Source organism: Citrobacter sp. Cm046 (genome assembly GCF_030333065.1).
Classification (GTDB): domain Bacteria; phylum Pseudomonadota; class Gammaproteobacteria; order Enterobacterales; family Enterobacteriaceae; genus Citrobacter; species Citrobacter murliniae.
On sequence record NZ_JAOWGP010000046.1, the window covers coordinates 1 to 112,098 of the forward strand.

A 112,098-nucleotide genomic window follows, 5' to 3' on the forward strand; every position below is an offset into this window, starting at 1 on the left:
ATCAAACCAGTGAAGAAGCCCATCCTGCCGGATGGGCTTTTTTGCGTCTGCGGACTGCAGGAAATACTGCCGTCCGGCACTGTTTTGCCCCTCTTTATCCCGCCGGGATCGATAAAACCGTCTCTTTTTCCTCTACCGTACTACCCTACAGACAGATATCAGTGCGCGTAAATACACATATCTTTCTGATATCCGTCATGTATGTACCCGTATTGCTGTGCAGGGACAGTTACACTTGTTTTTATAGATCTCTACAGCTGCTTATCATGTTGTAGGGTAACTGTATCGGCAAAATTTGCGCGTTAGTTGCGCTGGTTGAAGGGGGAAGCATGACGGATAAATATCAGGGATATGCTGAAAAGCAAAAACCCAGCCATAGGCTGGGTTCTTTAAATAGTGGTGCCCGGACTCGGAATCGAACCAAGGACACGGGGATTTTCAATCCCATTGCCGGAAAGTGAAATCCTTTGCCTTTCTGTTTAAGAGATGTGAATAATCACTAACACATGCGTCCAAACCATTGTTTTGGATGTGCAAAATGAAAATACTTCCCGTTATCTCTCCCAAAGGTGGAGAAGGTAAATCCACGTTTGCTGCTTACCTTGCCGCTTTCCTTGCCGATGCCGGGCTGAACACCCTTCTTGTGGATGCAGACTATTCCCAGCCCACAGCCAGCAGTATCTTCATGCTGGAACATGAATCTCCTTTCGGCTTCTATGAATTGCTGATGCAGATGGTCAGTGACCAGACGCAGTGCATTTCGCAGACCGCCATAAAAAATCTTGATGTCATCTACTCTAACGACCCGGACGGGCTGTTGCCGACCGCGATGCTCCACGCTGCAGACGGCCGTCTGCGCCTGCGTAACATACTTCAGCATGCCTTCTTTAACCGTTATGACGCCATTATTGTGGATTCTAAAGGCGCAACAGGCGTCATGACCGAACTTTCCCTCCTGTCCTCTACCGGTAATGTTATGGGCATTGTTAAACCCATCCTTCCGGATGTCCGTGAATTTATCCGCGGCTCCCTTCATATGCTTACCCGCCTGAAAACCTATGAAAATTACGGTATCCGCCTTCCTGATATTTCCATTCTCGTCAACTGTATCGAAAACACTCTGCTTGACCGTGAAGCAATGGACGGTCTTGCCGCGATCATTAACGAAAAACATTACGACGCCTCTGCGCTGGGCAACCGTGACGTTTATCGTTTACTCGATACCCGTATCGAGGCGTTGGATATTTTCAAACTGGGGCACGTCAAGCAGCAGCCCGTGCATCGTCTGGAATACAAAACGCGTCGCAAAGGTCCGGCCGCAGCCGTCACCATGCACGACCTCGCGTGTGAACTGTTCCCTGAGTGGCAGAGCCATTTCAGTGACGTTCTGACCCGGGAGGTGCGTCATGTCTGAGATGATGATGCCCTGCTCTTATGAGGCTGAGCAGGCCGTACTGGGCGGACTGATGCTTGATAACGACCGGTGGGATGAGGTGATACTGCAAATCTCCCCGGAAGATTTGTTTTCCCGGCCGCACCGTATGGTCTTCCGCGTGATGGCCGAGCTGGCCGGGGAAGGGCTACCGCTCGATCTCATCACTATTACGGAACGGCTGGAGAACAGAGGCGACCTTGAACAGTGTGGCGGCTTTGCTTATCTGGCTGAAATGAGTAAAAACACGCCGTCTGCAGCCAATATCCTGGCTTACGCCGTGGTGGTGGCGGAGAAAAGCCGCCTGCGGCAGCTGATGACAGTGGGTAACAGTCTTCTTTCCGATGTGCAGGCCCCGAAAGCCAGCTCGGCGGGTATTCTTGAGTCGGCCGAAGGTAAGCTGTTCAACATTGCTGAACAGGGAGCCATACAGCTCAACAGTGAGACCGGCGTTAACGAAGCGCTGGATAAACTGCTGACGCATCTGGAAAGCATGTCCGCCAGTGACGGCCTCACCGGGACACCGACCGGTTTCAGCGAACTGGACGCGATGACCTGTGGTCTCCAGCCCGGCGATCTGGCCCTGCTGGCCGCCCGTCCTTCCATGGGGAAAACGTCGCTGGCCATGGCCGCCTGCACCGCGGCCGTGGGCGCAAAACCTGACGATCACGTCTTTGTGTTCAGCCTTGAAATGCCCTCAGAGCAGCTGATGATGCGCCTGCTGGCGATGGAAGGCCGGGTGGAACTGTCCCGGCTTCGCAGCGGCAACATGGATGATGAAGACTGGGCTCGCGTGTCCAGGGCGACCGGTCGCATTATTGAGTGGAAAAACCGTCTGATCATTGATGATACCAGTTACCAGACCCCGGCCACACTGCGCGCCCGCGCCCGTCGCTATGTCCGCAAATACGGCAGACCCTCTCTCATCATGCTGGACTATCTGCAGCTTGTCCGCTCCCCCGAGCAGGAAAACCGCACGCAGGAAATAGCGGAAATTTCCCGCTCGCTTAAGGCGCTCGGTAAAGAGCTGGGCTGTCCGGTACTGGCGCTTTCCCAGCTCAACCGCCTGGTGGAGCAGCGGGCCGATAAACGCCCCAATAATGGTGACCTGCGTGACTCTGGTGCGCTGGAGCAGGATGCAGACCTCATCATGTTTATTTACCGGGATGAGGTTTATAACCCCGGCACCCCTGATTCTGGTGTGGCTGAGATCATTGTCGGCAAGCAGCGGCAGGGGCCAACCGGCACGGTGAAAGTCAAATTTGACGGGCGTTACACACTGTTTTCGGAGTTTCAGGAAGGCAGCTATGACTTCGGTTACCGCAGCGGGAGGAAACAGGCATGAGCCGTAAAAGTTCTAATGTGGGGGCTGCCATGCTGCAGCCCGGACGCCAGTCGCAGGCGGCCGGCAATATCAGCGTCATGCCGGCGGCTGAAATGCCCATGGTCCTGACGCTCGACCAGTTAAGCCCGAATCCTGATAATCCGCGAACATCACGCAATCCGCGTTATGACGATATCAAGGCTTCCATCCGTTCGCGCGGGCTGGACACCGTACCCAAAGTCACCCGTGATCCGGATGGTGAGCCCGATATGTACATCTTCAGCGACGGTGGTAATACACGTTATCAGATCCTGTCAGAACTGTGGCAGGAGACCGGAGAAGACCGGTTTTTCCGCGTCCATGTGTTGTTCAAGCCGTGGCCGGGGCGACTGCAGTGTGTTATCGGCCATCTGGCAGAGAATGAAGTGCGTGGGGAACTGAGTTTTATTGAAAAAGCGCAGGGGATCCACAAAGCCCGCTCTATATATGAAGAGCAGTTGGGAAAGCCAGTCTCTTTACGACAGTTGTCAGAACTTCTGACCCGTGAAGGTCTGCCGGTACATAATTCAACTATCAGCCGTATGGAAGATGCACTGAGATATCTTTTTCCGTGGATCCCTGACCTGCTTGAGTCCGGGCTTGGCAGGCCACAAATAACGTCACTGCTGGCGCTCCGGCATGATGCTGAACGCGTGTGGGATGAGTTTTGCCTGATTTCAGACACAGGCGACAAATCCTTCAGCGACGTTTTTGGCCAGTGCTGTGGCCGTTTCAACTCACCGGAACTGTGGTCTCTTGAGATGTTTCGCGATGAATTTATTGGTGATTTACTGCAGGCGTTACCCCATCCGGAACTGGACTATGACCGCTGGATGATGGAACTCGATCCTAAAGAACGCAACCGCAGACATCACTTTGGCGAGCCGGAGACGGTTGCCTTTCCCGCCGCAAACAAGCCTGTTAATGCTGATCCCGCCCTGCATACCACAGGCTCAGATGAGAGTGAAGGCGTCCCGCTACCTGTCTCCAGTTCACGTCCTGAGGTCTCAGGAGGGGCTGCAACGCCCGTTCCGGGTAATGCGTCTTCTCCTTCTGAAACACCGATTAATGAGCCCCCTCGGTATGAGGTTCAGCCAGATATGTACGGTGCCGCGCCGGTCATTTCAGGTAAGAGCGGGGATGTTAGCAGGCTGGTTACCCTCTCCGATGGGTACGGAGAAGAGAATGATGGAGAAGAGGACAATGGGGAGGATGGCCTGCTTTCTCTTTTAACACCAGAACCTGAAGTTGTCCTGCAGGATGACACGCCCGTGACTAATGACAGCATCTGGCATGTGCCGGCCCATCAGGACGATATCGAACACCTGCAGAATACCGCTTTTCGTCTGGCATGGGAGCTGGGTGAGGTCCTTGGCTGCGAAGAGGAAATTCTTCCGCAACGCGACAACGACATGTCTGCCGGTTACGTCGCGGCAGGTGAGGTGTGTTCTGAAGCCGCCGCCTTTCTGCTGGGCCTGACCGGCGAAGCGCCTGCGCTGCATCCTGCGGCAGGGGTGTGTGGCCTGCCGGAGCTTTTCACCGGCGGCCCGGGTGAGGGGGAAGCTCCTGTCCTGACAGATGAAGATGCCCTGAAACTGCTGCGCCTGATGCGCGTTATGCGCCGTCTTCGGGAACTGCAACGCGGTCTGACGTACGGGGAGGATAACAGCGATGAATAACTCACAGCGACAGTTGCGACTGCTGAATCTTGTCAGGAAACTGCTGAAGCTGGGCCGCAGCAACAGTAATGCCCATGAGGCAGGACTGGCCCTGCAGCGAGCCCAGAAGCTGATGGCCAGATACGGCATCAGCGAACTTGACGCCGGCCTTATTTCCGTGCGGGAAGCCTCTTCCCGCACAGCCCCTTCGGATGCTGAAAAAGTTCCGGAATGGATGGTGACCCTTGTCCGGGGCGTCTGTCATGCCTTTGGCTGCCGCGCTTATTATTCATGGCGTCAGACCTCTGCCGGGTATCGCCGTTCGGTAACCTTTTACGGATTCAGTGAAAAACCTGAGATAGCAGCCTATGCCTTTGATGTGCTGACGCGCCAGCTGAAAGATGCCACAACTTCTTATCTTAAAACCCAGAGCAAGCGGCTGAAACTGGCCACACGCCGGGCGAGAGCGGAGCAGTTTCGTGACGGCTGGGTATGTGGGGTACGTGAGCTGATATCGGCGACTGACATCAGCAGCGAAGAGCAGCAGGTGATGAGCCACTGGCTGGAAAGCCGCAGTATGAAAACAGTCACAACCCGTGAACTGAAAGCCTGCCACGGGGCGGATACAGCACGTTATCAGGGGTATGAAGCCGGACAAAATGCCCGTCTTCATCAGGGTGTCAGCGGCCGGGGTCCGGCAGCCATTGGTTACCGTCAGGATTAAGGGGGAATGATGAACAGTTTATCTCAGGCTGCAAACGGATTACTGATGCAGCTGGTTATGGATCTCAGAAGTGGCTATCTGCGCCGCTGCGAATCGCTGGGACTAAACCGCGAGGAAATGCAGATGCTGCAGGGGCTCTCGCTCGAAGAGCTTCACTACGTTTCCGGTAGTGAGGTGTCGATCATCAGTGTGGGCATCAATCACGGCAATCTGGTGCGCATGCTGCAGCAGGCCCGGACGGAGCAGAAACGACTCCAGCGTATCGATCGGGCGCTGGTGCTGGGCGGCTCCATTGAACTGATGGCCAATTACTTCGGGCTCTCCAGTACGGAGGTGGCGGCCCGCCGTCGTATTGCCGGTATCGATGTCCGGCCGGGGCGCGGTAACGCACTGGGTGATGAGGAAAACGCCGCCCTGTGGCGTCAGTGGCAAAAATCCGGCATTGAAGATGCGGAAAGTGCTGACGGGCTGGACGTGATGATGCTGGCTGCAGAACAGATGAACGTCTCGCTGACGTCCGTCTGGCATGCCGTCCGCGGCTGGCACAAGACCCGGCAGCCTTCTCCGGCACGAACGCCGGTAAGGAAGACGGCATGAAATACAGAATGGTTGCGCCGGGCCTGCGGGCTCCCCATGGTGCGCCGCCGCAATGCTGTCAGAAGGCGTTACATCAGGTTCGCCGTTTCCGGCAGGGGGCGCGTAATTACACCCGGCTCGATGAGAAAGGCTGCGGTTACTACAAAATCGATCTCGGCCCGTTCTGGCGTCTGCTGAGTCGTAACGAAGGCCGGACATGGCTTCTTCTCAGCCACGAACGCTATAACAGCGCCATACGGAAATAGCAGCATGACAGCCTGTTTGCCCTGCACCCGTACGCGGGTGCAGTACTAAGCATACTGACAGTTCAGAACGGCCGTGATGGCGGCCGAAAAGGAAAAATAATGAGTCTGCCTGCAGAAAGCCTGATTGCTTATACGCTGGATAAAATGAATGCCCGCCTTGCGGCCAGTCCCCGGCGGGATGATGGCAGGATACGTAACGGCCTGCTGTTTACCGGAAATGTGCATGATTCCATTCCCCGCCGCCTTCTGCTCGACACGCGGTTGTCACCACTGGACAAGATGGGCTGGATGATGATCCGGCTGTATGCAAAAAATAATGAGGGGGCGGTTTTCCCCAGCTATGACGAGCTGCAGCTGCAGCTTGCCTCGCCCGGAAAGGGGAAAGCCTCAAGGGAAACGGTAAGCCGCGTCCTGCTGATGCTGCGAATAACCGGCTGGCTCAGCCTCTGTAAACGCGTGCGCGATGATAAAGGGCGGGTGCGGGGGAATATCTATGCTCAGCACGATGAGCCCCTGACGTTCAGCGATGCGGAAACGCTAGACCCCCGCTTCCTTGATACGGTGGCGGACGCCTGCCTGAGTAAAAACCGGACTATCAGCCAGACCGCCCGCGAAGTGCTCGACGATATAAAAAACGACCCCACCATGCGCCATTATCGCAGCCATCTTGCGCTGATCGAATCGCGTCTGGACCGCCCACAGACGCCCAGCCAGATGGCGAAACATCATCACCGAATACCCTGTCCCGCACCGGGTTCGGAAACCGAACTCAGTCATAAACGGCCAGGAATCGTCGCTAAAAAACAGGGTTCGGATACCGAACTCAGTCCAGAAAGGGACAACAAATCACTGAGTCCGGAATCCGTACTGCCAGTAAAAACAGGCAGTTATGGCCGGGTTCGGAAACCGAACCATTACGTACGTAGTATCACACACAGTGTGAATAAAAATACGTACGTACCGGGTAAACCTGTGCTTCCCGACAGTCTGCATGAACTTGTGCCGGCAGAAGATATTGCCATGCTGACCGCACAGCTGCACGCGCTGCCTGAAGAACAGGCACAACTTGTGCTGCTCAGCCTGCAAAAGGTGATGGCACGCCAGCAGCTCAGCAACCCGGTTGGCTGGTTGCTGGCCGTAATGAAAAAGGCGCGTGAGGGCAGGTTGTACGCGCCCCGTCAGGCTGATGATTCGCCTGAGAGTGCCGTGCAAAAAAACGTTCAGCGTCCTGAACAACAGCTGTGGAAGCCAGAAGCACGCACTTCTGTCCATCCTGTATCGGAAGAGAACATACGAAATTTGGTTAGAGATATTCGTAGAAAGCTAAACGATAGATAGCTACTTCTGGAACTGGCGGTTAAAAAACAACCACTGCCGCGAGTGGCAGCAGTGGTTAAAAAGTAAACAGTGCTGCGAGTGGCAGCAGTGATTAAAAATCAGTCAGTGCTGCGAGTGGCAGCGGCGTATAAAAAATGTACAGCACTGCATGAGTCTAGTTTGAGTAAAACATGAAAGGATTTTATCTTTTGATTTTTAAGCAGTTTGAGGTGTCATTTTATATAACTGACTACTTCAACGCCCTGAGCTAGCCCGCTATGAAGCCATATAAGTGAATTTCCGGGATTAGGGATCTGGTTTATGGTTGTCCGCAAGCTCCTGCCTGAAGAGTATCACTGACTTAGGTCGAACCTGACCGGGCTCTTACAGGAGATGATTTCATGACCACTGAAAATGAAACGCGAAGCGATAAACCGGGCGGACTCACATCTTCCCTGAAAATCGAGATCCACTCAAACTATGCTATCCGTCTCTGGGAAGGCCGCCCGCAGGCTCAGGCGAAGGAAGGTGTAAAGAAAGTTAAGCATGCCATCATGAGTATGCCCCAGGCTATTAAGCGCTCAGGAATTATTTATCAGGATTCCCTGGCGGATAATCCATGGGCAGATGAGGCGATGTTCAGGGTTGAAACGCTTTTGAATGAAGCTGGAGAACATATCAAGAGCCGGGTAGAAGAACTTGAGATCATATTGAAATCAGTTCCCCCTGCTGTTTCATTTTCTGACATTGCCTCCTCGTCTCCACTTAATATAGGCGTATACAGTCGTTCTCCGCTGGGTTACAGATGTGTATGGGTGCTTGTCGGATATGACCAGATGGCCCTTAAAGCATTCCAGGCGGCTCATTACGGTCTCATATCCCGCAACCGTCGCGATGAACTACTGAGCCATTGCGCTCACTTAATCAGAAAAGTATATGGTGTGCTACGCCTTTATCGAACCGTCAGGGTTAACCGTGCTGACATAGCAATCCAGACTAAAGAAGCACAACAGGCAACAGAAAAACTGGGCATGCCCGATACTGACATTCTTTCTGGTAAGAAACGCTCTTCCTTTTCTCCACCTCTGAGAAAAGCCGTTCAGGAGGAGAAATAATATGATTCGCCCTGTGTTCCTCCTCACCTCCTTCTTTTTACTGAGCGGATGCGCAACAACGGACTGGGCTGCGATTAATAAACAGGTCAGTGATACAGCCGCAAACCTGACTAAATCTCTGGGTGGCAACAGCAGTGGTGAAAGTGGCGGCATGCCGCTGATGAGCCCGGCAGGGCAACAGGCCATGCAGTCCGTCGATAAAACGTTCTCCGTGCCAGTCGATGTGGATACGGCAGCGGCCCGCTTAAAGCGGCACTATAAATTCATTTCCACGCAGGAGCTTGAGTCCATGCGCCAGGCCGCAAATGACGGGGACTGGAAAGCGGCGGCTGAAGATGATGCGCATCCCGTCTGGGACGCCATGCCGGGCAGCTACTACAAAATGGGCTCCGACTGGAACGGACGTGATCACCTGGATATCGAAATCGAGAAAAACGGGTCCGGCAGCAGGCTCTATGTTGTCTATCGCTCATCATCATCACAGCGCCTGGCCGGGTCCGGCGTCAGGAAGCTGATAAATGATGTCCGCGCTGTTGCGGCCGGTGAAGAGCGCTGATACGGGAGGCAACACATGCAACTCTTTCTTTGTGAGAAACCCTCCCAGGCAAAGGATATTGCCCGCGTGCTGGGTATCAGCAAGCGTGAGCAGGGATTTATCAGCGGTGGTAACATCGTTGTGACCTGGGCGATTGGTCATCTGCTTGAAACTGCCAGCCCTGAAGCCTATGGCGAGCAGTATGGCAGACCATGGCGTGCCGATGTTCTGCCTGTGCTGCCTGAGGCCTGGAAAATGGTCGTCAAAGAGCAGACAAAATCGCAGTTCACCGTTATCAGTAAGCTACTCAAAAAGGCGTCTGAGGTGGTCATCGCCACCGATGCCGACCGCGAGGGCGAGGTGATCGCGCGTGAGCTGCTGGAATACTGCCGCTACAGTGGCGCGGTACGCCGGCTCTGGTTGTCAGCCCTGGATGAGGCCAGTGTGAAGGAAGCACTGGGCAATATTCTTCCCGGGGAAAAAACAGCCCTGCTGTATGATGCCGGCAAGGGCCGGAGCCAGGCTGACTGGCTCATCGGTATGAACCTGACCCGCCTTTATACTCTCAAAGCCCGTGACTCAGGGGTGTCAGAAGTGCTGTCCGTCGGGCGGGTACAGACGCCGACGCTTGCCATGGTGGTTAACCGGGATAATGAAATTACGTCCTTCGTGCCAAAGCCCTGGTGGCAGGTACATGCGCTTATTGAAAAAGAGGGCGTCCGGTTCCGGGCGGGCTGGGTGCCCGTTGAGCAGTACTGTGACGAGGAAAAGCGTTGCATTAATCCCCAGGCAGCGCGGGCGGTGGGACAGCTTTGTCAGCAGCAGGGCAGGGCTGCGGTACTGGAGGTGACACAGAAGCGGGAGAAAACGGCTGCGCCGCTCTGTTTTGACCTGGGCACCCTTCAGCAGGTCTGTTCCCGAAAATTCGGCATGGGCGCAAATGATGTGCTCGCCATTGCCCAGTCCCTTTACGAAACCCACAAAGCGACCACCTACCCCCGTACAGACTGCGGCTTTCTGCCAACCTCCATGCAGCAGGAAATACCCGACGTTCTGGCAGCAGTGGCTAAATCCGATCCCACTGTGGCCCCGGTACTGAATCAGCTGGACAGGCAGTTTGTCTCGCGTGTCTGGAATGACAAGAAAATCACCGCGCACCATGCCATCATTCCCACCCGGCAGGCATTTGATTTGTCGCGCCTCAGCGCCGATGAGCTGAAGGTCTACCAGCTGATTCGCCAGCATTATTTCGCTCAGTTCCTTCCGCTGCAGGAATCTGACGTGACGGAGGCGTCTTTCAATATTGGTGGCCAGCTGTTCCGTACACGCGGGAAAGTCGGTGTGGTGACGGGCTGGAAGTCATTGTTCCAGGCTGAAAAAGATGACGACGAAGAGGACGTCGACGGTGACAGTATGGCGCTGCCAGCGCTGGCAAAAGGGGATATTTGCGCTGTCACCGGTGCTGAGGTTAAGGATATGAAAACCAGCCCGCCTAAACCGTTCACGGAGGGGACGCTGATCGCTGCCATGAAGAACGCAGCCAGTTTCGTCAGTGACCCGAAGCTGAAGAAAGTGCTGCGTGATAACGCAGGCCTGGGCACTGAGGCGACGCGTGCGGCAGTACTCGAAACTCTTTTCAGGCGGCGTTATCTGGATAAAAAAGGGAAGCATATACATTCCACGCAGATAGCCCGGGAGCTGATTGCGGCCCTGCCGGAAACGCTGACGAGCCCGGGCATGACCGCGTTATGGGAGCAGGCACTGGATGATATCTCGCAGGGGAAAATGTCGCTTGCGGTCTTTATGCAAAAGCAGCTGCAGTGGACCCGTCACCTGATTGAAAAAGGCCGCCAGGACAGTGTGAAAATTACCGCTCCCGTCACGCCCCCCTGCCCGTTATGCAAAGGGCCCATGCGTAAACGCCAGGGTAAGAAAGGAGATTTCTGGGGTTGTGTGCGTTACCCAGACTGCAAAGGTATTATTAACACCAACGGGAAAAAGGCCACAAAGCGCAAAAAAGCAGCAACAGGGACAAAAACAGAATCATCCGCACAGTGATGAGTTATTTCACTGTACAACCCCGGGCCGGGTTCTGCTAATGTGACTACGCTTCGATATGTACCCCTTTGCCGGAGGCAGCCAGCTTAACTTTAACGGGATTAATCTGGCAACCGGCACGACGGTCTGCCATCGCACATCTGGCAGGAACTGTAAGACGCATGCGCTCCGTGAAAATCGCGTCGGGAACTGATCCCCGGAGTAGTGAGATACATTAAGGTCTGGTACAGCCCCCACGGCGTTGCATATGCAGCGCCGTTTTCATTTCTGGTTTTATGGGTTGACACCAGGCTTGTTTGGTTTAAAAATCAACAGTGCTTACCGCTGTTTTTCACAGCCAGCTAAAGTTTCAGTAGTCTGAGAGAAACGCCTTCGGGTGACTGCCAGCTAACGTTTCACCGGTCTGAGAGAAACACCTTCGGGTGACCGGAAAATCCTCGCAGCCTGAGAGAGGATACCCTCGGGTGGTAAATCCGTTTAACCTCTGGAAACGGATATCACTGCACAGTGATTGAGGTCCTTTCAACATACCAGACTATCAGGATTCAGCTGATCCTGACCCCCGACGGGAAACTACTCCCGTCAGGGCAGATGGTTTCTCCGCCGTACCTTTTTTTACCTCCGTGGAGAAAACATCATGTCTGCAAACAATACTTCTGCATCTGCAAAATCTGAGTACTTCAACCTGACTATCAAAGGCATCGGGTATCTCAGCAACATCCGCCAGGTTAACCATCAGAATGGCTCGTTCCTCAGCTGCGTCATCAATGCACTGAGTGGTCCGACTGATAATCCGGCCTACGTTCGTTTTGACATTTCTGTCGCAGGTAAAGAGGCTTCCAGCCTTATCGCTCGCTGCCAGAAAGCCGTCGATGAAGACAAAAAAGTCCTGCTGGGCTTTAACCTGAGTAACCCGTCCACGGACATATTTACGCTGAACAAGGGCGACCATGCCGGTGAACAGCGTGTCAGTCTGAAAGCCCGCCTGATAAAGGTGGACTGGATCAAAATAGGCCAGGACATGGTTTATAAGACTGAAAAATCTGACTCCGTGCCGCCGCAGAATGGCTCTGCTGCACAACAAAACTACGCAGAAAACTCATTCTGATGCGCACCTGACACACCCCGTTCGCGGGGTGTGTCTTTATTCCTTACAGGAGAATTGATTATGTCCTCACGCGGCGTTAACAAGGTTATTCTTGTCGGAAACCTCGGCCAGGATCCTGAAGTTCGTTATATTCCTAACGGCAGCGCAGTTGCCACCCTTTCTCTGGCCACGTCTGAGAGCTGGCGCGATAAGCAGTCCGGCGAACAGAAAGAAGTGACCGAATGGCACCGGGTGGTTATTTTCGGCAAGCTGGCAGAAATTGCGGGTGAATATCTGCGTAAAGGCTCCCAGGTTTACATCGAGGGCCAGCTGCGCACACGCAAATGGACCGATCAGGCCGGCCAGGATAAATACACCACAGAGGTGGTGGTCAATACTGGTGGCACCATGCAGATGCTTGGCGGCCGACAGTCCGACAGCGGACAGAATACGTCTTCCCGGAATGACTGGGGGCAGCCTAAGCAACCTTCAGGGCCGGCTCACAGTGGCCAGGCTTCCGGCAGCAGTGCCGGTGCGCCACCGATGGACTTCGATGACGATATACCGTTCATTGGCTTCGGGTATGGAGTACCAAAATCGGCAATCCATGCACTCTGAACAGCCTGTCTGGGAGTTGCTCTGAACTTACACATAATCCGGTCAGCATTTAAGGATAACTGACATGCCTGTTATACTGAGGATCAACGGTTTCCGGTTCTTTTTTTATTCTAATGAAGGTAACCCTCTCGAACCTGCACACATTCACGTAATGAAAGCAGGTAGTGAAGCCAAATTCTGGTTAACGCCATCAGTGGCACTGACCAGTAACGACGGGTTTAATTCACGGGTATTAAAAGAACTGACGGGGATCGTTGAAGATAACCAAGCATTGTTTCTGGAGGCCTGGAATGACTATTTCAGCTAAACGGGTCAGCTTCGATGAGGCCACGATGTGGGTTGAACTCAACGACGCCCGTACCATCGGTGTGCCGCTGGCATGGTTTCCACGCCTGTTGCATGCTTCAACTGAACAGCTTAACAGCTATGAACTGAGTCCCCGTGGTATCCACTGGGACGCGCTGGACGAAGACATTTCTGTTGCGGGTTTGCTTGAAGGCCGCGGCGATGTGGCCCATCGTCCCCATAAAGTAGCCTGACAGCGCGCTATTAGTGAAAAACGCTGGCTTTTGCCGGCGTTTTTTTTCATCAACGGAAAATCAGTTGTTAATTGAGTGAAACCGGACCGATTCCGCACAGTGAGGGCTGTTTTGTCACTGTACAGGAAAATTCCGGATGAAACGTAACACCGCTCACAACATATTTTCACCAGGCAGGCTTGCCACTGTTCTTCCCCTGCTGCTCCTTGCGGGCTGTGTTTCCCAGCCGCAAAAGTTGCAGCAACGTGCGCCTGCGGATCCGACCCCCGGCACAACCGTCACCCGCAACGTTCTGCCGGTCTCTCCGGACGAGTATGCGCGGACGCCGGAAGTGGTGCGCTACGATCGTTATCTGCTGGTCAGTACCGATCCGCAGGCGGCCCAGCGTGACCCTCTCTCGCAGATTATTGATATTCGCATCCCGTCATCCCTGCATCCTACCGTGGCGGATGCGCTGCGTTACGCCCTGCGCCAGTCCGGTTATTCCCTGTGCGCGACCGGTTCTGCCAACGGCGTGCTTTACCGCCAGGCATTGCCGGCAGTCCAGTACCAGCTGGGCCCGATGCGCCTGCGTACTGCCCTGCAGGTCCTGGCCGGTCCGGCCTGGCAACTGGAAGTGGACGATGTGCAGCGGGTGGTCTGCCACAGCCTGCGCGACGGCTACCAGCTGCCGGTCACCCAGCTTCCGCCGCCGGTCAGCACCTGGTCCACGCCTGCGCTGTCAGCAGTGTCACAACCGGCCATCATCGCACCTCAGTCAGTACCGGTTAAACCTGTCAGCGGAGGGTTTCTGAGAAAATGAGCGAACAGCAACCATTCCATACGGACCCCGCTCCGGCCCGTAAAAGATTCAGCTGGCGTCCCCGCCGCCGCCTCATCTGGGGCGCTGCCGGCGGTGTGGCGCTGGCTGGCATTCTGGCGCTGGGCTACACCGCCTTCAGTCTGAGCATATCGAACCTTGATGAACGCCTTACACGCCTTGAATCTCAGGGCAGTACAGCGGCCACTGTTGAGACAGTTGCGGCCCTGCAGTCAGATGTGACCACGCTCAGAGCCGGTCTGCAGGATACGCGGAAAAATCTCGGCGAGGTGCAACAGCGGCTCAGTGTTGTTGCGAAACAGGCAGGCAGCGACGAAGTGGTGCGTCAGTCATTGCGAACCCTTCAGGACGCCCGGCAGGGGCTGGAAACCCGCCTGAGTGCGCTGACGGAGCAACTGACAGCGCTGAAATCACAGCCGGCACCCGCACCCGCCGCACCTGTCGCCGCACCGGTCAAAAAAAACGCGCCTGCTGCAAAAAAGCCCCGTCCCGCTGACACACGTCGTTCTGCTTCGTCCCTTCGCGTGGCCCGCACTGCGCCTTTTGTGCTGACGGGAGTGGAGAAGCGGGGGGCAGAGTCCTGGGCAGCCATCGCGCCCCGGGGATACAGCAGCCTGTCGCAGGTGGCCCTGGTCGGAGAGGGCGAAACCGTGGCCGGCTGGACGCTGGTCAGCGCCGGTTATGGTGAGGCGACGTTTCGGGTTAACGGCCGCCTGACCGTGCTCAGAGCAGAATAACGGATCGAATGATGAAACTTAAACATACCTTTTTAGCCGCCATGCTGCTGAGCCCCCTGACCCTGGCCGCGACCACATCAGGGCAGACGGATGTCAGCCGGCAGGCGTCAACACAACGGGCGGACTCCGCACAACAAAACCTGCAGCAGCAGGCCGGTCAGTGGGGACTCAGCGCCGACGATTATCAGCGTTATCAGCAGCTGATGAAGGGACCCCGGGGTATCCAGTCGCCGGGCCTCGATCCGCTTTCCACCCTGGGTATTGAGGCGCAGACGCCGGCAGAGCGCCGTAAGTTTGCTGAAAAGTGGGTGAAGGAAGAGTTTGCCCGCACCCAGAAGGAGCTTGATTTCCAGCGTGAGGTGAACGCGGCCTGGCAGCGCCTGTATCCGGGCACGCTGCCGGTCAATATGGGGAACGCCTCCGGCGTGGCGCACGACAGTGGTGGCCGGCTGGCGCTGTTCGTCAGGTCAAAAGACTGCGCCACCTGCGACGCGAAACTGTCTGCCGTGCTGGCTGACAACCGGCCGGTGGACATCTATCTGGTCGACAGCCAGGGCAGTGATGATGCGCTTCGCAACTGGGCACGGGACCATCACATTCCCGTGGAAAAGGTCCGCAAGCGCCAGATCACGCTTAACCACGACGGCGGCCGGTGGATGCGCTTTGGTAACGGCCTGATGCCGGTTTTACTGCAGCAGGCGGGAGACGGTAAATGGGCAATCGCAGCGTTCTGACCGGCGCGCTGGCGCTGGGCTTACTGATGGCGGCCGTCCCTGACGGCCATGCTGACCAGACGGTGCCGGAGGGTTACGTCCGCGTGGCCATGGCGCACGGCGTGCCCCCGGAAGCGCTTTACTCGGTATCACTGAGCGAGTCTTCGTGCAAACTTCCCCGCGGAGTACGGCCATGGCCCTGGACCATCAACGTGGCAGGCAAAGGGTATCGCTATGAGACGCGCCTGCAGGCCTGGCAGGCGCTGCAGGTCTTTATGAAGCGTCACCCGCTTAAGCGCATCGATGTCGGTATTGCCCAGGTCAATCTGGGCTGGAACGGTCATCATTTTGCCTCAACGTGGGATGCGTTTGACCCTTACACCAACCTGAACGCCGCCGCCGCCATTCTGCGTGAGTGCTGGGCGCGTAAGCCCGGAAGCTGGCTGGATGCGGCTGGCTGCTACCACCATCCCGCAGGTGGTCAGCCTGCTGCACGTTACCGCGCCATTGTGAGAGGGCATCTGGCAAAAATCAGCCCTGCATCCCGCATTTCTGCGCCGGCAGCTGAAGCGCCCCGTTCGGCTGCTGCGCTTACCCCCGATCCAGGCTTCCTCTGGACTGAACCCGGGAGATAACCCTGATGAAAACGCTGTCCTTACTGCTGTTTACCCTCCTTCCCCTGGCCGGCCATGCTGAACTGAACGTGATTGCTGATCTGGGCGGTCAGGATGCCGCCCCGTATTTTGAGGCCGTCAATAAACAGCCCGGCATGAGCACGGAAAACGACACCGCGCCTTCACCCCCGTCACCCGTTCTGCAGGGGGAAGCCGCCATGCTGCCGGTTTTCACGCCGGAGTTGCGCCCGGGAAACGTGGCTGACCGGCCGCTGCAGTTGCCCGGCATCGGGGCGTTGTTTCTGGTCGGGGATGATGCCCTGTCCCGTGAATGGCTGAAGGCCAATGCCGGCGCGCTGGCTGAACAGCATGCGGCCGGGATGATAGTCAACGTCACAGACATGGATACCGTGCGCGAGCTGCGCGAACTGGCACCCGGTGTCAAACTGGCCCCGGCTTCCGGTAGCGAGCTGGCCCGTCGCCTGCAGATTGCGCATTATCCGGTACTTATCAACGATACCGGCCTGACGCAGCAGGTCAGGCCGTAATGGTAGCGATACCGCTTAAAGGTCTGCTGACAGGGCACCCCGTGGGGATTGCCATGCTGGCCATCCTGTTCCTGGTGGTGATGGCCTTTCTGAACCTGCGCCGTCGGAAGAACGCCAGCACCCGCCGTCACCGGCGATACCGGGCAACGGCGGACCGGGTACTGAATAAGCTGACCCTCCTGCCGGGAGACGGGCAGCGTCTGACTTATCTGCGCAAAGTCAGTCCGTATGTCTTTGAAGAGCTGTTGCTGTCTGCCTTTGAACGCCAGGGGCTGACCGTGGTGCGCAATGCCTCTTACAGCGGTGACGGCGGCCTTGATGGTCAGGTCATCATCGACGGTGAGCACTGGCTTATCCAGGCCAAACGGTACAGCCGTGCTGTTTCCCCCGCACATGTTGAGGACTTTGACCGGCTTCTCCTGCAGTCCGGCCGCCGGGGGCTGTTTGTCCACACGGGCCGCACCGGAAAGATGAGCCGCAGCCTTCGTACGGCGTCACCGCGCCTGCGCATCATCAGCGGGCAACGCCTGCTGGCCATTCTCGCCGGGCAGGACATCCGGCAGTATCTCTGAGGAATCGCTTATGCACATCATCCTGAACAGCCTGCGTTACGCTTTGTGGCTTGTGTTCTGTTTATTCCGTCATGCCGTTTTCGTGCCTGCGGCTTTCGGCGGTGTCTGCCTGCTCGCCTGGCTTGTTTTCGGCCATCCGGTCAGTGACCTTAACGACCAGTTGCAGAAGGAGGCAACGGCATGGCGCACCGCGCCGCCCGGGCACTACATGTGGGAGGAATGCCCGGTGCCTGATAATGCGACTTCACCTGAGGCAAAGCCGGTAGCCTGCACCGTCACTGCCGTCTCCACAGAAACCGCGGCGGACAATTACCTGCTGTCATTGCGGGCCGTATGGTTCATTTTTTTCATTCTGTCGAATGTCGTGTGTGTGCTCTGGCGCTTACTGGCGAATGCCCTGTATTACCACTGTCTGCTCCGCAGGGAAGACGGTGCCGGAAAGGCCGCGTATATCCGCATGGCCGACGGTAAAATCATAAAGGAGGCAGCCGATGAGTAACCGTTACGTTATTGAAGCCCTGTTGCGTCCGGCCGTTGAGCTGAATACCGCCGTGGTGTCGGGCATGGCGGCGTATATCTGTGTCCAGGCACCCTGGGCTGTTGCCCTGGCACCTTCTGTCAGCTATGTCACTGCCGCCGGGTTTGCGGCGCTGGCTGTCACCCGCACCCATCAGGGGATGAAGATTATTCGCTATCGCCGGAATCTCCGCCGCCTGCCGCGCTATGTCATGAGCACTAAACAGATCCCCGTTAGCCATCGTCGCCTGTTTCTCGGCCGGGGGTTCCGCTGGACGCAGAAACACACCCAGCGCCTGCAGGATACGCTGCGCCCGGAGGTGGCCCGTTACCTGCAGCCAAACCGCTTTTACCTGGGGGCGCGTCAGCTCGAAATGATGACAGAGCACCGTCTGCCTTGGCTGAGCAAGCTGCTGAGTGCTGATACACCGCTGAACCCGGTGCGGCCGTTACCGCCGGTGGGCGGGAATCCGGCGCTGCACGGCATCGAGCCCGACGAAAAAGACGTCACCCTGGCCCTGGGGGAGCGCGTTGGCCATACGGTGGTTTATGGCACCACGCGCGTCGGTAAGACCCGGCTGGCCGAGCTGCTGGTCACCCAGGATATCCGGCGGGGTGAAGTCACCATCGTGTTTGATCCAAAAGGCGACGCAGACCTGATGAAACGCGTCTGGGCAGAGGCCCACCGGGCCGGGCGCGGGGATGAGCTGTATATCTTTCATCTCGGCTGGCCTGAAATTTCAGCCCGTTATAATGCCGTCGGGCGTTTTGGCCGCGTGTCAGAGGTGGCGTCCCGCGTGGCCGGTCAGCTGTCGGGTGAGGGGAACAGCGCGGCATTCCGCGAATTTGCCTGGCGGTTCGTCAATATCATTGCCCGTGCGCTGGTCGCCTTGGGGGAACGTCCTGACTACACGCTGATTATGCGTTATGTGAACAATATCGCCGATCTCTATATCCGCTATGCGGAGAAAATCATCCAGGCGCAGCTGCCGGCCCTGCAGACGCAGATTGAGAATAATCAGCAGGTGCTGGGAGAGGACGACGTGCCCCGTAACATGCAGGGGCAGCCGGATGCCTTACGTATCTGGGCCATTGAGGTTGCGCTGAGTTCAGAAGAAGGTAAGAAGCTCTATGATCCCATTCTCGACGGACTGCGTTCAGCGGTACGTTATGACCGTACTTACTTTGACAAAATTGTGGCGTCCCTGCTGCCGCTGCTGGAAAAACTGACCACCGGCAAGACCGCTGAACTGCTGACTCCCGACTATCTCGATATGGATGACTCACGGCCCATATTTGACTGGGAGCAAATCATCCGTAAAAAAGCCGTGATCTATGTGGGACTCGATGCGCTCAGCGACAGTATGGTGGCAAGTGCCGTGGGCAATTCCATGTTCGCCGATCTGGTGAGCGTGGCCGGCCATATCTACAAACACGGTATCAATGCGGGCCTGCCGGGCGGGAAAGAAGGGAAGCCCCTGATTAACCTGCACTGCGATGAGTTTAACGAGCTGATGGGCGATGAGTTTATTCCTCTCATCAACAAAGGGGGCGGTGCCGGCATGCAGGTGACGGCCTATACCCAGACGTCTTCTGATATTGAGGCGCGCATTGGGAATGCGGCCAAGACGGCCCAGGTACAGGGTAACTTTAACAACCTGATTATGCTGCGCGTCAGGGAGAACCGCACCGCCGAGCTGCTGACCACGCAGCTGCCGCAGGTGGAGATTTACACCAAAACGCTGGTCTCCGGGCACCAGGACACGGCAGATGTCAATGCAGACCATGACTTTACTTCAAGCACCCAGGACCGCGTCGGGACGGTAAAAGTCCCGCTGCTGGAGCCGGCCGATATCGTGACGTTGCCAAAAGGGCAGGCGTTTGCCCTGCTGGAGGGCGGGCAGTTGTGGAAAATCCGCATGCCGCTGCCTGCCGGGGATGCTGATGATGTGCTGATGCCGGAAAGCATCGAGAAAATAGCGGAGGAGATGCGGCGCAGCTATCACAGCGGCGAATCCTGGTGGCGGGATGGTCCGGCCCTGAACGTGCCGGTCACAGGAGGGGAGAATGGCTGAGGTAAAACGTCCCCCGCAGCAGCAGACGCTGCCAGAGCACAAACACGGCATGCTGTATAACCTGCTCTGGGGCTGGCCATGGGCCCTGGTGGGCGTGGTGCTGTCCTCGCTGCTGCTGAGCCTGCTGATTGAATATATCGGCATCGCGTTCTTCCGGCCGGAAGCCGGGGCGGCGCACAGTGAAGCGGTCATGAATACCGAGCTGGGATGGCTGTCCACGGAGTTCACCCGGAGCTTGCTGTTGTCTGAGCCTTCCGTGACCGTCGTTCGATGGGTGACCACTGCCTATCAGTGGGCCTTTGTGGACAGTGGCTTCCTTGACCAGGTCCGGCAGCAGTATGCGCACCAGATGCACAGTGACAATGCCGTCACCCGGGAAATCAACAGCTGGAGCGGCTGGCTTGCCGGCTACCTGCGTGAATACCTGCTGGCCACGGTATGGATAAGCATTATCACCCTGGTACGCGTCACCATTCTGGTGCTGTCCGTGCCGCTGTTTGTGCTGGTCGTGGTGGTGGCGCTGGTTGAGGGGCTGGGGCGGCGTGATCTGCGGCGTTATGGGGCGGGGTATGAAAGTTCTTTTGTCTATCACCATGCCAGGAAGCTGCTCAAACCGGCCGCTGTGGTGCCCGCTATGCTGTACCTTTCCTGGCCCACTGCAGTCTACCCCAATCTGCTGTTGTTGCCGGCGGCTGTCCTGCTGGGTATCGCCGTGACCGTGACCACGGCTTCGTTCAAGAAGTATATATGAGCGCCTCCCGTTTGCCAGGCTTTGTACTTGATGACGGACAGGACGATTGCGACTATATATCCGGTCTTTATGCAGCTGCGAGAGCGGCTGCTGACCCTAATGAAATCCGCTGACCCACACCTCAATTATCTCTGCGAACATGGAGTTCGGTACTTCTTTCAGGCCTGATGAGTCCCGGTCTGACCTGTTCTGTCATTACATACACTGCCTGTGCAACCTGTTGATGTTCTGCTTATACATTGTGATTTCGTAATGAAAGTACTCAGTCAAGAGCAGCTTCCTTCCGATAGGGCCTGCCGTGCCCCAGCACAGCCCATATAATACGTGCCATTTTGTTGGACAGTGCCACGGAGACAACGTTGAGCGGTCGCCGTTTTATCATCTCTGTAACCCAGGGTCCCGGCTCACGGGCATTCTGTATGACGCTGTGCGCACCGTTGACCAGCAGTTTTCGCAGGTACTTGTTGCCCCGCTTGCTGATCCCCAGCAACTTTCCGCCCTGAACGGAAGGCGTCCGCATTACCCATTGAGGCAACCGCAGCAGTGGCAGTCAGGAAGCCCACGCCGGGAATGGCACTGATGGTTTTTACTCCGGGGTCATCTCTGCTCAGCTCGCGTATCCGCCGTTCAATATCAGCAATCCGGCCGTCCGTTCTTTCAACTTCACTCAGTTGTTCAGGCGGGCTGTCTATGAGTACTGCCGGTAAGCGTCCGGACAGGCGGGCAAGAATATCGGGAACATTTTTAATGAGGCTGGCATGCCCTGTACGCATCACCTCGCCATATTCAGCAAGTAAACCGTGTAAAGCGTTGGTCTGCATCAGCCGAAATATCAGTAACTGCGAACGTATACGGTGCAGGGCAAGCATGGCCTGTTGATCCTCCGTCTTCACCGCAACGGCTTTGCCCGGTTGCTGGACGGCTCGTCAGATTGCCTGAGCATCTGCCTTATCATTCTTGTTACGGATATTGAAGGCTTTGACGAATTCGCCCGGCATCAGTTTCACCTGATGGCCGAGCCTGCTTAACTACCGGGCCCAGTGATGTGCGCCGCCACAGGCTTCCATGCCAATTAGGCAGGGTGAACGATTGGTGAAAAACTCAATAAACTTCGCGCGCTTGATTGCCTTGTTAAAAATTTCGCCTGTATCTGTATTAACGAAGTGCACCTGCATCACGTTTTTGGCAATATCGACACCGACTGGCATAAGTTTCATTTTGGATTACTCCATATGAATTAGCGAGTAGGAAAATCTCTTATAAACAGCAACATAACAGGGATCAGATAAATATTTCACTGCTTGTAGTACGCTAGTGCATTACCTAAATAACATCTGTATTTTTCGCCCACTCATTCATCTCTCGTTGCGTAATGTTACCGCCACAAATGATGAGTCCAATGACTGCATTATCAGGCATTCCGGGTATAACTGAGATCACTGCAGGAATAAGTGTCCCGGCGGCCGGTTCGACCCACAGGCATGCTTTCTCGCCAAAAGAAAGCATGCCTTGTATGGCGTCGCTATCCGACACGGTGATGACCTTTTCAGTGTAGCGCTGCGCGTGTGCCAGCATGAGGCGGTCAATCACAGGGACGCCAAGGGTTGAAATGGCTGAGGTTATGTCCACATTCACGGGTTTTCCTGCCTTCAATGCCTGGTACATAGAATTAGCCCCCTCGGTTTCCACCCCCCATATACGAATATGTGGGTTACGGGATTTTAGTACTGTCGCGATGCCTGCCAGCATTGCACCGCCGCCCACTGCAACAAATACATCAGTCAATGAAGGGCAATCTTCAATAAGTTCCAGTGCCAGGGTTCCATATCCTTCGGCGACAAGTGTATCGCTACAGTCATCAATTATGTGGTATCCCTGCTCAGCAAGCGTGTTTGCCCGTTCAAACGCGGAACTGACATCTTCGTCAAGAATAACTGTGCTACCGGAATGGCGTATTTTCTCAATGGATGAGGCCGGGGCATTTTTTGGCATAATCACGGTCACGTTTAGATCCAGCGCTTTGGCTGCTTCTGCCACTGCGATACCAAAGTTACCGCCACTGACGGCAACGAAACGGTAATCTTTCAGATTACCGGAAAAAGCGGAAAGCAGATTCAGGACTCCCCTGGCTTTAAAAGAGCCGCCAGCCTGCAAATTCTCCAGTTTGAGAAACACCTTTCTTCCCAGCAGATCCGACAATCCAGGAGAACCAACTGTGGGGGTCCTGATAACTGAATTTTCAATCCTTTCGGCAGCTTTGATAATTGAAGACAAAGTAATGTAATTGGTCATCAGTATGTCTCTTATAGAAGTGGCTTGGTTCAAAGGGTTTGAGCAAAGAGCGGGACGAGGTTACCCCATTGGCCTGAGTAAGGAGGCGCTCATTTCATTATCTTTAAATCAGGGCTGGACGGAGGCGTGCAAAACTTGTTTTGCGCGCCTGCCGTCAGCAGACAAGCCATGAAACGACCGTTACTGGCGCGTCAGTGTCAGTTATTAAATACCGTCAGTTCTGTCACTTTGAAGCTGTCTGGCTTGTTGGTTATGCTGTCGTAGGGTGCCTGTAGCTTCCATTGCTGACCCGGCTCCAGATTTTGAGCCATCGATGCCGTATTTCCTATTACTGCCCCATTCTGAAGCAAGTTGAATTTGACAATTACAGTCTTCACAGGCCCACCTGACACGTTCGTTCCCGTGCCTTCAATTTGCTGCAAACCATTTGCTGCTGTGGCGAAATGCAGGTCTGAAAGTTGGACTTTGCCAGTACCGTCGGCCGCAAGAACAGGGCCGGTAATCAGTGCAGTGATTAACGTGGCCTTCTGAACAGTATTCATCATTTTCATTTTCCCTCTGTTTACCGTTGAGTTTTTCTTAATATCACAATGAACCTTTATTTACAGCTAAACCTGCCACCGGCACTGACCCGCAATTAATTTTGAAATTCCTGTTTAGGGTTTATCGCTGACCCGACGTTCCCTCTTCCGCATCCTGTCCGCACCCCTTAATCCTTCTGGAGGTGCGTATGAATTCAAATCGTCCGGCCATGCGGCGCAACAGCCGTGTCCCGGGCATCACCGGCCTGGTATTGCTGACTTTTCTGGCATCAGCTGCTGCACAGGCATCTGAGAAAGATGAGCTTGCGTCTGTTCAGCGTCAGCTGGACCAGGTTCAGGCGTCGCTTGAGCGGGCCCGCGTGGCGGCTGCACAGGCCGACCCGGCTGACCGTGGCCGCTTTTTCTTTGATTACCGTCAGGCCACATCCGATCTCAACACCATCCGCAGAGGCATTGACCGCTATCTGGAGCCCTCCCGCGCGCAACCGCGTGACCCGTCTTTTGTGGCCGGTAATTACCGGCGGGAGCGGCCCTGATGCCCATGACATCCGAACAAACGAACGCGTTTAAAGCCGGCTCCGGCAGTCTTGATGTGAACATCCTTCATCTGCTCTGCATCGGGGCACTGCTGGCGTTTCTTTTTTTATGGGCCGCGTGGGCGCTGTCGGATGTCTGGACCGGCTGGAGTAACACAAAAGTGCGGGACGCGGCCCTGGGGCGTTTTGCCGTCCGCACCGTGCTGCTGTTGCTTGTGTGTATCTGGATGTTTGCCAGTTAACCCGATTATGAACGTTAAGTCAGGAGAAGAATCCCATGCACCATTCTGAGTCTGTTGTTGCCCGCCTGCGCCGTCTTGGCAGCCGTGCGCTGACCCGCGCCGGTACGCTTGCCATTCTGGGCTGGCTCACCTGCAAACCGGCCTTTGCGGATTTGCCAAGCGTTGAAGCGCCGGAGTCCGGAGGCGGAAGCGGGCTGATGGGGCAGATCAAGGGCTATCTGCAGGACGGTGTGGTCATTGGTGGTCTGGTTGTGGCAGCCATCGCCTTCATCAACGTCGCGATTGCTGCTGTCCATACCTTCACTGAAGTACGCAATGAGCGGGCAACCTGGACCAAATTTGGCGCCATCATCGTGGTGGGTGTGGTTCTGCTGGTTGCCGTTATCTGGCTGCTGGGCAAGTCCGCAGAAATCATTCTGTAGGAGTTCACGACGATGCAGACCATTCGTTTTTTACCTGACCGTCTCAACAGTGAGCCCGTGGTGTTTCGCGGATTCACCACCCATGAGATGGGGCTGGCTGCCCTTGCCGGCGCGGGTGCGGGTCTGCTCCTGTCACTGCCGTTTATACCGCTTGCCGGCTGGGTTGTCGTTCCCACCGGTCTGCTGGTCATGCCGCTGCTGCTCGTCTGGTTCGGCGGTCGCTGGATGGCCAGGCTCAAGCGCGGCAAGCCCGAGAACTGGCTCTGGCAGCGACTGGAGACGAAAAAACGCCGGCTGGGGATGGGCAATCCGAAACTGATTGTGGATGCCCGGGGCTGGTCAGTGAAACGTAACAGGAGAGCCTCATGAGCCGTTTTCGCCATGCGGTAAAAGACCGTGACCAGCATATTCAGACGCTGCGCATCGCCTGCGCCGTGCTCGCCTTTTTTCTTTTATTCACCTGTGCCGGATGGATGCTGGCACCCAGCAAGCTGACCGTACATAACCCGCCGGATTTACGTACCGGCAGCACGCGCCCCTGGTGGGAAGTGCCTCCCCCGACAGTCTACTCCTTCGCGTTCTACATCTTTCAGCAGCTCAATGCCTGGCCGAAAAATGGCGAGGTGGACTATTCCGCCAAAATCAATGCGCTGTCGCCGTATCTGACGCCGTCCTGTCAGGATTTCCTGAAAGCGGATGCAAAGAAACGCGGTGACGCCGGGGAGCTCACCGACCGCGTGCGCGTGGTGTATGAAGTGCCCGGTCGCGGTTACCAGTCACAGAGCGTGACCGTACAGGATCGCGATCACTGGATTGCCCGCCTGGACGTGGTGGCTGATGAATATTTCCATGCCGAGCCGGTCAAACGCGCCCTGGTGCGTTACCCGCTGAAAGTGGTGCGCTGGGAAGGTGATGCGGAGCGCAACCCGTTTGGTCTGGCGCTGGACTGTTATGCCGGTGTGCCCCAGCGTCTGGAGGCGGCACCGCCTGCACCTAAACCGGAGAAGTCAGGAGTGTTTCAGTGATGAGTAAAAACCCCCACTACCGTGCCGGGCTGATGGCGCTGTCCTTCGCCCTGCTGCCCCTGGCAACACTGGTATCACGTCCTGCCGGCGCAGATGAGCTGATGAAATGGGAGCGTATTCCGCTGCAGATCCCCCTGAAGGTGGGGCAGGAGCGGGTGGTCTTTGTGGACAAAAACGTCCGCGTTGGTTTTCCGCCGGCGCTTAACGGTAAACTCCGTGTGCAGAGCACCGGGGGAGCCGTCTACCTGAAAGCCGACAGCGCCTTTCCGCAGACGCGGGTGCAGCTGCAGGATGTGGAAAGCGGCGAGGTTCTGCTGTTTGATATCGCCGCCGGTGAAAAAGGGCCGACTGAGCCGGTCCGGCTGGTCTACAGCGGTGATGTCAGCACGCTGAGCCAGGCGTCTGATGCGGCCGGTCAGCCAGGTGGTGCAGACCGGGCTGCTTCCGGATCAGGCTCATCGGTTCCCACCGGCAGCGATGATGGCACCCAGGCCAGGCGTAAAAAATTCCGCTACAGCGCCCCCATCCCGGTGCTGCTTACCCGCTATGCCGCCCAAAGCCTTTATGCTCCGGCACGTACGATCGAGGCGGTCCCGGGTATTCATCCGGTCAATCCTCATCTGCCCCGACGTGTCAGCACGCTGTATCCCTCTGAACCATTAACGGTCACGCCGCTGGCTGGCTGGGGCGTGGCAAACCGCAGCGTGGTGGCACTCAGGCTCACGAACACCGGCAGCCGTAAAGTCGTTCTGGATCCGCGTGCGCTGCAGGGACAGTTTGTGTCAGCCACCTTCCAGCACCGCTGGGTCGGTCCGGCCGGCACGCCGGAAGACACCACCACGGTGTATGTGGTGACCGCCGGTCGTCCGGTGAGCGCATTTATTGCTGAGCCGTCTGCGCTGCGTAAAGCGGCCCGTGCGGTAAAACAGGAGGCCCGCCATGCAGATTAAATCCAATGCCCTGGTGAAGTTTATCGTGCCGGCCGTGGTGATTGCCGGGCTGGCCGTGGGGCTCAAAAGCTGCAAAAACGAACCGGCAGAACAACCTCAGGCAAAACAAAGCGGCGGTGCCCTGAAAAACCTCTCGCCGGATGAACTGAAGGCGCTGGGGGTGGAAGGCGACACGCCGGAGGACACCCTGCGCACGCTCATCGGCCGGCTGAACGATGTGCGTGACCGTCAGAAAGCGCTGGATAAGCAGAACGCGGATTTGGTGAAAGAAAACGAACGGTTGCGCCGGCGCAATCAGGACGTATCAGGGCAGGTGAATGAGGCCGTTAATGGTCTGCGCGAGCAGTACGACAAACGTCAGGCTCAGCTTCAGAACGAACAACTGAGCCTGACGGCGAAAATCCAGGAGCTGACCGACAAACTCAAAAAGCCTGACAGCGAGAAAAAAACGGCGGACAGCGATATCCCGCTGGGGCTGGGCCTGGACGGCATGGGCAGCAGCACCGGGGGGAGCGCTTCTCAGGGCAGCGACGGCATGATGTGGGTCGCGCCGACGGACCAGAAAGAGACGGATCCGCGGGATGCGGCCAGCGGCAAAGCCTCACCTCAGTTCCCGACCTCTTTTCTGGGGGAAAATGAGCTGACCCGCCAGAAAGCCGCTTATGAGGAGAAAGTGAAGGGACGTACGAATGAAAAAGGGGCGGAAGAGAGCGCCGAGCCGGTTTACACGCTGCCGGAAAATTCCACGCTGGTCGGCAGCCGCGCCATGACGGCACTGCTTGGCCGTGTGCCCATCAACGGCACCGTGACCGACCCTTATCCGTTCAAGGTGCTTATCGGTAAGGATAACCTGACGGCGAATGGCATCGAGTTACCGGACGTCGAAGGGGCGATTGTTTCCGGGACGGCCAGCGGTGACTGGACGCTGTCCTGCGTGCGCGGGCAGGTTAACAGCGTCACCTTTGTCTTTTCCGACGGTACGGTGCGCACCCTCCCCAGACCAGACACCAGTAACAACGCCGGCGGGCAGAATAATAACGCTCAGGCTAAACAGGATACCGGCACCAGTGGCGGTATCGGCTGGATTTCGGATGAAAACGGGATCCCGTGCATTGGCGGCGAACGTAAGTCCAACGCCTCCACCTACCTGCCGACCATCTTTGGCCTGTCGGCTGCCGGTGCGGCGGGTGAAGCGATGAGCCAGGGGCAGTACACCACGCAGAATAACGTGAATGGCATTTCCGCCACCATGACCGGCGACGCCGGACAGGCGGCGCTGGGGAAAGCCATTTCCGGCGGCATGTCTGAAACCACGGACTGGATCAAACAACGCTACGGGATGACGTTTGATGCTATTTATGTGCCGCCGGGTGCCCGTCTCGCCGTGCATATCACCCGTCAGCTGGCCATTGATTATGAAGATAAGGGCCGTAAGGTGCGCTACGACTTCACCCTGCCGGGTGGCGTCAGCGACAACGGCGGACTGGACTGAGTACACGGCCATGGCGGGACAGATAACGTTTTCCCTCTTTCATCCGTGTGCCGGACGTTCAGCGACGGGGCAGGCTGGCATATTGACGTGATCCCTGCGTCTTCTGCTGTTCTGTTGCTACAACCCGTTGCGCTGTTGGCTGCCGGTGCACCTTTACTGCGCTGGCGCGATGACCAGCTTTTACTGGATATCGGCAGGTTCTCCCTGCCGCTCAGTGCCCGGGACTGTGCCGTTTCGTGGCGCAGCCCGAAAATCCCGCGCCGGCTTTACTGCCCGCGTATGACATTACGGGAGCCGGGGCACCTGCTGAATGTCAGTGCGTTCGTTTTTATCTGCGGCGGTTACGATCCGGCCGCCTCACAAAGGAGATACCGGTAATGTGCAGAACGGTTTTCATTCTGGCCCTGAGCTGTGTGATGCTCAGCGGCTGCTCAACCTCCAAAGAGGAAATGCTGCCGGCGGGCGATAACACCATGCTGGAACTGTGGAACGGTGCGGACGGTGGCGGCAGTACCTCCCGTCAGTCTGCGGCGGCCCGCGACACGCTGCGACGCCCGCTGACGGGCAGCGAAACGCAGGCGGACGCGCAGGCCGACCGCAGCTACAGCCGGACTCAGGAAAGCGAAATCACCCAGCAGTTTCCCCGGCTGCCCAACCCCGACATGGTGATGTACCTGTATCCCCATCTGGCCGACGGTAACACGCCGGTGCCAGGTTACAGCACCGTGTTCCCGTTCTACAGCCAGACGCAGTATGCCATGCCTGGCGAGCGCACGGAGGCCCTGTAATGCTTTCACTGTTTACGCGTAATAAATCCACCGACCGGCAGACGCCGGTTGATGACGACCAGTCCGTTCAGGCAGATGAAACCCTGACCGCGGCCGTGAAGGGCCGGCAACCCCTGAAGCGCCCCGGGAAAATGACGCGCCAGAATGAGGAGAAGGTTTATCACGCCAATCCGTCCATCATTGACTTTTTGCCCTGGGCAGAATTTCTCGATGAAGAGCAGTGTCTCCTGCTTGATGACGGCGTGTCGGTGGGGGCGGTTTATGATGTGACACCGGTGGCGACCGAAGGGCGAACCGAAGAGCGCCTGGAGCAGATCCGTGACTCGGTTGAGGATGCACTTCAGGACAGCTTTGATGAACATGACGTGAATCCCTGGGTCGTGCAGTTCTTCTGCCAGGACGAGGACGACACTGACGCGTACCTGGACAGGCTGCGCGGGTATGTCAAACCACATGCACAGCGCACGGCGTTTACCGACGCCTGGCTGGGTGAAATGGAGCGCCATATTCGCAGTATCTCCCGGCCTGAGGGACTTTTTACTGACTCGCTGATTACCGGCCAGCCCTGGCGCGGGCAGCAGCGCCGCACCCGGATGGTTGTTTATCGCTGGCTGGGGAAAAGCCGGGATCCGATGCCGCCGGTGGCGATGCTCAACCAGGTGTGCGACCGGGTCGTTAATGCCCTGGGCGGGGCGGGGATCCGCTGCACCCGACAGAATGGCCTGCAGGTGCATGGCTGGCTGCTGCGGCTGTTCAATCCGTCACCGGACTGGGTGGAGAAAACCACGCTCTATCGGCAGGCTGCTTACGCAGACCCGCGCGGGACGCCTGAAGACACCGTGCCGGTCAGCAATGATTTTGCCGAAACCCTGTGGTTCACGCCGCCGGTTTCAGACCCGGAAAACGGCGTGTGGTGGATTGACAACAAGCCGCACTGCGCGGTGGCGGTGGAAAAACTGCGCACGCCGCCGGAGCCGGGCACCCTGACCGGCGAGAAAAGCCGGGGTGAAAAGAAAATTAATGCCCTGATGGATATGTTTCCGGAAGGGACCATGGTGTGTATGACCGTGGTGGTACAGCCCCAGGACCGGCTTGAAGAGCAGTTTAACCGGCTGTCGAAAAATGCGGTCGGTGAGAATACCGAGTCGGGCCGCGTCCGCCAGGATGTGAAGACGGTAAAAGAGTATCTGGGCAACCGGCACAAGCTGTACCGGGCGGGGATCACCTTCCTGCTGCGCGGCGATGACATGACCAGCCTGAAGCGCAAGCGGCTGGAGCTGTCCACCGTGCTGCTCGGGGCCGGTCTGCAGCCGGTACGTCCGGAGTTTGAAGAAGGTCCGCTGAACAGCTGGCTGCGGGCGCTGCCGATGTGCTTTAACCCGGACAGCGACAAAAAACACTGGTTTACCCGTCTGACATGGGTTCAGCACCTGGCCGGTCTTCTGCCGGTGACCGGGCGGGAAACGGGTACAGGGCACCCCGGCTTCAGCTTTTTCAACCGCGGCGGGGATACCCTGACATTCGATCCGCTCAACAAGCTCGACCGCACCCAGAACGCGCATCTGCTGTTGTTCGGCCCGACCGGGGCGGGCAAGTCGGCCACGCTGTGTGCTGCGCTCTCCCAGCTGATGGCCGTCCACCGTCCGCGGCTGTTTATTGCGGAGGCCGGGAACTCGTTCGGCCTGCTGGCCGACTTTTTTGACAGCCTCGGGCTGACGGTGAACAAAATCAGCGTCAAACCCGGGAGCGGCGTCAGCCTGCCGCCATTTGCTGATGCTCACAAACTGGTGGAAGAAGGCCTGGCCGCCCAGGCCGTGGATGAGAGCGACCTGCCGGATATCGACACGGACGACGAGGGCGAGGATGACAAGCGTGACGTTCTCGGTGAAATGGAAATCTCCGCACGCATGATGATCACCGGCGGCGACCCGAAAGAAGAGGCCGACCTGAAGCGCGCTGACAGGGCGATGATACGTGAGGCGCTGCTGATGGCGGCGCATACCACTTATAAAGAAGGGCGGCAGATGCTGCCGTCTGACCTGCAGCAGGCGTTATATGCCATTGCCTCTGACAACGATGAGGGTGTCATCAATGTCCGCAATGCCCAGCGCAAGGCGAAAGCGGCGGAAATGGCGGAATCCCTGGGCATGTTTACCCAGGCCGGCAGCTTTGAGGCGGAGCTGTTCAACCGCGAAGGGGAGCTGTGGCCGGAAGCGGACGTGACGCTGGTCGACCTGGGGCATCTGGCGCGTGAAGGCTACGAGGCGCAGATGGCCCTGACCATGGTCTCGATGACCAACATGATTAACAACATCGCGGAGCGTGACCAGTTTCTGGGCCGGGATATTGTCTTCACGGTGGATGAGGCACATATCGTGACGGTCAACCCGCTGCTGTCGCCCTACATGACGAAGGTGGTCAAGATGTGGCGTAAGCTCGGTGCCTGGCTGTGGCTGGCCACCCAGAACCTTAAAGATTACCCGGATATTGCCGAAAAAATGCTGAACATGGCGGAATGGTGGATTTGTCTGACCATGCCTCCGGAAGAGGTCAAAGATATCAGCCGCTTCCGCGCGCTCACGCCGGAGCAGGAATCGGTGCTGCTTTCCGCCAGTAAACTGTCGGGCTGTTATACGGAAGGCGTGGTGCTGGCGAAACGGATCGAAGCGCTGTTTCGTGCCGTGCCGCCCAGTCTCTTCCTGGCACTGGGCATGACGGAAAAAGAAGAGAAAGCCGAACGCCGTGCGCTGATGAATGAATTTCACTGCAGCGAACTGGAAGCGGCAAAACGCGTCGCGCAGAATCTGGACCGTCTGCGCGGTCTGACGGAGAAACAACAGGAGCCTGCCACGGTATGATGACACTGAAGTACCCTGAACCCGCCATTCATGAGCACAGTGGCGGCGCGCTTTTCACCCTGTCGCCTCAGGGGGAGCCCGGCGTGCTCCCGGCGACACATCAGCACCTGGTGAGGCTGCGGGCAATGCTCAGGCAGTGCCTGACCGGGCCGGTCAAAATGACCTGTCACCCGCATCGGGTGGGACTCAGCAGCAGCGTGGCCATCTATCTTGAGGGAAAGATGAAGCAGGCGGTAAACATCCTCATCACCGTGACGGGGCAGACAAGCTGGCCGCAGGAAGAGGAGTATGCGCATCCGCGCTGGTATATTACGGTGCCGGATTCGGCCGATCTGGTGTATCTGATGCTGTGGATTAACGGACTAGAAGTGTAACTCCAGACTTGCCTTCACCAGGGGCATGATTATAAAAAGAAAATAACAATATTGCATACCGGCCGCCAGGGCCGGTTTTTTTATGAGCGCTTAACCAATTTCAATGCTAAATATATTATAACTTCCAAAGTGCTTTTTAAGAGCGAGTAGTTGCTATGGCGGGTACTTCAGAAAAAGATATCAAGTTACTGTGGGGCCGCGCAGCAGGGCGCTGTTCTTACTGCCAATGTGACCTTACACATATCATGGATGGTTTAGGCAATTATCATGTAGGTGAAATGGCTCATGTTATCGGTAAGAAAAAAGGTGCAGCCAGGACAACTGAGGGTACAGGACCTGATACTTATGACAATTTGATCCTTTTATGCCCAACCCATCATAGGATGATCGATAAGGCTCCAGAAGGGTCCTATCCGAATGAAATGCTTTTTCAGTGGAAAGAGAAACACGAATCTTCTGTTGCAAATGCTTTTAAGGGGGCTGTTTTTGATAGTGTTGAGCAACTTAAAGAAGATATTGCGTTAATGCTTTATGAAAATAATAAATGCTTTACTCATTATGGACCATACTCTGAAGCTGCAAAAGATATGGGTTCTAATACACAAGAATTATGGGAGCTAAAAAAATTAAGTGTGATGGTACCGAATAATCGTAAAATAATAAATGTTATTGAAGGTAATATGGGTTTATTAAGCGCCAGGCAAAAACGGTTATATATTGACTTTAGAGATCATGCCGAAGCTTGGGAATACAATCAGTATAATAGATTGGATACCTACCCTTTATTTCCTGAAGAGTTCCAAAAGGAGTTCGGTTATGAATAATAATTCATGGGGTGTCAGTTTTTCATCGATTTCATGGTTTGATGATTTTTTGAATACGCATAAAAATGTCAAGGCTTTTATTCGCGAAAAAGATATAATCTTTCGTGTTGAAAGGAAAATCCAAAATGATAAGTTGACGATCATTCTTCTGAATGAATACACAATGAGTGTGACAAAAATACTCAAAACTATCAAAGAGTTTGGTAGTGTGGATATAATCGTTGTTGGCGGACACTGGAATAGCTACACATCTGGTGCCAAAGAGCATGCTATACAGCAAGAACTTGGATTGTTTAATTCGGCAGAAATCGGCGCGGCTTTATACAAAAATGATTACTGGAATTTCCATAGAAAAGATAGAAACGGCAGTCCGCAATATCATATTAGAGAGGAGCAGTAACGTAGTGGGGATATATGGGTTTGGGTCTTTTTTTAGAGCTCAAGCTCACAATGACATCGATATAATGATAGTGGTAGATTGCCCTTTTGAAGAGCTTCTAGGCCTTTATGAGGAATGTGTGGAAGCTTTAAGTTTGTTAGGTACGGAAACTGGAGAAGAGTTTCATTTGCTTTTTCTTACTTATCAGGAATTTAAAGAGAAACCATTGATTGAGTCTGGTTCTTTGATCCCTATTTTTACTGGTTCATAGAAATCCCTCACGATAACCCATAAGGCAGTTAAGCCGTTATTATATAACTGAGATTTTCACAAATTTACTCTGTACTCCTAACATTCATTAATTTGTAGAAAAACTTCTTAGTACGAGATTTTAGTTTATTGCGGCTTTTCTGAACGGCCACGGGCACGCTGACAGACGATTCAGTCTGACGGAGCCCCGATTCATGAAACTGACCTCTCTTGTTTTCCTGCCGGCTCTGCTACCGGCATCCGTACTGGCCGGCATGGTCGTCTTCACCGACAGTCAGCATCTGCCGGCAACTCTGCCGCCGGACGTGCCGGTGGTCCTTCTCGATGGTCCTGACCGGCTGCAGGCCGACATGTTCGGGGTACTGCCTGCAGACCCGCAGCAGGCCGAAGCACAGGTCAGGCAGGTTATGACGTCTCCTGCCTGGCAACAAAAACAGCTGCAACTAAACGATTCTTATCGGCAGGTGGTCCGGGCCTGGGAGCTGGGCATTAAAAAAGTGCCGGCGGTGGTGTTTGATGACCGCGATGTGGTGTACGGCACCACGGATGTTGACGTGGCCACTTCCCTGCGTAACCGGGGAGGTGGTCAGTGAATACAAAACCTTCCCGCATCAGAACCACGGTGTGCTCGCTGGCGGTTACCACGGTACTGGGTACGGCAACCGCGCCGGCAGCTGTTGCAGCACTTAACACCGCGCAGATTATTGCAAGCGCCGTGTCGCAAAACTGTATCAGCTGGCGTGTGAGTGGCATCTGTTACTGGCTGTTCTGCACCCCTTTTGGCTGCAAGGTGCGCACGTCGGTCAAAGTCACCCACTTCATTCCTCAGACAGTCGTTTCGACCTATGTCGCGCCGGGCGGCAACCCGTGGCAGGAAATGGCGTTTGTCAGCCAGACCGACGGCGGGCTGGAGAGTGCCGTAACCAGCGGGGTTTCCGGTGTTTCTGCCGGAGGAGCCAACCCGGCGGACATGAAAAATCCCGGCCAGCGCAAGTCTGCCGTCCGTTTCAAATATGCCGATGCCATTGGCCACCCGGCCACCTCCCTGATTGGCGGCAGTATCCCGGGCTATTCCTGTGATACCGCAGCCACCCCGTTAATGCCTTACTTCCTGAGTACGCTGGATTCGGCGGCCTGGCGCACGGGCGTACCGGAGTCCCTCTATCCGGAAGCGCTTGTGCCCGGCCAGCGGGAAATCGGCAGTCAGACAGCAGCCAGTATGTGGGGCAACATCTATCCCCGTTCGGGGTTTATCAGCCAGACCGATGATGACAAAGCCTCTGCCGTGGTGGCGCAGCGTGTGGCTGACATTATCACCCGTACCGGGCAGCCCCATGTTTATCAGGTGCTCCAGGGCAACCGCCATGACGGGTACTGGCCACCGGGTGAGGTCACGGAAAACACCGGCACGCGCAATCACAAATGGCAGCGGCTGGCTCCCCACATGACACAGTCATGTGCCGTCTTCCCGGACGGGAGCCACACCGCCGCGAGCGGTAACAATGAAGCCTTTGCGCTCTGGCAGCCCTACAGCTGCTGCAAAAAGCGCGGGCAGAAATTTCTGGGCAGCACTGATATCTGATGAGGAAAACCGTGAAAAAAACACCTTCATTTTCAGCCGTTCGCGTAAGCCTGCTGCTGACCGGCTCGCTGCTGACTGTCCTCCCGGGCGCGCACGCGGCCGATGATGACAATACCATCCTGGGCATGTCCCTGCTGCAGGTGAACAACAGCGCCATCGGTTACGGCAAATCCGTCGATGGTGCGGTGTCGGACAAGCTCTTCTACACCCTCGGCGGCGGCTCGGTCATTTCCCAGCCAGCCACGCGCGGCAATATGCAGAAGCTGGGGCTGAATACCGGCTGGAGCAGTGACCTGATGTGCGGCAACTTTGATCTGAAAACCACCGTCGGCAACCAGCTCAACGGCGTCACATCCGGCTTTAAAAACCTGATGGGCGACGTAATTCAGGGGGCCACCGGCGCGGTGGCCAGTCTGCCGGCGATGGTCATTCAGCGGGCCAACCCCGGTCTGTATGACATGCTCACCAACGGCGTTCTTCAGGCCAGTGTGTCATTCGACAAGGCGCAGCTCAACTGCCAGAACATGGCGAAAAAGATGATGGACTTCAGCGACAGCAGTAACTGGACACAGCAGGCCATGATGGATGAATACAAGTCTGTTGTGAACAGCGGAGATACTGACGCGGTTCGTGCAGATGAGGCGGGGCGGAAAGTCACCGGCACGTCGGGCAACAACTGGATTGGTGGTCAGAAACGCGGGGGAGCGGGGCAGCCCGCGATACGTGTCACCCATGACCTTGTCGCTGCCGGCTACAACATGATGAACGGGCTGCCCGTCACGTCTGATTCGACCGTGGGCGAAAGCAGCTGTAACGGTGGCGCATGCTCTAAATTCGGCAGCGCGGAAGAGGCGGCGGCCATGACCGTGAAGGTGCTGGGCGATCGCTCGATGCGCACCTGTGCCAACGCGGGTGAATGTACCAGCGGAGATGCGGATGACCAGCCCGGTACGACCGTTGCCGGCACCGGCTTTGCCCCACTGCTGGAAGAGGCTACAAAAGCCAACGCTGAGCAGCTGGTCAGGCTCGTCAACGGTACGGAAAAGTCCACGGCCGCGAATCTGGCGAAGCTGAAAACCGGCGGACTGCCGGTGACGGCCGGCGTGATTAAAGCCCTGCAGCGTGATCCGGATAACGCGGCCCTGACCGCCCGTCTTGCCGGCGAGCTGGCCATGTCTGACACGGTGGAAACGGCGCTGCTGATGCGTCGCATGATGGTTACCGGTATGTCGGAGCCGAATGCCGCTGCCCAGCCAAAGGCCATTGATACCGCCGGTCAGCGTATCGAGGCGCTGGATCGGGAAATCGCGGCGCTGAAAAACGAGATGGAGATGAAGCGTGAACTGTCACGTAATTCAGTGCTGACCATTATCGACAGGGAAAATCAGCGCGTCGAAACCAACCCGCAGACCCAGTCTGATGACAATACCGACAGTCGCTTCAACCAGATGGCAGCGCCGCAGTCGGCTGAATGAGGGAATAAGGATGCGTAATAAAACGACTGTCAGGAAAGTCCTTACCCGTGCCGGCATCTTCCTCGCCTGCATGGCACTGTTCATGGTGGTCTCACTGATGATGGCTGACACCGCCATGAAACATCCGACTGAAGCAGCTGCATTCCGGAGCTGGATGCAGTCGACGCGCTACGGCTGGCTGATATGGCGACTGGCGCTGTATGCGCTGGTTGCATGGGGCCTCTGGAAAATCCGGCATGCGCCGGGTTTTCAGGAGATGTACAGGCGGCCGCTGCTGCGCATCAGTGTGGTCAGTGTGCTTTTCATCGCGTTGTGTGAGTACGCGATGTTTACCAGTCCGGGAGTCTGAGGATGACGACAAACAGCTATCTTGAGTATTTTCTCACGCTGCTCGGCTGGGTGATCAATAACGGTCTGTGGAATGTCCTGCTGAGCACCGGCCTTTTTGTCCTGCCGCTGGCGTTTAAGGTGGTAGGGATCTGGCTGAAGGTCCGTGAAGAGGGGGAAGATGAAGGCAACAAGGGGATGCTGTCGCTGCCCCGTATCGAGAACGCGCTGTATGCCGGATTTCTGGTGATGATTGCCTGCTGCGTACCGCTGATTAATGTCAGCCTCAGTACGATGCAGTACGACACAACCCGGGCAAAGAGCTGTGGTGTGTGGACGCCCAAAGCGCCGGATGAAAGCGGCTATGCCGGCGTGGTCACCAGCCTTAACGACCAGACGGCCGCAGCACCGGTATGGTGGGTGCTGATTCATAAACTCTCTAAAGGGGTAACCCAGGCGGCCGTGGCGACCATTCCCTGCAGCCCTGACATGCGACAGATCCGCTTTGAAGTGCAGCATACGCGTATCGACAACAAAGCGCTGGCGCAGGAACTGCAGGACTTCACCAACGACTGCTATTCGGTTGCGCTGTATCTGTGGAAGCAACAGGATCAGGGACAGACAAAGGACAAAACCACGCTGCGTGATATCGAATGGATTGGCAGCAGTACATTCCTGAGCCGGTATTATCCTTCGCTGCAGTCCAAACTGCCCCGGGCTGCGTTCCCGTGGACCGACAGCCGGGACAGTGGCCGGCCCAATACCGGAAGAGGAGGCTATCCCACCTGCAGCGAGTGGTGGAGCAGTACGGACACAGGACTGAAAGCACGGGTGAAGGACCAGGCCGACCCCGATATGTGGCTGCGTATCTCGGCCGCAATGAAAATGTCAGGCTTTAACGACAGTGACTATCAGGAAGCTGTCATCCGTCGTCTGGTCAGCCCGGAAAGCCTGACGGTCTCACAGAATGGTCACGTTTATGCCGGCTATGGCGGCAACGCCGATTTTACCCTGGATAATGCCGCGGCACGCGTGGCGGCCATTGGCGGGACATCTCTCGGCAGTCTGGCGGCGTTCCCGGCGTTCGATGCGATGCGACAGGCGCTGCCAATGGTGCAGGCTATCCTGCTGATGGCAATGTATGTCATGCTGCCGCTGATTCTGGCGTTTGCGGCTTACGAGTTCAAGACCGTTATTACGCTGACCTTTGTAATATTCGCTCTGAACTTCCTGACGTTCTGGTGGGAACTGGCGCGCTGGCTCGACAGCTGGCTCCTGACAGCGTTGTATAGTTCAGATACACACAGCCGCTTTAATATGGCGGGACTGCAGAACAGCTCAGATGACCTCATTATGAATCTGGTGATGGGAGCGATGTTTATTGTATTGCCTGCAGTATGGTTAGGCGCTTTATCATGGGCAGGGGTAAATATTGCAGTGGCATTAAGCAACGCCATCCAAAAAGGCACCGAAACTGCTCAGAATACCGGAGGGAAATTAGGCGATGCAGCAGCAAATACGATAAACAGCAAAGCAACGCGATAATGAAGAACGTCACGACGACCGTAAGGGCTTCTGTGATCTTAACCATCTCTTGGTGGATGGTAAGGAGCATCGTATTGACCATGGCGAGCGCTTTCCATAACGTAGTCACTACTTTCAGTTTGATCAGCAGTGCTGGATACTCCAACCTTCATAAGGGAGCTCGCTATAGCAAGGCCCCAGAGAATTAACACTGAGGATATAAGCACAAAACCGCCAAGAATTATGGCGCTCATTGACAGAATAAGCAGCCCTACAATGGGTAGGTGTCCTACCCATTTTGGCATATTACGGCTCACGGCCCAGCTGACACATCGGCAGTCAGTACGGGAGAATTGTCTTTTAATTTTCTGCCAAAACCTGCCTAATGAATAACCCCTCCGCCAGGCTCGCTCATCTTGAGTCTGATACATCTTCTTCTCCTGTTAGGGGATCTTCATCCGACTATAGCTGAGTTTTTGTGCAATTACGAACATCAACGATTTGTGTATGCTTCAGAAAAACATTAAAAGCCTTGAGGGTTAATCGACAACGTTGAGATGGAAGATTTAAGGAAGCGACTGAATGTGGACAAGATTGTAACGCTATTTCTGCTGATATATATCTGATAGGCTGGCTATACCTGTATCCCGGAATTATCGAACATATCTGATGCGGGGATGATATTTCGCTTAATCAGAACACGGTTTACATCTCCGGAATATGCTTCATCCGGGAACAATTTCGCCTTTGCACTGAGATCAGCATCATTGCGGGACGGGAGAATGACCCCGATGAGGAACGTATTGATTATAATACGTTGCGCTTTCACATAATGGGCTGGATCTGTTCATATCCTTCAGCTATCGTTCTGGCCAGTTGCTTACGGTTAGTCTGGGTGGAACAACATCTCGGAGTGCCTGAGCACCCGCCTTTGACCATACTGGCCGGTACGGAAAATACTGGTGCGTTATAGAAGCAAAGCTGGCCTGGCCGTTCTGAGCTATGCTTATCTGGCCGCTTCGGGCTGCCTGCTGAGGAACCTGATATGGGCGACTTCTGGTGCGTAGTTTTTCACGATGGACGAAGTTAACCGGCTTAAACTGATTCAGGACGTTATAGACCGGCGGCTGACAACACATCTCGCTGCAGAGCGTCTCGGTATTTCCGACAGACACTGTCTCCGTCTGCTCCAGCGCTACCGCTCCGACGCTCCGCTGAGCATGGCTGATCGTTGGCGCGGTAATCTCAGTAACTACCAGCTGCCTGAAGGCCTTGCTGAACGTGCGATCCAGATCATCCGCGAGCTCTATCCGACTTTGGTCCGACGCTTACCTGCGAGAAGCTGGCTGAGCTGCACGGCGTGATGCTGTCTAAAGAGACAGTGCGCAAGCTGATGATGCAGCTAGGCCTCTGGATCCCTCTCAGGCATCGCACACCTAAGACCCTGCAGTCTCGCAGCCGGCGCGCCTGTGTCGGCGAGCTGATACAGATCGACGGCTGCGATCACCGCTGGTTTGATGAATGTGGTCCGGCCTGCAACTGCTGGTTTACGTGGATGACGCGACCAGCCGCGTGATGCAGCTTCATTTTGTCCGTTCCGAGTCCACGTTTACCTATTTTGAAGCCACGCCCGGCTATCTGGAGCAGCACGGCAAGCCGCTGGCGTTTTACAGCTATAAGGCCAGCGTCTTCCGCATCAGCAACAAAAATGCGACTGGCGGCGACGGTCAGACACAGTTCGGACGTGCGATGAACGAGCTGAACATCACCGGTATCCGCGCCAACACCAGCTCTGCCAGGGGGCGCGTGGAGCGTGCGTATCTCACGTTGCAGGAACGCCTGGTCAGGAACTCAGGCTGCAGGCATCAGTACGCCGGACCCAGCTAACGCCTTTGCCACTGAGTTTATGGCGGATTACAACCGCCGTTTCGCGAAGGTACCGAGGCACGATTTTGACGTTCACCGTCCGCTCGATGCAGACGACAATCTGAACCAGATATTTACCTGACGCGAGCCGCGTAAGGTCTCAAAAGCGCTGACGGTCCGCTACGATAAGATGCTGTTGCTGCTGGAAGATAACGATGACAGCCGCCGTGCGATGGGTAAATATCTGGATGCATGGCAGTACCCGGACGGCCGCGTTGGGTTCAGGATTCACAGCGCTGTGCTTCCCTACTTTGCCTATGACCGCCTGTCTGAAGCCATAAAAAGCTTGTCGAATGTCTCAGGGCATGAAGCGGACATCAGGTTGGCAGATGTTACTATTATCGCTTTTCACTGCTGTCGGCTAGTCTCCTGAATTTTTTAATGGTCGCTCTTGAAAGACAGGCTGCCGTGCCGTATCCACGATGACAAAGCTACAGGAATTTTCAGTTATCAACGGGCTGAGATCTGTACATGCAATAAGAACAGCCTACACCATATTGTTTTCCACTATCGACATTAAATTTTTCCACGTTGACTGTACATCGGGGTCGCAAAAACCTTTAGTTTTAACCATCCCAATATCGTCGAAAATCAGTGTTGCAAAAACGGGAGTGATCATAGATTCGATATCCAAACATGATTCCATGTAAGTTCTTCAGTCGGAAAAATTTTTTCCACATAAGACGTCCCGGGCATCCAGTACTGCCTCCCGCTTCTCATTGATCCTGGTTGCTGCGTAGATATCAATATTCAGTTTCTGAGATTCATCATCTGTCAGTTCTCGGTAGCACAGCCCTTCCTGATTAAAGGTGCATTTCGACTGGGGCATCAGTGCAAACCCTTTGCCTCTTGCTATGTGGGTGAGCATAACGAGTGAATCATCCGGCTCTTTAACCCTTTTGAGCTGGATACTGAGCTGTTCAAAAAAACGTTCACATTTGTCATAAAATGAAGGATTTGCGCTTCTTGAAAACCAGAAAAGTGGTAAATCACTGACGTCTTTGAGTGATACTTTTTCTTTCAGGCTGGCGGGGTGTATGGCTGGCATTGCCATCAGCAGCGGTTCGCAGCAAACCCAGCGATACTGAACCGTATCTTCATGGCCTGTGCCCTTTTCCCCCGTAAGCACGAGGTCAAGCGTATTTTTCGACAGGCACTGAAGGAGCTGTGCAGAAGTCAGATTAGGCGTTTCAACGTCGTCTCCGGCATCCAGTTCAATAAGCTGTTTGCTGACGGGTTCGATAAATTCAAAATTGAGCGTCCGGGTAAGGCCGATCCGTATTCTCCTCCCGGATGTCAGTGAACCGGTTTTCAGGGCATTAAGCTCCTGCAGGATCTTCTCTGCTTTAATTACCAGGGCCACTCCAGCCTCTGTCAGGCTGACTTCATGCGTACTGCGGCTGAACAACTGCTGATCCAGCACGTCTTCCAGGCACTTTATCTGCCGGGTTAACGGAGGTTGAGTCATTCTGAGTCGTTCAGCAGCTCTGCGAAAATTCAGTTCATGAGCAACAGCGAGGAAGCACTGGAGCTGTTTAACGCTGGGGAGGTTATTACTTATCAGGTGTCCTGCAGTTGCCATAGATTCCATCCTGCCAGTCAAAATTTTATTCTAAACTCTTTAGTATTCCGGGTGTTAACACTAATGATCATATCAGGGATCTGTCTGTTTACAGTAATACAAAAATTGAATTACACATTAAATAATTCCATCCACGTCACAGATTGATAAATTTGCTCCGAACTTAATCAGGTATTTATCCGGAGATAATAATGTCATCTAACTATGTGCTGGTATCACGCTTTCCGTTAAAAAATAATGTTTCCGCTGCTGACTTCCCGTTCTTAAAAAACACCGGCAGCACACGATACTATTATTCAGAAGAGCAGGGTGTTAATGAACTTCTGGAGCTGCGTTCATTCAACGACATCAAGGAAATTTCGTGGGTAGAAGAAGAGATGGAATCTATGTTCCATCGTCTGGCTGATGTTCTTTCTGCCGATATTCGCAGAGAGTTGCTTAAGTTTGTGGAATCCCCGATTGACAACAAGAAAGATCTCCCTGAAAGCCAGTACATTCAGCTTCGCCATGTCGAAGTTCCGGCTCATAATTATCAGCAGTATCGTCAGTGGCGTGATGAGACCATTTTCAATGTCGTAAGGGACAATAAAGACAAGGTTGAGAGCTTTGAAGCATTCCACTCTCTTATCAGCGGTGTGCCGGGTGTGATGTTTATCTCCTCTTTCAACGGCGATAAGGAAGCCTATAAGGAAGCCTTCACCAATGCACGTTACCAGGAAATTATCCAGCAGGCCGGAGATAATTACATCACCGGTGGCAACGAGGGTCTTTATACTCGTATCTACCGTGCCTGCTGCTGCTGAGGAATGATAAATGAACTATAAAAAACTGGTTATTGTAGGCGATAAGTTTAATGAATTTGCAAACGGTAAAGATGTTCTGACTATTTCTCAGCTTGAATTACTTTCGCAAATTCCTGCCAACATTATTGATAAAGAACATGAAATTATTATCGGCCAGGGTGTACGTAAAGATTTCGCGGGAAAAGTCATTTCAAATCAGGCAAGAAATGCTGTGCATGGCAATAAACTTAAAATGTGCTCTCTGGAAAAACTGGTCAGTGATAAAAAAAATGCACATTGTCATAAAAGGCTGGAGCAGAATGTTCTTATCGGCTCAGCAGAACAGGCCGAACATAACAGTGACCTTTTTGCGATGCCGCTGCTGATTGACGAACGCTGTGAACTCATGGCCGATCATCAGACCGGTCAGCATATTCAGGGGATGCTTCTGGTGGAGGCAAGTCGTCAGGCTTTTATCGCCGTTACCGAAGAGTTTATTTATAAGCAGGAATCAGGGCGCTACTACGTCATTAACAGCATGGCGACGACCTTTTCCAGCTTTCTGTTTCCTTTACCGGCGCTGGTCCATTTTGAATTCCTTGAGAAGGATATTAATGAGCGAAGGGGACGTTTCAGAGCACAGGTTCGCGTGACCCAGCATCAGACGCTTTGCGCAACGATGGATGTATCGTTCACCGTATATCCTTCAGATCTGATTGCTGAAAAGGAGAAATCGCTGGCTGAAGCTGCCATGCTGGCGGCAGTTGCTGGACAGAACATCGCGGCAGACGGGGTGACGCATGTCTGAATCAGGTAGCCGGACATACCGCCTGGCTGCTACCACGCAGGGGCCGCTGTACCCCCCTGCGGAGGTCATGGATGGTAACGGCAACTTTGTGGTGGTTGGCATGGTGCCGGGTGATAACGGGCTGGAATGGCGTAGCGTGCTTGTGGCAGCAGACAGCCCCGTGCCCGAATTCGGCGCGACGAAGCCTTACAGAATACTGCGCGACATTGAAGGTATGTCGCAAGATGAAGTCAGGGACATCATCCTGCATACCCTTCCGTTACCCATCCCGTTGAATAATTACGGGATGCTTTTTGCTCCGGAGCAGCGGCCGCAGGCGAACACCGAAAGCCGGCCCAGTCTGCCGCTGCATGAAGGCTATATTGCTGATTATCGTAGCAGTGATGGTAAACGTCAGGTTCAGCCTGTCACACTGGAAGACTGGATGCATGCGGAGGGCACTCTTGATGTCTGTCTGTCTGAAGACGGCAGGAGCGCAAGGTTTACGTTTTCTTTCCGTCATCTTGTTCCCGACAGTGTTTATACCGTGATGAGCCTTCGGGAAAAAGATTTAGCGACTGAGAATCCAAGCCGGCCGGGCCCTCTGGGCATACCTAACGTTTTTATCACCGATCACAACGGCAATGCAGATTACTGGGCGGAATTGCCCGATCCCTTTCCGGCACATGAACGGAATGAAAATCGGATTATCAACGTTGTTGTCCTTTATATGAGTTCCCGCCAGAGCTACGGCGGCGCAATCGGACTTTATGGTCTGGGTGGGGACATCCATGCTCATTTAAAACTGAAAGTCCGTTCCTTCGATGAATTTACCACAACAGAGTGAGATAAAATATGCCATTTGTTCACATCACTACCTGGCCCGCAAAAAATGAAAGTGAAATTACCCGGTTACAGGAAGATATTACGTTTGCTGTGCATAAAAATACCGGGGCACCACTGGATAAAATCTCCGTTGTCATTTCTGAAATACAGCCTTCTCGCTGGGCAGACGCAGGGGTTCCCGGAAACCATAAAGATTTCCCGGAAAAAAGCCGAAGAAAAAATTACGAGGAGTGAGTTTTGCAACAGGCAGCTGCTTTTTTTGACGTCGATGAGACCCTGATAAATATTAAAAGTATGTTTGATTTTTTTGACTTCTGGTGTCGGGAGAAAAATGAACACGCTAAGCTCCAGAACTATATGACACACTTCCGGGCTGAAGTTAAAAAAGGGACTCCCCGTGAGCAGCTCAACAGGGAGTATTACAGGCAGTTTGCAGGTGTCAGTTATAAGGAGCTTGAAGAGGCTGGTGAAAAATGGTTCCGGTTTAAGCTGAATTCAGGATTATTTATAGGAAGTGCGGTTTCGGCTCTTAAAAAACATCAGGCTGAAAATATGTATATTATTTTCATATCCGGATCAATGCTTCCCATTCTGTCTCCTGTCGCAAAATACCTTGGCGTGAAAGATATCCTTTGCGCACCACTGAAGTTTACTGGTGCGGGAAAAATGACGGGGGAAATAGGTTATCCGCAGACGATTGGTGACGGAAAGAAAGATGCGCTCATTCAGTTTTGCGAACAGAGAAATATTAATCCTTCTGACTGTTATGCCTATGGTGATGATCTCTCTGACATTCCGATGCTTGCATCAGCCGGCCACCCTGTCTGTGTAGGTAAACATTCAGCGCTGGCCGGGCACGCGATAAAACATCGCTGGCCGGTTATTTAAACCAACCTTGAGGTAAGAATATATGCATTCAGAAAAATCCCCGCAGGATATGACCTTAAGGTCGTGGCTTGCCTTGTTTATTCTCGCTCTTTCAACATTTACCATCGTGACCACAGAACTGGCTCCTGTCGGCCTGCTGACGCCTATTGCAGAGGGACTTCGCGCCTCTGAGTCAGCGGTTGGCATGACGGTTTCACTTTATGCCTGGGTGGGCGCACTGAGCGCACTCTTTGCATCAGTATTCCTTGGTAATGTGGCCAAGAAGCGACTCCTGCTCACGCTCACTGTCATACTTTTTCTTTCTAACGTTCTTGCCGCCACGGTAAACACCTACGCCATACTGCTTGCTGCACGCGTACTGGGCGCGCTGGCACATGGCGCATTCTGGGCGATGATCGGTGCCACCGCAGTGGCTATCGTGCCAGCCCGGTTCCTGGGCGCGGCAACTTCTATCGTTTTTGGTGGCGTTTCTGCAGCCAGCGTATTTGGCGTGCCGGTATCAAATTATATTGGTATACACTTCGGCTGGAGACAGGCGTTCTGGCTGATGGCTTTACTCAGCGTGGTGGCCTTTGCCGGCATCACCATACTGGTGCCACAGATAACCAGTAAAAGTGCGATCGGCCTGGAGGCGCTCAAAAGTGTATTTAAATCCTCTGCGCTGTGGAAAATTTACTCTGCCACGTTACTGGCCGTAACCGCACACTTTGCCGCTTTTACATACATTGAGCCCTGGCTGCACACGCAGCATGCCCTTGCCACATCTGTCATCCCGGCAGTTCTGTTTGTTTACGGTATCGCCGGTCTTGCCGGCAATTTTCTCACCGGAATGATGATTGATAAACATCTCAAGGAAACGGTATCAGTATCGGTCCTGCTTATCTGTGCGGTGCTCGTATTTCTGGGTTTATCCGGTGCATCCCTTTCAGGCACCGCTGTCTTTACCGCTATGGTCATCTGGGGCGTGGCTGTATCCGGGATTTTTGTGGGCTTCCAGACGTGGGTCCTGCGCCTGGCAGAAGATAAAACCTTCCCGGCGTCTGCGGTTTACGTTTCATTCTTCAATACCGCTATTGGTGTCGGGGCATCTGCCGGTGCCTGGATGGTATCCGCTTTTTCAGTCCCGCTGCTTTATATCGCAGCTGGCGCAGCTATCGGACTTTCTGTCCTGCTCGTTGCCGCCATTCCGACTCGCGTGACGTCTATACAAACCACTCCGGAGAAATCTTATGAGTCAAACTGACGATCTGACACTCTATGGAAGAGAAATTATGGATCGCCTTGAGTCCGGGCTCGCTGATAAAGTCACCACCCGACTGAGCGAACTTGATCCCACCTTACCGGCCCTGATTACAGATTACGCTTTTGGTGCTGTGGTTGGCCGCCCCGGACTGGATCTCAGGACGAGAGAAATGCTGACGGTTGCTTCGCTTGTGACGCTGGGTAACGCCATGCCACAGCTTGAATTACACATGAGAGCGGCACTCAATACCGGCGTCACTCCGGAGGAACTGCTTGAAATCGTGATACAGATGGCTGTCTATGCCGGCGTTCCGGCATGCATGAACGGCCTGACGGCCTACCGCGCTGCTATGGCGGCGACCGGCCATACCCTGCCTGGCCTGAAAGAGGAAATGTAATGAACGAAGTTGTGATTGTTTCTGCAAAACGTACGGCAACCGGCACCTTCCTGGGTTCCCTGTCGGGTCATTCCGCAGCAGAACTCGGAAGTCACGTCATTCGTGCGCTTCTTGAAGACTCAGGAGTGGAAGCCGCTGAGATTTCTCAGGTTATTATGGGACAGGTACTGACGGCCGGTTGTGGCCAGAATCCCGCGCGCCAGTCCGCGCTGAATGCCGGGCTACCTGTTGAAACGCAATGTCTGACGATTAACAAGGTCTGCGGTTCAGGCCTCAAATCGGTTCATCTGGGTATGCAGGCGCTGCAGACGGGGGAGTCAGAATTCGTCATTGCCGGCGGTCAGGAAAGCATGTCCGGCGCCCCCCATATTCTGATGGCTTCACGCACTGGGACAAGACTGGGAGACAGTAGTATGAAGGACAGCGTGGTGTCCGACGGACTCTGGGATGCTTTCGATAATAACCATATGGGCGTCACCGCCGAAAATGTTGCTGCTGAATTCAGTATCAGTCGAGAAATGCAGGATGAATACGCGCTCTTGTCCCATATGAAGGCGATGGATGCTCAGAAGAAGGGAATGTTTGATCGTGAAATCGTTCCTGTAGAATGGCAGGACAGGAAAGGCGCAACACTGAGAGTGGACAGGGATGAAGGTCCCCGCAAAACCAGCATTGAAAAACTGATGCAGCTGAAACCCGTATTCAGAAAGGGAGGAACGGTGACGGCAGGTAATGCATCCTCTCTAAATGATGGCGCGGCCGCTGTCCTTCTTTGTACCAGAAACACTGCCGAGGCACGTGGGCTGCCAGTTCTCGCATCTCTTGGCGCGTTTGCGAATTCGGGGATCAAACCGGCATTAATGGGTGTCGCTCCGGTACAGGCTATCGCAGACTGTCTTTCCCGCTCTGGCTGGAAACCGGAAGACGTTGATCACCTGGAGTCCAATGAAGCGTTTGCAGCCCAGGCGCTGGCAGTGATCAGCCGGGCGGGTATTTCACCTGATCGCATCAATCCCTGTGGCGGAGCCATCGCACTCGGGCATGCTATCGGTGCTTCGGGATGCCGTATTCTGGTCACCCTCGTGCATGGCCTCCTGCGCAATGATAACAAACGCGGTGTTGCAGCATTGTGTGTTGGCGGTGGCGAAGGGGTTGCGCTGAGCGTTTACCGCTGAAGAAAAATTATCGGCCATACAGCAGCCGGGCGGCTAATCAAAACAAAGAAACCGGGCATTGCCCGGTTTCTTATTATGTGAACGGATTTCAGGCGTTAACGCCTTTCATACCTTCTTCAGAATACCGGCCACCTTTGATCCCAACGCGCTGGTGAATATCGTTCAGTAGTGCAATATCTGATTTGTCCAGAGCGATGTCGGCCGCCTGCGCATTTTCGGCCAGATAACGGGTGTGCTTGGTACCGGGGATCGGTACCAGCTTATCGTACTGCGCGAGCAGCCAGGCCAGCGCCACCTGACCTGTGGTACAACCGTACTTTTCAGCAAGCGGGAGGACAGCATCAAGAAGCTGTACGTTGTGATCCAGGCTGGACTGAATGAAACGCTCATTATTTTTACGGAAGTCACCTTCAGAAAAATCGCTGTTTTTACGGTATTTTCCGGTCAGGAACCCCCTTCCCAGCGGAGAATAGGGTACCAGGCCAATCCCCAGTCCTTTCACTGCCGGCAGGATTTCATCTTCAATGTCACGTGTCCATAGTGAATATTCTGTCTGCAGGGCTGTGAGTGGGTGTACAGCATGAGCCCGGCGCAGGGTCGATGCAGAGACTTCACAAAGTCCGATATGATTGATCTTTCCATCTTTGACGAGACGGCTCAGACATTCCATGCTCTCCTCGACAGGCGTCGCCTGGCTGACCCTGTGAAGATAGAACAGATCGATCCGTTCAATGCCGAGCCTCTTGAGAGATTCATTACAGCAGCGGGTAATATAGTCCGGTTGATTGTTAATGGTGCGGGCGTAAGCCTCCTCTGGCGCTCGATCGATTCCGCATTTTGTGGCAACTCTGAACTGCTCACGTGTGGCCTTATCGAGCCCGGCAAGAAAGTGGCCAATCAGCCGTTCGTTATGACCCCGCCCGTACAGGTTAGCGGTATCAATGAACGTAATCTCCAGGTCAATGAGTTTATGTAACAGCTGCAGGGAAGTCCTGTCATCTGTCTGGCCATAGAATTCGCTCAGTCCCATCGCACCATAGCCGACTGAACTGACAATAAGGTTTTGAGATAAATTTCGGGTATGCATAATTGCTCCTTTTTTTGCACCATGATTGTTTCACCCCGACTACGGTTAATGAATTGTCATTTTCGTTATGCAAAAAAAGTATCATGGCAGGAGGATTTCCTGTCCTTCCACATAAGTGGGTAAAAAAACAACCTTAACGTGAGTTTTCGTTCCACTGAGCGGTGCGCTGTGAAAAGCCGCACTTATCTTGCAGGTGAAGGTCCTGCTCCGGAAGGAGCAGCCAGCGCCACCGGATAACGAGTCTTGCGCCTTCCCGGGTAACTGCACCAGTTCTGGAAGAGGGTAAATCACACAGTAATGATATCGGCTGCCCTCAGGGTTCCATATTGTTCCCGGTACTTGCCAATATCTACCTTCACCATGTGGTAGATGAATGGTTTGCTGAAATCAGCTGTTCGCATATCAGGGGGAAGGCAGACATGGCCAGATATGCAGACGATATGGTATTTACCTTCGAGTACCAGCATGAGGCGAAACGCTTCTATAGCAAGCGCGCTGCCGAAAAGATTGGGCCGATTTGGCATCGAACTTCACGAAGACAAATCGCAGCTCCTTGCTGCGTGTCACGTGGCGGCGATGAGAGCAAATCAGAGAGGAGAACGTCTTCCGACGTTCAACTTTCTGGGGGGGTTAACTGCTACTGGGTAGAACGTGCAAAGGGTACTGGCGGCTGAAGTTCACCAGCCGGAAGGACCGCTTTGCGGCCAAGCTTAAAGGCCTGAGAGACTTCCTGTGGAATAACCTCAATGCCAACAGAAGGCAAACCCTGAACACGGTTATCCGGGTAGTGCGTGGATGGATTAATTACCATGGCATCTCAGATAACAAAAGACGTGTGGGGCAGTTCATCTACCAGAGCAGGCGGATCATCTACAGGTGGTTCAACCGTAAAGGTGGCAGACACCCAATGACATGGGAAAAGCTGGATCTGATCCTCAAAATGCTGGGATACCCATCGCGATGGAGAACTCAATCAATGTTCCATTCTCACTGAATATGTGAGGGAAACTGATCTGTCGGGAGCCGGATACGGTAGTTCCGCAAGTCCGGTTCTGAGGAGGGGCCCGTCCGGGTAACCGGCGGGTCTACTCACCTCAGCCCCCCTAAGTCACTCTGGGTTAGGCAATGTGTTGCGAACTACTTTCCCCGTCTTACACAACACGACTGAGCGTAACCCCAGTCTGCCAGATATTTAGGAAGTCATAAAACGGCTACGAGTAGCTGAGCCAGGATCACGGTCTCAACATCAAATTTATGTTGTTCCGCATGCATTACTTTATTAAATTCAACGCTCGCATCAGGCTGCTGAACTGATAATTAATGTATTTGTTGGGGGAGGGGGGAACTAGTATTAAAAGTAGGTATATGTTTTACCCTGGGGTGTATGTGAAGATAGTATTTGTAGAATATGTTAGGTTTGGTGGCGGATGGCCGGTTTTACTAGTTTACAGAAGATATTATGTTTAGAGGGATAATTAATAGGTTTAGCAAGAGTGTAAATTATGAGGCAGAGTTCATCTCTGCTGTAAAACGCTCTAGGAAGTGGAAGCTTGATGTGCCTGATATCACATTGAGTAAAACTCCGCTTCTGACTGGAGAAAAAAGTGAAGCTGCGATAAAGGTTATTCAGGACATTGCTTCAAAGTATACTCCCGAACAAGTCTCACAACAATGCTTTGGTTATATGTATTTCGTTCAGGGGTCTTTAGAAGAAGTTTTACAAACTCCGCTTTATTATACTTTAGGTTATGTTGATTATGAGAAGCGGCCAGTTTTTTATACGAGTGAAGAGGAGTTAAAAAGTAATCTGGGTAATCATATGTCAGATGTGGGGGCGATAAATTTACATGCGTGGTTGACGACGCCAAACATGGAAATAATCGACCTTACGTTTGCCACCACATATGGCATTGTGAATAATGTTCCATCAGTAATTGGTCGCTGTTCATTTCAACACTACTCTGCATTTAATGAAAACATGACTTATCGCCCTCAGTTGGTCGGCGAAGATTATTTGAAACAGATTGGTGCCTTCGTTGATTTTAGGGCGTTAAATGTATTTGTAATATAGGGTGGATAATTTCCAATGTGTTTTTTATAGCGAGGTTTTTTCCTCGCTTTTATTTTTATGTCGGGGGGTAATTAACGTAAAGCATGAGATTTTTTTGAATAGTTAACTTGTTATGATTGACGACATTCAGTCAAATCATTTAATCTGTCCGTGTTGTACTGTTGTCCTCGGACAACCATCCAATGTCTCAGCACTTTGTGAGAGGCGCCTTCGGGTAAGTGCCATCCAATGTTTCATGTGACCTGTGAGAAACGCTTTCGGGTGGTCACAATATCCTCGTAGCCTGGAAGAGGATGCCCATGTGGCGGTACCTCCGTTTACCCTTTGAGAACGGAGATCATGACTGTGATGAAGGTTCATTAACGACTCAACCGCGCCAGTCCTGGTACGGTTCCTTTAACCAATAACGTGTGTGTTGCGTCTTTAAGCTATAAAGCTCGCCAAGGCGAGGTTTTACGCTTCAACATTTTGACTATTTTATCTTTTCCGACGTGTTGCTGACGATGCGACTTTTGAACGCACGTATAAGGCCATTTGGTACATTTGGCCGCTTACGTGAGTCTCATTAGGAGCAGAGGAGCGTGCGTCACTTGTGAAGTGGCGAAGACACTACCAAGTGACGCGCGCAGCGCATAACGTCTCAACCCACGTACGACGTGGTTTTCAACGTTTTACTACCATCTGACCAACATGTAGTCCGTGTCAGTACGGTATTAAACTCACTTTTACATCAACGTAAGCATGACTGAAGGCCGTCTGAACGTTCAACTATCAGTAAGGAGGAAATCGACTCGGTATCGATGGCGACACTACGAACAGTAGTGTTGGAGGCAGCTTGACGTCAGTCAGCTCTGCATAAGCAGCAAACAGATCAGAGATCTGGGGTGCCTCGCAAGAACTCAACAATTCGCCGCCCCGATGCACAGATACCAGTTGAGACGCAGGAAGCGCAAAAGCAACCGTGTCGTCGGGGATGAATTATTGGGGTACAGATCCGTCCGCTTATTTACAAGCCGAGGGACGTGTATCCCTGCGGAGATATAGGAATGTCCAGATTCAGTAAACAGCTGTGCAAACAACTTGTCACCCTTGCTCGTCAGGGACGGGGAAGTTATAAAACTGTGGCTGACCGCTCAAGAATTGCAGAACGTTTTTCTGAACGTCTATCTGAACTGAATATTCAGATTAGGGACGTAAAACATATCAAAACTTCCCATATTGAAAAGTATATTGAGAGCAGGAAGGAAGACAGTTTGTCTCTCAGGACGTTACAGAATGAGATGTCTGCTATCCGCTCTGTTTTATTATCAGCAGGAAGAAATAAACTAGCCGATCCCAATCATACCAGTCTGAGTAATCAGGCCCTGGGAATTTCTGGTGCTAACCGGGATGGCACTAAACTCCCTATTACAGATGAAAAACTTAATGCGGTTGTGAATTTTGCGCTTAAAAAAGATGAAGGTGTTGCGCTCGCGGTACAACTTTCAAGATACCTTGGGTTGAGAACAGAAGAAACCGTTCAGTCTGCAAAGTCTTTAAAGACATGGAAGCAGGCACTGATTAATAATCATGAGCGTGTCCGTGTTGTTTTCGGGACTAAAGGCGGACGTCCAAGGGAAACAACTGTTTTTAATCGTGAAAAAGTTTTATCAATTCTTGATAAGGCAATTCATTATGCCAGTGAACATAACGGAAAGTTGATTGATAAACCCTCTCTGCATACCGCTATTGATCGCTACCGTAATATTGTAAGAGAAGCCGGAATGAATGGTAAAAATGCGCCGCACAGTTTACGATATGCTTACTCTCGCGATGCTGTAAATCATCATATTAAAAATGGAATGAGTCGCGATGAAGCCGAGGCATTAGTGTCGATGGATTTAGGGCATGGTGATGGCCGGGGGCGGTATATCAAACAGGTTTATTTTCGTGAGGAAACAGAATAGACGTTTTTACACATCACTTCAGGACGTAACGCCACAGCACAATCAAGGCTGTGACTTATTCAAAATTATCATGACATTAATGAGGTCTTAAAGCTTCCTGATGTTCTTTGCATTAGGATATTTTGCGGAGCTTGCTTCTGGCGTGAATCGAACCTTATCATTAAGGGCAAAGGTATTGATTCCGCCCTGCATAGCCTTATCCGCTCCATAAAAAATTGCCTGATTTTTGTCACTCTTAACCAGCACATTTGCTGCAGTAATATTTATTATTTCTCCCGTGTGTTCAGGATTAATTTTAACTCCTTTTGACCAGTCTTTTCTCACTAGCAAAGTGGGAATTCCTGCAGGGAGTTGTTTATTCTTCCAGAGAGCATGTAAGGAACAAAGTTCAGACATTCTTGTATTGCTCTCAATTATGTCAAGTAATTTGAGATTAGAGGGATTTATCCAATAGATTACTTTTAAACATCTGTCATAATGTTCAATTACTTTGTTTATTACATCCTCGACTTGATATGCTTTCTTATTGCGCCACAAAGGCTCATGATGAGAGAGGCGGTTTCTTATCTTATTGATATCCTTGAGTTCATTACCTATGCTATTTATTGATAATGCAGAGCCGGAGGTTGAATCGATAGCATTCGGGAATACACGGTGCCTTAAATGTGGCCATAATTTGAGATAAGAGTTTTTTTGTACGTCGAAATCTTTTTGTACCAGAGATACCCAAAAGCCCAAAGTTAACTTTGATATGAAATTTTCTGCGGTCAAAGGTTTATTTTCATAATTAAGCTGTTTTACCGCTGTTTGGATATTACTCCATGCGATAAAGTTATTTTGCTTTGTGAATGTATTAACAAACCAAAGTTTGTCAATTTTAGCTTTTTCTTTCACCCAATCATGCGGCTGGAAATTCAGCTCAACCTGCTCTTCTTCGTGTGCTATCCAGGACTGATAGATAGCGTTGCGAAGCGAAATTTCAATGATTTGAAGTGCTGGTAAAAAAGCACTCGCAAGTTGCTTATTCCAAAGATAGATGCCAAGGCATTGTTCTGGCGAAGCCCCGCCTAGGATAGGTATTTGGTATGTTGAGAACCTGGCTGTAGAAAGGGACTCTGTAATCGCTTGAATTGTCATTGTTCTGATCCATAAGGTTTCATAGATTCAGTATACCTTCCATGAACTTAGACAAAAATGCCAAATTTGTGGTTAGCGCGTGACTATGTTTGTGACAGATTGAGGTTGACATGCTGTATCTAGGCAATCATAATCTGTACCCAGAGGTAACTCTATGTATGTAAGCGCCCGCCCCTACTCAACGATGGTCGGAACGCGAATGAATTTTTCAAAAAAGGCTTCCTGATGGAGGCCTTTTTTGATCTTGTAACATAAAAGAGCATGTTCACTTAACAATATCAGGATAAATTTCGTCAATCTTGATATATAAGTTGCCCGTTTCGGCTGCCCGTCTGATTTTTTCTTCCATCAACATTCTGAAACTGATGTTATTTTTTAACATGAGAACAAGATCATAACCGCTGACACAGATGACCTTCTTTCCCCTCCCCCATGCATCCAGACCACTCTTTGTAAATCCAGCCCAACTGATGAATACGCCGCGAGCCCATGAAATTTTCTGATCCAGCTTGCCATGAAATGCATGGAGATCAGCGTTTCCTGTTTTAGTACTATGCCACTTTGCTTCGACAAGATAGGTTTCATTATTTAACAGAAAACTGCCGTCAATCTGTTCGCCCTTCAACCTGAATGCGCCTTTAGGGGATAGATAGAAAGCGGTAAATAGTTCGTTAAGCCATAATTCAAAGCTGTGTCCCCGTTGATGAGGCGGTTGGTTATGGAGGGTTTCCAGACCTTTAAGAAAATAATTATTATCGATGCCCGTGGGGACGATCAATGCAGGTGTCTTGCCGGCTGCTGCAAGACTGTCTGCCCCCTGAATTTTGGATATCAATTTGCCGTAGACTGCATCATCCTGAGCAGTGATCACGTTGTCAGGTATTGTTTTTCTGTATTCCCAGAGTCGAGTGACCACTCTAAGAACTGTCTCCCTGTCATCTTGCTTCAAAAGGCAACGCAATCGCTTCATTTTTGAGTCACCATCTTTTCGATAGATGTCGTTGTCTATATCGATTGACAGCTCAGATTCGAAAAACTCGCGCATCGATTTGTTTGTGAAATTCAGTACATAGCCTGCATTAAGTGGGTCTTCAAAAAGCTGGTTTATATTTTTGATATCACTTTCTGTAAATTTCATTCTTTATTACCGTAAATTGTAGTCTGCCCAGGCTGACTGTTTTTACAAACCCGAATAACAGTCATTTTGGAAACACCTGCAAGACGCGCTGTTTCATTTAATGATTTACCGTTCAATAAACGTAATGTTCTTATAAGTTCATGCTTGGCCATGTCCGGCTGTCGTCCTGCATACTTACCTTCAAGCCTGGCCTTTTCAACGCCCTCTTTCTGGCGCCGGCGACGATCCTCATAGTCTTTGCGCGCTATAGCTGCAAGCATATCGAGCATCATCCCATTTACAGCCCTTAGCATGCTACGTGTAAAGTTGTCTGAAGCGGCATGGGTAAGCGCTATATGGCTAGTTGGGAGATCTAGGCTGATAACCGATAGTTCTTTTTCAAACATCCACCGTTTAAGTGTATCCCAGTCGCCATCACTCAGGCGTGAAAGACGATCTACTTGTTCTAACAGAATCACATCACCTGACTCCATGTCGGAAAGCATTCGATTTAGCTCTGGTCGGTCAAGCGATGCTCCCGATGCGTTTTCAACGTACCAACCAGCTATACGTTGCCCATGATGAGCGGCAAATTCCTTAAGCCTGTTTTTTGCACGTAGTGCATCCTGCTCAATCGTTGACGCTCGAAGGTACGCATAAATGTACATTTTACCGCCTGTGGTAACATTTAAGTGGTATCAAAATGATGAGTAACATTTAAATGGTATCTTAACAGCGTTTTGATTTCTAAATGACTGGTATCATTTGGGGACACCCATTTGTTACCCAGGTTGACATAATCACTATTTGCTCTGAAAATAGACAGGCTTTCTTGTTGCTACATGCAACCAGCTAATGCTCCGGCAGTCTGAGAGGAGCGCCTTTGGGTGACTGCCAGCTAACGTTTCACCGGTCTGAGAGAAACACCTTCGGGTGACCGGAAAATCCTCGCAGCCTGAGAGAGGATACCTTCGGGTGGTAAATCCGTTTAACCTCTGGAAACGGATATCACTGCACAGTGATTGAGGTCATTTCAACTTATCAGACAGTCAGAATGTTGTTTTTTCTGACTCCCCGACGGGAAACACTTCCCGGTCGGGCAGGTGTTTCCCTTTTTTATGGAGAAACACAATGTCTGTCATTTCTTCTGCGGTTTTCCCTGAACATCTTCTTACTCAACTTCAGCAATCTGCTGACGCAACTGTCCGGAGATTAAAATCTTTCATTTATCTGCATCGCAACAGCAGCTGGTATGTCAACGGCTCGGACAATTATGCCGTCCGTGCGCATATCACTTCTGTCAAAGACCAGGGTGTTAACGTCTTTCTTACCGTCCGTACAGGCTGCCACCGCGGCGAGTATGCTTTTCATCGCCTGCTGGTTTCCCTCCCTGAGGGAATGACAGGTCGTCGAAACGCATACCTTAATGCCTGCCGTCAGGCACAGCATCTGGCACACCTGCGCTACCGTTTTCTTTCCGGAGGGCATTCTCATGACTGAAGCACTGCACGATGTCACTTTTCGTATTCTGTCGATGTCTGAGGCCCGTCGGGATGTATGTCCCGCTCATTACAACCCCGTAAGTGGCATTTTTATCCGGGGCGAAATCCTCAGAGATAACATCTCCTGTGGCGAACAGGTTTTGTCGCACCGCTCGGTGATTGTGATCCGGCTGACCCCGAACTTTGCGTCTGGTGTCAGTATTACGGATATTCTTCCCGGGTTAAGGCCGGGGACATACTGGGTGGTGTGGCCGTCTCTGGCATAAATTTCGCTGTTCCACTGTCGGTAGCTGCGTTGAAAAGCCTGCGCTTTAATCCTGAATATGTGTATCAGGAGCAATCTGATTCATATGCGCTGAACTGATCGGCTGATGAAGGCCGTGACCGTAAAATGTTGTGGACCCTGACGGGGATATCTCTCCGTCGGAGGGAGTATCCCGTTATTTACCTGAGGATATACCCATGTACGCAGACGTTTATACGCTTAAAACACCACTGGACACGCTCAGCTGGCTTTGCCTGCTTGAGAGTGAACTCCTGAGCATCAGGGCATTTCAGCGTCTCGATCTTCATACGGACCGGGATGAACCCAGTGAACTGACGTATCTGGAAGATGCCATCATTAACGCCGGCACAGCCTATGGCTGGTTTGTCTGTTTTCTCAGGGACGGTGATATTCCGCCGCTGCCTGCCACTGCCCGAGAACTTCTCTGCACTCTGGACCGTCTCGGTAAAGAAATTAACCGACCTTTCTGGGAGCAGGCTGTGACCCGAGGGCAGAATGAGGCTTGTGGTGACAAAGCTATCGCGGCCCTCGAAATGATGTAATCAGACAGACAGAACACACCCTGACGGGGATTTACTCCCGTCCGGGGGATAAATCCCCCTTTTTTATTTACGGAGGATTTATCAATGAGAAACCTGTCTTCTTCGCCGTCTTCCATGCCGGTTGTCTACACCATCGAGCACGTCAGCACGGTTCCGTTGCGTCACTGGCATGCTTTCGTTCTGGCCGTAACAGAAACTTTCTGGCAACTACCGGTGCGTCTGCGTCCGGGGAATACGTATCTGCCGTCGCTTAATCGCGCGGCTGACCTGTTTCCGGTTGCTGATGTTATGGCGTTCTGTGGCGACACAGGCGGCAGTGTCTGGCCGGTCAACATGACCATTGAGCGGGAGCGCAACCGCAATGCGCTGAGTATCCAGGAGCTGGATTTTCAGCATCAGCCCTGCGATTTCTTTGCACGCATTGTGATGGTCCTGCTGCATAACCTGTGTCCGGACAGCTTCCGGATACATTCTTCAGACGAGGGTCGCAGCTGGGCGTTACCGTTACGCTGGATTGAACAACATCTCGGCCTGCCTGAGCAGCCGACGCTGACCGCGCCTCAGCCGGTACTGAAAACACCGGTAGGCGAGGGCGCGTTTGATTCCCTGCTGCTGCAGCTGCTCTCCGGTGGTGAGCGGGTACTGAGCAACGTCGACTGGAATGCGTTTACAGAGGCTGAATTTCAGCTGTATGAACTGAAGCGGGTCGCGGAAAAATCTGACTCGTTTTAAACAGTAATGACTTTAACCCCGTCGGGAGAGATGACTCCGGACGGAGCGGCTCTCCCTTTTTTACCGGAGAGCCCCATGCTTTTTTTCGACAATAAAGATTTGACGAGCGTCCTGCTGACCGCCCGCATGCAGGGAGGTCAGCTTCATCTGGCAAAGGATGAGGGGGTTTATCTTATGCCGGCCACCGGTGCCTGGCAGGGCAACGATCCGGTGCCGCGTATTGCGTATGCCGCAGGGTGTCACCCTCAGAAAAATGAGGACTGGTACGACACGGCGCTCCTGCTTGCCGGCGACGATGATTTTATTGAATCACTGACGATAAGCGACGCGGTCGCCACCTCTGTACTGTCCGGCAGGACGGAACTGAGGATCCTGATTACCGACACACAGATACAGGTGCTCACCGCAGCGACTGACCGGGTGAAAGTGGCGCAGTATCGCCAGAAGGCCGATCAGCTTTTGGCGAGTGCGGTCTGTCACTTCAGTGCCTGTGTCGGGCCTGATGAACTCTGTCGCTGGCGTGAAAACGCCGTGCGTCTGCTGACGCAGGCGGCCTTCATCAGCTGTAAGCGGGCGAAGCCTGAAGATCATCAAACCTTTCTGAACGCCTGTGGCAGGCTGCAGGCCAGGTTATCGCAGGTGACCCCGCAGGGGGCGCTGCGAATAACCGGACGTTAACTTACTCCGGCAGGGACTTTTCCTTCCGGAAAGGTTCCTGCCTCTTTCTGAACCGAAGGAGGTCGTATGGGACTGGATATTTTTCTCTACAGCCAGGGCCGGCAGATTGTCGCAGTACCGGCACCGTATCATCCGGTCTGTGAACTGGGCTGCGATTTTTCACTGGTTACCTGGGTGGATAAGCATGTCGGTGAGGTGGAAAACGCGACCTGTCTGGAACTGTCACGCGAGCATATTCAGCAACTGAAAGAGAGGCTGGACTGTGCGATTGCGACATTTACAGAGGGTAATGAGGATAATCCGCTTCTTCAGCGCCGGCTGCAGTACGTTTTCACCCTGCTTGACAGGCTGGAAAGCCTGCTCAGTGATTTTGACTTTGAACATGAATACCTGTGGTTTTATGCCGCATGGTAACTGACTTCTGAATTTCCCGTCGACGGGCGTATCTCTGCGCCCGCCGGCGCAGGGGTATGCCTCTGATTAAAGGTATATCTCATGAAAAAAACGACTTCACACAAGGCGGCCCTCCGTCCGGCAAAACAGACTGACCTTTATCGCCAGATCACCGACCGCATTGTTGTCGCGCTGGAAAACGGCGTCGCGCCCTGGCGTAAGCCGTGGCGCGCGGCTGCCGGCAGCGGTCTGGCCGGTCTGCCCCTGAATGCCACAACCGGACGTCATTACAGCGGTGTGAATGTCCTGCTTCTCTGGATGTCAGCGGAAGAGCAGGGGTTTCGCAATAATCGCTGGATGACTTACCGGCAGGCGCAGCAGGCTGGCGGGCAGGTGCGTAAGGGTGAGAAAGCCACCCTGGCGGTGGTTTATAAGGACTGGACGAAGCAGGCGGAGGATCGCGAAGGCAACCGCCTTTATGACAGTGACGGTAAACCGCTGATGGAAACCGTGCCGATGCTCAAACCCCTGCAGCTGTTCAACGCTGAGCAGTGTGAGGGGTTGCCGGCAGAGGTTGCGGCTTCACCTGAGCAACCACCGACGGTGGATGAGGACGGCATACTCTGTCCGGACGTGATGAACAGGGTGATCCGGATGTTTAACGCCACAGGGGTTAAACACCGGATGCTGCCTCAGAACCGGGCTTATTACCGCCCGCTGACGGATGAGATTGTGATGCCGATGGCTGAGCAGTTTTTTACGGAGGCGGACTGCTGGTCCACGCTGTTGCATGAGCTGGTGCACAGTACCGGTCATGCGAAGCGACTTAACCGGGAGGGGATAACTTCCTCATCCCGGCAGTTCGGGGACCCGGTGTATGCCTTTGAGGAGCTCATCGCCGAAATGGGCAGCGCGTTTTTATGTGCTCAGCTCGGCGTGTTCGGTGAGGTTCAGCACGACAGCTATGTGGACCACTGGCTGAAGGTGCTGAAATCTGACAAAAAGGCCCTGTTCCGCGCCTGCCGGCATGCCCGGGAAGCGTCGGAATATCTGCTGGCACTGCCTGAAAGTCAGACTGTGGCGGCGTAATTAACTTATCCGGTGGCGGTTATTCCGTAACTGTCGCCGTCCCGTGAGGACACCGCTCCTCACGGGACGGTGTCCTCTTTTTTTTATGAAAGAGGAGTATTCACTATGTCCGAATGGTGTCATAACCGCCTGGAAATCACCGGTAAATCCGTCTGCATCGACGTCATGCTGCAGTGGATAAACGGCACTGACGTACCGCGTCACCGCCACGCCGTGCAGCAGAGCATACAGCTGTTTCTGGCCGGCGCTGCGGGGATACTCAAGCCGGTGCGGACCACGTCGTATCCGCCTTTTCAGGGGCTGGTCCGTGCAGGCGCAGGGCTTTCCACTGCGGCCAATCAGGCGTTTGAAAGCTGGCTGGCGCTCCTGCTGAAGGATGCCATCCTCGATGCGGAAGCCATCAGAGCCGTGGACCGGCTTTATCACCAGTCAGGTCTGGGCGCGCTGAAATGGGAGAATATTCCCGGCCCGGCACGTGAGGTTATGGCGGATCTGATTGCCAGACAGTATACCGACTGGTTTGGTCTGGTCAGTGCCGGCGATGAGTCTGATGCCGCAACTGCCTGGGAGCGGCTCAGCCAGTATCCTGAACGCTCCCAGCCCTGCGATATGCTGGCCGTCATACCCACGCGGCTGGCAGCAGAGCTGAACGGCTCCGGGGGGCTGATGTCAGGGGTATCGACTACAACCAGTCTCTACTGCCGACAGTACGGCATGGAGTGGCCGGCCGGGCACAATGTCAACTGGCAGCGCCATACGCCAAACAGTCTTACGCTGCAGATGGATACGCCCTGGCTTCCGCCGTCAGGTGAGGTTGTCGGGGAAATTTCAGCGGTGTTTGACTGCGAGGTGCGTCACAGCTACAGCGAGCCCGTAAGCGGGTTCAGCGGTTACGACTGCTATGACGGCGGTGAACATGTCGACGGACACGAAGGTGCGGCCGGCGCGTCCCAGCCCGGTCATGTGCTTTATCTCGTCTGCGATGAGTCTGCTTCACCGGCTCAGGAAACTGCATCTTACCGTGAGGTGTGACTTTAAAAGCGTACTCTTCCCGTTAACTCCGCCACGGCTTTGCCGTGGCTTTTTTTAAGACTAGATAAATTTTTAAGTCGTCGTGTTTTTTGAATGGGCCAGCGCGCCTGCTGGATGATGAACCGGCGGTGCTATCCAAATGCTAAGGGTTTCGAGCTGAAGCAGCCATAATTGCTATTCATCAGCTTCTGGGGACATTGGATCATATCATCCAACCTGCAATCCAGAAGAGTCTGACAGCATGCAAGAAAGTAACCCTCACTTTTTTGATCCGGCGCTTACTCTTCCTGGAGAAGTTCCGATATTGGTAGATAGAGTGATTAGACGTTGAACAGTGGCTTAGAAGCATTATGATTTGCTAAAAGTAGCAACCCCGATGTTCGGTGGGCTAAATGTCATTTGCCCGATGCTGAACTGGCAGTATAACTAATCCCTAGGGAAAAGGTGGTTGAATTATACCATGTCAATTCTTTGTTATTATCATAAATAAATTGTCAGAAAAATTCACGGAGCCGAAAATAAACACTCCAATGGAATGATGTGTTTTCGACGATGATATGATTTAAATAATTAACAATTCCTGAGCTATTAATGGCGTCTGAAGAAATGAATTATTTTACTAATTAATTACAGGCAATCATACTTATTATAATTTAAATTTGTATGAATCGCTAACCAGTTCGTGCTTTTTGCCTGAGTTAACTTATAGTAAATCGATGCGCTCAAATTTCAGTTTTTAATTTGTAAGCAGTTAAGATTAATTAGTGCCGTAAGTCACGTTTTATTAATGTATTTGATGACTGGAGGAAGGATTGTGGCTATAAGTTATGCATGAAGTTATTTCTTGTATCACATAGGGGGCGGATATGAAAGATATGAATGAACCATCTGCAGCCGATTTTGATTTTATAGCATTGAGCATCGCCAGAATGAACCATTGTGGGATGAGGGTTGATATTAAAAAAGTGATAGGGAATATGGATGAGGAATGCAGGATAATGTTTCTTAAACGTTACGAGTACTATCTGGGGCAATTAAATGATAAAGAATGACTGGTGGGTTATTGTGTCAAAAAAACTCAGTTCCCGAAAAATTAATCAGGGCATCTGTTCTGTAACTATGGTTTTCCCAGAGGGAAAAGAAAATGCATATAATAAAATAAACGATCATTATATTAAGTGAGAGAATTGTGATGGATGATTCATTAGAACAAAAAACAGGGCATCTGGCATGGTGTGCTCTGGTGGCACTAAGACTGGAGAGCCAGGAAAAAGGCACATTATCTGAATATCAGGAAAATATTTTTCTGATACGGTGGCTGACTAATGCTCTGAAACAGTGCTGTTTTTCTGAAGAAGTAGTTCCTGATATTAAACGGTTGCTGAAAGAAGGCCGAGAGCGGGGAGAACTCGCAACCAAACTTGAGTGTCTGTGGCTTTCCAGCACGTTGGTTTTATCTGATTCCAATTGTGATTCACGCCCCTGAAGTCACGAAAGGCTCGGGCAAGATATAAGCGTTGTCAGAGAGGAAGGAGTGGTCAGGGGTACCATCCCATTACACCTGGCATTCAATTAATTTACCTTCACTTCATTTGAGATAGCGCTTGATGTGTGTGGCTGCCAGATTAACCCTTTGATGGCCAGATGATGTATCTTCCTGACGCTTCTCGATATACCAGCTTATTAATAGAATGGAGCAGAATCTTTTGATGGCTGAACTCAGGCGATTACCCTTGCTGAGCAACAAGCCTTTCTCCAGAGTTAGTAATAAAAAAAGTGCCTCCGGGCCTTATGTGGGCAGAGTGATGTGGTTTGTTATTAATGAAGGCAGTCAGGAGAATAACCCATGATTGATGACAAAAAAAGGTCCTGATATCGGAAGAGAATACCAGGACAAATCGCAATAACGTTGACATGCTACTATTAATATCATCAAATTCTAATAACAGGAAGATAAATGATCTTGCCGTTTTGTGCGTTTTATTTATGTTAACCAGTTCAGGTTTTAAAACTGTTCATTTTTTTAAACGTTGTTCGGAGAAGCCTGCTGATATCCGAAGGTTTTTTAGTGAAGTGAATTGATGAAACAAGTGTGGATGAATTGTCGTCACTAAAATCTGCATTTGCATTAAAGTATATTTATCCGTATTGTTATTCGAGAGCTTTATAAGCTGTAAATGCTAATTGCAACAAAAGTTAAATATCAAAAAGCTCCTTCTCTCAGGATGTGGCTGTATACAATAAAAAAGAATGGAAAGTGTTCAGATTTTTACGAGAATGTATATATACTATTTTAATTAACAAACAATTAAAATATTTAGCAGCCACTTTCTCTGCGGCTGGTGTTTTTCCCTGCCCGGGCAAGCCATGCAGACCATGACAACTGCACAATAAAAACGATAAAACACTTTCCTTCCGGCCACCATACAAGGTCGCTGTCATGAAAACCATGTTCATTTTCAAGCCAACTTATAAAACGTTTACGTTCCAGTTCCTGTGTGTCCTGTTTTTTGCGGAGAGTCCTGACAGCGTAAACTGTATTCATACTGGATTCACTTTTTTGAAGCAATCCTTTACGGGTTATGGCAATATGGGCATTAAGTACCTGCCTCCAGCTGAAACCATATTTTTTTACAACAGCTTCACTTGCCTGCATACGTTTATGCCACGGATTTAATTTCACCCATTCATAAACAATCCGCTGCAGGTCCGACAGCTCGCATCTGTGAACAGCCATCATGAACTCCATTATATATTATATCTGCCAGGTTATGCCGTTAAGTCTGATATATTAACATAAGCATGCATCACATAGCAGGATGCATTATTATTCAGCCTTTCTGTTCGTAATGCGTCAGATATCCGAACAGAAGGGTGATAATTCATCCATAGTATCAATTTAACTACGGGTATCTGACGGTTATCTTTTGCCAGAAAATTATCCATTAAGACTTTTACCGGTCCTCATTCGGTCATGCGAAAGGTATAAATCCTTATTGTTCCTGATAGTTCCAGAGTAACCCGCCATCAATATAAACAGTCGAGCCTGTCACGTAATCAGCTTCATCTGAGGCAAGCCAGAGTACCGCATTGGCCACATCAAGTGGTTTCCCCAAGCGTCCGGCGGGAATATTATGTGTCAGTTCTGCAAGCTGCTGTGGATTATTTAGCAGGCTCTTGTTAATCGGTGTCTCTATCGCGCCAGGCGCTACATTATTTATGGTTATTCCCAGGGGGGCGAGTTCAATGGAAAGATTTCGCATCATCATTCTCATTCCACCTTTACTTATGCAGTAACTGGTGAAATGAGGGAAGGGGAGTTCCTCATGCACTGAGCTGATATTAATAATGCGCCCTTTACGCTTAGTGTTACGAAAATGCTGAGCAAACGCCTGCGTCATGAAAAAGGCTCCCTTCAGGTTAACATTCATTACAGCGTCAAAATCCTTCTCTGTCACGTCAAGAAATTCTGCATTTCGTTCAATTCCGGCATTATTCACTAGTACATCAATACCCCCTGCCCAGCTGAAACCTTCAGCGATAATATCACGGCATATAACCGGATCGCTGACATCGCCGGCGATGATACATCCGTTACTGCCGGCACCCTGTACTTCCCTGAGCGTTTCCCTGGTATTATCGTTTTCGTACAGGTCGTTAATGATAATGTAAGCACCTTCGCTGGCCAGCCGGCTGGCTATTGCACGGCCAATTCCCTGACCAGCACCTGTCACCAGTACGACATTATTTTGCATTCGCATACTTCCTCCTCAGTATATATTGTATATTTACTGAATATCAGCAGCTTGGTTATTGACTCAGTTACATACTGATTTGTCAGGGAGTGTATCCCATGACAGATATTTCCTGTTTTTACCCCGGATGAGCGGCTGCCTCATTCGGCCCCCGCCCGTGTCCCGGGAAATACTAAAAGCCGTTATACTTAATTCAGGATGGTGACTCTGTTTTTTCCCGGTGAACGAACCGGTACTGAAATGCCGCAACTAAATATCATCGTCGGGTCGTACCTTGCCATTATCCAAAAGGTTCAGAAAAGCCTTTCCCGAAGTTAAGGCATGTGCCACCTTTGCAATATGTGCTCCCTGGTAGCGGGCACCATCAAGTTCATTTTCAGAGGGATACCGGGAACCATCTGAACCGGTAACGGACGTTGCTCCGTACGGAGAACCTCCCGCGACTTCTTTCATTTCAAGAAGGCCTTCATAAGAATAGGGGAGGCCCACAATGATAAAACCATGGTGCATCATTGAAGTGAGGATTGAAAATATAGTGGATTCCGAACCACCGTGCTGGCTGGCCGTACAGGTAAAGGCCCCTCCAACTTTGCCGATTAGCTTGCCTTCCTTCCATAACCGGGTGGTCTGATCCAGAAAATTGGCTACCTGGGCGCATAAACGTCCAAAGCGGGTGGGACTGCCAATAATAATTGCGTCATATTCAACAAGCTCATCAGGAGTGGCTTCTTCTGTATCCGTATGCCTGTGCTCAGAGGCGTTTTCCCCTGCTAAGTCTGGAACCCGCTTCAGTGTGACTTCCGCGCCTGTCGAATCCGCGCCTTCAAAGACTGCCTTTGCCAGCGCCTCAGTATGTCCGCCCGCTGAATAGTAGAGAATGAGTACTTTTGTCATGTTGCTCTCCTTATGAGCCATTAAGCATGATATCCGGTGAACGTTTGTATTAATCTTTTACCTGGTTCATCGTTCAGAAGCCCGCTGTGCTACCGGATGTTTAATTTCCCCTGCCCGTGCCAGCGCAAATGCCGAATTAACCAGGGCCACATGGCTGAACGCCTGTGGAAAATTCCCAAGCTGGCGTTTTGCGGAGGGATCATATTCCTCTGCCAGCAGCCCCACGTCGTTACTAAGAGAAATAAGTCGCTCAAACAGGGATTCTGCTTTTTTCAGGTTACCCTGCAGAATGTAGTTATCAACCAGCCAGAAACTACAGGCAAGAAAGACGCCTTCATGGCCGGGTAAACCGTCAACGTTGGTGCCAGTTTCGTACCGCAACACAAGACCGTCCTTCATCAACCGTCGTTCTATTTCAGAAACCGTATTACGTACCCGTTCGTCATCAGCGGGAAGGAATCCCACAACAGGTATAAGTAGCAGGCTGGCGTCAAGGTGCTCGCTGCCGTAAGCCTGTACAAAACAGCCGCGTTCCTGGTCAACAGCGTTTTCACAAACGTTGCGATGTATTTCGTCGGCAATACGCCGGTATTTCTGGCGAGTAACAGGGTCCGCACTGTATTGCTCATCGGTTGCCGCACGGTCGAAAGCCACCCATGTCATCACCCTGGAATGGGTGAAATGCTGTGGTTCACCACGGATTTCCCATATACCTGCATCCGGATCAGACCAGGTTTTTTCAAGATGCTCAAGCAAGGCCGTACGCAACTCAAATCCACGCGAAAGGGGGAGTAATCCACTCCGGGAGGCCACTGACATGGCGTTAAAAAGCTCACCGTAAATATCAAGCTGAAGCTGCTCCGCGGCCTGGTTACCGATGCGTACCGGCACAGAGCCTTCGTAGCCGGAAAGCCAGGGGACTGTCCACTCTTCCAGTCGTTTTTCACCCGCGACGCCGTACATTATCTGGATCTGAGCAGGATCTCCTGCAGCCGCACGCAACAGCCAGGCACGCCATGCATCAGCCTCTTCCTCATAACCTGCGGTCAGTAAAGCCGACAGGGTAAATGTCGCATCCCGAAGCCAGCAATACCGGTAATCCCAGTTACGGCTGCTGCCGATACATTCAGGTAAAGACGTGGTCGGTGCCGCGATGATCCCGCCTGTCGGAACATAAGTCAGGCCCTTCAGGGTAATCAGTGAGCGTCGTACAATCTCCGTCCATCGGCCTGCCTCCTCACACCGCCCGGACCATCCTTTCCACCAGGCTTTTGTTCGCTGAAACAGCCGCTCCGGCTCAATGGTGGTCGGGGGAGGAAGATGCGACGGGCCGTGGCTGAGAATGAAAATGAATTTATCGCCCTTGTGAACATCGAATGTTGCAGTGACCTTTTCATCCGTAATGTCAGTCGCAAGTTCTGAGCGAAGGACGAGAAGATCGGGGCCGGAAATCATCGTCGTGGTTCTGTCATCCGTCTTTCTGATCCAGGGGGCAGTCAGGCCATAATCGAAACGGACAAGTAACTCTGATTCCAGTGAAACGGAACCCTCTGAGCAGGTGATCATCCGCACAATGTGGCTGTTTTCTTGTTCGACGGGCATAAAATCTGTCAGTTCTACCGCCCCGTCTTCAGTCTGAAACCGGGTCCGGAGAATGAGACTGCCATCAAGATAAGTCCGGCTGGCTGTATAACGGGTATTAACCGGTGCTATACGCCACCGGCCATTACCGGACGTACCGACAATACCGGCAAAACAGGCCATCGAATCAAACCGGGGCAGACACAGCCAGTCTATTGAACCGGTCAGGGAGACAAGAGCAGCAGTTCTGCAGTCGCCTATCATGGCGTATTCTTCGATTTTCGCTGCCATATTATTTCTCCGTCTCATGTAAGTGCTTTCTCATGGTTTTCCCACTGGTGCTGGCGTAAAGTGCCGGTTGTCTCCGGAGGTGACAAACTCAATCCGGACAGACCGTCCCCGGCTAAAGAGGGGTCATGTTAGCTGTCCCCGGGAGCTGCTGTTCACGGATTGATAAGAAATCCCTCTGAGGAATATCTGAACGGCAGATACGACGTGTTTTTCCGCCTCAGCCTCCGAGGGCACCGGCCTGAGACCCAGAACGACACTTAAGTGCAGGTTATCTCTCAACATGCCGATGAAGTGGCTGGCTACCGTGACTGGATCATCAACCTCAACCTCATTGTGTGATGCAGCTTCATTAATTACTTCAGAAAGACGAATGGCGGCGTGGGCGGGGCCCTGCTCGTAAAAGACACGGGTTAACTCAGGAAAACGCGCGCCCTCAGCCATGATTGCCCGGAAGATCCCCAGCAGCGCGGGTGAAAAATAAATATCCATCAGACGACGACCAAATGTCAGTAACTGCTGTTCAATCGTTTTTCCCGGGCTTTCATCCTGCTCCTCAAGTGCCGACAGCGCATAACGGGCATGGCGGGAAACAAGTGCAGTAAACAATCCTTCCTTGTTACCAAATTCAGCGTAAATGCTCCGCTTGGATCCCCCGACCCTTGCGACAATCGCATCAACACTCGTGGCTGCGTAACCCCTTTCGAAAAACACATCGGCTGCAGCCAGTAAGATAGCCTCTCTGCGTTGAGCCGATGTAGTGAGTCTGACTGTTTCTGTCATGCTCATAGCCTACCCTCTTAATGATTGTACGGTACGGTACATTACCATCAGCATAGTCAGGATTTGTGTTAAGAGGCAAGTCAGATTGTTGCTAAATAAAAACCGGGAAAATGCCCGATTACAGGCAGACACAGAAACGCTATTTAATACAGCAAAATATATGATTCTGGTTTTGCCTCATGCCCGGTACAAATGACACAAAACCAGTCAGAAAAGTCGACGAGGCGGGATGTCGGGCCTGCATTCACAGGAAGGGGGGAGGGATGCATGAAAAAATCAATATGAATACAGCATCCTTACATATCAATCAGTCAACACAGTGGCCTCTGATAGTGATGATAATATTACGGAATTAACTCATTTCCCGGCTTTACAGAAAGCGAGCAAAAACGCTGATACCGCATCTTTTGCCCAGAAGTCACGCTGGGCTGCGGATGCCAGGGAGGCCGGATGCATCAGACACTGCATTTGTGGCTCTCCCCTGACCATATTCACAAAGAGAGAGGCTGCAGAAGCGCATCCGATACCACCAAGAAATATTTCTCCTTTTAACTCTGCATCCTTTAAGACATCGGCAACAATATTGTTCATTCTGTCAGGGCCCGCCAGATAAAAGCGTCGTCCTAATTCCGGAAATCGCGGGGCTTCAGAGGCAACAACACGATAAAGTGCCAGGCCATCTTCTGAAAGCACAATATCCAGATAGAGTCTGGCGAGTTTACCCAGCTTATCAGCAATATCTTTCCCTGAGATTTTGACGTCGTGCACCGTCTGAAGAAACCGTTCGCATTGCTGTTCAACCACCGCAGTAAACAATGCTTCCTTGTTGGGGTAATACGCATAAACGGTTGATTTGGAAACCCCGGCAGCCTGCTGGATCATATCTGTTGTCGCGGCCGAGTAGCCTCGTGCCAGAAATATCGATTTCGCCCCCGCAAGGACCTTCTGCGCTTTCGCTGATACAGCAGGAGTACCTTCAGAAGGCAGGTTTTTATTGTTGTTTTTTGCTTCCCTGGAAGCTCTGTCTGAAACCGGCATCAGTTCTACCTTCATCTACGTTTTGAATAACGGTTAAACATAAAAATGATATGTAATCAAACCGCTCTGATTTGCTTATTGTTCACAGATTCACGTGCAATGGCAAGGCCTGTGAATTTAATCTTGACTGTACCGAACTGATCGGTTTACTTTGTTCGCCATAAATCAGGCTAAACAGGGCAGGCAGGTATGAGGGGTGTGTCAGGTTACCGTGTTGCGCACAGGACGGAGACAGGAAGGTACCGTCCACATTATCTGAAGGGATGTGTTATCTCCGTGCTCAGTCTTGCCCTGGGGGCGTGTGCGGCGATCCCCGATCTGGGCACTGCGCCTCAGCCGGAACAGGCTGCGGCGCTGGTTTCACAACGCAGCTTTTCCGGTCCGCATGCTGACTGGCCGCAGGAAAAGTGGTGGACGGCCTTCGGTGATACGCAGCTTAACGAGCTGATGAGTGAAGCCACCGCGCATTCACCTTCTCTGGCACAGGCGGAAGCACGGGTGCGTGAAGCCACAGCCAGAACGGGCGTCGCCCGGTCCCGGTTATACCCGTCACTGGATGCCAGCGCGTCCATTAATAAAGAGAAGCTCAGCTACAACTACATCTACCCTAAAACAGCCGTGCCGCACGGATGGAACGATATGGGACAGACCAGCCTCAACTTTAGCTGGGAACTGGATTTCTGGGGTAAAAACCGGGATGCACTGCGTGCCGCGATATCCGAAGCCAGTGCCGCTGAGGCTGATGCCGCCGCCGCGAAACTGATGCTGACGACGATGCTGGCGGATGCCTATATCCGGCTGCAGTACCAGTATGACAGCCGGGACATTGCCGCGCGCCAGCTGCGTAACCGGACGGACACCGTCAGGCTGGTTCAGTTACGCCATGCTCAGGGACTCGATTCCAGAGTGTCCGTGGAAGAGAGTGCTGCCAGGCTGGATGCTGCCAGAGCGGCGCTGGCTGAAGCCAGCGAGCAAATCAAACTAACCCAGAACAGCATCGCGGCTTTACTGGGCCGGGGGCCGGACAGAGGGCTGGATATCCTGAGACCCCGGTTGCAGATGCGACGTCCGGTCGGGTTACCCGATGAGCTGAGCGCAAACCTGCTCGGGCGCAATCCGGAAGTGGTGGCCGCCCGGTGGCGGGTTGAAGCCGCCGCCAGAAACATTGGTGTCGCCAGAGCGCAGTTTTATCCGGACGTGAACCTGATGGCCTTTGTGGGTTATCAGTCGCTGGGACTGAATAACCTGTTCAGCTCCGGTTCTGATATCGGGAGCGTCGGGCCGGCTATCAGCCTGCCGCTTTTTGAAGGCGGGCGTTTACGCGCTAACTACAAGGGTGCCAGAGCGGAATATGAATACGCGGTGGCGTCATATAACGACGCGCTGACACAGGCATTACGTGAGACCGCCGATGCGACAGGCAGCCTTGCTGCCCTGGTGGACCGGTCAGAAGCGACCGCCTCTGCTCTGTCCCACAGCGAAGAGGCTTATCAGCTGGCAAAAGCCCGGTACTCAGGAGGGCTGGCTGACTATCAGGAAGTCCTCACTTCTGAAGACGGGTTACTCCGGGCACAGCTGGCGAATACCGCCATACATTCACGGGGGTATTCCCTTGATGTGGCCCTTGTCAAAGCCCTTGGTGGCGGATTTGAATCCAGTTCAACATTTGATGCGCAGGTGGAACCGTAATGACTGAAGATAAAGATACGAACGGGCAGCAGGATACGGTTAAGGCTCCGGATAACACGACGGCAAAGAAGGGTAACGGTGACAAAAAAAACCATCGCCGCAAGCTGTTTGCCATATTTGGCGGTGTTCTGATCCTCATCGTCATTGGTTATCTCATCTGGCTGATTTTCTTTGCCGGTAAATCGGTCTCAACGGATAACGCCTATACCGCTGCCGAAGTGGCGGACGTGACGCCTCTGGTCGGCGGACCGGTGAAGAAAGTAAATGTGGTCAACACGCAGCTTGTGCATGCCGGTGATGTACTGGTCGTGCTTGATGATACGGACGCCAGAATTGCGGTGTCACAGGCTGAAGCTGAGCTTGGCAGCGCCCGGCGGAAGGTGATGCAGATTATGGCCAATGACACCGCTCTGGGCGGACAGCTTGATTCGCGTGAAGCGGGCATTCAGAGCGCCGAACATGATGTGGCGAGGGCACGGGCCCGGTTTGATAAGGCCACCCTTGATGAGCGACGTCGCCGGAATCTGGTGAAAGCTGGGGCCGTATCTGAGCAGGATTTTACGGATGCGCAGACAGAATTACGGGAGGCAACGGCCGCGCTGGGAGAAGCGGAAGCCAGTCTGAAAGCTGCTCGCGCTGGCAGTGTCGAAGCGAAAGGGGCCCGGCAGGCGAACGAGGCCCTGTTTCTAAACAGTACCGTTGAAACTAACCCCATTGTGGTGGCAGCCAGAACCCGTCTCGATCAGGCCCGTATAAACCTGGCGCGTATGGTTATCCGGGCCCCGGTGGATGGAGTGGTAACACAGCGCTCAGTGGATATCGGGCAGCATGTTCAGGCCGGAAACCGGCTGATGCGGGTTGTGCCCATCGAGGATATTTATGTTGATGCGAATTTCAAGGAAGGTCAGCTCAGCGACGTCAGACCGGGCCAGAAGGTAGAGCTGACTTCAGACCTGTACGGCAGCGGTGTTGTTTATCACGGCGTGGTTCAGGGATTTGACGGCGGCTCCGGTTCCGCGCTTTCACTGATACCGGCGCAGAATGCCACGGGTAACTGGATTAAGGTCGTGCAGCGACTGCCGGTGCGCGTTCGTCTGGAGCGGGAAGAACTGCGTAAAAATCCTCTGCGCATCGGGCTGTCCATGGAAGTTACGGTGGACCTGACATCGAATGCCAAAGATGACCACACGGAGAAATAAGGTATGTCTGGTTCAGCATTTCCACCTCTGTCCGGATTCAAACTGGTGGTTGCGGCAATCGCGCTCTCGCTCGGGAATTTTATGGTGGTACTCGATACCACCATTGCTAACGTCGCGATGCCCACAATATCCGGTTACCTGGGCGTGTCGACAACAGAAGGAATCTGGATCATCACCGCCTATGCGGTGGCTGAAGCCATCACGGTGCCGCTGACCGGCTGGTTGGCGATGCAGTTCGGTCAGGTGCGCGTATTCCTTTTTTCTGTTGTTGCATTTGTGATTTTTTCTGTCTGCTGCGGTCTTTCCTGGTCACTACCGAGCCTGGCCATTTTCCGTGTACTGCAGGGGCTGGCCGGTGGCCCGCTGATCCCGCTTTCTTCCACGTTGCTGCTTGCAGCCTTCCCGAAGAAACAGGCCAACATTGCCGTTGCGCTCTGGGGAATGATGACGGTGGTGGCGCCCATATTCGGTCCGATACTGGGTGGGCTTATCTCGGATAACTGGAGCTGGCAGTGGGTGTTTTACATCAATATCGGCTTTGGTCTGATCGTGGGGTTCGGGACCTGGTGGGTGCTGAAGGGGAAAGAAACCCATATCAGCCGCTCCCGGCTGGACAGCGTGGGGCTGGGTCTCCTCGTCATCTTTGTGGCGGCTTTTCAGATCATGCTGGATAAAGGACGTGAACTGGACTGGTTTTCCTCGGATATCATTATTGTCTGCGCCATAGTGGCCGCTATCGCCCTGATTTCTCTGGTTATCTGGGAGCTTACTGATGAGCAACCGGTGCTGGACCTGAGCGTGTTCAAATCACGTAACTGGGTGGTATCAACCGTCACGCTCTGCCTGATGTTCGGTATTTTCTTCGGGAATATTGTCCTGACCCCCCTCTGGTTACAGCAGTGGATGGGGTACACGGCTACCTGGGCCGGGTATGCGACGGGGCCCATGGGGATCCTGGCCGTCCTGAGCTCGCCTATTATTGGTCGTCTGCTGCCGAAGGTCGATCCCCGTCTGCTGGTGAGCTATGGCATGGGCGTACTGGCGGTCTCCTTTGTGATGCGTGCCCTGCTGACGTCGCAGGCTGACTTTATGTCGGTTGCTGTTCCCATGTTCGTCCTCGGCGCCGGGGTTCCCGCCTGCCTTATCACGCTCACCTCGCTGGGGGTGTCCGAACTGCCGCCGGAGAAAGTGGCGGCCGGTTCCGGGCTGCAAAACTTCCTGCGTGTTATGTGCATGGCGGTGGGCTCTTCCCTGACCCAGACGTACTGGGAGCATATGACAAAATTCAACCGGGCGGAGCTCGTGACGGCCATCAGTCCGGACGTGCCTGCCACCGTCAGTACCACACTGGGGGCGGCCGGTATTCCGGCAGACACGTCGGCGGCCCTGTTTTCGAGAATGATAGACAGTCAGGCCATCATGCTGGCAACGAACGATTTCTATCAGTCGGCCACCGTTCTGATGCTGGGGTCCATTGGCATTATCTGGCTCATCAAAAAACCGAAGGGGCCGCTTCAGAAGATGTCCGGCCATTAAATGACCGGGAGGATGTCAGCGGGAGTCAGTATGGAAGGCTGGTTCTCCGTAAAAAGATTAAACATACACTCTGGCTGACAGACCGTGAAATGAGGTTGTCAAATGCGACATCATAAATATAAGGCCGTCATGAAATACCTGCCGGTAATAACAGGCGTGTTATTACTGAGTGGTTGTCAGGCGGTGTTACTCGATCCTAAAGGGCAAATTGCCATTGAGCAGCGGGCACTGATAATTACGGCATTCTGCCTGATGTTAGTGGTCGTTATTCCCGTGATCCTGATGGCGGTGATATTTTCCTGGAAATACCGTGCCTCGAATACCGCGGCGAAATATACCCCTGACTGGTCTCATTCCAATAAAGTGGAGGCGGTGGTCTGGACGGTACCCGTCCTGATTATCCTGTTTCTGGCCGTGCTGACATGGAAGTCCACCCATGCGCTGGAGCCATCCAGGCCACTGACCTCTGTGGTGAAACCTGTCGAGATTGAAGTGATTTCCCTGGACTGGAAATGGTTGTTTATTTATCCCCAACAGGGTATTGCAACCGTCAATGAGATTGTATTCCCGGTAAACACCCCCGTGAATTTTCGTATCACGTCCGGTTCCGTGATGAACGGATTTTTTATTCCGGCACTTGGCAGCCAGATTTATGCGATGCCGGGCATGCAGACCCGGCTGCATCTGATCGCCGGTGAGACGGGAACCTTCAACGGCATCTCGTCCAGTTACAGCGGCAGGGGGTTTTCCGGTATGAAATTTAAAGCGACTGCCGTACCGGATAATACCGCGTTTGAACAGTGGATCGCTGATGTGAAGAAATCACCGAATATGCTGCTCGGTCCGGCTGATTTTGAAAAACTGGCTGAGCCTGACGAAAACCACCCGGTTGAGTTCTTCTCCGTCGTCGATCCGACGCTGTTCAGCTACGTGACTCAAAAATTCAAAACATTCAATAAAGGCGCTGGCATATCTGATGACCAGTTCAGGGCCCGGAACAATATCTCTCTTTCAGAGAGCAGGGGAGTTGATTTATGTTTTTAGGAAAACTGACGCTGGATGCCATACCTGAGGACCCGATTGTCAGGGTTACGATTGTTGGTATTCTGGTACTTGGGGCGGCAATCATCGCGGCCATTACGTATTTCGGTAAGTGGAAATATCTCTGGTCCGAATGGCTGACCTCTGTTGACCACAAAAAGCTCGGGATTATGTACATCATTGTCGCGTTTGTGATGTTACTGCGCGGCTTTTCCGATGCGATAATGATGCGCAGCCAGCAGGTCCTGGCCTCATCCGGTGTGGAAGGTGCCGGGTATCTGCCGCCCTGGCACTATGATCAAATTTTTACCGGTCACGGTGTGATCATGATTTTTTTCGTGGCCATGCCTTTCGTTATCGGCCTGATGAATATTGTGGTCCCCCTGCAGATTGGTGCACGTGACGTGGCTTTCCCTTTTCTGAATAACCTGAGTTTCTGGTTAACCGTGGTGGGCGTGGTACTGGTGAATCTCTGCCTGGGAGTGGGGGAGTTTGCGACAACCGGATGGCTGGCGTATCCGCCGCTTTCGGAGTTAGCGTACAGCCCCGGTGTCGGGGTGGATTACTGGATATGGACACTCCAGCTTTCCGGTATCGGGACCACGCTGACCGGCATTAACTTCTTCGTCACCATCCTGAAAATGCGTGCGCCTGGCATGACCATGTTCAAAATGCCGGTGTTTACCTGGGCGTCGTTGTGTACCAACGTGCTGATTATCGCTTCTTTCCCGGTGTTGACCGTCACGCTGACATTGCTGACCCTTGACCGCTATCTGGGTTTCCATTTCTTCACCAATGATATGGGCGGCAATATGATGATGTATGTCAACCTGATTTGGGCGTGGGGTCATCCGGAAGTCTATATTCTGGTGTTGCCGGTTTTCGGGGTCTACTCGGAAGTGGTGGCAACCTTTTCCAGGAAACGTCTGTTCGGTTATACCTCGCTGGTGTGGGCAACGGTCGCCATCACTTTGCTTTCCTTCCTGGTATGGCTGCATCACTTCTTCACCATGGGAGCCGGTGCGAACGTTAACGCCTTCTTCGGGATCATGACGATGATTATCGCTATCCCGACCGGTGTGAAAATCTTCAACTGGTTGTTCACCATGTATCAGGGGCGCATTCAGATGCACTCCGCTATGTTATGGACGGTAGGTTTTATTGTCACCTTTTCTATAGGGGGAATGACCGGCGTCCTGCTGGCCGTGCCGGGAGCTGACTTTGTCCTGCACAACAGCCTGTTCCTGATTGCCCACTTCCATAATGTCATTATCGGCGGGGTGGTGTTCGGCAGTATGGCTGGTGTGACCTACTGGTTCCCGAAAGCGACGGGGTTCACCCTGAATGAAAAATGGAACAAGAGGGCGTTCTGGTTCTGGATCATCGGATTTTATGTGGCGTTTATGCCGCTCTATGTGCTGGGGTTCATGGGGATGACCCGCCGCCTGAGTCAGAATATTGACCCCCAGTTCCATCCCCTGCTGGTCGTGGCAGCCAGCGGTGCTGCGCTGATAGCCTGCGGGATACTGTGCCAGGTCATTATGTTCTGGGTGTCGGTGCGCGACCGCCACGAAAACCGGGATATGACCGGCGACCCGTGGGGCGGACGGACACTGGAGTGGTCCACCTCTTCCCCGCCGCCATTCTATAACTTTGCTGAAGTGCCTTTTGTCCACGAACGTGATGCGTTCTGGGAAATGAAGGAAAGAGGAGAGGCATACAAGCAACCTGCTAACTATGCCGAAATCCATATGCCGAAAAACAGCGGGGCGGGGCTGATTATTGGTCTGCTCTGCATCGGGTTTGGCTTCGGGGCTATCTGGCATATCTGGTGGCTGGCGGGATTGTCATTCCTCGGGATTATCCTGACCTGGGTTATTAAAAGCTTCGATGAAGACGTGGATTATTACGTACCCGTCGCCGAGATAAAAAAAATCGAGGATCAGCACTTTGCAGAAATAAACAAAGCCGGTGTGACATATGGTAAGTGAAGCTCTGGATTCATCCTTCCGCACCCGTGCTCAGCACGGGCATCAGGGTACAGGTGCCAGTAAGGTCTTCGGCTTCTGGATCTACCTGATGAGCGACTGCATTATCTTCGCCACCCTGTTCGCGACTTACGGCGTCATGGTTCATAACATTGCAGATGGTCCGGCAGGTAAGGATATTTTCGAACCTCCGTTTGTCCTGGCGGAAACCGTGCTGCTTCTGCTTAGCTCGATTACCTATGGTTTTGCTGTTATCAGCATGGATAAAGACCGCGAGGGCGGTGTACTTGGATGGCTGACCCTGACATTTCTGTGTGGTCTGGGTTTTATCGGAATGGAAGTCTGGGAGTTCAGTCACCTGACTGCTGAGGGTTTCGGCCCACAGCGCAGTGGCTTCCTGTCAGCGCTATTTACTCTGGTGGGCACCCATGGTCTGCATGTGACATGTGGACTGATCTGGATGCTGATCCTGATGTATCAGGTTGCCCGACGAGGTCTGTCAGGATTCAGTCGCCCCCGTCTGATATGCCTGAGTCTGTTCTGGCATTTCCTCGATGTCATCTGGATTTGCGTGTTCAGTATTGTTTACCTGATGGGAGCAATGCCATGAGACATTCTGCAGACGCACAGGGCGTAGCTTACGGCAATACGATGTCTTATATAACCGGCTTTCTCCTGTCGGTCATTCTGACGGCGATCCCGTTCTGGCTGGTTACGGACAGTGGTGTTTCCGCAGGGATCATCGCAGGCGGGGTCATGACGTGTGCCGTTGTTCAGGTGCTGGTTCATCTGGTGTATTTTCTTCACCTGAATGCTTCTTCTGAAATGCGCTGGAACCTCGTGGCCATTGTCTTTTCCGCTGTCATTATCTTTATCATTATTACCGGGTCGCTGTGGATTATGTGGAATCTCAATCATCAGATGATGTGAACAGGACTTTGGCCTTTCTGTTATTCCTGTCTGCCTCATTGTGGGGGGCTATATATGGACATAAAAAAAATACGGAAGGAAAAGATAAACCGACTTGTAGTGTCTGAAATTATGCAATGGATTGATGAGCACCTGGAGGAGCCGCTCAGGGTAGATGATGTCTCTGCCAGAGCGGGTTATTCGAAATGGCATTTTCAGCGGATGTTCAAGGAGGTGGCAGGAATAAGTCTGGGGAGGTATATAAAACTGAAAAAATTAAGACGTGCATGTTTTTTACTGGAAAATACGGATATCCCCGTTATTGAAGTGTGTCTTATGCTCGGATTTACCAGTCAGCAGGTATTTACGCGGGCGATGAGAAATGAAATTCACAAGACGCCTGGTGCTGTCAGGAGAAATAAATCTGTTCAGAAAGTTATTTCGGATATGAAACCTGGGTAGTTATGAGTTTTGCTGAATAATGGTTTTTATTTTTATGGTTACACAAGGGGAGAGTTATTGATAGTTTTATCATAAATCCCATCTGGACCAAGGGAATATAAGTGTTTAATGAGATTGATGAGCTGGTTGAATGAAGCAGAGCTTTTTTACGCAAATTAATAATCCATAAGTTTGGAAGTCTAAAACGAAGCCGGTAATAAACAAGATTGTGTATCTCCGTGGATGATAGCGCTTAATCTTACAGGGGGGAAAAACTTCTCAGCGTGAATAATTGGTTTTTTATGGTGCAGAACAGGGAGTATCACAACAATGAGCAGCACTACATCAGGAGAAAATCATGCTCAACAGAATCAAAACATTCAGGGCTTTGTTTTCAAAAGAAGAGCCGACAGTAAACTCATTATCTGGTGCGGAGCCTCCCGCTGGATACTACTCACCCCATTGCCCTGACTTGCTAATGGGCAGAACACTGAGAAAACGATGTCTCCAGCAGATATGGGCGAACAACTCTCTGTCCGCTGAAGTGTACCAGCGTCTCTATCTGTTCCCGCTCAGGAATCTTCTGTCGCATGTACAGAACGTGCCTGCTGCCCGGCAAGGACACTGGTCCCTGGCGCACGGTTTTGGTGATTTGACACTGCAGTTTACTAGCTATGCAGTCAGACTTGCAAAGGGTTACATGTTTCCACCAGGTGCAGCCCCGGAGGAACAGGCAGTGCAAAACGTTATGTGGAATGCCGTTATCTACTGGTCAGCACTTTTTTGGCATTTACCTCTGTTGCTCTCTCTGGAAGGAGAATTGGTTAGCGGATTGGGTTGGCAACCAGGTATTGCCGTACCGGATGTGCCTTACCGATTTCGATTTAGGGAAAAAACTCCAGAAGGAGAAGATGCTCTGGCTTTCGCATCGTTAGTCTCGGGACAACTGATGCCCGGGGAAGCGTTTAACTGGCTGGCAGGTAACCAGTCTGCGTTGCAGAACCTTTCTGGTGCGTTGTGGAACCGACATCCAATCATGCCAGTTATGCGTAACCTGCTGAATCAGGCGGCAGAGAAAGTTGGATCACCATTGAATATGGACAATTCAATTACAGTCGAAAGCCTCCGGACCGAAGACCTCAGGATGCAATTACAGGAAAGAACTAATCCCTTAGAAAATTTTAAACTACAGCCATCAGCAGAACGTTCAGGCATGGCAACTTCTGCTGATACATCTTTTATAATACCTTCAATCCAAGGTTTTACATTTGGCACCGGAATTGAAGATACCTCTGAAGCAACGGATTTCCTTCAGAGTGGAGGTACTACAGAGGAGAAAATGTTTTTCAGTGTTGACGAACACAATTCACAGGAGTCCTTTTCAGAAACTGATGAATTATTATCACTTTTTACCCTCTCTACATCACAGGAAAACGTCAAAGAAATAGAGAAAACTATGATGGGTATTACTCCTGCTGTACGACATGGAGTAGGGGGTGTTGAAAGGGATAAGGTAGAAAATATGTCTATTCAGAAAGGTAAAGCCATGACCGCCCAGCAAGATTATAATAATCTTCATAATACAGTTGTTAATAATGGAGATAAAAAAACAGCTTCTATTCCTGTAGACATTACCGTTGCTGACATAGTGGAAGGAGAACTATTTTGGACCTGGTTTCGGGATGGAGTCAGTAGTGGAAAGATCAGTTTTAACAACAAGGAAGATAAAATCCATATTATTTCCGGCCATATATTTTTACCCATTCCTGGGGTTTTTTTTGACTATCTCAAGGCCATTGGTAAACCGGGGGAATACCGGGAAAATCTTCAGGCTTCTTTTGAGCGACTGAATTTACATAAGCGTCGTGATCACAGGCGATTTTATTTTGCTCGGCTTTACGATACACCCGACAAGGCCGGAAAGTTTAAACGAGTGAAAGGCTATCTGTTGAAAAGCAAGGATATATTCAGGAAAACGGTACCCCAGGACAGTCAGTTCCTTTCGTTCTCATGACCGCAGCGTTGTGTTGATATCCGGTGAGTTATTATTACCAAGAGAGGAGTGGAAAAATGAAAGAAAATAACGCTAACTGGCTATGGCAGGAGCTTACGGATGAATATTTTTTCTGTAAATCACTGCGTGAAGATACAGAGTGGAGTTATAATAAAGTTATTCGTGGCTTCAGGAAGCATATTGGGGACAACTGTTCACCTTATAACATAACAACCCGCGATGTGCTTGAATGGCGTAGAAATGTATTAAAGAAACAGGGGCTCTCTGCACATACCTGGAATAATAAAGTTAGCCATATGCGTGCGCTTTATAATTTTGCTATATCTACTCACCTCACAAACTTAAGTAAGAATCCTTTTAATGGTGTTTCAGTTAAACAGGACAGGAAACGCAAGAAGACCCTGACAAAAAATCAAATGACAAAAATTTGGCTTATCATGCAACAGTTCGAGACAGAGCAAGGCTCTAAGACAAAATGTGCTTTGCGCCCTACCTGGTATTGGTTGGCCGTTCTTGATACGCTACGTTATACAGGTATGCGACAGAATCAACTGCTGCATATCCGTCTGAAAGATGTTTCCCTTGAAGATGGCTGGATTGAGCTCAGAGCCGAAGGCAGTAAAACCTATCGGGAGTGGCGAGTCCCCATTGTCAGCCACTTGCGCCCGCGTCTGGAAGAGCTGTTAAAGCGTGCCAAAGACTGTGGCGCTGGAAATAATGATGCATTATTTCATTATGAACGCTTCGTCTCTTCACTAACTGAACGAGATGTTCTTTCAGAAAGGCCTTCCCTACAACCATTACGCTCTTTTTTTCGCAGGCTATCAAAAGAGTGCGGGTTTGATGTTTCTCCCCACCGGTTCAGGCACACCCTTGCCACGACACTGATGAGCTCACCAGAACGGAATCTGCAACTTGTAAAAGGACTTCTGGGACACAGTAATGTGAGCACGACAATGGAATACGTTGATATTAGTATGGATATCGTGAGTCAGGCTCTTGAGAGGGAAATGGCGCTTTACACTGACAAGTGATAAATCTGAGGGGCGATTTTACAATGGTTGACATTTTGTCACGTCATTGTAATTATTTAATGTGATCGAGAAAAGGGAGCCTGGGCCAACAGGCTCCCTTATCGAGAGGGTAAATATTGATGCATGCTGATGTGAGGATCAACATCAACAAGTACCACTCCCGTTAAACGCTCGCCAGGTTTTTCACCTATGACCAGCGGCTTCGAATAGTGGTGCCCGGAGGCGGAATCGAACCACCGACACGGGGATTTTCAATCCCCTGCTCTACCGACTGAGCTATCCGGGCAACGGGGCGCATTAAACCGTATTCACGTCTGCCAGTCAATCAAATTTCAGGAAAAGCTGTTCAACCGCTTAATATTACGGCAATCTGTGCGTTTTTGCCTGAAGTTTGCACAAATCCACCGGTCTGATGCGATTTAAACCGTGTCTGCACTTTTTTCCCAATGCGCAATACCCGTTTATTTCATCGTGGACAGGAATGCACGCTTAAGTCAGCGCACCACCCTGGCGGCATTGGGCGAAGCGCAGGATATCTTCAGCCAGGCGGTGTGCCGTTTCCACGTCCGCATGGCTACGATTGACCAGCATGCGGCTGAGACAGCCTTCCAGCACCAGCTCCATCTGCCTGGCAACCATCGCCGGGTCGTCAACTTCCAGCATAGTCAGCAGTGCGTGGGTAAAGTCATGTGCCGCTTTTTTTTGCTGTCCAGCTAACTGATGGATAGGATGCTCTGGGTCGGGGTAAAACGTACAGGCAGCAATGAACAGGCAGCCTGGATAGCGATTGTTGCTCACGCATTCGGCAAGGGCGTTGTAGCGTGCCAGGAGTTTCTGCTCAGCACTCAGGGTATCATCCAGCAGAAGCTGACGTCGCCAGATATCCACTCGTTGACTGAGGTAACGTAGCGCGTCATACAAAATGGCTTCTTTATCGGGCCAAAAACGCTGTAGCTCATCAAGGGGATAATCAATGTGTTCAGCCACCATTTCCAGCGTGGTATTGGCTATACCTTGAACCTCAAGTAATTTCAGGGCTTCTCCCAGGACATCTTCACGTTGCACGGTATTCTCCTCCGTTTTCCTTTTGCAAGTGTTGCTCACGGTTGGTGATTGTGCAAATGCGCACTGAAGGTTGCGGCATCCATAAAGCCGGTAACGCGGGCGTCCGGATGTTCTTTACCCTGCGCATCAAAAAACAAGATCGTTGGCAATCCTAATACCTGTAGATGTTTTAGCAGAGCGATATCCTGCGCACTGTTTGCTGTGACATCTGCTTGCAACAGTACCGTATTGCCTAAGGCTTGTTGAACCTGCGGATTACTGAAGGTGTACTTCTCAAATTCTTTACAGGCAACGCACCAGTCAGCGTACAGATCCAACATGACCGGGCGACCTTTAGCTTGTTCCAGAGCCTGATTTAATTCTTCCACCGATGCTACTTTAGTGAAGTTCAAATGTGTCTGAGTTTGCGCATGTGGAGCACCAAACGTCCAGTCCTGTAACGGACGCACGCTCACCAGAGCGCCAGCTAACAGAATAATTTGGACGATACGCATCCACGTACGCTTCGTCTGTAGACTGGTGATAAATGCCCAGCCAAAGAATGCGACGCCCAGCAGTGACCACAAGCGTATTCCCCACTCGTCGCCGGTAATGCGTTCAAGCAGAAATATGGGGAGCGCAAGGATGACAAACCCAAAAGCTGTTTTAACATGTTCCATCCATGGGCCGCTTTTGGGCAGAAGTCGGTTACCAAATACGGTAATTAGCATCAGGGGTAACCCCATCCCTAGTGCATACAGGTACAACGTGCCGCCTCCCAGCCACATGTTTCCGCTCTGGGCGATGTAAAGCAAAATTGCGCTCAGTGGTGCGGTGGTGCAAGGAGAACAGATCAGCCCTGCAATCGCTCCCATCGCAAGCACGCTTCCGGGAGAGCCGCCTTGCTGGCGATTGCTCATCAGCGTGAGCCGCGTTTGCAGTGAAGAAGGTAGCTGCAGCGTGAACAGACCAAACATCGACAGAGCCAGCAGCGTAAAGATGACGGCAAGGCCAATCAGTACATAAGGATGCTGTAGTGCAGCCTGGAACTGTAGGCCTGCCGCTGCAACGACCAGACCCAGCGCGGTGTAGGTGAGCGCCATTCCCTGCACGTAGATGAAGGTCAGCAGCAGCGCTCTCCCAGTTGATAAGCGTTGCTTCCCACCCAGTACTATGCCGGATATCAGCGGATACATCGGTAGTACGCAAGGCGTAAAGGCGATGCCAATTCCGATCAACAATGCCCACAGGGCGGAAAAGGGAAGCTCGGTCTCTGGCTCTGGCTGTGATTTTTCTTCCGGCAATACCGTGACTGGTGTTGTATCTGTAAGGGCGGCAACTTCGCTTAACGGTATGGTTTTAGTCTCCGGCGGATAGCAAAATCCGGCGTCGGCACAACCCTGATAAGTGACCGTGATTGTAGCGCCAGATGTGGCCTGATTTACCGTAACCGGAATGTTCAACTGCTGGCGGTAAATTTCACTCTTGCCGTAAAACTCATCTTCATGCCAAATACCTGGCGGTAGTTTTACTTCGGCAATACTGGCCTGAGATGGCGTAATGCTTACCTGTTTACGATAGAGATAGTAGCCGTCCTTGACCTGCCAGGAGAGGTTCAGGTCGTGTTGGTTTTGCTGGAAATCAAAAACAAATGCCCGATCGGCAGGGACGAACTGCGAGCGGCCAGGCGAGTCGAATAATCCGGCAAAGGTGGATGTGCTGCACAGCAGCAGGATCAGCGTAAGGATGCGTTGAGCCATGAGCGGTAATCAAAGTCTCCATGAGTGACGGGTAAAACCAGAAGCTCAGGGGTTTGGTACGGGTGATGAGACTTCAGGCAATCGAGAAGGGCTTGCTGATGCGTTACTGCGGTTTTTAAAATCATCTGGACTTCATATTCCTGCTCAAGCTTGCCTTCCCAATAATAGAGGGAGGTCGCGCCAGGCAGAAGTGTTACGCAGGCGGCCAGTTTTTCAGCCAGCACTTTAGCGGCCAGATCCTGGGCTGTTGCTTCGTCCGGGGCGGTGCAGAGCACCACAACGGTATCGGGGATGGGGATATCCTGACTCTTTACATCAAGCATAAACACCTCGAAAGAACAGAGTAACCAGCAAGAGAAGGGTCACTATACAACGGACGAGGGAAGGATGTTAGTTAAAGCGAGGTGAGGGGAAAGAACTGCAGGGCGCTTGCACGCCCTGCAGGTAAAACTTAAAGCATGAAGCTGCCCAGCAAGAAGCCGAAGCAAACCGCCAGAACCACACCCAGAGTACCAGGGATGAAGAACGGATGGTTAAAGACGAATTTACCGATGCGGGTTGTACCGGTGTCATCCATCTGAACCGCAGCAACCAGCGTTGGGTAAGTTGGCAGAATGAACAGGCCAGAAACGGCGGCGAAAGATGCTACAGCCGTCAGCGGAGAAACGTTCAGTGCCAGAGCCATCGGCATCAGTGCTTTAGCCGTTGCTGCCTGAGAGTACAGCAGTGCAGAAGCAAAGAAGAAGATGACGGCCAGCAGCCACGGATGACCCTGAATCACGCTACCTGCAGTATCTTTGATCCAGTCGATGTTGTGAGATACGAAGGTATCACCCAGCCATGCCACACCCAGGATACAAATACAGGCGCTCATACCGGCTTTGAAGGTACTGGAGTTCAGGATGGCGTCAGTTTCAACGCGGCAGATAATCGTGGTCAGCGTCGCGACGCTCAGCATGATGATCAGAATTGCGTTAGTGGTGTTCATCAGCGGTTTAGCGACCAGGCCGAGGCTTGGGCTGTTGACGATGGCATAAACGACTACACAAACTACACCCAGCAGGAACAACCATACGGAGGTCTTCGCACCTGCTTTGATTTCAACTTGTCTTTCGCCGCGCAGTTCGACCAAACCTTCTTCCAGACGTTTACGGTAAACCGGGTCGTCAGACAGTTTGGAGTTGAACAGTGCGGTGATCAGGAAAGACATCACCAGAACCGCCAGCAGGGTGGATGGAATGACCACAGACAGCAGGTGGATGTAGCTGATTCCATGACCTTCCATTACGGAAGACATATAAACCACGGCTGCGGAGATAGGTGATGCGGTAATCGCAATCTGTGCAGAAACCACCGCAGTAGACAGAGGACGGCAAGGTTTGATCCCTTGTTCCTTCGCCACTTCAGCGATAACCGGCAGCGTTGCCAGAGAGATGTTGCCTGTACCAGCAAAGATAGTCAGGAAATAGGTCACGATAGGAGCAAGGATCGTGATGTATTTCGGGTTTTTGCGCAGCAGTTTTTCAGTCTGATGAACCAGATAGTCCAGACCACCGGCAATCTGCATGGCTGAAATGGCTGCGATAACCGCCATGATAATGGAAATAACGTCGAACGGAATTGTACCCGGTTTTACGCCGATAGCGGCGAGAACCAGAACACCCAGCCCACCTGCGAATCCAATACCGATACCCCCAAGTCTGGCACCCAAAAAGATTGCCAGCAAAACGATGATAAGTTCTAAAACTATCATATTAGCCTTCCTTGTTGTTTAACAAGTTGATATTAAATTGTTGTTTTTAAGTAACTTCGAGTAAGAAAAAAGGCACGTCATCATGACGTGCCTTCTCTGGTACTACCCTACACGATTACTGTTCGCTTTCATCAGTATAACGTTTTGCTTTATAAGCAGGGTGCATCAGGTTTTGTGCAGAGAAGATATCGTCCAGTTCTGCTTCGGTCAACAGGCCGCGCTCCAGGACAACTTCACGTACGCTCTTACCTGTTTCGGCACAAATTTTACCGACGATGTCGCCGTTGTGGTGACCGATGAACGGGTTGAGGTAGGTGACGATACCGATGGAGTTGTATACGAATGCTTCACACACTTCTTTGTTAGCGGTGATGCCGCTAACGCATTTTTCCAGCAGGTTGTAGCAAGCGTTGCTCAGAATATGGATTGATTCGAACATTGCCTGGCCGATTACCGGTTCCATTACGTTCAGCTGCAGCTGACCTGCTTCAGACGCCATGGTGACGGTGACATCGTTACCGATGACTTTAAAGCATACCTGGTTTACGACTTCCGGAACAACCGGGTTCACTTTTGCCGGCATGATGGAAGAGCCAGCCTGCAATTCCGGCAGGTTGATCTCGTTCAGACCAGCACGTGGGCCAGAGGAGAGCAAACGCAGGTCGTTACAGATTTTGGACATCTTCACAGCCAGACGTTTCAGTGCACTATGCACCATAACGTATGCGCCGCAGTCGGAGGTTGCTTCAATCAGGTCTTCAGCCGGAACGCAGGCAAAACCAGTAACTTCAGCCAGTTTTTGCACTGCCAGCGGAGAGTACTCTTTCGGTGTGTTCAGACCAGTACCGATTGCTGTTGCGCCGAGGTTAACTTCCAGCAGCAGCTCTGCGGTACGACCAATGTTTTTCACTTCTTCTTTCAGCAGTACGCTGAAAGCACGGAATTCCTGACCGAGGGTCATCGGTACAGCATCCTGCAACTGGGTACGGCCCATTTTCAGGATGTCCTGGAATTCAACGGCTTTTTGTTCGAAGCCTTCGCGCAACTGGTTCAGAGCATCAATCAGTTTGATGATAGATGCGTAAACAGCGATACGGAAACCGGTCGGATAAGCGTCGTTGGTGGACTGACATTTGTTCACGTGGTCGTTCGGGTTCAGGTACTGATATTCACCTTTCTGGTGACCCATCAGTTCCAGACCGATATTGGCCAGCACTTCGTTGGTATTCATGTTGACGGAGGTACCCGCACCGCCCTGGTAAACGTCTACCGGGAACTGATCCATGCATTTTCCGTTATTCAGGACTTCATCACACGCCGCGATAATGGCATTTGCCACACTCTTAGGAATGGTTTGCAGCTCTTTGTTGGCCAGGGCCGCTGCCTTTTTAACCATTACCATACCGCGAACAAATTCAGGAATATCACTGATTTTGTTATTGCTAATGTAGAAGTTTTCAATCGCTCTCAGAGTATGAACACCGTAGTAGGCGTCCGCTGGAACTTCCCTGGTACCCAACAAATCTTCTTCGATACGAATGTTGTTTAACATGTGAACCTTCTTTTTCAAGCTGCCAATGATTTTACTAAACACACAGGATATATGTGATTTCGATTGTTTCTCGACCGACGATTATCCCCTGCATCGGTCTGATACCCGAGATCATATGCTGCTTCAGGATTTCTACCGTAATCTGGATCACTTAAAGTGTGGAATTTACCCCTTATTTATTATTATGTGAAATAGATCACCCCTTTAGGATTAATACCAAATATAAGTGTACAAACAGCTTGAAATTTTGCTAACGACCTCAACATCTGACTAATGCGAGTCGCACAACCATTCAGACAGGCGTTGCGAAAACGGCTGTTATTTACAGGAGAGTCCTTTGCGCTGGATACCATTACTTGCCATCTTTCTTTATGTTTACATTGAGATTTCTATCTTTATCCAGGTCGCCCATGTGTTAGGCGTTCTGATGACCCTGCTCCTGGTTATCTTCACTTCGGTCATCGGGATGTCGCTGGTACGCAACCAAGGGTTCAAGAATTTTCTGCTGATGCAGCAAAAGATGGCGGCAGGTGAAAGCCCCGCTGCAGAAATGATTAAAAGCGTGTCGCTGATTATTGCTGGCTTGCTGCTGGTGCTTCCTGGCTTCTTCACCGACTTCCTTGGTCTTCTTCTTTTATTACCTCCTGTACAGAAGCATCTGACCATGAAGCTCCTGCCGCACCTGCGTTTTTCTCGTATGCCTGGTGGCGGTTTTGGCGCCGGAACCGGCGGTGGTGAGACGTTTGACGGGGAATTTCAACGCAAAGACGACGATCGCAACCGCCTTGACCATAAAGACGATGATCGTCGGGATTAACTCTCTGAAATGATCGCCCGGTAGCGCTAAGCTTACCGGGCCTCAGCCTGCTTCCGCTTGGGTAAAAACAGCCACAGTGCTGCCAGCATAATCAACGCATACATACTCTTCCAACCGACCATAGCCAGCAACAGCAGGCACAGCAGACAACCAATAACCGCTAAAGCGCGATAGTGTCCTTTCAGTAATCGACATCCTGTCAGCATGCACAGTAGATAGATCATAATAAAGATGCCGTTAGCGTAGACGATTAATGCGTCGAGATTGATTTGCAGCACATAAATGCACAATGTACTGACCACGCAGCAGCCCAACACTGCGTTCAGCGCATTGCGCGGAAGATGACGAGGGGACAGGCGAGCCAGATAGTGGTCCGGTTTATATTGTGCTTGTGACCACACCAGTCTGGCGAAACTCTGAATATAAATATTCAGGCTGGCAAAACAGGCCAGATAACCAATGACACAGGCTACCCACAGAGCTTGCACGCCAAACAGCTGCACGACAATTTCGGGCAGTGAAGCCGCCGCAGCCATCTGCTCACCGTAAGCACCGAAATGGAGTACTACCACCGTACACGCCCAGTAAACGGTACCGGCCAGCAGCAGGCCTGTCATCAGCGCGCGCGGGAAATCTCTCTCGGGGTTTTTGAATTCGGACGCCAGGTGTGCAAACGCTTCAAGGCCGACAAAACACCAGAACATTACCGACAGCGCCGCGAACAATCCGGGAAGTTCAATGTTACTGACAGAAGGGAAGGGGATTTCGCCAGGCCTTAGCTCTCCAGCCCACCAGATAGCGACAATAAGAGCAACAATCAGCCCGGCAATCACCGTTTGCAGGTTAGCGCTGGAGCTGGCACCGCGTGAACCGATGTACCACACCAGGACCAACGTACCGAGTTCTGCCAGCAACAGTTGCCAACCATGCCAGCCAAACATCGCCTGACCGAATCCGGCAGCAATATGGAGTGCAGCAGGGAGGCCAACGGGAATAACCGATAAAAATAGCCAGCCGGTGACGCGTTCCAGACGTGGGCCAAAAGCCATTCCGACGAAATGCGCCACACCACCCGCGCTGGGGAAATGGCGACCGAGTACGGCAAAGACAATGGCGATGGGAAAGACTAAAACGATGAGAACTGGCCATGCCCACAGGCTGTTATTGCCAGCGACTAACGCTGCCAGTGCGGGGACGGCAAATACGCCCGTACCGAGTAATGATGTCGATAACAAGCCGATACCCTGAGCCAGCCCCAGTTCTTGTTTCAGTCCACTCATAATTAGTTATTGTCCGGTTATGCCTGAAAGTCAGGCAACTACGCAGTTTTTCGATGTTATCACAATCGGATTTGCTTATGACGAGATGGCAGAAATCGTTATGAAATGTGAGGTGCGTCGGTGTTTTGACGGGATTTTATCCTGATATAAATTTTTTTTCGCTTGCCCCCTTGAAGGCACAAATTCTCATCCCCATCTCTCTGGGCACTAGCCGGGAAACCGTTTACGGGCCGGCGTCACCCATAACTGATAAAGACTTTCTCAAAGGAGAGCTATCAATGAGTATTCGTCCGTTACATGATCGTGTGATCGTCAAACGTAAAGAAGTTGAATCCAAATCTGCTGGCGGCATCGTACTGACCGGTTCTGCAGCGGGTAAATCAACTCGTGGCGAAATCATCGCTGTCGGTAAGGGTCGCATCCTGGACAACGGTACTGTACAGCCGCTGGACGTAAAAGTCGGCGATATCGTAATTTTCAACGATGGCTACGGTGTTAAATCTGAGAAGATCGACAATGAAGAAGTGTTGATCATGTCTGAAAGCGACATTCTGGCGATTGTTGAAGCTTAATCCGCGAACGACACTGAACATACGAATTTAAGGGAAAGAGAAAATGGCAGCTAAAGACGTAAAATTCGGTAACGACGCTCGTGTGAAAATGCTGCGCGGCGTAAACGTACTGGCAGACGCAGTGAAAGTTACCCTCGGCCCGAAAGGTCGTAACGTAGTTCTGGATAAATCTTTCGGTGCACCAACCATTACTAAAGATGGTGTTTCTGTAGCACGTGAAATCGAGCTGGAAGACAAGTTCGAAAACATGGGCGCACAGATGGTGAAAGAAGTTGCCTCTAAAGCGAACGACGCTGCAGGCGACGGTACCACCACCGCGACCGTTCTGGCTCAGTCTATCATCACTGAAGGCCTGAAAGCTGTTGCTGCGGGTATGAACCCGATGGATCTGAAACGTGGTATCGACAAAGCTGTTGCTGCTGCGGTTGAAGAGCTGAAAGCACTGTCCGTACCGTGCTCCGACTCTAAAGCTATTGCTCAGGTTGGTACTATTTCCGCTAACTCCGACGAAACCGTAGGTAAGCTGATCGCAGAAGCGATGGATAAAGTCGGTAAAGAAGGCGTGATCACCGTTGAAGACGGTACCGGTCTGCAGGACGAACTGGACGTGGTTGAAGGTATGCAGTTTGACCGCGGCTACCTGTCCCCTTACTTCATCAACAAGCCGGAAACAGGTGCTGTAGAGCTGGAAAGCCCGTTCATCCTGCTGGCTGATAAGAAAATCTCCAACATCCGCGAAATGCTGCCGGTTCTGGAAGCCGTTGCTAAAGCTGGCAAACCGCTGCTGATCATCGCTGAAGATGTTGAAGGCGAAGCACTGGCTACGCTGGTTGTGAACACCATGCGTGGTATCGTGAAAGTGGCTGCAGTTAAAGCTCCTGGCTTCGGCGATCGCCGTAAAGCGATGCTGCAGGATATCGCTACTCTGACTGGTGGTACCGTTATCTCTGAAGAGATCGGTATGGAACTGGAAAAAGCGACCCTGGAAGACCTGGGCCAGGCAAAACGCGTTGTGATCAACAAAGACACCACCACCATCATTGATGGCGTGGGTGAAGAAGCGGCAATCCAGGGTCGTGTGACTCAGATTCGTCAGCAGATCGAAGAAGCAACTTCCGACTACGACCGTGAAAAACTGCAGGAGCGCGTAGCGAAACTGGCAGGCGGTGTTGCAGTTATCAAAGTAGGTGCTGCTACCGAAGTTGAAATGAAAGAGAAGAAAGCACGCGTTGAAGATGCCCTGCACGCTACCCGTGCTGCGGTAGAAGAAGGTGTTGTTGCTGGTGGTGGTGTAGCGCTGATTCGCGTAGCGTCCAAACTGAGCGAACTGCGTGGCCAGAACGAAGACCAGAACGTGGGTATCAAAGTTGCGCTGCGCGCAATGGAAGCTCCGCTGCGTCAGATCGTTCTGAACTGCGGTGAAGAGCCGTCTGTTGTGGCTAACACTGTGAAAGCAGGCGACGGTAACTACGGTTATAACGCTGCAACTGAAGAATACGGCAACATGATCGACATGGGTATCCTGGATCCGACCAAAGTAACCCGTTCTGCTCTGCAGTACGCGGCTTCTGTTGCGGGTCTGATGATCACCACCGAGTGCATGGTTACCGACCTGCCGAAAGGCGATGCGCCTGACTTAGGTGCTGCTGGTGGAATGGGCGGCATGGGTGGAATGGGCGGCATGATGTAATTGCCCACACCCTGCATCCTTCAGGTTGCAGATGTGTTGGCTGCGTTTGCTAACCCCTGTTGCTTACTCTAGTAAGCTCCCGGGGATAAACAAACTTGCCGCCTTGCTGCAACCAGAATGATTTGGGTGTTCATCTCCCATAAAAGAAAAACCCCCAGACAGAAATGTCCGGGGGTTTTTCTTTTGGTCATCTTTTTAGTATATGATTCAGCTACGGACAAAAGGTCCAGCTCATTGATTATGGGGAATAACATGCACGTGAAATATTTAGCAGGGATCGTTGGTGCCGCGCTACTGATGGCGGGTTGTAGCTCCAGCAACGAACTGAGTTCAGCCGGACAAAGCGTACGCTTTGTCGAAGAGAAGCCTGGCGCGGAGTGTCAACTGGTTGGTACTGCGACCGGTAAACAAAGCAACTGGCTTTCTGGTCAGCATGGCGAAGAAGGTGGCTCTATGCGCGGTGCGGCAAATGACCTGCGTAATCAGGCTGCGGCAATGGGCGGTAACGTGATTTATGGTGTCAGCAGCCCATCGCAAGGGATGCTATCCAGTTTTGTCCCGACTGCCAGTGAGATGATTGGTCAGGTTTATAAGTGCCCTAACTGATAAACGCTGGCGTTGCCGGATGGCGACGCTAAAGCGTCTTATCAGGCCTACAGGTGCAAGTGACCGTAGGCCTGATAAGCGTAGCCTCGACGGGTATTATCAGTTTTGTCGTAATTGCAAATCCAGCGGTGTCTTGCTTGGCTCCCCGCCAATTTCGCGTGCCAGTTTGGGCACCATATAACCTGACACCAGCGTCAACAGTTCGCGCATTATTTGCCGCGCTTCATCGTCACTGACTATAAAGTGGGCAGCTCCCTGTACCTTATCCAGTACGTGCAGATAATAAGGCATCACTCCCGCATCAAACAGCGCATTGCTGAGATCGGCCAGCGTTTGCGCGTTATCATTTACACCACGCAACAATACGCTTTGGTTGAGCAGCGTGACGTTCGCTTTGCGCAATCGGGTCATCGCCTGACGAAATTCTTCATCGATTTCGTTAGCGTGGTTAATATGATTTACCAGCAGAACTTGCAGACGTGATTGTTCGAACCGGGTTGCCAGCTTTTCCGTGATACGTGCCGGGATAACAATCGGCAGACGGCTGTGAATACGCAGACGTTTTATATGCGAAATGGCTTCCAGTTGCGTTAGCAACCAGTCCAGTTCATGATCCTTGGCCATTAGCGGATCGCCACCAGAAAAGATAATTTCATCGAGTTCCGGGTGGGTGGCTATGTAATCTAATGCGACCTGCCAGTTACGCTTATTCCCTTGATTATCGGCATAAGGGAAATGGCGACGGAAACAGTAACGGCAGTTTACCGCGCAGCCGCCTTTTACCAGCAGTAACGCCCGATTGCGGTATTTATGCAGCAATCCTGGCACGACGCTGTGCTGTTCATCCAGCGGGTCAGTAGAGAATCCAGGTGCGGCGACGAATTCATCCTGTGAGGTGAGTACCTGACGCAGCAGGGGATCGTTGGGGTTACCTTTCTCCATACGAGCGATAAACGATCGCGGTACGCGTAGAGCAAAAAGACGTTTTGCCTCGCGACCTGCGAGCAAGTTTTCATCAGCGTCTATATTCAAAAGACGTAATAGTTCATCCGGATCGGTGAGAACATCGGCAAGTTGTACTAACCAATCTTCTCTGGATGGGGTGTTTAGGGTTACAATATGCGCCATTTTGTGGCTTAGCTACCAGTTAACAATTTTCAGAGGGCCTTATGGCGACTTACTATAGCAACGATTTTCGTGCCGGTCTTAAAATCATGATGGACGGCGAACCTTATGCGGTTGAAGCCAGTGAATTCGTTAAACCGGGTAAAGGCCAGGCTTTCGCGCGCGTTAAGCTGCGCCGTCTGCTGACCGGTACTCGTGTAGAGAAAACTTTCAAATCTACTGACTCCGCTGAAGGCGCAGACGTTGTAGATATGAACCTGACTTACCTGTACAACGATGGTGAATTCTACCATTTCATGAACAACTCTACTTTCGAACAGCTTGCAGCTGACGCGAAAGCGGTAGGTGACAGCGCTAAATGGTTGCTGGATCAGGCTGAGTGCATCGTGACCCTGTGGAATGGTCAGCCTATCTCTGTGACCCCGCCGAACTTCGTTGAGCTGGAAATCATCGAAACTGATCCAGGTCTGAAAGGCGACACCGCAGGTACTGGTGGCAAACCGGCTACTCTGTCCACTGGTGCTGTAGTTAAAGTTCCGCTGTTCGTACAGATCGGCGAAGTGATCAAAGTGGATACGCGTTCAGGCGAATACGTTTCCCGCGTTAAGTAATACATCCTATTTGATCTATGGCGCAGATTGCTGCGCCATACTTTTTCCAGGGCAGGAATGATGAAACGTCTTCTCGGTCTTGTAATGTTCATCCTTTTCACCAGCACTCTCCTGACGGGCTGTAACACTGCGCGTGGCTTCGGTGAAGATATCAAACACCTTGGTAATTCAATCTCTCACGCCGCTAGCTGATCTTCTCATATTGTCTTAAAAACGCCCGTTTATCCGTCAACCTTTCGGATCTTGTCTATCATTAAGTAGCTATACACAAACAATATTGGCTAGAAAAGGAAGACGTTATGGTTAAAAAGACAATTGCTGCGATCTTTTCTGTGTTGGTACTTTCTTCTGTATTAACCGCGTGTAATACCACGCGAGGCGTAGGGCAGGATATTTCTGAAGGTGGTAGTGCCATTTCTGGTGCAGCGACCAAAGCCCAGCAATAACCATGAACGGTACGACGTTGTGTCGTACCGTTAATTCATTTTCTCCGGCAGTGACAGAAACGGTGAGAAACGGTTTCCCAAATGCAGTTTCATTCGGATATTGCGTTTATAGGTGTAGACCGTCTTGCCATGAATACAAAGTGCTGCTGCTATCTCATTGTTACCCACGCCATCCATCCACATCGACAATACTTTTTCCTCCTGCGGCGTAAGCAATGGTGTAACGTTTTTTGCTGTCTCTAACGTGGGGCGAACATGTAATGCATCCTGAATGTTGTCTGACAATTCGGCCAGCGTGGCGCGTTTGGATAATACCGAGTGGACTGAATATTGAGGGTTGTGGGCGGGTATGTGCTCTCGATCTCCTGGTCGCAGCAGGATCAGGGGGATCATGCCACAACTCATAAAAAAAGGTGCTATCGGCGGACTGGAATGAGCATCGCTGAGAAAACTGTATAAATCGGCGATCACCAGATGTGGCTTCCACTGCAAAATATGCTCTTTTGCCAGCAGGAGATTATTAATTCCTGACACCAGAAATGAAGAGTTGAACATCCCAGAATGATTGAGCAAAGCCTCTAACCCTGTACGGGTGTAGTGGCATCGGTCAATCACTAAAATTTTAAGCATAAACTTTTCGCATTCAGAAGAGGGGCACACGGCTTCCTGAATTCAGAAAGCCCTTCATCATAGAGAAATCCAATGTGAGCCAAATGCGGGAACTACGCTGCTAATTGTGCTTAATTCTTGCTTTAAGTAGGCGGTTAATAAAAAGGTTGAAATTCATTTTCTCTCGGGCAAAAATGCCTTTTCATACTTCTGCTTTGCAGGACGGCCTGCAAACGCTTCTTTCACCGGGGACGGCCCCATTGTTCTGGAGCCTTATATGTCCTGGATCATTTTACTCATTGCTGGACTGCTCGAAGTTGTATGGGCGATTGGCTTGAAGTATACCCATAGTTTTACCCGCCTGACGCCGAGCATCATTACCGTGGTGGCAATGATCGTCAGTATCGCCATGCTTTCGTGGGCGATGAGAACACTGCCGGTTGGGACGGCCTATGCCGTCTGGACCGGTATTGGTGCGGTGGGGGCTGCTATTACCGGTATTCTGTTACTCGGTGAATCCGCCAGCCCGGCGCGTTTGTTGAGTCTTGGGTTGATTGTTGCCGGAATTGTTGGTCTGAAGCTCAGCACCCATTAAGCGCCAGGTTGTTTTACCCAAATCAGTTTATTCACATCGAACCCTTCTCGGGTTGCGATTGCCAGCATCTGCTGTTTCATCTCATCTGAAATAGTAGGGGTACGCGAAAGGATCCACAGGTAGTCGCGATCCGGACCACAGACCAGCGCATGCCGATACTCTCTGTCGAGAGCAATTACGTTATACCCTCCGTAAAACGGGCCGAAGAATGAGACTTTGAGTGCGGCACGTGAAGGTTCCCCGGTAAAATAAGCTTTACCTTCCGTTTTTTGCCACATACCCCGGTCTGCGTTGTAGCCCTTGTTGATCACGTTGATACCACCATCATCACGCAAACTGTAGGTCGCGGTGACTTTATCCAGCCCTCGCTCAAAACGATGGTCGAAGCGCGCGATTTCATACCAGGTTCCGAGATAGCGTTTGGCATCAAAGTTGTTCACAACGGTAACGCCTTTTGGCGGAGTGGGGGTACTGCAAGCAACAACCAGAAATGCAGCCGCGACCGCAGCAACGACAGGCAGAATGCGCATGGGATTTTCCTTGCTGTATTTTTTGTTAAGTGTAGATGACGGCAGGAAAAGTAGAGGAAGAAAGGAGGCCCGAAGATTCGGACCTCAAACTCAGTTATTGCAGCTTTTCGAGGATGCGCCAGGCAGCATCTACGCGGGCAGGGTTAGGATAACTTTTGTTTGCCAGCATCACGATGCCAAGATTTTTTTCCGGGATGAAGGCAACATAGCTACCAAATCCGCCAGTCGAACCCGTTTTATGTACCCACGAGGCTTTTACTACAGGTGCGGGTGGGTTTACCTCAACGGCCGGAAGCGCAGCCAAAGCGACTTTGCTGTCGCTGCCGTTGATAACTATGTCGGCTTTCACTGGCCAGTTCAGCATCTCCCAGCCTAACCCCTGGTACATCTCGCCAATACGCCAGTAACGTGACTGCGCAAGCTCGATGCCCTGTTGGAGGGTTTTCTCCTGCACGTGGCTGGCGTCCATATTGACCTGAACCCAGCGAGCCATATCCATAATACTGGATTTTACACCATACGCTTCGGCATCAAGTTGACCCGGAGAAACATGCACGGGCTTGCCTTCGCGATAGCCCCATGCGTAATCCTTTTGCTCACTCTGAGGAACAGTAATCCAGGTATGCTTTAGTTTTAATGGTTGTAGGATGCGGTTGATCATCGCCTCTTCATAACCCATTCCCGAAGGTTTTACAGCCAGTGCGCCAAACAGGCCAATACTGGAGTTGGCGTAGAGACGCTTAGCTCCCGGAGCCCATTGTGGCTGCCAGTTTTGATAGAAGTGCAGCAATGCGGCCTTATCAGTCACTTCGTCGGGTATTTGAAGCGGCAGGCCACCTGCTGTGTAAGTGGCCAGGTGCAGCAAGCTGATACCCTGCCACTGTTTGCCTGTCAGTTCGGGCCAGTATCGGGTGACTGGATCGTTAAGTTTGATTTCACCGCGAGCGATAGCGTCGCCACCCAGCACACCATTGAAGGTTTTACTGACCGATCCGAGTTCAAACAGCGTTTGCTGTGTAACAGGGCGATTATTGGCAATATCAGCTTTACCCCAGGTAAAATAATACGGTTTTCCCTGGTAGATGATTGCCACGGCCATACCCGGAATCGCTTGTTCTTTCATCAGTGGTGTGATGGTGCGATTAACGATATCGGTAATCTGTTGTTCTGTTTTCGAGGCGGCAAGCGTTGAGAAAGATGCTGTCAGTAGCAGCACACAGCATAACGATTTTTTCATCATGAAATTATTTCCGTAATAAAAAGCGAAAGGGTGTCCGGGCCCATCAGACGCGCTCAGTTTGTTTGATTTGTACTGTGTTGACAAACGGTGAAATTTAGCAGCAGATATAAGTTTTTCTAACGGGAACAATGACCATGCGTAGCTATATCCCGCTTAATTCGCTGCGGGCTTTTGAAGCGGCCGCCAGACATCTCAGTTTTACCCGCGCAGCGATTGAGCTGAATGTTACGCATTCCGCCATCAGCCAGCATGTGAAAGCGCTGGAGAAACAACTAAATTGTCAGCTTTTTGTTCGAGTTTCACGGGGGTTGATGCTGACAACAGAAGGTGAAAGTCTGTTACCTGTACTTAATGACTCTTTTGATCGTATTGCGGGGACGCTGGACCGTTTTGCCCGCAATCAGATCCAGGAAAAGCTTAAGATTGGTGTGGTGGGTACCTTTGCGGTTGGCTGCCTTTTTCCTTTACTGGCCGATTTTAAGCGGAGTTGCCCGCATATTGATTTGCATCTTTCCACCCACAATAATCGCGTGGATCCTGCCGCTGAGGGACTGGATTACACTATTCGCTACGGTGGTGGTGCCTGGCACGATACTGATGCGCAATACTTATGTAGTGCCCCGATGTCTCCGCTTTGCTCACCTGCATTGGCATCTCAGATTCAGGTCCCTACGGATGTCCTGAAATTTCCGCTATTACGATCTTACCGCCGTGATGAATGGGCCCTTTGGATGCAGGCTGCGGGGGAACTTCCCCCTTCACCAACGCATAACGTGATAGTGTTTGATTCGTCTGTCACGATGCTGGAAGCGGCGCAGGCAGGGATGGGCGTTGCTATTGCCCCCGTAAGAATGTTCACTCATTTGCTGAACAGTGAACGTATAGTACAGCCGTTTTCAACGCAGATTGATCTGGGGAGTTACTGGATAACGCGTTTACAATCCCGCCCGGAGACGCCTGCCATGTGCGAGTTTTCCCGTTGGTTAACCGGTGTTGTGCACAAATAAAAAGGCCCGCCAGTGGCGGGCCTGGTAAGTCACGCATGCGATTAGATAGTCAGAATACCGATCGCTGTTACTACCGTCAGGATTGCAGCCAGACCGTAGAATACCCACTTGCCAGCTGGCACGTGGATTTTCAGGTCATGCATGGCATGGTGCATACGGTGTAAACCGCACCACAGCGGCAGAACGATCATCAGGAACAGAAATGCCCGTCCGATGAAGCTCTGGGCAAATGCCAGCACGCGCTCATAGCTCAGCGCATCGCCCGGGAAAAGTCCCAGCGGCAGCATAATGCCAACCAGCAGAACCACTACCGGCGCAATGATTGCGCCCCACATACCACCTGCACCGAACAGGCCCCAAAATACGGGTTCGTCAGAGCGTTTTGGATTTGGATTAATCATCCCGGACTCCTTACCAGTACAGGGCAACATACAGAATGACTACGGTCGCAACCGCAGTAACTACCCAGAGACCTTTGATGATCGGCTCTGGCCCCATTTTTTCGTCTTTTACGATGATGTTGGCAGCTTTCGGTGCCAGTTCAAACCAGGTTTTGGTATGCAACAGCGCTGCTGCCAGAACAACCAGATTGAGGATCACCACTACCGGGTTTTGCAAAAAGCCGACAAAGCCCATCCAGGATTCAGCACCATGCTTGAGAGCAAACAGACCGAAAATCAGTTCAATACTGAACCAGACTGCCGGAACCGCTGTACCTTCGCGCAGCATGTAAAAGCGATAAAATGGCAGCTTTTTCCACCAGGTGGACGTCATTGGCCGCACATAGGGTTTGCGTTTAGTCGTCATCTTGCACTCCTTAGCGTGGTTTCAGGGTTGCGATAAGAAAGTCTTTTGAACTTTCTACTTTACCCTGCTGAATGGCCGCAGCCGGATCGACGTGTTTCGGGCAGACTTCGGAGCAATAGCCCACGAAAGTACAGGTCCAAACGCCGTTCGGGCTGTTCAACTGAGCCATACGCTCCTTCTTACCGTGGTCGCGGCTATCTTCGTTATAACGATGTGCCAGCGTAATCGCGGCCGGTCCAATGAACTCAGGGTTCAGGCCGAACTGCGGGCACGCTGCGTAGCACAGACCACAGTTGATGCAACCGGAGAACTGATGATACTTCGCCATCTGCGCCGGAGTCTGGGTGTTTGGACCCTGATCCGGTGTACGCGGGTTACCAATGATGTACGGCTTGATAGCTTCCAGACTTTCGATAAAGTGCGTCATATCGACGACCAGATCGCGTTCAATCGGGAAGTTAGCCAGCGCTTCAATCTTCATGCCGTTGGTGTATTCACGCAGGAAGGTTTTGCACGCCAGTTTAGGCACGTTGTTGACCATCATGCCGCAGGAGCCGCAGATAGCCATACGGCAAGACCAGCGATAGCTCAGGTCCGGTGCCAGGTTATCTTTGATGTAGTTCAACGCATCCAGCAGTGACGTTGTTTCATCATAAGGAACTTCATAGAAAGCACTGTGCGGTGCGGTGTCCACTTCCGGGTTATAGCGCACCACCTCAACTTTCAGGTTTTTCATCTCAGCCATTCGCCTTCTCCTTCTTATCGGCTGCTTCCGCTTCGCCACCGTACATACGTTTAGCTGGCGGCAGAGTGGTGATTTTCACGTCGCTGTATTCCAGGCGAGTTGTGCCATCAGCATCGCGGAAGGCGAGGGTATGTTTAAGGAAGTTGACGTCGTCACGCTCGGTGCAGCCTTCATCCAGACGCTGATGCGCGCCGCGTGATTCTTTACGCGCCAGAGCAGAGTGCGCCATACATTCAGCAACGTTCAGACCGTGACCCAGTTCGATGGTGTACAGCAGGTCAGTGTTGAAGACGCTGGAAGTGTCGGTGATACGTACGCGTTTGAAGCGTTCCTGCAGTTCAGCCAGCTTATCAACGGTTTTCTGCATGAGTTCTGGTGTACGGTAGATACCGCAACCTTCTTCCATGGAGATGCCCATTTCGTCGCGGATCTTCGACCAGTTCTCGTTACCTTCCTGGTTAACCAGATCTTTCAGACGTTGTTCAACGGAGGCAACCTGCGCATTCAGTGCTGCATCGTTAGCGGTGCTCGCTGTAGACGCACGTTCCATCGCTTGTTCACCGGCCAGACGACCAAAGACCACCAGTTCAGCCAGGGAGTTAGAGCCCAGACGGTTAGCACCATGCAGACCTACAGATGAACATTCACCGACAGCGAACAGACCTTTAATGCGAGTTTCGCAGTTCTGATCGGTTTCGATACCGCCCATGGTGTAGTGTGCGGTCGGACGTACCGGGATCGGTTCTTTAACCGGATCGACACCCACGTAGGCTTTCGCCAGTTCGCAGATAAACGGTAAGCGTTCGAGCAGTTTTTTCTCGCCGAGGTGACGCAGGTCGAGGTGAACGACATCGCCACGCGGAGTGGAGATGGTGTTGCCTTTGCGCCATTCATGCCAGAAAGCCTGAGAAACTTTGTCGCGCGGACCCAGTTCCATATATTTGTTCTTCGGCTCACCCAGCGGAGTTTCCGGGCCCATGCCGTAGTCCTGCAGATAACGGTAGCCATCTTTGTTGACCAGAATACCGCCTTCACCACGGCAGCCTTCGGTCATCAGGATACCGGATCCTGGCAGACCAGTCGGGTGATACTGAACGAACTCCATATCGCGCAGCGGAACGCCGTGGTTCAGCGCCATACCCATACCGTCACCAGTTACGATGCCGCCGTTGGTGTTGTAACGGTATACACGGCCTGCGCCGCCCGTTGCCATCACCACTGCGTTAGCACGGATTTGTACCAGAGTGCCTTCCATCATGTTCATGGCAACCAGGCCGCGAACATGACCGTCATCAACCAGGATATCCAGAACGAAATGTTCGTCAAAACGCTGAATTTGAGGGAACTGCAAAGAAGTTTGGAACAGAGTATGCAGCATATGGAAGCCGGTTTTATCCGCGGCAAACCAGGTACGCTCAATTTTCATGCCGCCGAAGCGACGTACGTTGACGCTACCGTCTTCACGGCGGCTCCATGGGCAACCCCATTGTTCCAGTTGCGTCATTTCAGTTGGGCAGTGGTGGACAAAGTAATCCACGACATCCTGCTCACACAGCCAGTCTCCGCCTGCTACCGTATCGTGAAAATGGTAGTCAAAGCTGTCATGATCCTGCGCGACAGCAGCAGAGCCGCCTTCGGCAGCAACGGTATGGCTGCGCATTGGGTACACTTTTGAGATCAGTGCGATTTTAGCGTTGGGATTTGCTTGCGCAGCAGCAATTGCAGCACGTAATCCCGCGCCACCGGCGCCTATAATGGCAAGATCGGCTTGAAAGGTTTGCACGACATTCCTCCAGATTGTTGTTATTTCATCCCTGCCTGCAATCAGATGCTTAATCTGATTCAGACAGGTTATGAACGCGTTTCCACTGCTCCTTTATAGGTACAATAGTATAGTCTTAGGGATGTGAGGGAAATTTGACGTGTTCGATTTTTTTAGCGTATCAGAGGGCTGAATTATCATTGAATTTGATTAATTTAATTACTAAACCACCCAATGTTGCTTTTTTTACCCGCCAGCCAGTGTTTATTATTCCCGCGTGAAATTTGTCTCGCTAACGCGATACGAGTAGACTTCGTGCCCTTGTCTTAAATCGGAGAAATAACCATGAGCGAAACGGCAACCTGGCAGCCGAGCGCGTCCATCCCCAATCTGTTAAAACGAGCTGCAATTATAGCGGAGATTCGTCGCTTTTTTGCCGATCGTGGCGTGCTTGAGGTTGAGACACCTTGTATGAGTCAGGCGACGGTTACGGACATTCACCTGTTCCCGTTCGAAACGCGTTTCGTTGGCCCTGGACATTCTCAGGGGATGAACCTCTATTTAATGACCAGCCCAGAATACCATATGAAGCGCCTGCTGGTGGCAGGATGCGGCCCGGTATATCAACTGTGCAGAAGCTTTCGTAATGAAGAGATGGGACGTCATCACAACCCTGAATTCACCATGCTCGAGTGGTATCGTCCCCATTACGACATGTATCGCCTGATGAATGAAGTGGATGATTTACTCCAGCAAGTGCTGGATTGTTCCCCTGCGGAAAGCCTCTCATACCAGCAAGCCTTCCAGCGTCATCTGGAAATCGATCCACTGTCAGCGGATAAGACGCAACTGCGTGAAGTGGCGGCTAAATTGGATCTCAGCAACATCGCTGATACCGAAGAAGACCGGGATACCCTGTTACAGTTGCTGTTTACGATGGGTGTTGAGCCACATATTGGGAAAGACAAACCGGCGTTTGTGTATCACTTCCCGGCCAGCCAGGCATCGCTGGCACAAATTAGTACCGAAGATCACCGCGTTGCTGAACGTTTTGAGGTTTACTACAAGGGTATTGAACTGGCGAATGGTTTCCATGAGCTGACCGATGCGCGTGAGCAGCAGCAACGCTTCGAGCAAGATAATCGCAAACGTGCCGCTCGTGGCTTGCCGCAGCAGCCAATCGACAACAACCTGCTTGAAGCGCTCAAGGTCGGTATGCCGGATTGTTCCGGTGTGGCGCTTGGGGTTGATCGTCTGGTGATGCTGGCGCTGGGTGCTGATAGCCTGGCCGATGTTATCGCCTTTACCGTCGATAGGGCGTGAATCTGAAAATCTCCCCGCAGTAAAATAAATGGCGCGTAATGCGCCATTTCGTAGCTTTTTTTTTCAATTTTATCTTTATAGACACAGTTTAAATCTGGATATTTGCCGTTATTCAGGTATCAATTCTGGTTTGATTTTTTGATGGCTGACCTCCGCCTGGAGGACAGTGTAAACATGTGGACGCGGTTTAACCTGCGCGTTCCAGAGTAAGGGATAGTTTAATGACCCAAACAATAAAGAAGATGAGCCTGTCAGGCCTCATCCTTATGATATTCACGTCAGTTTTCGGATTTGCAAATAGCCCTTCAGCTTTTTATTTAATGGGTTATAGCGCCATTCCATGGTATGTATTTTCTGCATTATTATTCTTTATTCCATTTGCCTTAATGATGGCGGAAATGGGATCTGCCTATCGTAAAGAAGAAGGGGGGATCTATTCGTGGATGAATAATAGCGTTGGACCGCGCTATGCGTTTATCGGTACGTTTATGTGGTTCTCCTCTTATGTGATTTGGATGGTGAGCACCGCGGCAAAAGTCTGGGTGCCTTTTTCCACCTTTTTATTCGGCGCAGATATGACGCAGCAATGGCGTATCGCGGGACTTGAGCCAACGCAGGTTGTTGGGTTGCTCGCCGTAGGCTGGATGATTTTGGTGACGGGTGTCGCTTCCAAAGGTATTAATAAAATTGCCCGTATTACGGCTGTGGGCGGAATTGCCGTAATGTGTCTTAATTTAGTTTTGTTGTTAGCGAGTATCGCTATTTTGTTATTAACAGGTGGTCACTTTGCGCAGGATATTAATTTTGTCTCCTCACCTAATCCGGGATATCAGTCCGGTCTGGCCATGTTGTCATTTGTTGTATTTGCTATTTTTGCTTATGGTGGAATTGAAGCTGTGGGTGGGCTGGTTGATAAAACGGATAAACCAGAAAAGAATTTTGCAAAAGGAATTGTTTTTGCCGCAATAGTGATTTCAATTGGTTATTCGCTGGCCATATTTTTATGGGGCGTTAGCACCAACTGGCAGCAGGTATTAAGTAATAGCTCGGTTAACCTTGGCAATATTACTTATATCCTGATGAAAAGTCTGGGGGTGACATTGGGTAATGCATTGCATTTGTCTCCTGAATCTGCGATGACCATGGGCATTTGGTTTGCGCGTATCACTGGGCTTTCCATGTTCCTCGCTTATACCGGTGCTTTCTTTACGCTCAGCTACTCGCCATTGAAAGCAATTATTCAGGGAACGCCAAAAGCATTGTGGCCTGCGCCAATGACGAAGCTCAATACCATGGGTATGCCGACGATGGCAATGTGGATGCAATGTCTGCTGGTGAGCCTGTTTATTCTGTTGGTTTCATTTGGTGGCGATACTGCTTCCGCGTTTTATAACAAACTGACGCTGATGGCGAACGTATCAATGACGTTGCCGTATCTGTTCCTTGCACTGGCTTTCCCTTTCTTTAAATCCCGTGAGGGGCTGGAAAGGCCGTTTGTGATTTTTAAAACCCGGGCCGCAACGTTGCTGGCAACGAGCGTGGTGGTGCTGGTGGTAACATTTGCCAACGTGTTTACCATCATCCAGCCAGTGATTGAAGCCGGAGACTGGAACAGCGCGCTGTGGATGATAGGTGGCCCGATATTCTTCTCACTGCTGGCCATGGCGATTTATCAGAACTACAGTCGTCGCATGGCCTGTGAGCCAGAGTGGGCGGCTGAGTAATCATCTTGCCGGATAGACGCGTTAGCGCTGCCATCCGGCAAGACACCCATTACAAGCTTCCAGCCGGACGACTGCCTCTGCCCGCAGAACTTAACGTTCTCCCTGTTTGCTTACCATTCAGGCTTTCCAGACGCATCTGGAATGGTGGGAATGGCATATCAATGCCATGCTCACGGAAGCCCGCCAGAATCAACTGATGGATCTCATGGCGCAATGGCATGCGGTGTCCCATTTCTGCGGCATAGATACGCAATTCGAAGATCTGAATCCCTTGCTGAAGATCAACCAGGAAGACTTCCGGTGCCGGGGTGTCGATAACCAGCGAACAGCGATGCGCGGCGGTAAGCAGGATTTGCGTGACCTCCTCGCTGTTGGCCTCCGACGGTGCCGGAATAGTTAACACCACACGAGTGACCGAGTCGGATAGCGACCAGTTGATGAACTGTTCGGTGATGAACGCTTTGTTGGGCACGATGATTTCTTTACGGTCCCAGTCGCTGATTGTGGTGGCGCGGGTGTTAATTTTCGTCACGCTACCGGTAAGATCGCGAATTGTCACCGTATCGCCAATGCGGATGGGTTTTTCAAACAGGATGATCAGGCCGGAAATAAAGTTGGCGAAGATCTCCTGCAAACCGAAACCCAACCCCACACCGAGCGCGGCAACCAGCCATTGCAGTTTGGACCACTCAATACCAATCATTGAGAAGCCAACCAGGCCACCAATCAGCATCAGCAGGTATTTGGTAATGGTGGTGATGGCATAACCCGTGCCGGGTGTTAAATCCAGATGCTGTAACAGTGCCAACTCCAGCAGCGCGGGCAAGTTACGTACTAACTGAGTGGTGATGATAAACACCAGAATCGCAATTAATACCGCGCCCAGCGTTATCGGCTCTAAGCTTTCTACGCCTTGTACCGTGGAGGTGACATCCCATAATGAGATGTTCTCCAGGAAGCCGAAGGCAGAGTGAATTTCTGACCACAGCACGATAACCGAAAGCAGGGCGATCAGCATCAGGATAGAACGTACCAGGCGCAGTGATTGTGCGCTGATAGCGTCAAGATCCACTTCGCTTTCATCGACATCAATCGCCCCTTCAAGGCTGGTGGAGTGCGGCGGTTCTTCTTCACCACGTGCGCGTTGTGCCAGCATTTCTGCCCGTCGATGTTTGGCGCGATCGAATGCCAAACGGCGGCGCTGAATCAGCATCCAGCGGCGAATGACGTGATAAATCACCAACAATAAGAACCAGATAGCTACAGATGTTTCCAGACGAGCCAGCAGTGCTTGCGCCGTTGCCAGGTAGCCTACGGCAGCCGCGAGAATCGCAATGAGTGGTGCGCCCATCAGCATATTCCACAGCATACTGTTGACCATGTTGTCACCGTTGCCCTCTTTATCGAGATATAACGGTATTCCGGCGCGTTTCAGACTCAGGGTCACGAGCGCCAGTGCCCCACAAATCAAAATAAAGCACAGGCGCCCCAGAGAGGCGGAGAATTCCCGGTCATTGAGATTATCAAACATGATCACCGCCATGATGAGCGGGACAATCAGTCCGATACTCATCAGGTAATAGTGCATTGCCTTAGCGACACGGTTACGCGGCCAGCCAAAGTGGGCAATGAACAAACCGTTAGGGCGTGCGAAGGTAGCGCAAATCATCACTACCCACAGCATTGGTACCGTTGCGGTAACGCCATCGCCTATCGCGACGGCCAGAGGATAGGGCCAGGCTTCCTGCAAACCATAACCCAGAGTTGCCCACAGTACCGGCAATGGGGAAGCGACGAGTATCGACCAAAACACCGTGCGCAACGTCAGCCAAAAATGATCCTGGGTTACTTTTCCCACCCTCGCTGACGATCGTTCGAGAAAGCGAGTGAAGTGCTTACGCGAATAGAGGCTAAACCCAACCAACACCAGCGCTGCGAAAAGCGGCAGCAGCGTTTCCTTGCTGGTCAACATCATAATGCTGGCTTTGCCAAGCTGATTAAACGTGTCTAATGAGATAAGACGACGCAGATCCTGGACTAAGTCGACAGGCCAGGAAAGTGATATTGGGCTGACGTCAGACGTCCAGAACAGATAGCGGTGAGTTGCCTCATTGACCTCTTTCAGCGCATCTTCCAGTTGGCTGTTGGAGACCTTCAGCTTGGTCAATTCGAGGATCAGCGTATCGCCGCCCTGTAACAGGGAGTTCAGTAGTTCACGCTGAGTACGCAGTTGGGCGTTGAGGATACGCTCTTGCTCTGCGGTAAGTGGTTGTCCATCGGCCTGATGGATCTGGCGCAACTGCGGCTGTTTATTAAGGAGATCTTCATAGCGCATTCGGTGTACGCGAAGTTGCGCCATTTCTGTATCTAGCTGTTGAGGCTTAGGCATTTCTGGCAGGCGGGAGACTTGCGCGCGCAGGGCTTCTCCCAGCATATTCGAGGCACCAAGCCACTGTGACTGTTCCCGCAACGTATTTAATGCCTGTCGCACCTGCAGCGTTTGGCTGGTGGCCTGCCGCTGTTGAGAGGCGACCAGGTCCATACGCTGCGCCTGCTGGTTTAAGGCCTGAGACAGCTCACGGTTAACCTTGAACTGGTCAACAATGCCTTCTGGCAGCCCCGCACTGTTCTCTGCCAGTAGTTCGGTGCTTTCCAGCGCCCGCTCGGCTTCACGCTGACGCTGACTATTGAGTTGATTACGTAATGCCTGCAGGTACGCGTCGAGTTGTTGGCTCTGTTTTTCTGCCAGTTCGGAGCGCATGCGCGCCAGTTCCTGGCGGTTGTTCGCGGAAAGCTGTGCCAGTTCCAGCTCATCGACCTGGGCTTTGAGTTTGGCCGATTCAGCCTGCATCGCCTGATTCAGTGGAGAGTTGCTGCTGGCTGCCCCCAGACGTCGCTCAATATCATTTAACTGACGGCGCGCATCGGTTTGCTGTTGCGGAAGCTGGCTTAATGAGTCGGCGATTTCGCGTGCGCGATCTTGTTCCTGCTGGGCCTGGCGGCTTTTTTCCAACAACTGGCTGCTGACCTGGAGGATCTCCTGGTTTAACGCATCAGTAGTCAGGCCAGTCGGCACGCTGCGCGGTTCGTCACGCAGATTGCTAAGCTGCGCGCGTAACGTTGCGGACAGCTTGGGGAAGTTATCAATAACCTGCTGATACTGTTCGGCACGCTCAAGGGAGCCTTTACGCTCCTCAAGGGCATTCAGCGCGGACTGGAGCGCCTCAACGGCTTCTGGCTGAGCGGGCTTAGCCGCTTTGGCCTGCTCCAGTTCCTGAGTGATTTGTTTGGCATCGGGGGCCGTCGCAGCGTGCGCCCCCAGGCTGAGGCACCAGGCCATCAGTAAAGTGATAATCAGGCGCACAGCAGCGATTCCTATGTTTAACCTTCGTCTTTTTTGTCATCAACCAGCGGGCTGACGTCGTGTTCTGCTTCGATTTCTTCCTTCGGCAGTGGGTTAGGTTCAGCTTCTGGCGTTACGAAAGACTCGGTAGAAATTGCCATCGGTTGACCGATTTTAGTGACCGAAAGATCCTGCAACTGCTCAACCAGGTTAACTTTGCCTGGTGCAAACAGGTTAATAACGGTTGAACCGAGCTTAAAGCGGCCCATTTCCTGACCTTTTAGCAGCGCCACGGAACCTTCGCTTTCACCGGCAGGCCATGTCCAGCGTTTAATGACTCCTTCACGCGGCGGAGTAATGGTGCCGGCCCAAACCGTTTCAATACTACCGACGATGGTTGCGCCAACCAGAATCTGTACCATCGGGCCGAATTCAGTATCAAACAGACAAATAACGCGCTCGTTACGGGCAAACAGGTTCGGTACGTTTTGCGCGGTCAGGATATTTACTGAGAAAAGGTCGCCAGGCACATACAGCATTTCCCGCAGGATACCGTTACACGGCATATGTACGCGGTGGTAATCACGCGGCGAGAGGTAAGTGGTTACAAACGTACCATTGCGGAATTTGTCCGCCATCTGGTAGTTGCCTGCCAGCAGCGCTTCAAGGCTATAGCTATGCCCTTTGGCCTGCAGAAGTTTATCTTCTTCGATGTTTCCCAGTTGATTAATCACGCCATCAGCCGGCATGACCAGAACATTTGGATCGGTATTAATAGGGCGTACATCGTCACGTAATGGGCGGACAAAGAAGTCATTGAAGGTGCGATAGCTGGCGGTGTCCGGCTTTTGCGCCTCTGTCATATCGACCTTGTAATATTTCACGAACAGATCGATAACCAGCTTAGTTAGCCATCCTGCTCGTTTGCTCGCACCCCAACCCGCCAGGCGAGTGAGCCATAGTTTTGGCAGAATGTATTGTAGCGAAAGCTTAAATGAGTTTAACAAGGTAGCCTCCAGGCCATAATTTGTTCCTGATCCAGCGTGTGGGCCGGATCCTGAAAAAAAGGGGACGATTCTAGCGATGCTTAGCTTAGTTGTCAGTTGTCTGTATCAGAAAAGTTTTTACGCGTTTTTACCTGAGCCATGCTTTCGAGGATACGGTGATAATTCTCAAAGCGAACTTCGGCTATCGCCCCTTTCTCTACAGCTTCACGGATAGCGCAGCCTGGATCTGCATCATGTTTGCAGTCGCGGTATTTGCAATGGCCCAGGTAATCATGGAATTCGACAAAGCCGTGCGTGATTTGTTCCGGTTCAAGGTGCCACAGCCCAAACTCACGTACGCCGGGGGAGTCGATGACGTCACCGCCGTGCGGGAAGTGGTACAGGCGAGAAGCGGTAGTCGTGTGTTGTCCAAGGCCGGAGTTGTCGGAGACATCATTGGTCAGGATTTCTTCCTGCAGGCCAAGCAGGTTGTTGAGTAGGCTGGATTTACCTACGCCAGACTGACCGGCGAAAATGCTGATACGATCGGTCAATGCCTCTTCAAGCGGTTTCAGACCGTCTTTTGTGCGGCTTGATACCATCAATACGCGATAGCCAATATTGCGATAGATATCCATCTGCTCATTTACGAAAGCCATGCTTTCGTCGTCCAGCAGATCGATTTTGTTGAGTACGATAATTGGCTCAACCTGTAACGTTTCGCAGGCCACCAGATACCTGTCGATAATATTTAATGACAGTTCAGGTAAGATGGCTGAGACAATAACGATTTGGTCAATGTTGGCAGCAATGGGCTTCACGCCGTCATAAAAATCCGGGCGTGTGAGAACGGAAGTGCGCTCATGTACCGCTTCAACGATCCCTTTAACATTGACACCTTCGGCTGCCGTTTTACCCGGACGCCAGACCACGCGATCGCCGGTAACCAGCGAACGAATTGTACGGCGGATGTTGCAGCGGTGAATTTCACCATCAGCAGATTCCACGTCGGCATGCATACCAAAACGGCTGATAACAATGCCTTCAGCGGTTTCGCCAAACAAGTTGTCGTCGTAGTCGGGTTTCTCCGTGGACGTTTTAAGACGACGCTGGTGATTTGCGTTCACGCGGCGCTGTTGGCCTTTGGAGAGTTTATTTTTACTCAATCGTACTGGCTCCTGATCGCCCATTATGGGCAAAACATCTATGATACACGCAATTTTAGATGAATATATACGCTTCATCCTTCACGCTGCCCCAGCACTGGCTATGCTCAGAAACCCAGGCCACATAGTTTTCTATGCCCTCAGGGTTTCTTTCCTTGCCGCCTTGATGCAGCATGAATGGTTTCGCGTATCGTCACGTAAGAAGGGTGGAAAATAGCATGAGTGCCAATGAAAACAACCTGATTTGGATCGATCTGGAGATGACCGGTCTGGATCCCGAGCGCGATCGCATCATTGAGATCGCTACCCTGGTGACTGACGCCAATCTGAATATTCTGGCTGAAGGACCAACAATTGCGGTACATCAGTCTGATGAACAGCTGGCATTAATGGATGACTGGAACGTCAGAACGCATACAGGTAGTGGGTTGGTGGAGCGCGTAAAGGCGAGCACGATGGGTGATCGTGAAGCTGAGCTTGCGACGTTAGCATTTTTAAAAGAGTGGGTTCCGGAAGGGAAATCACCTATTTGCGGCAACAGTATCGGTCAGGATCGCCGCTTCCTGTTTAAATACATGCCGGAACTGGAAGCGTATTTCCATTATCGTTATCTGGACGTTAGTACTCTGAAAGAGCTGGCCCGTCGCTGGAAGCCAGAGATCCTTGATGGTTTAACAAAGCAGGGAACGCATCAGGCGATGGACGATATCCGCGAGTCGGTTGCTGAGCTTGCTTACTATCGCGAGCATTTTATTAAGCTTTGATTTCTATGCCCGGTGCGCTTGCGTAACCGGGTATTTGACGTTAAATTGTTCAGCTTGACTGTAAAGTAATCACTTGAACGGATTTTTAAAAAAAACGTATTCAGGGGGGTTGCAGCTAAACGGATTTCTCGTATAATGCGCCTCCCGTAACGACGCAGAAATGCGAATTACGACAGCAACAAATTTCATCGAAGATTGTGCGGGAATAGCTCAGTTGGTAGAGCACGACCTTGCCAAGGTCGGGGTCGCGAGTTCGAGTCTCGTTTCCCGCTCCAAA

114 protein-coding genes, 2 tRNA genes and 3 pseudogenes are annotated in these 112,098 nt (G+C 52.1%); 87 read left to right on the forward strand and 32 right to left on the reverse strand.

Features of this window, described 5'->3' with window-relative positions:
- Window positions 1–538 precede the first annotated feature (538 nt).
- The 23 genes from OGX98_RS21200 to OGX98_RS21310 all read left to right on the forward strand — a co-directional run bounded on the left by OGX98_RS21200 (window position 539) and on the right by OGX98_RS21310 (window position 20,634).
- Window positions 539–1,414: a ParA family protein gene (locus OGX98_RS21200; RefSeq protein ID WP_003036609.1), complete on the forward strand. Its 876-nt coding sequence runs from the start codon at window positions 539–541 to the stop codon at window positions 1,412–1,414.
- Window positions 1,407–2,777: an SPI-7-type island replicative DNA helicase gene (dnaB-PI, locus tag OGX98_RS21205; RefSeq protein ID WP_003036612.1), complete on the forward strand. Its 1,371-nt coding sequence runs from the start codon at window positions 1,407–1,409 to the stop codon at window positions 2,775–2,777. The genes OGX98_RS21200 and dnaB-PI overlap by 8 nt, the downstream gene beginning before the upstream one ends.
- On the forward strand, window positions 2,774–4,474 hold the full coding sequence (locus OGX98_RS21210) for a ParB family protein (protein WP_003036615.1): 1,701 nt from the start codon (window positions 2,774–2,776) through the stop codon (window positions 4,472–4,474). The genes dnaB-PI and OGX98_RS21210 overlap by 4 nt, the downstream gene beginning before the upstream one ends.
- The gene (locus OGX98_RS21215) at window positions 4,467–5,177 is read left to right on the forward strand and encodes a DUF2786 domain-containing protein (protein ID WP_003036618.1); all 711 of its coding nucleotides are present in this window, start codon (window positions 4,467–4,469) and stop codon (window positions 5,175–5,177) included. The genes OGX98_RS21210 and OGX98_RS21215 overlap by 8 nt, the downstream gene beginning before the upstream one ends.
- 6 nt (window positions 5,178–5,183) lie before the next feature.
- Complete coding sequence (locus OGX98_RS21220) at window positions 5,184–5,774, forward strand: DUF2857 domain-containing protein (protein ID WP_003036620.1); 591 nt, start codon at window positions 5,184–5,186, stop codon at window positions 5,772–5,774.
- Window positions 5,771–6,019, forward strand: a complete 249-nt coding sequence (locus OGX98_RS21225; protein WP_003036622.1) for a ParE family toxin-like protein — start codon at window positions 5,771–5,773, stop codon at window positions 6,017–6,019. Before OGX98_RS21220 ends, OGX98_RS21225 begins: the two co-directional genes overlap by 4 nt.
- A gap of 99 nt (window positions 6,020–6,118) precedes the next feature.
- Entirely contained in the window at window positions 6,119–7,357 is a 1,239-nt protein-coding gene (locus tag OGX98_RS21230) for an STY4528 family pathogenicity island replication protein (RefSeq protein ID WP_003036623.1), read from the forward strand.
- A gap of 380 nt (window positions 7,358–7,737) precedes the next feature.
- The gene (locus OGX98_RS21235; RefSeq protein WP_003036626.1) at window positions 7,738–8,451 is read left to right on the forward strand and encodes a PFL_4669 family integrating conjugative element protein; all 714 of its coding nucleotides are present in this window, start codon (window positions 7,738–7,740) and stop codon (window positions 8,449–8,451) included.
- Between the two features lies 1 nt (window position 8,452).
- On the forward strand, window positions 8,453–9,007 hold the full coding sequence (locus OGX98_RS21240) for a hypothetical protein (RefSeq protein WP_003036628.1): 555 nt from the start codon (window positions 8,453–8,455) through the stop codon (window positions 9,005–9,007).
- A gap of 15 nt (window positions 9,008–9,022) precedes the next feature.
- The gene (locus OGX98_RS21245) at window positions 9,023–11,044 is read left to right on the forward strand and encodes a DNA topoisomerase III (protein ID WP_003036629.1); all 2,022 of its coding nucleotides are present in this window, start codon (window positions 9,023–9,025) and stop codon (window positions 11,042–11,044) included.
- Window positions 11,045–11,681: 637 nt separating this feature from the next.
- A complete protein-coding gene (locus OGX98_RS21250) occupies window positions 11,682–12,152 on the forward strand; it encodes an STY4534 family ICE replication protein (protein ID WP_003029691.1) in 471 nt (156 codons plus the stop codon).
- A 60-nt stretch (window positions 12,153–12,212) separates the two neighbouring features.
- Window positions 12,213–12,749: a single-stranded DNA-binding protein gene (locus OGX98_RS21255; RefSeq protein ID WP_058684970.1), complete on the forward strand. Its 537-nt coding sequence runs from the start codon at window positions 12,213–12,215 to the stop codon at window positions 12,747–12,749.
- 64 nt (window positions 12,750–12,813) lie between these two features.
- Complete coding sequence (locus tag OGX98_RS21260; RefSeq protein ID WP_003029696.1) at window positions 12,814–13,056, forward strand: DUF4160 domain-containing protein; 243 nt, start codon at window positions 12,814–12,816, stop codon at window positions 13,054–13,056.
- Window positions 13,040–13,288, forward strand: coding sequence for a DUF2442 domain-containing protein (locus tag OGX98_RS21265; RefSeq protein WP_003029697.1), 249 nt, complete (start codon window positions 13,040–13,042; stop codon window positions 13,286–13,288). Before OGX98_RS21260 ends, OGX98_RS21265 begins: the two co-directional genes overlap by 17 nt.
- Window positions 13,289–13,424: 136 nt before the next feature.
- Window positions 13,425–14,090 (forward strand): PFGI-1 class ICE element type IV pilus protein PilL2, encoded by a 666-nt coding sequence (gene pilL2, locus OGX98_RS21270; RefSeq protein WP_003029699.1) that lies wholly within the window; start codon window positions 13,425–13,427, stop codon window positions 14,088–14,090.
- On the forward strand, window positions 14,087–14,845 hold the full coding sequence (locus OGX98_RS21275; protein WP_003029702.1) for a hypothetical protein: 759 nt from the start codon (window positions 14,087–14,089) through the stop codon (window positions 14,843–14,845). Before pilL2 ends, OGX98_RS21275 begins: the two co-directional genes overlap by 4 nt.
- 11 nt (window positions 14,846–14,856) lie before the next feature.
- A complete protein-coding gene (locus OGX98_RS21280) occupies window positions 14,857–15,579 on the forward strand; it encodes a TIGR03759 family integrating conjugative element protein (RefSeq protein ID WP_003029704.1) in 723 nt (240 codons plus the stop codon).
- Complete coding sequence (locus OGX98_RS21285) at window positions 15,558–16,193, forward strand: lysozyme family protein (RefSeq protein ID WP_003029706.1); 636 nt, start codon at window positions 15,558–15,560, stop codon at window positions 16,191–16,193. Before OGX98_RS21280 ends, OGX98_RS21285 begins: the two co-directional genes overlap by 22 nt.
- A gap of 5 nt (window positions 16,194–16,198) precedes the next feature.
- Window positions 16,199–16,720 (forward strand): integrating conjugative element protein, encoded by a 522-nt coding sequence (locus OGX98_RS21290; protein ID WP_003029708.1) that lies wholly within the window; start codon window positions 16,199–16,201, stop codon window positions 16,718–16,720.
- On the forward strand, window positions 16,720–17,292 hold the full coding sequence (locus OGX98_RS21295; protein WP_058684971.1) for a restriction endonuclease: 573 nt from the start codon (window positions 16,720–16,722) through the stop codon (window positions 17,290–17,292). The genes OGX98_RS21290 and OGX98_RS21295 overlap by 1 nt, the downstream gene beginning before the upstream one ends.
- 10 nt (window positions 17,293–17,302) lie before the next feature.
- Window positions 17,303–17,791 (forward strand): hypothetical protein, encoded by a 489-nt coding sequence (locus OGX98_RS21300; RefSeq protein ID WP_003029713.1) that lies wholly within the window; start codon window positions 17,303–17,305, stop codon window positions 17,789–17,791.
- Window positions 17,784–19,883, forward strand: coding sequence for a type IV conjugative transfer system coupling protein TraD (traD, locus tag OGX98_RS21305; protein WP_003029716.1), 2,100 nt, complete (start codon window positions 17,784–17,786; stop codon window positions 19,881–19,883). Before OGX98_RS21300 ends, traD begins: the two co-directional genes overlap by 8 nt.
- The gene (locus OGX98_RS21310; protein WP_003029719.1) at window positions 19,876–20,634 is read left to right on the forward strand and encodes a TIGR03747 family integrating conjugative element membrane protein; all 759 of its coding nucleotides are present in this window, start codon (window positions 19,876–19,878) and stop codon (window positions 20,632–20,634) included. Before traD ends, OGX98_RS21310 begins: the two co-directional genes overlap by 8 nt.
- A gap of 262 nt (window positions 20,635–20,896) precedes the next feature.
- On the opposite strand, the pseudogene OGX98_RS21315 reads toward OGX98_RS21310, so the two are convergent.
- From OGX98_RS21315 to OGX98_RS21325, 3 genes and pseudogenes are all read right to left on the reverse strand, one after another.
- Window positions 20,897–21,851 (reverse strand): annotated as a pseudogene (locus tag OGX98_RS21315) (IS110 family RNA-guided transposase).
- A gap of 106 nt (window positions 21,852–21,957) precedes the next feature.
- Window positions 21,958–22,926 carry a threonine ammonia-lyase gene (locus tag OGX98_RS21320; RefSeq protein WP_003029727.1) on the reverse strand — a complete coding sequence of 323 codons (969 nt, stop codon included), beginning with the start codon at window positions 22,924–22,926 and terminating at the stop codon, window positions 21,958–21,960.
- Window positions 22,927–23,123: 197 nt separating this feature from the next.
- The gene (locus tag OGX98_RS21325; RefSeq protein ID WP_003029729.1) at window positions 23,124–23,471 is read right to left on the reverse strand and encodes an FxLYD domain-containing protein; all 348 of its coding nucleotides are present in this window, start codon (window positions 23,469–23,471) and stop codon (window positions 23,124–23,126) included.
- Between the two features lie 185 nt (window positions 23,472–23,656).
- Between OGX98_RS21325 and OGX98_RS21330 the strand changes: the two genes are divergently transcribed.
- From OGX98_RS21330 to OGX98_RS21420, 20 genes and pseudogenes are all read left to right on the forward strand, one after another.
- On the forward strand, window positions 23,657–24,004 hold the full coding sequence (locus OGX98_RS21330) for an integrative conjugative element protein, RAQPRD family (RefSeq protein ID WP_058684972.1): 348 nt from the start codon (window positions 23,657–23,659) through the stop codon (window positions 24,002–24,004).
- Window positions 24,004–24,246, forward strand: a complete 243-nt coding sequence (locus OGX98_RS21335) for a TIGR03758 family integrating conjugative element protein (protein ID WP_003029734.1) — start codon at window positions 24,004–24,006, stop codon at window positions 24,244–24,246. The genes OGX98_RS21330 and OGX98_RS21335 overlap by 1 nt, the downstream gene beginning before the upstream one ends.
- A gap of 35 nt (window positions 24,247–24,281) precedes the next feature.
- Window positions 24,282–24,668 (forward strand): TIGR03745 family integrating conjugative element membrane protein, encoded by a 387-nt coding sequence (locus OGX98_RS21340; RefSeq protein ID WP_102981636.1) that lies wholly within the window; start codon window positions 24,282–24,284, stop codon window positions 24,666–24,668.
- A gap of 12 nt (window positions 24,669–24,680) precedes the next feature.
- Window positions 24,681–25,037, forward strand: coding sequence for a TIGR03750 family conjugal transfer protein (locus OGX98_RS21345; protein WP_004115534.1), 357 nt, complete (start codon window positions 24,681–24,683; stop codon window positions 25,035–25,037).
- The gene (locus OGX98_RS21350; protein WP_004115533.1) at window positions 25,034–25,693 is read left to right on the forward strand and encodes a PFL_4703 family integrating conjugative element protein; all 660 of its coding nucleotides are present in this window, start codon (window positions 25,034–25,036) and stop codon (window positions 25,691–25,693) included. Before OGX98_RS21345 ends, OGX98_RS21350 begins: the two co-directional genes overlap by 4 nt.
- Window positions 25,693–26,643 (forward strand): TIGR03749 family integrating conjugative element protein, encoded by a 951-nt coding sequence (locus tag OGX98_RS21355; protein WP_058684973.1) that lies wholly within the window; start codon window positions 25,693–25,695, stop codon window positions 26,641–26,643. Before OGX98_RS21350 ends, OGX98_RS21355 begins: the two co-directional genes overlap by 1 nt.
- Complete coding sequence (locus OGX98_RS21360) at window positions 26,633–28,135, forward strand: TIGR03752 family integrating conjugative element protein (protein WP_003029746.1); 1,503 nt, start codon at window positions 26,633–26,635, stop codon at window positions 28,133–28,135. The genes OGX98_RS21355 and OGX98_RS21360 overlap by 11 nt, the downstream gene beginning before the upstream one ends.
- A gap of 87 nt (window positions 28,136–28,222) precedes the next feature.
- Window positions 28,223–28,513: a hypothetical protein gene (locus OGX98_RS21365; protein ID WP_003029748.1), complete on the forward strand. Its 291-nt coding sequence runs from the start codon at window positions 28,223–28,225 to the stop codon at window positions 28,511–28,513.
- Window positions 28,513–28,923, forward strand: a complete 411-nt coding sequence (locus tag OGX98_RS21370) for a TIGR03751 family conjugal transfer lipoprotein (protein WP_003029750.1) — start codon at window positions 28,513–28,515, stop codon at window positions 28,921–28,923. Before OGX98_RS21365 ends, OGX98_RS21370 begins: the two co-directional genes overlap by 1 nt.
- Window positions 28,923–31,781, forward strand: coding sequence for a conjugative transfer ATPase (locus tag OGX98_RS21375; RefSeq protein WP_058684974.1), 2,859 nt, complete (start codon window positions 28,923–28,925; stop codon window positions 31,779–31,781). The genes OGX98_RS21370 and OGX98_RS21375 overlap by 1 nt, the downstream gene beginning before the upstream one ends.
- Window positions 31,778–32,155 (forward strand): hypothetical protein, encoded by a 378-nt coding sequence (locus OGX98_RS21380; RefSeq protein WP_003029753.1) that lies wholly within the window; start codon window positions 31,778–31,780, stop codon window positions 32,153–32,155. Before OGX98_RS21375 ends, OGX98_RS21380 begins: the two co-directional genes overlap by 4 nt.
- Window positions 32,156–32,310: 155 nt before the next feature.
- Window positions 32,311–32,979: an HNH endonuclease signature motif containing protein gene (locus OGX98_RS21385; protein WP_003029755.1), complete on the forward strand. Its 669-nt coding sequence runs from the start codon at window positions 32,311–32,313 to the stop codon at window positions 32,977–32,979.
- Window positions 32,972–33,379: a hypothetical protein gene (locus OGX98_RS21390; RefSeq protein WP_003029757.1), complete on the forward strand. Its 408-nt coding sequence runs from the start codon at window positions 32,972–32,974 to the stop codon at window positions 33,377–33,379. Before OGX98_RS21385 ends, OGX98_RS21390 begins: the two co-directional genes overlap by 8 nt.
- On the forward strand, window positions 33,309–33,629 hold the full coding sequence (locus OGX98_RS24015) for a nucleotidyltransferase domain-containing protein (RefSeq protein ID WP_143553910.1): 321 nt from the start codon (window positions 33,309–33,311) through the stop codon (window positions 33,627–33,629). Before OGX98_RS21390 ends, OGX98_RS24015 begins: the two co-directional genes overlap by 71 nt.
- A 193-nt stretch (window positions 33,630–33,822) precedes the next feature.
- Complete coding sequence (locus OGX98_RS21395; RefSeq protein ID WP_003029760.1) at window positions 33,823–34,221, forward strand: TIGR03757 family integrating conjugative element protein; 399 nt, start codon at window positions 33,823–33,825, stop codon at window positions 34,219–34,221.
- On the forward strand, window positions 34,218–35,210 hold the full coding sequence (locus tag OGX98_RS21400) for a TIGR03756 family integrating conjugative element protein (protein WP_003029763.1): 993 nt from the start codon (window positions 34,218–34,220) through the stop codon (window positions 35,208–35,210). Before OGX98_RS21395 ends, OGX98_RS21400 begins: the two co-directional genes overlap by 4 nt.
- On the forward strand, window positions 35,210–36,685 hold the full coding sequence (locus OGX98_RS21405; RefSeq protein ID WP_032933072.1) for an integrating conjugative element protein: 1,476 nt from the start codon (window positions 35,210–35,212) through the stop codon (window positions 36,683–36,685). Before OGX98_RS21400 ends, OGX98_RS21405 begins: the two co-directional genes overlap by 1 nt.
- Window positions 36,686–36,695: 10 nt before the next feature.
- Window positions 36,696–37,034, forward strand: coding sequence for a hypothetical protein (locus OGX98_RS21410; protein ID WP_003029769.1), 339 nt, complete (start codon window positions 36,696–36,698; stop codon window positions 37,032–37,034).
- 2 nt (window positions 37,035–37,036) lie between these two features.
- Complete coding sequence (locus OGX98_RS21415) at window positions 37,037–38,557, forward strand: conjugal transfer protein TraG N-terminal domain-containing protein (protein WP_058684975.1); 1,521 nt, start codon at window positions 37,037–37,039, stop codon at window positions 38,555–38,557.
- Window positions 38,558–39,612: 1,055 nt separating this feature from the next.
- Window positions 39,613–40,736 (forward strand): annotated as a pseudogene (locus OGX98_RS21420) (ISNCY family transposase); the annotation flags it as partial.
- A gap of 381 nt (window positions 40,737–41,117) precedes the next feature.
- Here the strand turns inward: OGX98_RS21420 and OGX98_RS21425 are convergent.
- Window positions 41,118–42,044 carry a LysR family transcriptional regulator gene (locus tag OGX98_RS21425; RefSeq protein WP_003029777.1) on the reverse strand — a complete coding sequence of 309 codons (927 nt, stop codon included), beginning with the start codon at window positions 42,042–42,044 and terminating at the stop codon, window positions 41,118–41,120.
- Window positions 42,045–42,235: 191 nt separating this feature from the next.
- Here OGX98_RS21425 and OGX98_RS21430 point away from each other — a divergent pair, with 191 nt between their 5' ends.
- Genes OGX98_RS21430 through OGX98_RS21465 form a run of 8 tightly spaced genes read left to right on the forward strand, consistent with a single transcriptional unit; the run spans window position 42,236 to window position 48,162 of the window.
- Entirely contained in the window at window positions 42,236–42,847 is a 612-nt protein-coding gene (locus OGX98_RS21430; protein ID WP_058684976.1) for a hypothetical protein, read from the forward strand.
- 10 nt (window positions 42,848–42,857) lie between these two features.
- Window positions 42,858–43,634, forward strand: a complete 777-nt coding sequence (locus OGX98_RS21435) for an AfsA-related hotdog domain-containing protein (protein ID WP_058684977.1) — start codon at window positions 42,858–42,860, stop codon at window positions 43,632–43,634.
- Window positions 43,627–44,460, forward strand: coding sequence for a hypothetical protein (locus tag OGX98_RS21440; protein WP_003029781.1), 834 nt, complete (start codon window positions 43,627–43,629; stop codon window positions 44,458–44,460). The genes OGX98_RS21435 and OGX98_RS21440 overlap by 8 nt, the downstream gene beginning before the upstream one ends.
- An 8-nt stretch (window positions 44,461–44,468) precedes the next feature.
- Window positions 44,469–44,693 carry a 2-hydroxymuconate tautomerase gene (gene thmT / locus OGX98_RS21445; RefSeq protein ID WP_003029782.1) on the forward strand — a complete coding sequence of 75 codons (225 nt, stop codon included), beginning with the start codon at window positions 44,469–44,471 and terminating at the stop codon, window positions 44,691–44,693.
- Window positions 44,694–44,696: 3 nt separating this feature from the next.
- Window positions 44,697–45,347, forward strand: a complete 651-nt coding sequence (locus OGX98_RS21450) for an HAD family hydrolase (RefSeq protein ID WP_003029784.1) — start codon at window positions 44,697–44,699, stop codon at window positions 45,345–45,347.
- A 22-nt stretch (window positions 45,348–45,369) separates the two neighbouring features.
- Window positions 45,370–46,590 carry an MFS transporter gene (locus tag OGX98_RS21455; protein ID WP_003029787.1) on the forward strand — a complete coding sequence of 407 codons (1,221 nt, stop codon included), beginning with the start codon at window positions 45,370–45,372 and terminating at the stop codon, window positions 46,588–46,590.
- Entirely contained in the window at window positions 46,577–46,987 is a 411-nt protein-coding gene (locus OGX98_RS21460; RefSeq protein WP_003029790.1) for a carboxymuconolactone decarboxylase family protein, read from the forward strand. Before OGX98_RS21455 ends, OGX98_RS21460 begins: the two co-directional genes overlap by 14 nt.
- A complete protein-coding gene (locus OGX98_RS21465; RefSeq protein WP_003029792.1) occupies window positions 46,987–48,162 on the forward strand; it encodes an acetyl-CoA C-acetyltransferase in 1,176 nt (391 codons plus the stop codon). The genes OGX98_RS21460 and OGX98_RS21465 overlap by 1 nt, the downstream gene beginning before the upstream one ends.
- A gap of 88 nt (window positions 48,163–48,250) precedes the next feature.
- Here the strand turns inward: OGX98_RS21465 and OGX98_RS21470 are convergent, their stop codons facing one another.
- On the reverse strand, window positions 48,251–49,249 hold the full coding sequence (locus OGX98_RS21470) for an aldo/keto reductase (RefSeq protein WP_058684978.1): 999 nt from the start codon (window positions 49,247–49,249) through the stop codon (window positions 48,251–48,253).
- 257 nt (window positions 49,250–49,506) lie between these two features.
- Between OGX98_RS21470 and OGX98_RS21475 the strand changes: the two are divergent.
- The 3 genes and pseudogenes from OGX98_RS21475 to OGX98_RS21485 form a co-directional block, all read left to right on the forward strand.
- Window positions 49,507–50,243: pseudogene (locus tag OGX98_RS21475) on the forward strand (reverse transcriptase domain-containing protein); the annotation flags it as partial.
- A gap of 465 nt (window positions 50,244–50,708) precedes the next feature.
- On the forward strand, window positions 50,709–51,320 hold the full coding sequence (locus OGX98_RS21480; protein ID WP_058684979.1) for a hypothetical protein: 612 nt from the start codon (window positions 50,709–50,711) through the stop codon (window positions 51,318–51,320).
- 1,046 nt (window positions 51,321–52,366) lie between these two features.
- Window positions 52,367–53,266: an integrase domain-containing protein gene (locus tag OGX98_RS21485; protein ID WP_003029803.1), complete on the forward strand. Its 900-nt coding sequence runs from the start codon at window positions 52,367–52,369 to the stop codon at window positions 53,264–53,266.
- Between the two features lie 87 nt (window positions 53,267–53,353).
- Here OGX98_RS21485 and OGX98_RS21490 read toward each other — a convergent pair whose 3' ends face one another.
- From OGX98_RS21490 to OGX98_RS21500, 3 genes are all read right to left on the reverse strand, one after another.
- Entirely contained in the window at window positions 53,354–54,403 is a 1,050-nt protein-coding gene (locus tag OGX98_RS21490) for an Abi family protein (protein WP_058684980.1), read from the reverse strand.
- Between the two features lie 265 nt (window positions 54,404–54,668).
- Window positions 54,669–55,541, reverse strand: a complete 873-nt coding sequence (locus OGX98_RS21495; protein WP_003029809.1) for a restriction endonuclease — start codon at window positions 55,539–55,541, stop codon at window positions 54,669–54,671.
- A complete protein-coding gene (locus tag OGX98_RS21500) occupies window positions 55,538–56,188 on the reverse strand; it encodes a recombinase family protein (protein ID WP_003029810.1) in 651 nt (216 codons plus the stop codon). Before OGX98_RS21500 ends, OGX98_RS21495 begins: the two co-directional genes overlap by 4 nt.
- Before the next feature lie 463 nt (window positions 56,189–56,651).
- Here OGX98_RS21500 and OGX98_RS21505 point away from each other — a divergent pair, with 463 nt between their 5' ends.
- From OGX98_RS21505 to OGX98_RS21550, 10 genes are all read left to right on the forward strand, one after another.
- Window positions 56,652–57,020 (forward strand): hypothetical protein, encoded by a 369-nt coding sequence (locus OGX98_RS21505; RefSeq protein ID WP_153266263.1) that lies wholly within the window; start codon window positions 56,652–56,654, stop codon window positions 57,018–57,020.
- Window positions 57,013–57,288, forward strand: a complete 276-nt coding sequence (locus tag OGX98_RS21510) for a hypothetical protein (RefSeq protein WP_223166104.1) — start codon at window positions 57,013–57,015, stop codon at window positions 57,286–57,288. The genes OGX98_RS21505 and OGX98_RS21510 overlap by 8 nt, the downstream gene beginning before the upstream one ends.
- 196 nt (window positions 57,289–57,484) lie before the next feature.
- Complete coding sequence (locus tag OGX98_RS21515) at window positions 57,485–57,850, forward strand: hypothetical protein (RefSeq protein WP_003029815.1); 366 nt, start codon at window positions 57,485–57,487, stop codon at window positions 57,848–57,850.
- A gap of 84 nt (window positions 57,851–57,934) precedes the next feature.
- Complete coding sequence (locus OGX98_RS21520) at window positions 57,935–58,582, forward strand: hypothetical protein (RefSeq protein WP_003029817.1); 648 nt, start codon at window positions 57,935–57,937, stop codon at window positions 58,580–58,582.
- 75 nt (window positions 58,583–58,657) lie between these two features.
- On the forward strand, window positions 58,658–59,260 hold the full coding sequence (locus OGX98_RS21525; protein ID WP_003029819.1) for a DUF3085 domain-containing protein: 603 nt from the start codon (window positions 58,658–58,660) through the stop codon (window positions 59,258–59,260).
- 66 nt (window positions 59,261–59,326) lie between these two features.
- Window positions 59,327–59,674: a hypothetical protein gene (locus OGX98_RS21530; RefSeq protein ID WP_058684981.1), complete on the forward strand. Its 348-nt coding sequence runs from the start codon at window positions 59,327–59,329 to the stop codon at window positions 59,672–59,674.
- A gap of 81 nt (window positions 59,675–59,755) precedes the next feature.
- Window positions 59,756–60,742 (forward strand): ArdC family protein, encoded by a 987-nt coding sequence (locus tag OGX98_RS21535; protein WP_003029824.1) that lies wholly within the window; start codon window positions 59,756–59,758, stop codon window positions 60,740–60,742.
- Between the two features lie 105 nt (window positions 60,743–60,847).
- Window positions 60,848–61,774, forward strand: coding sequence for a DUF1281 domain-containing protein (locus OGX98_RS21540; protein ID WP_003029826.1), 927 nt, complete (start codon window positions 60,848–60,850; stop codon window positions 61,772–61,774).
- Between the two features lie 866 nt (window positions 61,775–62,640).
- Entirely contained in the window at window positions 62,641–62,826 is a 186-nt protein-coding gene (locus OGX98_RS21545; protein WP_003029829.1) for a glycogen synthase, read from the forward strand.
- A gap of 140 nt (window positions 62,827–62,966) precedes the next feature.
- Window positions 62,967–63,260, forward strand: a complete 294-nt coding sequence (locus OGX98_RS21550) for a DUF2913 family protein (protein WP_003029831.1) — start codon at window positions 62,967–62,969, stop codon at window positions 63,258–63,260.
- Between the two features lie 831 nt (window positions 63,261–64,091).
- Here the strand turns inward: OGX98_RS21550 and OGX98_RS21555 are convergent.
- The 6 genes from OGX98_RS21555 to OGX98_RS21580 all read right to left on the reverse strand — a co-directional run bounded on the left by OGX98_RS21555 (window position 64,092) and on the right by OGX98_RS21580 (window position 70,113).
- Window positions 64,092–64,514: a hypothetical protein gene (locus OGX98_RS21555; protein WP_127897196.1), complete on the reverse strand. Its 423-nt coding sequence runs from the start codon at window positions 64,512–64,514 to the stop codon at window positions 64,092–64,094.
- A gap of 253 nt (window positions 64,515–64,767) precedes the next feature.
- On the reverse strand, window positions 64,768–65,535 hold the full coding sequence (locus OGX98_RS21560; protein ID WP_032933081.1) for an SDR family NAD(P)-dependent oxidoreductase: 768 nt from the start codon (window positions 65,533–65,535) through the stop codon (window positions 64,768–64,770).
- Window positions 65,536–65,778: 243 nt separating this feature from the next.
- A complete protein-coding gene (wrbA, locus tag OGX98_RS21565) occupies window positions 65,779–66,423 on the reverse strand; it encodes an NAD(P)H:quinone oxidoreductase (RefSeq protein ID WP_003029838.1) in 645 nt (214 codons plus the stop codon).
- Between the two features lie 66 nt (window positions 66,424–66,489).
- The gene (locus OGX98_RS21570; RefSeq protein ID WP_058684983.1) at window positions 66,490–68,295 is read right to left on the reverse strand and encodes a glycoside hydrolase family 15 protein; all 1,806 of its coding nucleotides are present in this window, start codon (window positions 68,293–68,295) and stop codon (window positions 66,490–66,492) included.
- Window positions 68,296–68,418: 123 nt separating this feature from the next.
- Window positions 68,419–69,081 (reverse strand): TetR/AcrR family transcriptional regulator, encoded by a 663-nt coding sequence (locus OGX98_RS21575; RefSeq protein WP_003029842.1) that lies wholly within the window; start codon window positions 69,079–69,081, stop codon window positions 68,419–68,421.
- Window positions 69,082–69,432: 351 nt separating this feature from the next.
- Window positions 69,433–70,113, reverse strand: coding sequence for a TetR/AcrR family transcriptional regulator (locus tag OGX98_RS21580; protein ID WP_003029844.1), 681 nt, complete (start codon window positions 70,111–70,113; stop codon window positions 69,433–69,435).
- Window positions 70,114–70,389: 276 nt separating this feature from the next.
- Here OGX98_RS21580 and OGX98_RS21585 point away from each other — a divergent pair, with 276 nt between their 5' ends.
- The 10 genes from OGX98_RS21585 to OGX98_RS21630 all read left to right on the forward strand — a co-directional run bounded on the left by OGX98_RS21585 (window position 70,390) and on the right by OGX98_RS21630 (window position 81,964).
- Window positions 70,390–71,802, forward strand: coding sequence for an efflux transporter outer membrane subunit (locus OGX98_RS21585; RefSeq protein ID WP_058684984.1), 1,413 nt, complete (start codon window positions 70,390–70,392; stop codon window positions 71,800–71,802).
- Window positions 71,802–73,001: an HlyD family secretion protein gene (locus OGX98_RS21590; protein WP_058684985.1), complete on the forward strand. Its 1,200-nt coding sequence runs from the start codon at window positions 71,802–71,804 to the stop codon at window positions 72,999–73,001. Before OGX98_RS21585 ends, OGX98_RS21590 begins: the two co-directional genes overlap by 1 nt.
- Window positions 73,002–73,004: 3 nt before the next feature.
- Window positions 73,005–74,537: a DHA2 family efflux MFS transporter permease subunit gene (locus OGX98_RS21595; protein ID WP_058684986.1), complete on the forward strand. Its 1,533-nt coding sequence runs from the start codon at window positions 73,005–73,007 to the stop codon at window positions 74,535–74,537.
- 102 nt (window positions 74,538–74,639) lie between these two features.
- Window positions 74,640–75,581: a ubiquinol oxidase subunit II gene (cyoA, locus tag OGX98_RS21600; RefSeq protein WP_058684987.1), complete on the forward strand. Its 942-nt coding sequence runs from the start codon at window positions 74,640–74,642 to the stop codon at window positions 75,579–75,581.
- Window positions 75,572–77,569 carry a cytochrome o ubiquinol oxidase subunit I gene (gene cyoB, locus OGX98_RS21605; protein ID WP_053216416.1) on the forward strand — a complete coding sequence of 666 codons (1,998 nt, stop codon included), beginning with the start codon at window positions 75,572–75,574 and terminating at the stop codon, window positions 77,567–77,569. Before cyoA ends, cyoB begins: the two co-directional genes overlap by 10 nt.
- Window positions 77,559–78,176 (forward strand): cytochrome o ubiquinol oxidase subunit III, encoded by a 618-nt coding sequence (gene cyoC / locus OGX98_RS21610; RefSeq protein WP_058684988.1) that lies wholly within the window; start codon window positions 77,559–77,561, stop codon window positions 78,174–78,176. Before cyoB ends, cyoC begins: the two co-directional genes overlap by 11 nt.
- Window positions 78,173–78,496, forward strand: coding sequence for a cytochrome o ubiquinol oxidase subunit IV (gene cyoD / locus OGX98_RS21615; RefSeq protein ID WP_058684989.1), 324 nt, complete (start codon window positions 78,173–78,175; stop codon window positions 78,494–78,496). Before cyoC ends, cyoD begins: the two co-directional genes overlap by 4 nt.
- A gap of 54 nt (window positions 78,497–78,550) precedes the next feature.
- A complete protein-coding gene (locus tag OGX98_RS21620; protein WP_058684990.1) occupies window positions 78,551–78,937 on the forward strand; it encodes a helix-turn-helix domain-containing protein in 387 nt (128 codons plus the stop codon).
- A gap of 337 nt (window positions 78,938–79,274) precedes the next feature.
- Window positions 79,275–80,930, forward strand: coding sequence for a TraI domain-containing protein (locus tag OGX98_RS21625; protein ID WP_058684991.1), 1,656 nt, complete (start codon window positions 79,275–79,277; stop codon window positions 80,928–80,930).
- A gap of 56 nt (window positions 80,931–80,986) precedes the next feature.
- Window positions 80,987–81,964, forward strand: a complete 978-nt coding sequence (locus tag OGX98_RS21630; RefSeq protein ID WP_003025439.1) for a tyrosine-type recombinase/integrase — start codon at window positions 80,987–80,989, stop codon at window positions 81,962–81,964.
- 210 nt (window positions 81,965–82,174) lie between these two features.
- Here the strand turns inward: OGX98_RS21630 and OGX98_RS21635 are convergent.
- The 6 genes from OGX98_RS21635 to aspA all read right to left on the reverse strand — a co-directional run bounded on the left by OGX98_RS21635 (window position 82,175) and on the right by aspA (window position 88,073).
- Window positions 82,175–82,250 (reverse strand) — tRNA-Phe (locus OGX98_RS21635).
- A 203-nt stretch (window positions 82,251–82,453) separates the two neighbouring features.
- A complete protein-coding gene (locus tag OGX98_RS21640) occupies window positions 82,454–83,029 on the reverse strand; it encodes a transcriptional regulator (protein ID WP_286595910.1) in 576 nt (191 codons plus the stop codon).
- 35 nt (window positions 83,030–83,064) lie between these two features.
- A complete protein-coding gene (locus OGX98_RS21645) occupies window positions 83,065–84,768 on the reverse strand; it encodes a protein-disulfide reductase DsbD (RefSeq protein ID WP_286595911.1) in 1,704 nt (567 codons plus the stop codon).
- Window positions 84,744–85,091 (reverse strand): divalent cation tolerance protein CutA, encoded by a 348-nt coding sequence (gene cutA, locus OGX98_RS21650; protein ID WP_045438833.1) that lies wholly within the window; start codon window positions 85,089–85,091, stop codon window positions 84,744–84,746. Before cutA ends, OGX98_RS21645 begins: the two co-directional genes overlap by 25 nt.
- Window positions 85,092–85,219: 128 nt before the next feature.
- On the reverse strand, window positions 85,220–86,521 hold the full coding sequence (locus tag OGX98_RS21655; RefSeq protein WP_045438837.1) for an anaerobic C4-dicarboxylate transporter: 1,302 nt from the start codon (window positions 86,519–86,521) through the stop codon (window positions 85,220–85,222).
- A gap of 115 nt (window positions 86,522–86,636) precedes the next feature.
- Entirely contained in the window at window positions 86,637–88,073 is a 1,437-nt protein-coding gene (aspA, locus tag OGX98_RS21660) for an aspartate ammonia-lyase (RefSeq protein ID WP_040232935.1), read from the reverse strand.
- Window positions 88,074–88,410: 337 nt separating this feature from the next.
- On the opposite strand from aspA, the gene OGX98_RS21665 reads away from it, so the two are divergent.
- Window positions 88,411–88,890 carry an FxsA family protein gene (locus OGX98_RS21665; protein WP_045438843.1) on the forward strand — a complete coding sequence of 160 codons (480 nt, stop codon included), beginning with the start codon at window positions 88,411–88,413 and terminating at the stop codon, window positions 88,888–88,890.
- A gap of 32 nt (window positions 88,891–88,922) precedes the next feature.
- On the opposite strand, the gene yjeH is transcribed toward OGX98_RS21665, so the two are convergent.
- Window positions 88,923–90,170 carry an L-methionine/branched-chain amino acid transporter gene (gene yjeH / locus OGX98_RS21670; protein WP_286595912.1) on the reverse strand — a complete coding sequence of 416 codons (1,248 nt, stop codon included), beginning with the start codon at window positions 90,168–90,170 and terminating at the stop codon, window positions 88,923–88,925.
- A 278-nt stretch (window positions 90,171–90,448) separates the two neighbouring features.
- On the opposite strand from yjeH, the gene OGX98_RS21675 reads away from it, so the two are divergent.
- The 3 genes from OGX98_RS21675 (at window position 90,449) to OGX98_RS21685 (ending at window position 93,038) form a co-directional block, all read left to right on the forward strand.
- A complete protein-coding gene (locus OGX98_RS21675) occupies window positions 90,449–90,742 on the forward strand; it encodes a co-chaperone GroES (protein ID WP_000027827.1) in 294 nt (97 codons plus the stop codon).
- Window positions 90,743–90,785: 43 nt separating this feature from the next.
- Window positions 90,786–92,432 carry a chaperonin GroEL gene (gene groL, locus OGX98_RS21680; protein ID WP_045438854.1) on the forward strand — a complete coding sequence of 549 codons (1,647 nt, stop codon included), beginning with the start codon at window positions 90,786–90,788 and terminating at the stop codon, window positions 92,430–92,432.
- A gap of 252 nt (window positions 92,433–92,684) precedes the next feature.
- On the forward strand, window positions 92,685–93,038 hold the full coding sequence (locus OGX98_RS21685) for a DUF4156 domain-containing protein (RefSeq protein ID WP_045438856.1): 354 nt from the start codon (window positions 92,685–92,687) through the stop codon (window positions 93,036–93,038).
- A gap of 99 nt (window positions 93,039–93,137) precedes the next feature.
- Here OGX98_RS21685 and epmB read toward each other — a convergent pair whose 3' ends face one another.
- Complete coding sequence (epmB, locus tag OGX98_RS21690) at window positions 93,138–94,166, reverse strand: EF-P beta-lysylation protein EpmB (RefSeq protein ID WP_045438859.1); 1,029 nt, start codon at window positions 94,164–94,166, stop codon at window positions 93,138–93,140.
- Between the two features lie 41 nt (window positions 94,167–94,207).
- On the opposite strand from epmB, the gene efp reads away from it, so the two are divergent.
- The 3 genes from efp (at window position 94,208) to ecnB (ending at window position 95,220) form a co-directional block, all read left to right on the forward strand.
- The gene (gene efp / locus OGX98_RS21695; protein ID WP_005120972.1) at window positions 94,208–94,774 is read left to right on the forward strand and encodes an elongation factor P; all 567 of its coding nucleotides are present in this window, start codon (window positions 94,208–94,210) and stop codon (window positions 94,772–94,774) included.
- Window positions 94,775–94,831: 57 nt separating this feature from the next.
- Complete coding sequence (gene ecnA, locus OGX98_RS21700) at window positions 94,832–94,966, forward strand: lipoprotein antitoxin entericidin A (protein WP_045438864.1); 135 nt, start codon at window positions 94,832–94,834, stop codon at window positions 94,964–94,966.
- 107 nt (window positions 94,967–95,073) lie between these two features.
- Window positions 95,074–95,220 (forward strand): lipoprotein toxin entericidin B, encoded by a 147-nt coding sequence (gene ecnB / locus OGX98_RS21705; protein ID WP_003025482.1) that lies wholly within the window; start codon window positions 95,074–95,076, stop codon window positions 95,218–95,220.
- A gap of 30 nt (window positions 95,221–95,250) precedes the next feature.
- Here ecnB and OGX98_RS21710 read toward each other — a convergent pair whose 3' ends face one another.
- Window positions 95,251–95,850: a helix-turn-helix transcriptional regulator gene (locus tag OGX98_RS21710; RefSeq protein ID WP_045438869.1), complete on the reverse strand. Its 600-nt coding sequence runs from the start codon at window positions 95,848–95,850 to the stop codon at window positions 95,251–95,253.
- 256 nt (window positions 95,851–96,106) lie between these two features.
- On the opposite strand from OGX98_RS21710, the gene sugE reads away from it, so the two are divergent.
- A complete protein-coding gene (gene sugE, locus OGX98_RS21715; RefSeq protein WP_045438872.1) occupies window positions 96,107–96,424 on the forward strand; it encodes a quaternary ammonium compound efflux SMR transporter SugE in 318 nt (105 codons plus the stop codon).
- On the opposite strand, the gene OGX98_RS21720 is transcribed toward sugE, so the two are convergent.
- Together OGX98_RS21720 and blaCMY are read right to left on the reverse strand one after the other, a co-directional pair.
- Window positions 96,421–96,954, reverse strand: a complete 534-nt coding sequence (locus OGX98_RS21720) for a lipocalin family protein (RefSeq protein WP_045438873.1) — start codon at window positions 96,952–96,954, stop codon at window positions 96,421–96,423. The genes sugE and OGX98_RS21720 overlap by 4 nt on opposite strands.
- A 94-nt stretch (window positions 96,955–97,048) precedes the next feature.
- On the reverse strand, window positions 97,049–98,194 hold the full coding sequence (gene blaCMY / locus OGX98_RS21725; protein WP_225760384.1) for a CMY-2 family class C beta-lactamase: 1,146 nt from the start codon (window positions 98,192–98,194) through the stop codon (window positions 97,049–97,051).
- A gap of 134 nt (window positions 98,195–98,328) precedes the next feature.
- Here blaCMY and ampR point away from each other — a divergent pair, with 134 nt between their 5' ends.
- A complete protein-coding gene (gene ampR, locus OGX98_RS21730; protein ID WP_404842350.1) occupies window positions 98,329–99,201 on the forward strand; it encodes a LysR family transcriptional regulator AmpR in 873 nt (290 codons plus the stop codon).
- A gap of 41 nt (window positions 99,202–99,242) precedes the next feature.
- Here ampR and frdD read toward each other — a convergent pair whose 3' ends face one another.
- Genes frdD through frdA form a run of 4 tightly spaced genes read right to left on the reverse strand, consistent with a single transcriptional unit; the run spans window position 99,243 to window position 102,536 of the window.
- Entirely contained in the window at window positions 99,243–99,602 is a 360-nt protein-coding gene (frdD, locus tag OGX98_RS21735) for a fumarate reductase subunit FrdD (RefSeq protein ID WP_045438887.1), read from the reverse strand.
- 10 nt (window positions 99,603–99,612) lie between these two features.
- Window positions 99,613–100,008, reverse strand: a complete 396-nt coding sequence (gene frdC, locus OGX98_RS21740; RefSeq protein ID WP_045438890.1) for a fumarate reductase subunit FrdC — start codon at window positions 100,006–100,008, stop codon at window positions 99,613–99,615.
- Window positions 100,009–100,018: 10 nt separating this feature from the next.
- Window positions 100,019–100,753 carry a fumarate reductase iron-sulfur protein gene (gene frdB / locus OGX98_RS21745; RefSeq protein ID WP_045438893.1) on the reverse strand — a complete coding sequence of 245 codons (735 nt, stop codon included), beginning with the start codon at window positions 100,751–100,753 and terminating at the stop codon, window positions 100,019–100,021.
- A complete protein-coding gene (gene frdA, locus OGX98_RS21750; RefSeq protein ID WP_045438896.1) occupies window positions 100,746–102,536 on the reverse strand; it encodes a fumarate reductase (quinol) flavoprotein subunit in 1,791 nt (596 codons plus the stop codon). Before frdA ends, frdB begins: the two co-directional genes overlap by 8 nt.
- A gap of 324 nt (window positions 102,537–102,860) precedes the next feature.
- On the opposite strand from frdA, the gene epmA reads away from it, so the two are divergent.
- Together epmA and yjeM are read left to right on the forward strand one after the other, a co-directional pair.
- Window positions 102,861–103,838 carry an elongation factor P--(R)-beta-lysine ligase gene (gene epmA, locus OGX98_RS21755; RefSeq protein ID WP_045438899.1) on the forward strand — a complete coding sequence of 326 codons (978 nt, stop codon included), beginning with the start codon at window positions 102,861–102,863 and terminating at the stop codon, window positions 103,836–103,838.
- 221 nt (window positions 103,839–104,059) lie between these two features.
- A complete protein-coding gene (yjeM, locus tag OGX98_RS21760) occupies window positions 104,060–105,562 on the forward strand; it encodes a glutamate/gamma-aminobutyrate family transporter YjeM (RefSeq protein ID WP_045438901.1) in 1,503 nt (500 codons plus the stop codon).
- Between the two features lie 49 nt (window positions 105,563–105,611).
- Here yjeM and mscM read toward each other — a convergent pair whose 3' ends face one another.
- From mscM to rsgA, 3 genes are all read right to left on the reverse strand, one after another.
- Entirely contained in the window at window positions 105,612–108,926 is a 3,315-nt protein-coding gene (gene mscM, locus OGX98_RS21765) for a miniconductance mechanosensitive channel MscM (RefSeq protein WP_136345329.1), read from the reverse strand.
- Window positions 108,927–108,943: 17 nt separating this feature from the next.
- Entirely contained in the window at window positions 108,944–109,912 is a 969-nt protein-coding gene (asd, locus tag OGX98_RS21770; protein WP_045438907.1) for an archaetidylserine decarboxylase, read from the reverse strand.
- Window positions 109,913–110,004: 92 nt separating this feature from the next.
- A complete protein-coding gene (gene rsgA, locus OGX98_RS21775; RefSeq protein WP_190284551.1) occupies window positions 110,005–111,057 on the reverse strand; it encodes a small ribosomal subunit biogenesis GTPase RsgA in 1,053 nt (350 codons plus the stop codon).
- Between the two features lie 218 nt (window positions 111,058–111,275).
- Between rsgA and orn the strand changes: the two genes are divergently transcribed.
- The gene (gene orn, locus OGX98_RS21780; RefSeq protein ID WP_048222334.1) at window positions 111,276–111,821 is read left to right on the forward strand and encodes an oligoribonuclease; all 546 of its coding nucleotides are present in this window, start codon (window positions 111,276–111,278) and stop codon (window positions 111,819–111,821) included.
- A 199-nt stretch (window positions 111,822–112,020) separates the two neighbouring features.
- A tRNA-Gly gene (locus tag OGX98_RS21785) sits at window positions 112,021–112,096 on the forward strand.
- Window positions 112,097–112,098: the final 2 nt, after the last annotated feature.

Bases quoted from the DNA above. Each gene is read 5' to 3' on its own strand.
- OGX98_RS21200 (WP_003036609.1), top strand. From the start codon at position 539: ATGAAAATACTTCCCGTTATCTCTCCCAAAGGTGGAGAAGGTAAATCC.
- dnaB-PI (WP_003036612.1), top strand. From the start codon at position 1,407: ATGTCTGAGATGATGATGCCCTGCTCTTATGAGGCTGAGCAGGCCGTA.
- OGX98_RS21210 (WP_003036615.1), top strand. From the start codon at position 2,774: ATGAGCCGTAAAAGTTCTAATGTGGGGGCTGCCATGCTGCAGCCCGGA.
- OGX98_RS21215 (WP_003036618.1), top strand. From the start codon at position 4,467: ATGAATAACTCACAGCGACAGTTGCGACTGCTGAATCTTGTCAGGAAA.
- OGX98_RS21220 (WP_003036620.1), top strand. From the start codon at position 5,184: ATGATGAACAGTTTATCTCAGGCTGCAAACGGATTACTGATGCAGCTG.
- OGX98_RS21225 (WP_003036622.1), top strand. From the start codon at position 5,771: ATGAAATACAGAATGGTTGCGCCGGGCCTGCGGGCTCCCCATGGTGCG.
- OGX98_RS21230 (WP_003036623.1), top strand. From the start codon at position 6,119: ATGAGTCTGCCTGCAGAAAGCCTGATTGCTTATACGCTGGATAAAATG.
- OGX98_RS21235 (WP_003036626.1), top strand. From the start codon at position 7,738: ATGACCACTGAAAATGAAACGCGAAGCGATAAACCGGGCGGACTCACA.
- OGX98_RS21240 (WP_003036628.1), top strand. From the start codon at position 8,453: ATGATTCGCCCTGTGTTCCTCCTCACCTCCTTCTTTTTACTGAGCGGA.
- OGX98_RS21245 (WP_003036629.1), top strand. From the start codon at position 9,023: ATGCAACTCTTTCTTTGTGAGAAACCCTCCCAGGCAAAGGATATTGCC.
- OGX98_RS21250 (WP_003029691.1), top strand. From the start codon at position 11,682: ATGTCTGCAAACAATACTTCTGCATCTGCAAAATCTGAGTACTTCAAC.
- OGX98_RS21255 (WP_058684970.1), top strand. From the start codon at position 12,213: ATGTCCTCACGCGGCGTTAACAAGGTTATTCTTGTCGGAAACCTCGGC.
- OGX98_RS21260 (WP_003029696.1), top strand. From the start codon at position 12,814: ATGCCTGTTATACTGAGGATCAACGGTTTCCGGTTCTTTTTTTATTCT.
- OGX98_RS21265 (WP_003029697.1), top strand. From the start codon at position 13,040: ATGACTATTTCAGCTAAACGGGTCAGCTTCGATGAGGCCACGATGTGG.
- pilL2 (WP_003029699.1), top strand. From the start codon at position 13,425: ATGAAACGTAACACCGCTCACAACATATTTTCACCAGGCAGGCTTGCC.
- OGX98_RS21275 (WP_003029702.1), top strand. From the start codon at position 14,087: ATGAGCGAACAGCAACCATTCCATACGGACCCCGCTCCGGCCCGTAAA.
- OGX98_RS21280 (WP_003029704.1), top strand. From the start codon at position 14,857: ATGAAACTTAAACATACCTTTTTAGCCGCCATGCTGCTGAGCCCCCTG.
- OGX98_RS21285 (WP_003029706.1), top strand. From the start codon at position 15,558: ATGGGCAATCGCAGCGTTCTGACCGGCGCGCTGGCGCTGGGCTTACTG.
- OGX98_RS21290 (WP_003029708.1), top strand. From the start codon at position 16,199: ATGAAAACGCTGTCCTTACTGCTGTTTACCCTCCTTCCCCTGGCCGGC.
- OGX98_RS21295 (WP_058684971.1), top strand. From the start codon at position 16,720: ATGGTAGCGATACCGCTTAAAGGTCTGCTGACAGGGCACCCCGTGGGG.
- OGX98_RS21300 (WP_003029713.1), top strand. From the start codon at position 17,303: ATGCACATCATCCTGAACAGCCTGCGTTACGCTTTGTGGCTTGTGTTC.
- traD (WP_003029716.1), top strand. From the start codon at position 17,784: ATGAGTAACCGTTACGTTATTGAAGCCCTGTTGCGTCCGGCCGTTGAG.
- OGX98_RS21310 (WP_003029719.1), top strand. From the start codon at position 19,876: ATGGCTGAGGTAAAACGTCCCCCGCAGCAGCAGACGCTGCCAGAGCAC.
- OGX98_RS21320 (WP_003029727.1), bottom strand. From the start codon at position 22,926: ATGACCAATTACATTACTTTGTCTTCAATTATCAAAGCTGCCGAAAGG.
- OGX98_RS21325 (WP_003029729.1), bottom strand. From the start codon at position 23,471: ATGATGAATACTGTTCAGAAGGCCACGTTAATCACTGCACTGATTACC.
- OGX98_RS21330 (WP_058684972.1), top strand. From the start codon at position 23,657: ATGAATTCAAATCGTCCGGCCATGCGGCGCAACAGCCGTGTCCCGGGC.
- OGX98_RS21335 (WP_003029734.1), top strand. From the start codon at position 24,004: ATGCCCATGACATCCGAACAAACGAACGCGTTTAAAGCCGGCTCCGGC.
- OGX98_RS21340 (WP_102981636.1), top strand. From the start codon at position 24,282: ATGCACCATTCTGAGTCTGTTGTTGCCCGCCTGCGCCGTCTTGGCAGC.
- OGX98_RS21345 (WP_004115534.1), top strand. From the start codon at position 24,681: ATGCAGACCATTCGTTTTTTACCTGACCGTCTCAACAGTGAGCCCGTG.
- OGX98_RS21350 (WP_004115533.1), top strand. From the start codon at position 25,034: ATGAGCCGTTTTCGCCATGCGGTAAAAGACCGTGACCAGCATATTCAG.
- OGX98_RS21355 (WP_058684973.1), top strand. From the start codon at position 25,693: ATGAGTAAAAACCCCCACTACCGTGCCGGGCTGATGGCGCTGTCCTTC.
- OGX98_RS21360 (WP_003029746.1), top strand. From the start codon at position 26,633: ATGCAGATTAAATCCAATGCCCTGGTGAAGTTTATCGTGCCGGCCGTG.
- OGX98_RS21370 (WP_003029750.1), top strand. From the start codon at position 28,513: ATGTGCAGAACGGTTTTCATTCTGGCCCTGAGCTGTGTGATGCTCAGC.
- OGX98_RS21375 (WP_058684974.1), top strand. From the start codon at position 28,923: ATGCTTTCACTGTTTACGCGTAATAAATCCACCGACCGGCAGACGCCG.
- OGX98_RS21380 (WP_003029753.1), top strand. From the start codon at position 31,778: ATGATGACACTGAAGTACCCTGAACCCGCCATTCATGAGCACAGTGGC.
- OGX98_RS21385 (WP_003029755.1), top strand. From the start codon at position 32,311: ATGGCGGGTACTTCAGAAAAAGATATCAAGTTACTGTGGGGCCGCGCA.
- OGX98_RS21390 (WP_003029757.1), top strand. From the start codon at position 32,972: ATGAATAATAATTCATGGGGTGTCAGTTTTTCATCGATTTCATGGTTT.
- OGX98_RS24015 (WP_143553910.1), top strand. From the start codon at position 33,309: ATGATTACTGGAATTTCCATAGAAAAGATAGAAACGGCAGTCCGCAAT.
- OGX98_RS21395 (WP_003029760.1), top strand. From the start codon at position 33,823: ATGAAACTGACCTCTCTTGTTTTCCTGCCGGCTCTGCTACCGGCATCC.
- OGX98_RS21405 (WP_032933072.1), top strand. From the start codon at position 35,210: ATGAGGAAAACCGTGAAAAAAACACCTTCATTTTCAGCCGTTCGCGTA.
- OGX98_RS21410 (WP_003029769.1), top strand. From the start codon at position 36,696: ATGCGTAATAAAACGACTGTCAGGAAAGTCCTTACCCGTGCCGGCATC.
- OGX98_RS21415 (WP_058684975.1), top strand. From the start codon at position 37,037: ATGACGACAAACAGCTATCTTGAGTATTTTCTCACGCTGCTCGGCTGG.
- OGX98_RS21425 (WP_003029777.1), bottom strand. From the start codon at position 42,044: ATGGCAACTGCAGGACACCTGATAAGTAATAACCTCCCCAGCGTTAAA.
- OGX98_RS21430 (WP_058684976.1), top strand. From the start codon at position 42,236: ATGTCATCTAACTATGTGCTGGTATCACGCTTTCCGTTAAAAAATAAT.
- OGX98_RS21435 (WP_058684977.1), top strand. From the start codon at position 42,858: ATGAACTATAAAAAACTGGTTATTGTAGGCGATAAGTTTAATGAATTT.
- OGX98_RS21440 (WP_003029781.1), top strand. From the start codon at position 43,627: ATGTCTGAATCAGGTAGCCGGACATACCGCCTGGCTGCTACCACGCAG.
- thmT (WP_003029782.1), top strand. From the start codon at position 44,469: ATGCCATTTGTTCACATCACTACCTGGCCCGCAAAAAATGAAAGTGAA.
- OGX98_RS21455 (WP_003029787.1), top strand. From the start codon at position 45,370: ATGCATTCAGAAAAATCCCCGCAGGATATGACCTTAAGGTCGTGGCTT.
- OGX98_RS21460 (WP_003029790.1), top strand. From the start codon at position 46,577: ATGAGTCAAACTGACGATCTGACACTCTATGGAAGAGAAATTATGGAT.
- OGX98_RS21465 (WP_003029792.1), top strand. From the start codon at position 46,987: ATGAACGAAGTTGTGATTGTTTCTGCAAAACGTACGGCAACCGGCACC.
- OGX98_RS21470 (WP_058684978.1), bottom strand. From the start codon at position 49,249: ATGCATACCCGAAATTTATCTCAAAACCTTATTGTCAGTTCAGTCGGC.
- OGX98_RS21480 (WP_058684979.1), top strand. From the start codon at position 50,709: ATGTTTAGAGGGATAATTAATAGGTTTAGCAAGAGTGTAAATTATGAG.
- OGX98_RS21485 (WP_003029803.1), top strand. From the start codon at position 52,367: ATGTCCAGATTCAGTAAACAGCTGTGCAAACAACTTGTCACCCTTGCT.
- OGX98_RS21490 (WP_058684980.1), bottom strand. From the start codon at position 54,403: ATGACAATTCAAGCGATTACAGAGTCCCTTTCTACAGCCAGGTTCTCA.
- OGX98_RS21495 (WP_003029809.1), bottom strand. From the start codon at position 55,541: ATGAAATTTACAGAAAGTGATATCAAAAATATAAACCAGCTTTTTGAA.
- OGX98_RS21500 (WP_003029810.1), bottom strand. From the start codon at position 56,188: ATGTACATTTATGCGTACCTTCGAGCGTCAACGATTGAGCAGGATGCA.
- OGX98_RS21505 (WP_153266263.1), top strand. From the start codon at position 56,652: ATGTCTGTCATTTCTTCTGCGGTTTTCCCTGAACATCTTCTTACTCAA.
- OGX98_RS21510 (WP_223166104.1), top strand. From the start codon at position 57,013: ATGACTGAAGCACTGCACGATGTCACTTTTCGTATTCTGTCGATGTCT.
- OGX98_RS21515 (WP_003029815.1), top strand. From the start codon at position 57,485: ATGTACGCAGACGTTTATACGCTTAAAACACCACTGGACACGCTCAGC.
- OGX98_RS21520 (WP_003029817.1), top strand. From the start codon at position 57,935: ATGAGAAACCTGTCTTCTTCGCCGTCTTCCATGCCGGTTGTCTACACC.
- OGX98_RS21525 (WP_003029819.1), top strand. From the start codon at position 58,658: ATGCTTTTTTTCGACAATAAAGATTTGACGAGCGTCCTGCTGACCGCC.
- OGX98_RS21530 (WP_058684981.1), top strand. From the start codon at position 59,327: ATGGGACTGGATATTTTTCTCTACAGCCAGGGCCGGCAGATTGTCGCA.
- OGX98_RS21535 (WP_003029824.1), top strand. From the start codon at position 59,756: ATGAAAAAAACGACTTCACACAAGGCGGCCCTCCGTCCGGCAAAACAG.
- OGX98_RS21540 (WP_003029826.1), top strand. From the start codon at position 60,848: ATGTCCGAATGGTGTCATAACCGCCTGGAAATCACCGGTAAATCCGTC.
- OGX98_RS21545 (WP_003029829.1), top strand. From the start codon at position 62,641: ATGAAAGATATGAATGAACCATCTGCAGCCGATTTTGATTTTATAGCA.
- OGX98_RS21550 (WP_003029831.1), top strand. From the start codon at position 62,967: ATGGATGATTCATTAGAACAAAAAACAGGGCATCTGGCATGGTGTGCT.
- OGX98_RS21555 (WP_127897196.1), bottom strand. From the start codon at position 64,514: ATGATGGCTGTTCACAGATGCGAGCTGTCGGACCTGCAGCGGATTGTT.
- OGX98_RS21560 (WP_032933081.1), bottom strand. From the start codon at position 65,535: ATGCGAATGCAAAATAATGTCGTACTGGTGACAGGTGCTGGTCAGGGA.
- wrbA (WP_003029838.1), bottom strand. From the start codon at position 66,423: ATGACAAAAGTACTCATTCTCTACTATTCAGCGGGCGGACATACTGAG.
- OGX98_RS21570 (WP_058684983.1), bottom strand. From the start codon at position 68,295: ATGGCAGCGAAAATCGAAGAATACGCCATGATAGGCGACTGCAGAACT.
- OGX98_RS21575 (WP_003029842.1), bottom strand. From the start codon at position 69,081: ATGAGCATGACAGAAACAGTCAGACTCACTACATCGGCTCAACGCAGA.
- OGX98_RS21580 (WP_003029844.1), bottom strand. From the start codon at position 70,113: ATGCCGGTTTCAGACAGAGCTTCCAGGGAAGCAAAAAACAACAATAAA.
- OGX98_RS21590 (WP_058684985.1), top strand. From the start codon at position 71,802: ATGACTGAAGATAAAGATACGAACGGGCAGCAGGATACGGTTAAGGCT.
- OGX98_RS21595 (WP_058684986.1), top strand. From the start codon at position 73,005: ATGTCTGGTTCAGCATTTCCACCTCTGTCCGGATTCAAACTGGTGGTT.
- cyoA (WP_058684987.1), top strand. From the start codon at position 74,640: ATGCGACATCATAAATATAAGGCCGTCATGAAATACCTGCCGGTAATA.
- cyoB (WP_053216416.1), top strand. From the start codon at position 75,572: ATGTTTTTAGGAAAACTGACGCTGGATGCCATACCTGAGGACCCGATT.
- cyoC (WP_058684988.1), top strand. From the start codon at position 77,559: ATGGTAAGTGAAGCTCTGGATTCATCCTTCCGCACCCGTGCTCAGCAC.
- cyoD (WP_058684989.1), top strand. From the start codon at position 78,173: ATGAGACATTCTGCAGACGCACAGGGCGTAGCTTACGGCAATACGATG.
- OGX98_RS21620 (WP_058684990.1), top strand. From the start codon at position 78,551: ATGGACATAAAAAAAATACGGAAGGAAAAGATAAACCGACTTGTAGTG.
- OGX98_RS21625 (WP_058684991.1), top strand. From the start codon at position 79,275: ATGCTCAACAGAATCAAAACATTCAGGGCTTTGTTTTCAAAAGAAGAG.
- OGX98_RS21630 (WP_003025439.1), top strand. From the start codon at position 80,987: ATGAAAGAAAATAACGCTAACTGGCTATGGCAGGAGCTTACGGATGAA.
- OGX98_RS21645 (WP_286595911.1), bottom strand. From the start codon at position 84,768: ATGGCTCAACGCATCCTTACGCTGATCCTGCTGCTGTGCAGCACATCC.
- cutA (WP_045438833.1), bottom strand. From the start codon at position 85,091: ATGCTTGATGTAAAGAGTCAGGATATCCCCATCCCCGATACCGTTGTG.
- OGX98_RS21655 (WP_045438837.1), bottom strand. From the start codon at position 86,521: ATGATAGTTTTAGAACTTATCATCGTTTTGCTGGCAATCTTTTTGGGT.
- aspA (WP_040232935.1), bottom strand. From the start codon at position 88,073: ATGTTAAACAACATTCGTATCGAAGAAGATTTGTTGGGTACCAGGGAA.
- yjeH (WP_286595912.1), bottom strand. From the start codon at position 90,170: ATGAGTGGACTGAAACAAGAACTGGGGCTGGCTCAGGGTATCGGCTTG.
- OGX98_RS21675 (WP_000027827.1), top strand. From the start codon at position 90,449: ATGAGTATTCGTCCGTTACATGATCGTGTGATCGTCAAACGTAAAGAA.
- groL (WP_045438854.1), top strand. From the start codon at position 90,786: ATGGCAGCTAAAGACGTAAAATTCGGTAACGACGCTCGTGTGAAAATG.
- OGX98_RS21685 (WP_045438856.1), top strand. From the start codon at position 92,685: ATGCACGTGAAATATTTAGCAGGGATCGTTGGTGCCGCGCTACTGATG.
- epmB (WP_045438859.1), bottom strand. From the start codon at position 94,166: ATGGCGCATATTGTAACCCTAAACACCCCATCCAGAGAAGATTGGTTA.
- efp (WP_005120972.1), top strand. From the start codon at position 94,208: ATGGCGACTTACTATAGCAACGATTTTCGTGCCGGTCTTAAAATCATG.
- ecnA (WP_045438864.1), top strand. From the start codon at position 94,832: ATGATGAAACGTCTTCTCGGTCTTGTAATGTTCATCCTTTTCACCAGC.
- ecnB (WP_003025482.1), top strand. From the start codon at position 95,074: ATGGTTAAAAAGACAATTGCTGCGATCTTTTCTGTGTTGGTACTTTCT.
- OGX98_RS21710 (WP_045438869.1), bottom strand. From the start codon at position 95,850: ATGCTTAAAATTTTAGTGATTGACCGATGCCACTACACCCGTACAGGG.
- sugE (WP_045438872.1), top strand. From the start codon at position 96,107: ATGTCCTGGATCATTTTACTCATTGCTGGACTGCTCGAAGTTGTATGG.
- OGX98_RS21720 (WP_045438873.1), bottom strand. From the start codon at position 96,954: ATGCGCATTCTGCCTGTCGTTGCTGCGGTCGCGGCTGCATTTCTGGTT.
- blaCMY (WP_225760384.1), bottom strand. From the start codon at position 98,194: ATGATGAAAAAATCGTTATGCTGTGTGCTGCTACTGACAGCATCTTTC.
- ampR (WP_404842350.1), top strand. From the start codon at position 98,329: ATGCGTAGCTATATCCCGCTTAATTCGCTGCGGGCTTTTGAAGCGGCC.
- frdD (WP_045438887.1), bottom strand. From the start codon at position 99,602: ATGATTAATCCAAATCCAAAACGCTCTGACGAACCCGTATTTTGGGGC.
- frdC (WP_045438890.1), bottom strand. From the start codon at position 100,008: ATGACGACTAAACGCAAACCCTATGTGCGGCCAATGACGTCCACCTGG.
- frdB (WP_045438893.1), bottom strand. From the start codon at position 100,753: ATGGCTGAGATGAAAAACCTGAAAGTTGAGGTGGTGCGCTATAACCCG.
- epmA (WP_045438899.1), top strand. From the start codon at position 102,861: ATGAGCGAAACGGCAACCTGGCAGCCGAGCGCGTCCATCCCCAATCTG.
- yjeM (WP_045438901.1), top strand. From the start codon at position 104,060: ATGACCCAAACAATAAAGAAGATGAGCCTGTCAGGCCTCATCCTTATG.
- orn (WP_048222334.1), top strand. From the start codon at position 111,276: ATGAGTGCCAATGAAAACAACCTGATTTGGATCGATCTGGAGATGACC.